Origin of the sequence: Vibrio anguillarum (genome assembly GCF_003390515.1) — a bacterium.
GTDB classification, from domain to species: Bacteria; Pseudomonadota; Gammaproteobacteria; order Enterobacterales; family Vibrionaceae; genus Vibrio; species Vibrio anguillarum.
In genome coordinates, this window is record NZ_CP031479.1 from 2,559,851 (window position 1) to 2,663,352 (window position 103,502).

General features: G+C 45.6%; 78 protein-coding genes and 2 tRNA genes (1 of these 80 cut by a window edge). 34 read left to right on the forward strand and 46 right to left on the reverse strand.

Annotation, left to right across the window (positions count from 1 at the left end):
* On the reverse strand, nt 1-934 hold the 5' portion of the coding sequence (prfC, locus tag DD616_RS14835) for a peptide chain release factor 3 (protein ID WP_208871864.1). Its footprint begins 656 nt before the window's first position; only the first 934 of its 1,590 coding nucleotides appear in the window; its start codon is at nt 932-934; the stop codon falls past the left edge of the window.
* Between the two features lie 222 nt (nt 935-1,156).
* Between prfC and DD616_RS14840 the strand changes: the two genes are divergently transcribed.
* Complete coding sequence (locus tag DD616_RS14840) at nt 1,157-3,208, forward strand: putative bifunctional diguanylate cyclase/phosphodiesterase (protein ID WP_013857605.1); 2,052 nt, start codon at nt 1,157-1,159, stop codon at nt 3,206-3,208.
* Nucleotides 3,209-3,270: 62 nt separating this feature from the next.
* On the opposite strand, the gene rimI is transcribed toward DD616_RS14840, so the two are convergent.
* From rimI to ubiT, 4 genes are all read right to left on the reverse strand, one after another.
* On the reverse strand, nt 3,271-3,717 hold the full coding sequence (gene rimI, locus DD616_RS14845) for a ribosomal protein S18-alanine N-acetyltransferase (protein WP_013857606.1): 447 nt from the start codon (nt 3,715-3,717) through the stop codon (nt 3,271-3,273).
* Nucleotides 3,718-3,721: 4 nt separating this feature from the next.
* Nucleotides 3,722-4,126: a DNA polymerase III subunit psi gene (locus DD616_RS14850; RefSeq protein WP_017046310.1), complete on the reverse strand. Its 405-nt coding sequence runs from the start codon at nt 4,124-4,126 to the stop codon at nt 3,722-3,724.
* A 261-nt stretch (nt 4,127-4,387) separates the two neighbouring features.
* On the reverse strand, nt 4,388-4,891 hold the full coding sequence (locus DD616_RS14855) for a GNAT family N-acetyltransferase (protein WP_208871865.1): 504 nt from the start codon (nt 4,889-4,891) through the stop codon (nt 4,388-4,390).
* Nucleotides 4,875-5,402: a ubiquinone anaerobic biosynthesis accessory factor UbiT gene (ubiT, locus tag DD616_RS14860; RefSeq protein ID WP_010318913.1), complete on the reverse strand. Its 528-nt coding sequence runs from the start codon at nt 5,400-5,402 to the stop codon at nt 4,875-4,877. Before ubiT ends, DD616_RS14855 begins: the two co-directional genes overlap by 17 nt.
* Before the next feature lie 196 nt (nt 5,403-5,598).
* On the opposite strand from ubiT, the gene DD616_RS14865 reads away from it, so the two are divergent.
* From DD616_RS14865 to DD616_RS14875, 3 genes are all read left to right on the forward strand, one after another.
* Nucleotides 5,599-7,647 (forward strand): bifunctional diguanylate cyclase/phosphodiesterase, encoded by a 2,049-nt coding sequence (locus DD616_RS14865; RefSeq protein ID WP_026027438.1) that lies wholly within the window; start codon nt 5,599-5,601, stop codon nt 7,645-7,647.
* A gap of 101 nt (nt 7,648-7,748) precedes the next feature.
* On the forward strand, nt 7,749-8,762 hold the full coding sequence (gene ubiU, locus DD616_RS14870) for a ubiquinone anaerobic biosynthesis protein UbiU (RefSeq protein ID WP_094143198.1): 1,014 nt from the start codon (nt 7,749-7,751) through the stop codon (nt 8,760-8,762).
* Nucleotides 8,763-8,778: 16 nt separating this feature from the next.
* Nucleotides 8,779-9,657 (forward strand): U32 family peptidase, encoded by an 879-nt coding sequence (locus tag DD616_RS14875; RefSeq protein ID WP_026028086.1) that lies wholly within the window; start codon nt 8,779-8,781, stop codon nt 9,655-9,657.
* Nucleotides 9,658-9,694: 37 nt separating this feature from the next.
* Here DD616_RS14875 and DD616_RS14880 read toward each other — a convergent pair whose 3' ends face one another.
* The 17 genes from DD616_RS14880 to rlmE all read right to left on the reverse strand — a co-directional run bounded on the left by DD616_RS14880 (nt 9,695) and on the right by rlmE (nt 27,674).
* Entirely contained in the window at nt 9,695-11,035 is a 1,341-nt protein-coding gene (locus DD616_RS14880; protein WP_026029105.1) for an MATE family efflux transporter, read from the reverse strand.
* Between the two features lie 40 nt (nt 11,036-11,075).
* Nucleotides 11,076-11,486: a MarR family winged helix-turn-helix transcriptional regulator gene (locus tag DD616_RS14885; RefSeq protein ID WP_013857613.1), complete on the reverse strand. Its 411-nt coding sequence runs from the start codon at nt 11,484-11,486 to the stop codon at nt 11,076-11,078.
* A 119-nt stretch (nt 11,487-11,605) separates the two neighbouring features.
* Complete coding sequence (gene nlpI / locus DD616_RS14890; protein WP_170901130.1) at nt 11,606-12,526, reverse strand: lipoprotein NlpI; 921 nt, start codon at nt 12,524-12,526, stop codon at nt 11,606-11,608.
* Nucleotides 12,527-12,677: 151 nt separating this feature from the next.
* Nucleotides 12,678-14,804 (reverse strand): polyribonucleotide nucleotidyltransferase, encoded by a 2,127-nt coding sequence (gene pnp / locus DD616_RS14895; RefSeq protein ID WP_208871866.1) that lies wholly within the window; start codon nt 14,802-14,804, stop codon nt 12,678-12,680.
* A 316-nt stretch (nt 14,805-15,120) separates the two neighbouring features.
* Complete coding sequence (gene rpsO / locus DD616_RS14900) at nt 15,121-15,390, reverse strand: 30S ribosomal protein S15 (RefSeq protein ID WP_010318921.1); 270 nt, start codon at nt 15,388-15,390, stop codon at nt 15,121-15,123.
* Nucleotides 15,391-15,499: 109 nt separating this feature from the next.
* Entirely contained in the window at nt 15,500-16,450 is a 951-nt protein-coding gene (gene truB, locus DD616_RS14905) for a tRNA pseudouridine(55) synthase TruB (RefSeq protein WP_208871867.1), read from the reverse strand.
* Complete coding sequence (gene rbfA, locus DD616_RS14910) at nt 16,451-16,870, reverse strand: 30S ribosome-binding factor RbfA (protein ID WP_208871868.1); 420 nt, start codon at nt 16,868-16,870, stop codon at nt 16,451-16,453.
* Between the two features lie 105 nt (nt 16,871-16,975).
* On the reverse strand, nt 16,976-19,690 hold the full coding sequence (infB, locus tag DD616_RS14915) for a translation initiation factor IF-2 (protein ID WP_017043248.1): 2,715 nt from the start codon (nt 19,688-19,690) through the stop codon (nt 16,976-16,978).
* Nucleotides 19,691-19,714: 24 nt separating this feature from the next.
* Nucleotides 19,715-21,202 (reverse strand): transcription termination factor NusA, encoded by a 1,488-nt coding sequence (gene nusA, locus DD616_RS14920; protein WP_013857618.1) that lies wholly within the window; start codon nt 21,200-21,202, stop codon nt 19,715-19,717.
* 36 nt (nt 21,203-21,238) lie between these two features.
* A complete protein-coding gene (gene rimP / locus DD616_RS14925; RefSeq protein ID WP_013857619.1) occupies nt 21,239-21,694 on the reverse strand; it encodes a ribosome maturation factor RimP in 456 nt (151 codons plus the stop codon).
* Nucleotides 21,695-21,904: 210 nt separating this feature from the next.
* A tRNA-Met gene (locus DD616_RS14930) sits at nt 21,905-21,981 on the reverse strand.
* A gap of 54 nt (nt 21,982-22,035) precedes the next feature.
* Nucleotides 22,036-22,119, reverse strand: a tRNA-Leu gene (locus DD616_RS14935).
* Between the two features lie 26 nt (nt 22,120-22,145).
* Nucleotides 22,146-22,481: a preprotein translocase subunit SecG gene (gene secG, locus DD616_RS14940; RefSeq protein ID WP_010318534.1), complete on the reverse strand. Its 336-nt coding sequence runs from the start codon at nt 22,479-22,481 to the stop codon at nt 22,146-22,148.
* 263 nt (nt 22,482-22,744) lie between these two features.
* Nucleotides 22,745-24,085, reverse strand: coding sequence for a phosphoglucosamine mutase (glmM, locus tag DD616_RS14945; RefSeq protein ID WP_088731793.1), 1,341 nt, complete (start codon nt 24,083-24,085; stop codon nt 22,745-22,747).
* A gap of 22 nt (nt 24,086-24,107) precedes the next feature.
* A complete protein-coding gene (folP, locus tag DD616_RS14950; RefSeq protein ID WP_088731790.1) occupies nt 24,108-24,938 on the reverse strand; it encodes a dihydropteroate synthase in 831 nt (276 codons plus the stop codon).
* Nucleotides 24,939-24,996: 58 nt separating this feature from the next.
* On the reverse strand, nt 24,997-26,946 hold the full coding sequence (gene ftsH, locus DD616_RS14955) for an ATP-dependent zinc metalloprotease FtsH (RefSeq protein ID WP_017049783.1): 1,950 nt from the start codon (nt 26,944-26,946) through the stop codon (nt 24,997-24,999).
* Between the two features lie 98 nt (nt 26,947-27,044).
* A complete protein-coding gene (gene rlmE / locus DD616_RS14960) occupies nt 27,045-27,674 on the reverse strand; it encodes a 23S rRNA (uridine(2552)-2'-O)-methyltransferase RlmE (RefSeq protein ID WP_010318530.1) in 630 nt (209 codons plus the stop codon).
* 119 nt (nt 27,675-27,793) lie between these two features.
* On the opposite strand from rlmE, the gene yhbY reads away from it, so the two are divergent.
* On the forward strand, nt 27,794-28,090 hold the full coding sequence (gene yhbY / locus DD616_RS14965) for a ribosome assembly RNA-binding protein YhbY (RefSeq protein ID WP_010318529.1): 297 nt from the start codon (nt 27,794-27,796) through the stop codon (nt 28,088-28,090).
* Nucleotides 28,091-28,178: 88 nt separating this feature from the next.
* On the opposite strand, the gene greA is transcribed toward yhbY, so the two are convergent.
* Nucleotides 28,179-28,652, reverse strand: a complete 474-nt coding sequence (greA, locus tag DD616_RS14970; protein ID WP_013857625.1) for a transcription elongation factor GreA — start codon at nt 28,650-28,652, stop codon at nt 28,179-28,181.
* A gap of 553 nt (nt 28,653-29,205) precedes the next feature.
* Between greA and ompU the strand changes: the two genes are divergently transcribed.
* Together ompU and dacB are read left to right on the forward strand one after the other, a co-directional pair.
* The gene (ompU, locus tag DD616_RS14975; protein ID WP_208871869.1) at nt 29,206-30,198 is read left to right on the forward strand and encodes a porin; all 993 of its coding nucleotides are present in this window, start codon (nt 29,206-29,208) and stop codon (nt 30,196-30,198) included.
* A gap of 99 nt (nt 30,199-30,297) precedes the next feature.
* Nucleotides 30,298-31,740, forward strand: coding sequence for a serine-type D-Ala-D-Ala carboxypeptidase (gene dacB / locus DD616_RS14980; RefSeq protein ID WP_208871870.1), 1,443 nt, complete (start codon nt 30,298-30,300; stop codon nt 31,738-31,740).
* Here the strand turns inward: dacB and DD616_RS14985 are convergent.
* Nucleotides 31,719-32,564, reverse strand: coding sequence for a magnesium transporter (locus tag DD616_RS14985; RefSeq protein ID WP_208871871.1), 846 nt, complete (start codon nt 32,562-32,564; stop codon nt 31,719-31,721). The two genes, dacB and DD616_RS14985, sit on opposite strands and share 22 nt — an antisense overlap.
* Nucleotides 32,565-33,053: 489 nt before the next feature.
* Nucleotides 33,054-34,241: a tyrosine--tRNA ligase gene (tyrS, locus tag DD616_RS14990; protein ID WP_013857629.1), complete on the reverse strand. Its 1,188-nt coding sequence runs from the start codon at nt 34,239-34,241 to the stop codon at nt 33,054-33,056.
* A 129-nt stretch (nt 34,242-34,370) separates the two neighbouring features.
* Here tyrS and shyC point away from each other — a divergent pair, with 129 nt between their 5' ends.
* Entirely contained in the window at nt 34,371-35,663 is a 1,293-nt protein-coding gene (gene shyC, locus DD616_RS14995; RefSeq protein ID WP_017048386.1) for a peptidoglycan DD-endopeptidase ShyC, read from the forward strand.
* Between the two features lie 50 nt (nt 35,664-35,713).
* Here shyC and DD616_RS15000 read toward each other — a convergent pair whose 3' ends face one another.
* The 3 genes from DD616_RS15000 to erpA form a co-directional block, all read right to left on the reverse strand.
* Complete coding sequence (locus tag DD616_RS15000; RefSeq protein ID WP_088728621.1) at nt 35,714-38,812, reverse strand: efflux RND transporter permease subunit; 3,099 nt, start codon at nt 38,810-38,812, stop codon at nt 35,714-35,716.
* Nucleotides 38,813-38,820: 8 nt separating this feature from the next.
* Nucleotides 38,821-39,927, reverse strand: a complete 1,107-nt coding sequence (locus DD616_RS15005; RefSeq protein ID WP_208871872.1) for an efflux RND transporter periplasmic adaptor subunit — start codon at nt 39,925-39,927, stop codon at nt 38,821-38,823.
* A gap of 126 nt (nt 39,928-40,053) precedes the next feature.
* Entirely contained in the window at nt 40,054-40,395 is a 342-nt protein-coding gene (erpA, locus tag DD616_RS15010) for an iron-sulfur cluster insertion protein ErpA (protein WP_026027518.1), read from the reverse strand.
* 322 nt (nt 40,396-40,717) lie between these two features.
* Here erpA and hemL point away from each other — a divergent pair, with 322 nt between their 5' ends.
* The 14 genes from hemL (at nt 40,718) to DD616_RS15080 (ending at nt 63,351) form a co-directional block, all read left to right on the forward strand.
* Entirely contained in the window at nt 40,718-42,013 is a 1,296-nt protein-coding gene (hemL, locus tag DD616_RS15015) for a glutamate-1-semialdehyde 2,1-aminomutase (RefSeq protein ID WP_208871873.1), read from the forward strand.
* Nucleotides 42,014-42,290: 277 nt separating this feature from the next.
* On the forward strand, nt 42,291-43,376 hold the full coding sequence (locus DD616_RS15020; RefSeq protein ID WP_208871874.1) for an AI-2E family transporter: 1,086 nt from the start codon (nt 42,291-42,293) through the stop codon (nt 43,374-43,376).
* Nucleotides 43,377-43,459: 83 nt separating this feature from the next.
* The gene (gene rsmC / locus DD616_RS15025) at nt 43,460-44,503 is read left to right on the forward strand and encodes a 16S rRNA (guanine(1207)-N(2))-methyltransferase RsmC (protein ID WP_208871875.1); all 1,044 of its coding nucleotides are present in this window, start codon (nt 43,460-43,462) and stop codon (nt 44,501-44,503) included.
* A 199-nt stretch (nt 44,504-44,702) separates the two neighbouring features.
* Entirely contained in the window at nt 44,703-48,095 is a 3,393-nt protein-coding gene (locus DD616_RS15030; RefSeq protein WP_029189901.1) for a response regulator, read from the forward strand.
* A 744-nt stretch (nt 48,096-48,839) separates the two neighbouring features.
* Nucleotides 48,840-50,510 carry an ABC transporter substrate-binding protein gene (locus DD616_RS15035; RefSeq protein WP_013857639.1) on the forward strand — a complete coding sequence of 557 codons (1,671 nt, stop codon included), beginning with the start codon at nt 48,840-48,842 and terminating at the stop codon, nt 50,508-50,510.
* Nucleotides 50,511-50,676: 166 nt separating this feature from the next.
* On the forward strand, nt 50,677-51,663 hold the full coding sequence (locus DD616_RS15040) for an ABC transporter permease (RefSeq protein ID WP_013857640.1): 987 nt from the start codon (nt 50,677-50,679) through the stop codon (nt 51,661-51,663).
* Nucleotides 51,664-51,665: 2 nt separating this feature from the next.
* Nucleotides 51,666-52,691, forward strand: a complete 1,026-nt coding sequence (locus tag DD616_RS15045) for an ABC transporter permease (protein ID WP_013857641.1) — start codon at nt 51,666-51,668, stop codon at nt 52,689-52,691.
* A gap of 2 nt (nt 52,692-52,693) precedes the next feature.
* Nucleotides 52,694-53,677, forward strand: coding sequence for an ABC transporter ATP-binding protein (locus DD616_RS15050; protein ID WP_013857642.1), 984 nt, complete (start codon nt 52,694-52,696; stop codon nt 53,675-53,677).
* Nucleotides 53,678-53,714: 37 nt separating this feature from the next.
* Nucleotides 53,715-54,707, forward strand: coding sequence for an ABC transporter ATP-binding protein (locus DD616_RS15055; protein ID WP_088720904.1), 993 nt, complete (start codon nt 53,715-53,717; stop codon nt 54,705-54,707).
* A 147-nt stretch (nt 54,708-54,854) separates the two neighbouring features.
* The gene (locus tag DD616_RS15060) at nt 54,855-56,582 is read left to right on the forward strand and encodes a glycoside hydrolase family 9 protein (RefSeq protein ID WP_115339530.1); all 1,728 of its coding nucleotides are present in this window, start codon (nt 54,855-54,857) and stop codon (nt 56,580-56,582) included.
* Complete coding sequence (locus DD616_RS15065) at nt 56,579-57,454, forward strand: glucosamine kinase nucleotide-binding domain-containing protein (RefSeq protein WP_208871876.1); 876 nt, start codon at nt 56,579-56,581, stop codon at nt 57,452-57,454. Before DD616_RS15060 ends, DD616_RS15065 begins: the two co-directional genes overlap by 4 nt.
* Before the next feature lie 9 nt (nt 57,455-57,463).
* Entirely contained in the window at nt 57,464-59,377 is a 1,914-nt protein-coding gene (locus DD616_RS15070) for a beta-N-acetylhexosaminidase (RefSeq protein ID WP_208871877.1), read from the forward strand.
* A 93-nt stretch (nt 59,378-59,470) separates the two neighbouring features.
* The gene (locus DD616_RS15075; protein ID WP_094147072.1) at nt 59,471-61,876 is read left to right on the forward strand and encodes a glycoside hydrolase family 94 protein; all 2,406 of its coding nucleotides are present in this window, start codon (nt 59,471-59,473) and stop codon (nt 61,874-61,876) included.
* A 62-nt stretch (nt 61,877-61,938) separates the two neighbouring features.
* Entirely contained in the window at nt 61,939-63,351 is a 1,413-nt protein-coding gene (locus DD616_RS15080; protein ID WP_013857648.1) for a phosphoglucomutase/phosphomannomutase family protein, read from the forward strand.
* 106 nt (nt 63,352-63,457) lie between these two features.
* Here DD616_RS15080 and DD616_RS15085 read toward each other — a convergent pair whose 3' ends face one another.
* The 6 genes from DD616_RS15085 to DD616_RS15110 all read right to left on the reverse strand — a co-directional run bounded on the left by DD616_RS15085 (nt 63,458) and on the right by DD616_RS15110 (nt 69,539).
* A complete protein-coding gene (locus tag DD616_RS15085; RefSeq protein ID WP_017048375.1) occupies nt 63,458-64,486 on the reverse strand; it encodes an ABC transporter ATP-binding protein in 1,029 nt (342 codons plus the stop codon).
* Entirely contained in the window at nt 64,486-66,111 is a 1,626-nt protein-coding gene (locus DD616_RS15090) for an ABC transporter permease (protein WP_096036011.1), read from the reverse strand. The genes DD616_RS15085 and DD616_RS15090 overlap by 1 nt, the downstream gene beginning before the upstream one ends.
* Before the next feature lie 100 nt (nt 66,112-66,211).
* Complete coding sequence (locus DD616_RS15095) at nt 66,212-67,225, reverse strand: Fe(3+) ABC transporter substrate-binding protein (RefSeq protein ID WP_013857651.1); 1,014 nt, start codon at nt 67,223-67,225, stop codon at nt 66,212-66,214.
* 140 nt (nt 67,226-67,365) lie between these two features.
* Nucleotides 67,366-68,595 carry an ammonium transporter AmtB gene (locus DD616_RS15100; protein ID WP_026029024.1) on the reverse strand — a complete coding sequence of 410 codons (1,230 nt, stop codon included), beginning with the start codon at nt 68,593-68,595 and terminating at the stop codon, nt 67,366-67,368.
* 27 nt (nt 68,596-68,622) lie between these two features.
* Nucleotides 68,623-68,961, reverse strand: a complete 339-nt coding sequence (locus DD616_RS15105) for a P-II family nitrogen regulator (protein ID WP_010317537.1) — start codon at nt 68,959-68,961, stop codon at nt 68,623-68,625.
* A gap of 191 nt (nt 68,962-69,152) precedes the next feature.
* Nucleotides 69,153-69,539 (reverse strand): YacL family protein, encoded by a 387-nt coding sequence (locus DD616_RS15110; protein ID WP_010317535.1) that lies wholly within the window; start codon nt 69,537-69,539, stop codon nt 69,153-69,155.
* 81 nt (nt 69,540-69,620) lie between these two features.
* Here DD616_RS15110 and DD616_RS15115 point away from each other — a divergent pair, with 81 nt between their 5' ends.
* From DD616_RS15115 to DD616_RS15125, 3 genes are all read left to right on the forward strand, one after another.
* Nucleotides 69,621-70,766, forward strand: a complete 1,146-nt coding sequence (locus tag DD616_RS15115) for a sugar diacid recognition domain-containing protein (RefSeq protein WP_017048371.1) — start codon at nt 69,621-69,623, stop codon at nt 70,764-70,766.
* A gap of 133 nt (nt 70,767-70,899) precedes the next feature.
* The gene (locus tag DD616_RS15120; RefSeq protein ID WP_013857655.1) at nt 70,900-72,165 is read left to right on the forward strand and encodes a GntP family permease; all 1,266 of its coding nucleotides are present in this window, start codon (nt 70,900-70,902) and stop codon (nt 72,163-72,165) included.
* A gap of 19 nt (nt 72,166-72,184) precedes the next feature.
* Nucleotides 72,185-73,324: a glycerate kinase gene (locus tag DD616_RS15125; RefSeq protein WP_094133032.1), complete on the forward strand. Its 1,140-nt coding sequence runs from the start codon at nt 72,185-72,187 to the stop codon at nt 73,322-73,324.
* A 208-nt stretch (nt 73,325-73,532) separates the two neighbouring features.
* Here the strand turns inward: DD616_RS15125 and acnB are convergent, their stop codons facing one another.
* The 4 genes from acnB to hrpB form a co-directional block, all read right to left on the reverse strand.
* Complete coding sequence (gene acnB / locus DD616_RS15130) at nt 73,533-76,130, reverse strand: bifunctional aconitate hydratase 2/2-methylisocitrate dehydratase (protein ID WP_013857657.1); 2,598 nt, start codon at nt 76,128-76,130, stop codon at nt 73,533-73,535.
* A gap of 246 nt (nt 76,131-76,376) precedes the next feature.
* The gene (locus DD616_RS15135) at nt 76,377-78,635 is read right to left on the reverse strand and encodes a patatin-like phospholipase family protein (RefSeq protein ID WP_208872331.1); all 2,259 of its coding nucleotides are present in this window, start codon (nt 78,633-78,635) and stop codon (nt 76,377-76,379) included.
* 88 nt (nt 78,636-78,723) lie between these two features.
* Nucleotides 78,724-81,072: a penicillin-binding protein 1B gene (gene mrcB / locus DD616_RS15140; RefSeq protein WP_208871878.1), complete on the reverse strand. Its 2,349-nt coding sequence runs from the start codon at nt 81,070-81,072 to the stop codon at nt 78,724-78,726.
* Nucleotides 81,069-83,537 carry an ATP-dependent helicase HrpB gene (hrpB, locus tag DD616_RS15145; RefSeq protein ID WP_208871879.1) on the reverse strand — a complete coding sequence of 823 codons (2,469 nt, stop codon included), beginning with the start codon at nt 83,535-83,537 and terminating at the stop codon, nt 81,069-81,071. The genes mrcB and hrpB overlap by 4 nt, the downstream gene beginning before the upstream one ends.
* Before the next feature lie 55 nt (nt 83,538-83,592).
* Here hrpB and sfsA point away from each other — a divergent pair, with 55 nt between their 5' ends.
* From sfsA to panC, 7 genes are all read left to right on the forward strand, one after another.
* On the forward strand, nt 83,593-84,333 hold the full coding sequence (gene sfsA / locus DD616_RS15150) for a DNA/RNA nuclease SfsA (protein ID WP_017049757.1): 741 nt from the start codon (nt 83,593-83,595) through the stop codon (nt 84,331-84,333).
* Nucleotides 84,334-84,472: 139 nt separating this feature from the next.
* Entirely contained in the window at nt 84,473-84,919 is a 447-nt protein-coding gene (gene dksA, locus DD616_RS15155) for an RNA polymerase-binding protein DksA (protein ID WP_013857662.1), read from the forward strand.
* 92 nt (nt 84,920-85,011) lie between these two features.
* The gene (gene gluQRS / locus DD616_RS15160) at nt 85,012-85,881 is read left to right on the forward strand and encodes a tRNA glutamyl-Q(34) synthetase GluQRS (protein ID WP_208871880.1); all 870 of its coding nucleotides are present in this window, start codon (nt 85,012-85,014) and stop codon (nt 85,879-85,881) included.
* 107 nt (nt 85,882-85,988) lie between these two features.
* Nucleotides 85,989-87,350 (forward strand): polynucleotide adenylyltransferase PcnB, encoded by a 1,362-nt coding sequence (gene pcnB, locus DD616_RS15165; protein WP_176429456.1) that lies wholly within the window; start codon nt 85,989-85,991, stop codon nt 87,348-87,350.
* Complete coding sequence (gene folK / locus DD616_RS15170) at nt 87,347-87,853, forward strand: 2-amino-4-hydroxy-6-hydroxymethyldihydropteridine diphosphokinase (protein WP_017045879.1); 507 nt, start codon at nt 87,347-87,349, stop codon at nt 87,851-87,853. The genes pcnB and folK overlap by 4 nt, the downstream gene beginning before the upstream one ends.
* Nucleotides 87,853-88,647, forward strand: coding sequence for a 3-methyl-2-oxobutanoate hydroxymethyltransferase (gene panB, locus DD616_RS15175; protein ID WP_010319550.1), 795 nt, complete (start codon nt 87,853-87,855; stop codon nt 88,645-88,647). Before folK ends, panB begins: the two co-directional genes overlap by 1 nt.
* An 11-nt stretch (nt 88,648-88,658) precedes the next feature.
* Complete coding sequence (gene panC / locus DD616_RS15180; RefSeq protein ID WP_208871881.1) at nt 88,659-89,540, forward strand: pantoate--beta-alanine ligase; 882 nt, start codon at nt 88,659-88,661, stop codon at nt 89,538-89,540.
* A 311-nt stretch (nt 89,541-89,851) separates the two neighbouring features.
* On the opposite strand, the gene DD616_RS15185 is transcribed toward panC, so the two are convergent.
* The 3 genes from DD616_RS15185 to DD616_RS15195 all read right to left on the reverse strand — a co-directional run bounded on the left by DD616_RS15185 (nt 89,852) and on the right by DD616_RS15195 (nt 93,356).
* Complete coding sequence (locus DD616_RS15185; protein ID WP_010319547.1) at nt 89,852-90,622, reverse strand: ABC transporter permease; 771 nt, start codon at nt 90,620-90,622, stop codon at nt 89,852-89,854.
* A 5-nt stretch (nt 90,623-90,627) separates the two neighbouring features.
* A complete protein-coding gene (locus DD616_RS15190) occupies nt 90,628-91,548 on the reverse strand; it encodes an ABC transporter ATP-binding protein (RefSeq protein ID WP_026027559.1) in 921 nt (306 codons plus the stop codon).
* Between the two features lie 140 nt (nt 91,549-91,688).
* Complete coding sequence (locus DD616_RS15195; RefSeq protein WP_208872332.1) at nt 91,689-93,356, reverse strand: SulP family inorganic anion transporter; 1,668 nt, start codon at nt 93,354-93,356, stop codon at nt 91,689-91,691.
* A 249-nt stretch (nt 93,357-93,605) separates the two neighbouring features.
* Here DD616_RS15195 and can point away from each other — a divergent pair, with 249 nt between their 5' ends.
* Entirely contained in the window at nt 93,606-94,274 is a 669-nt protein-coding gene (gene can, locus DD616_RS15200; RefSeq protein ID WP_013857670.1) for a carbonate dehydratase, read from the forward strand.
* Nucleotides 94,275-94,362: 88 nt separating this feature from the next.
* Here can and hpt read toward each other — a convergent pair whose 3' ends face one another.
* Entirely contained in the window at nt 94,363-94,893 is a 531-nt protein-coding gene (gene hpt, locus DD616_RS15205) for a hypoxanthine phosphoribosyltransferase (protein ID WP_010319544.1), read from the reverse strand.
* Between the two features lie 371 nt (nt 94,894-95,264).
* Here hpt and DD616_RS15210 point away from each other — a divergent pair, with 371 nt between their 5' ends.
* The gene (locus tag DD616_RS15210) at nt 95,265-95,882 is read left to right on the forward strand and encodes a LuxR/HapR/OpaR family quorum-sensing transcriptional regulator (protein WP_013857672.1); all 618 of its coding nucleotides are present in this window, start codon (nt 95,265-95,267) and stop codon (nt 95,880-95,882) included.
* A 117-nt stretch (nt 95,883-95,999) separates the two neighbouring features.
* Here the strand turns inward: DD616_RS15210 and lpdA are convergent, their stop codons facing one another.
* From lpdA to pdhR, 4 genes are all read right to left on the reverse strand, one after another.
* Nucleotides 96,000-97,427 carry a dihydrolipoyl dehydrogenase gene (lpdA, locus tag DD616_RS15215; RefSeq protein ID WP_013857673.1) on the reverse strand — a complete coding sequence of 476 codons (1,428 nt, stop codon included), beginning with the start codon at nt 97,425-97,427 and terminating at the stop codon, nt 96,000-96,002.
* A 300-nt stretch (nt 97,428-97,727) separates the two neighbouring features.
* Nucleotides 97,728-99,611: a pyruvate dehydrogenase complex dihydrolipoyllysine-residue acetyltransferase gene (gene aceF / locus DD616_RS15220; protein ID WP_208871882.1), complete on the reverse strand. Its 1,884-nt coding sequence runs from the start codon at nt 99,609-99,611 to the stop codon at nt 97,728-97,730.
* A gap of 18 nt (nt 99,612-99,629) precedes the next feature.
* The gene (aceE, locus tag DD616_RS15225) at nt 99,630-102,305 is read right to left on the reverse strand and encodes a pyruvate dehydrogenase (acetyl-transferring), homodimeric type (RefSeq protein ID WP_013857675.1); all 2,676 of its coding nucleotides are present in this window, start codon (nt 102,303-102,305) and stop codon (nt 99,630-99,632) included.
* 53 nt (nt 102,306-102,358) lie between these two features.
* Nucleotides 102,359-103,126 carry a pyruvate dehydrogenase complex transcriptional repressor PdhR gene (gene pdhR / locus DD616_RS15230; protein WP_013857676.1) on the reverse strand — a complete coding sequence of 256 codons (768 nt, stop codon included), beginning with the start codon at nt 103,124-103,126 and terminating at the stop codon, nt 102,359-102,361.
* Between the last annotated feature and the right edge of the window lie 376 nt (nt 103,127-103,502).

Sequence of the window (103,502 nt, forward strand, 5' to 3'; positions counted from 1 at the left end):
GGTGTTTAGGATCCATGTTCGCTTGGATTTTAAACACAAAGCCTGAGAATTTCTCTTCCGTGGCTTCAACAATACGCTCATTAGCTTGACGTGGCATCGGCGCCGGAGCCCACTCAGTTAAACCATGCAGCATATGGTCCACACCAAAGTTACCTAATGCCGTTCCGAAGAAAACAGGGGTCAACTCACCTTTTAAAAACAGCTCTTGATCAAATTCATGAGAAGCACCCAATACCAATTCAAGCTCATCACGCAGCTGAGCGGCAAGGTCATCACCCACGGCCCTATCCAGATCAGGGTTGTTGAGGCCCTTAACAATGCGCTCTTCTTGAATAGTGTGGCCTTGGCCGGTCGCGTACAGAATCGTCTCATCACGGTGAATGTGGTACACGCCTTTAAACTCTTTACCACAACCCACCGGCCATGAAATCGGGGCGCAGGCAATCTTCAGCTCATTCTCCACTTCATCAAGCAATTCCATTGGGTCGCGGATCTCACGGTCCAATTTGTTCATGAAGGTTACAATCGGTGTATCACGTAAGCGAGTCACTTCCATCAGCTTACGAGTACGATCTTCAACACCTTTTGCTGCATCAATCACCATTAAGCACGAGTCAACCGCCGTCAATGTGCGGTAAGTATCTTCCGAGAAGTCTTCGTGCCCTGGAGTATCGAGCAAGTTAACCAAACAATGATTGTAAGGAAATTGCATCACAGAGGTCGTGACCGAAATACCACGCTCTTTTTCCATTTCCATCCAATCTGATTTAGCATGCTGGTTAGAGCCGCGCCCTTTTACCGTTCCCGCTTTTTGAATGGCATTCCCGAATAGCAGAACTTTTTCAGTAATGGTGGTTTTACCCGCATCCGGGTGCGAAATAATAGCGAAGGTTCTACGTTTAGAAACTTCACTCAAAAAAGGAGTATTTGACATGAAACAGGTCTTCTCAATATGCTGATATAAGGGAGAGCCGAAGCGCTTACGCTGATCAGCAGTTCGATTCAAATTTGCGCGGTATTCTCCCCTATATTTGATCTGGGAGCAACTTTCGTCGCTATACAAATCAACAAGGGAATGACGACCTTTCTATTTGTAATTAAATTATCAATAAATATGAGCTATAACTAAAAAGGGCGAAGAGAATAAGCGAGTATTATGCTGATAACCAAACAAAGAAATTCTCTGGCATTTAAACAAGCCAAAACAGTGTTCCTAGTCTCGGTGATCCTTGGGATAGGCTTTAGTTTGTATCATACTTTGCTCGACCTGCACCATGAGCAAGCTCGCATTGAAGATCACTACCGTTTTAAACTGCTGCAAAATTATTCAAATGCCAGCCAGGCTGCTTATCACCTCAACAACTTATTAGCCAATCAAGTCGTCTCTAGCTTAATGGTTGATAATGCCATTTATCATGTTGAAATTATTGATGATTTTGGCGATACACTGGCAAAAAAAAGCAGAGAGATTCCAGCGCAGACTGCTTTTATTCGGCTCTTATCGAATTATCTGACACCTGAAATACCCATCTTTAAAACTGACTTGCATCAACCCAATTCGAGTGTGGTGGTAGGTAGCTTAAGTTTTTCCGTCAACGGCTCTTCCATTGCCAAAGAATTTATTGCAAAAACCACACGAGTATTGCTGTTTGATCTCTTTCGAAATGTGTTGCTGACTTCGATCCTTTTAGTCTTTTTTTACTACAAGCTGTCAAAACCCATCACCACGTTAATTTCGTGGGTTCGCTCATTGCAAAACAATCAACGTCCAACACAGCCGCCATTACAACAGCAAAAAAATGAGCTCAGTGAGTTAGCCGGTACTTTCTATACTTTATGGAAAGAGCGAGAGCTCGCGGATGCTAAACTTAACCAATTAGCCTACTACGACACGTTAACTGGCCTTGCTAATCGCAGCTTGCTGCTGCAACTGCTCACTGATGCCATTGATAACAGTATTCGCACCCACACTTCTGGTGTGTTGTTTTACCTTGATCTCGACCGTTTCAAAACGATCAATGATTCACTTGGACACACAACGGGGGATCATTTAATCAAAGCTATCGCCATGCGTATGGATGGCTGGCTTAAACACGATTACACCGCCGCACGCATCGGTGGCGATGAGTTTGCGGTGTTGATTCCTCATCTCTCTCGCCAACAAGCAGAGAAGGTAGCTCAGCAGCTTCTGGCTCTGATTTCCAACCCTTACTCGATTGATGACCACCAGCTTTATTGCACTGTGAGTATTGGTATCTCGATTTTTCCGTCAGTGGGCAAAACCAATATCGATGTCCTTAGACAAGCCGATACAGCGCTTTACCGCGCAAAAGCGAATGGACGCAATAAATACATGTTTTATGAGCCAGAAATGCAGGCTCAAGTCGAATCGTTTCTGGAAATTGAAAAAGGCCTCCATGAAGCCCTCAATACCCAACAGTTAGAACTCTATTACCAACCTCAAGTCGATGAGCGGCACAATATTGTCGGTGTGGAAGCCTTGATCCGCTGGAACCACCCAACCAAAGGTGTATTGCCACCGGGTGTGTTTATGACCATCGCAGAAGAAACGGGGCAAATTATTCCGATTGGAAACTGGATATTAGAGCAAGCGTGCTATCAATACGCCGCTTGGAAGCGCCAAGGAGTATTACCGCCCCATTTTCGCCGTTTAGCCATCAACATCAGTCCGTTGCAGTTTTCTCAAGATTCTTTTGTTGAACACATTAACCATGCAATGCAGCAAGCAGGTATTACTGGTGAACATCTTGAATTGGAGATTACTGAAGGGCTATTACTGGAAAATGTAGAAAGTGCGATTCAAAAAATGGTGCAACTTAAAAAAAGTAAGCTGAGCATCTCGATTGATGATTTTGGCACTGGTTATTCATCACTGCGTTACCTCAAACTTTTATCGGTGGATGTGCTCAAAATCGATCGTTCTTTTGTCACTCAATTGCATCTAGATGAGAGTGACCAAGCAATTGTGGATACGATTATTATGATTGCGAAACGTTTAAATTTGGAGGTAATAGCCGAAGGTGTGGAAGAGTGCCAAGAACTCGAAACTCTCAAACAATTGGGTTGTGATCAGTTCCAAGGTTACTTATTTGATAAGCCGTTAACCGCTAAGGAAGTCGTCAAGCGTTTTGCAAGCCCATGCTATCAACTCAATGAACATCAAAAAGATAAGGCGCACCAGAAATAGTTCCGAGACGCCTGACCATGAAAAAACCTGAGTTTGCAAACGATCTGCTGATGGAAAATAAGCTACAAAAAATAGTAGCTCATGATGATCGCATCTTCTGATCCTTTCGGAGTGGGATAGTAGTTCACTCGACGATCGAGCTCATTAAAACCCAGCGATTCGTACAAGCTATAAGCGCGGATGTTACTTTCGCGAACTTCAAGCCACGCACTTTCAGCTTGCGCTTTTTCACAGTAAGTTAAGAAAAACTCCATCAACAATTTTCCGTAACCCTTACCTTGCTGCTGCGGATCCACAGCGATATTCAACAAGGTCACCTCTCCAACAATATTCTGTGCATAGAAATAACCGACAACTTTGCCATCAACCAACATAGCATGGTGGCATGCACCACGACTCGCCAAGTCGCGTACGAGTGATTCAGCCCAAGGGTAACTGTGGGCTTGCTGCTCAATGGACCAAATAGCATCAAGATAAGGAAGTGATAAAGGCACAACATCAATATTCATAGTTTTATGACTCATAAGAACAAATTTGCTGCCACAACGCCCGGCGCAGCTCGGTATTGCCATCTATCTCAACTAGCGGCGGTGACGTTAACACTTTCTGAGCCAACGGGCTTTCTCTCTTTTCACAGCCTGAAAACCACAACCATTCAATGCTGGAGCCTGTTAGTTGGCTAAGAGAGTGAGGCTCAAGATGACACGCCTGACTGATTTCGAGCCCCATACTTTTCAATACTCTTGAAAACAGCAATAGAGCACCTTGTTGCGGGTATTGGGGGGAAACGAGTAATAAACGGCACGTGCTCGGCAGCGTCACCGGATCAGGTTGATAGCCAGCCAGCCGCTGTGGATGGATAAGCTCCCAACGCTGGATGCCCATTTCTTGTAAATATTGATTTTCGTGATGTGACATCTGTTTATGACCTCATTGAACATCGCAATCCTAACAAATCAGCGCCAAGACAGAAACCGTTAATCATCCAATGACTCAAGAGCTATGCCCAAACAACTTGAAGTTGCAGATAGGCGGCAAGTGAATTCATCCCCATGAGCCTAGATAAACGATGTGATTGGGGTGAGCGAACGTAGCCAACACCACGGCAGCTTCAAATGAGAAGGGCATAAAAGTAAACAGGGAGCTCTGGGCTCCCTGTTTTGAATAGAAATACGGTGATTAAAGATCGTTGAACTCTGGGCAATACTCAATTAAACCTGCTCGTCCGCTCAATTCGCCGTCGACTAATGCAACGATCTGAAACGCGCCAACTGGAACATCCCAACGACAACGAAAATCAGATTTTGCCGCCTCTTTAAAGCCAAAGCGTTGATAATAATCCGGGTCACCCAAAACCACACAAGCTGGATAATCGAACTCAGCCAAACAGATTAACCCCTCTTTTACCAACGAGGCGGCGACACCTTGATTTCGCCACTCTTTTTTCACGGCCAACGGTGCAAGCCCTTGCCAATTTAAGTCTTCACCATTGAGTAAGATCGGGCTAAACATCACATGACCAACAACTTCACCGTCATCATCACAGGCCACTAAAGAGAGCGTCAAATGGCTGTTTTCCCTTAATGTCATAACCAAATTAGCTTCAGCATCTGTCTCAAAGGCTGATTTTAATAAGCGGTCAATCGCTAAGATATCCGCTGGCGCTTCAGTTCGAATAAGCATTCATTACCTCATTTTGTGTCACTGGCGATTGTACGCCCTTATGCACAAAATCTGCTAGCTGATTTATTAACATCTGGAACGGTTTTGGTAAAAGCTCTAGGTCAACACTGTCCATCAGATTCTTCACCTCTAACCCCAGTTCGGTATCCCCTTCAATGGAGAGTCGACGTTGAAAGAACAGCGTATCAGGATCTTCTTTTCGACCAGCAATCAACACCATATCATTTAGGTTACCGCTAAAGCTGACATCTTCCACTTCCGTCTTATCAGACACAACAAGTTGTTCCGCTTGATAGCTGATATACCAATTCAAATTCAAATCGCGAATTGAAACCTTTAACCATTTCCCATCAAGAAATTCAAAGTCACCTTCTTGCAAAGCCTCATGAAATATAGTTTTCAACCCTTCTAGCAAGGCTTTTTTTTGTACAACTTGCGGTAAGAAGTGGACTGGGGATCGCAAAATTGAAGCGGCGTTTTGAACTAGTTGAGTACGAATCTTGTGAATCACGAGCGTTATCCGTTACTTTGTAATGCAATAGTACCTAATCATAATGGATGTGGGGGTGCAAATTCCTGTGATGCATCAAAAAACGTACATTGTTTGAGAACCTTTTCTAGCTTAGTAATCAAAGTTATAGTTAATGTGTTACTTACGTTGTAACATCCTCATGAATATAAGTGCTCTGGAGAGTGGTAGTAGCTTGATGCCTTCGCAACATTTACAACATTGGTTTGCAAAAATCACGTCGAACAGTCCGTTCTTTTTTGCCATCTTGAACGACCAACATAACTATGTGATGGTCAATGAACGTTATTGTGATATTGCAGGGCTGAGCACAACCGAATTGGTTGGAATGAATGACTCACAAATTCTGGGTGAGCATTTCTACCGCCATCTCAAACCCTATTATGAACGGGCATTTCAAGGAGAAACGCTTGAGACCGAACTGACTCTTCACGAGATCGATTTAGAAACGAGTTTGCATTTCTCTTTATCACCTATCATGGGTGATAAAAAAGTCGAAAATATTGTGTTTCACGCCATCGACACCTCCGAAAAACAGATCCTCATTCGCTCATTAGAAGAGTCGGAAAATAAGTTTTCAACCTTGACTAGCTTGCTTCCCGATGGATTGTTGCTGGTCGATGACGACTGCATTATCTCTGCTAACCCCGCATCGGCTCGTTTACTCGGTTTTGAAAATACCTCAGAGCTTCTTGGTGAAGAGTTATCGCGCTTGTTTGTCGATGAAAAAAGTAAAACCGTATTCAGCTCTCCACTTAGTTTATTACTCGCAGGGGCACCATTGGTCTGCCTCACTGGGCCAAAGTGTGGCTTTGAACGTAAAGTTCAACTGCACGCTGGAGCCACCGTCGTGCTGGGCAATAGCTCACAACTGATTTTGATTCAAGATGCAGAAGATGCACCTAAGCAGTTGTCTTCGACTATGCATGCCGATATCCACATTGACTCGCTGACTAACTTGTATAACCGTTTTGGTTTCACTAAACGTTTAGAACAGTTCATTCAAAATGAAACACCCCTTGTGATGCTCTATTTAGACATTGATAACTTCAAAAACATCAATGACTCTTTAGGCCATCATATTGGCGATAAAGTCATTAAAGAGGTCTCAGCACGGCTGAAACGTTTACTACCGCAACAAGCGATTGTGGGCCACCTTGGCGGCGATGAATTTGGACTAATACTGCCTGATCCTGAAAATAGTCGCGCCGCTGAAATGTTGGCTGAACGCATCATTTCTTTGATTAACCAACCGTTTGATCTGCACCATTTCAGTAAACGCTTAGCCTGCTCCATAGGTAGTGTCGCCTACCCTGGTGACGGTAGCGATGCACGCGTATTGTTGCAAAATGCCGATACGGCGATGTATGAAGCCAAAGATCGTGGTAGAAACCGTCTGATTAAGTTCAACGATCAAATGAACAAAGAAGCGCGCATGCGCTTATGGCTTGAAATTGAACTGCAAAAAGCGCTGCAACAAAATGGCCTTGAAGTGTGGTATCAACCGAAAGTAAATGCTCGCGACTTCAGCATCAATGGTGCGGAAGCTTTGGTGCGCTGGAAACACCCTGTGGAAGGGTATATCAACCCGGGCGCTTTTATCCCTGTCGCGGAAAAAGCTGGGCTGATTGAACATTTAGGCCGAGTGGTGATGCGTGATGTCTTCTCGACCGTAAAACGCTGGAAGCTGCAAGGTATTTTACCAGGTCGCGTGGCGATCAATTTATCGCCCGAACAGTTTTGTAACCCGAAGTTGATTGATTATATGGAAAAACTGCTTCGCACCACGGAGCTTGATCCAAACTGCATCACATTTGAACTGACTGAAAGTGCCGTCATGAGCGACAGCGAACACACCTTGCAAATGTTGAACGCGATCAAAAAACTGGGCTTTTCTCTGTCCATTGACGACTTTGGTACGGGGTATTCCTCGCTCTCTTACCTCGCTCGCTTCCCGATTGATGAACTTAAAATTGACCGCGCTTTTATAACGGATATCGATACACTTCCTAAACAAATCACCGTCATTGAAAACATCATCAATTTAGGTAAATCACTCAACTTAACGGTCGTTGCCGAAGGTGTGGAAACCCAACAACAAGCCACGCTACTCTCTAATCTCAACTGTAACTCAATTCAAGGCTTCCATTTTTATCGGCCACAACCGAGGCAGGAAGTAGAAGAGTTATTCGTTCAAAATCGTCGTCATCGTTCTACTCCCAAATAAGTAAATCTCGTTTATTCGCCCCAAACCTGCCTTACATCAAATTTGCTATTCATAATGCTTCATAAAATACCACTACTTTCCCTTAGATATCGTACGGATCAATGGAACTTTTATGTCCTGCAGGTAACCTGCCTGCTCTAAAAACAGCGATCGATTGTGGTGCAGATGCGGTTTATATCGGCTTCAAAGATGATACTAATGCTCGCCACTTTGCTGGCCTTAATTTCGCAGGTAAGAAGTTAGATAAAGCGGTGCAATATGTTCATGATCACCATAAAAAAATTCATGTCGCGTTAAATACCTTCGCCCACCCTAATGGCTTCGAGCGTTGGACTCACGCCGTCGATAATGCCGCCAGTTTAGGCGTGGATGCGTTGATCATCGCCGATATCGCGGTATTGGATTATGCCACTAACAGATATCCAGATCTGGAACTGCATCTTTCTGTGCAAGCCTCTGCCACCAACGTCGCCGCTATCGAGTTTTATAAACAAAATTTCAATATAAAACGAGTGGTGTTACCACGAGTGCTATCAATCCATCAAGTCAAACAGCTCTCACGTAATATGATGAGTGACGTCGAGCTTGAAGTATTTGCCTTTGGCAGCTTATGTATTATGTCTGAAGGGCGCTGTTATCTCTCTTCCTATATGACGGGAGAATCACCCAATACTGTCGGAGCCTGTTCGCCCGCGAAGTACGTCCGCTGGCAAGAAACGGACTCAGGTTTGGAATCTCGCTTAAACGAAATTTTGATTGATAAATACGCAGCCGGAGAAAATGCAGGCTACCCAACCTTGTGCAAAGGTCGTTTTGAAGCGCAGATCGATGGGCAACCTAAACGCTACCACGCACTGGAAGAACCAACCAGTTTAAATACGTTATCACTATTACCAGAACTGTTTGCAGCCAACGTTGCTTCCGTCAAAATTGAAGGTCGCCAACGTAGCCCTGCATATGTGGAGCAAGTGACTAAAACCTGGCGAGCGGCGATTGATCGCTACCAAGCAAATCCACAAGCCTACCAAGTAGAAACGGCTTGGAATACCGCCTTAGCCAACGTTTCTGAAGGCACGCAAACGACACTCGGCGCGTACCATCGCCAATGGCAATAAGAGAATGGAGAAGAGAATGAAATATGCGCTGGGTCCTTTACTCTATTTCTGGCCCAAACAAGAGGTAGAAAGTTTTTATCAACAGGCAATCAATAGCCCTGCTGATGTGATCTATTTGGGTGAATCGGTCTGCTCCAAGCGACGTGAGATAAAACCACAACACTGGTTTGAGATCGCCAAAGCGCTTTCACAAGCGGGTAAACAGGTTGTGATCTCAACCATGGCGCTACTGGAAGCGCCGAGCGAAATCAATGTGATGAAAAAGTATATTGAGAATGGCGATTTTGCGATTGAAGCAAATGACGTTTCGGCGATTCAACTCGCCAGTGAAAAACGCCTTCCTTTTGTGGTTGGGCCCGCCGTGAATGCTTACAACGCGCGCACACTGCAACTGTTCCTAAAGCAAGGGATGATCCGTTGGTGCATGCCTGTTGAACTCTCCCGTGATTGGCTAATCAATGTATTGCAACAATGTGATGAGCTTGGTATCAAAAACCAGTTTGAAGTAGAAGTTTTTAGCCACGGATACCTGCCACTGGCTTACTCCGCACGCTGCTTTACCGCACGGGCTGAAAATCGCGCGAAGGATGAATGTGAGACTTGCTGTATCAAGTATCCAACCGGAATTCAGGTTCACAGCCAAGAAGGCCAAGCAGTATTTAACCTCAACGGTATCCAAACCCAATCGGGCTATTGCTATAACCTTGCTAATGATTTGCCAAGCATGGCGGGATTGGTCGATGTCGTTCGTTTAAGCCCACTTGGTCTTGAGACATTCGAGCATCTGTCGCAGTTCAAGGCCAATGAAAAAGGAGAGCATCCCTCCCCTTTAACCAATCACCAGTGTAACGGCTATTGGCACCAATTACCGGGCCTAGCGATTCAACAAAGCTGAGCGTAGCCTCCCCCTAGAGACAAGGGGGAGGCTCTTGTTAAGCGAACACGGTTTGCTTCGCGTTATCACAAGGTAGTGCACGCAAATCTCGCCACAACATCAAACCCACCACCAAACTTAACGCAATATTGGAAATGGGGAAGGCAATCCACACACCAGTCACACCATATAACTTAGGTAACAAATACAAGAACGGTAGTTGGATCGCCATATTACCAATGGTGACAAACATCGCCTTACTGCCGCGATTAGTCGCTTGATAAAAGGCGGCGGCGACAACTAAAAATCCATCCAAAAACAGCGCGAACATATGCAGTTTTAAGCCCAGTACAGCGCTTGCCATCAATTGCGGGTCAGTTGAATTGAAGACCGCAACAACCTGAGTGGAAAACAAGTTCAGCAGCACCACAAAACCCAACCCGCCAAGCACGGCAATGCTCATTGCAATTTTGAGCAGTTTTCTAATATGAAGATAGTTTTTAGCACCATAATTGAAGCTAACTAACGGCTGCATACCATTCGCGATGCCCTCTGCCGTTAAGTAATAAACCGTGACGATATAGCCTAATATCGCGTATGCCCCAACAAGTACTGCGCTGCCATAGTGAGCAAATAGACTGTTGTGCACCGCTACCATCATCGAACCGTAGGCATACATAAAAAAGCTTGAAGTACCAATCGCAACAATCTTAGGTAACAACGACCATTGCACCCTCATCACCGAGAGTGACAGCTGCAACTTGGCTCGCGTCGAAAAGAAATAGCCTATACCTAATACAGTCACACTTAATTGTGCGAGTGCCGTTGCTATGGCGGCACCAGTAAGTTCCCAATGTAAAACGGCAATAAACAGATAATCAAAGAGAATATTGATTATCGCACCACTCACCATCAGTAATGTGGCTAAATTAGGGCTGTCGTCGTTTCGTAACAAGAAAGGCATCGCAATAGAGCCAAGCGTAAAGACACAAGCGATCACTAATACCTGCAAATATTGCAAGCCAAGTTCGTAGACTCGTCCTTCAACGCCTTGCCACGCAATGAAATCGTCCGCAAGAAACCATAGAATTGTCGCCACCACGGGAGCTAGCATCACAAGCAACAATAGACCAGTAGCAAGCACTTGCTTAGCTGCCGCCATGTTCCCTTCACCTTGCTTGATCGAAGCCAGAGCACCAGTTCCAACGCCCACCAACATGCCAAGCCCTAAAATAAAGCCAATAATAGGCCACGCAACGTTAATGCCCGCCAATCCCTCAGCACCAACATAATGACCAATAAAAATACCATCCACCACTTGATACAAGCCATTGACTAACATAGCTGCCACGGTCGGAATGGTATAGCGCCAAAATTGGCGGTAAATTGAATTTTTCATAACAGACACCATAGTTAGCAAGGCTAACTATATAAGTAAATTAAAGTAATACTTTGGATAACAACATATTAAAACACAGTGCTTCTTCTTCCGAGAGATGCTTAATCACTTGCTCTGCGACAACAGCGTACACTTTCGCTTCATCCGCTAAATGCTCACGCGCAGTATCGGTGAGAGAAACTCGGTAAGAACGCGCATCATCTTGGCATTGCGCCGTCTGAACTAACCCTTTATTTTTAAGCCTTTTAACCATATTTGATACCGATGGTTTACTCACTTCCATCTCATTAGCTAAATCAGTTAAGCGCAGTGGCAAAGAAGAGCTTTGAATCACTTTAAGGTAATCATATTCATTAAAGCTCAATTGTGAAATGGGATCAGCTTTGCTATACCGACGCCAGATTTTGGCACTAAAACGCTCTAATTTTTCTAAGTTAGCTTCTAGTTTCACTGTTTTTCAAATCAAAATGGTTATCAAGGCTAACTATTTTATGGATCTTTAGATCGTTAAGCAACAAAAAAGCCGCTGAAAAAGTCAGCGGCTTTAAGGAAAAGGATATAATAAGGTACTTATTGCTGAGACTCTGGCTGCTCAGCTTTCGCCTTAGCTAAATAGTCGGCTCTTACTTGCTGGAAAATTTTCCCCAATTCAAGATAAGCGTATCGATGCTCAACATATTCGTAGACGTTAAATGACAACGCAAGCTTGTACAAGGCGATCGCGTGCGCGTAATTTCCCTCTTGCTGGTAACGCTTAGCGAGATAAAAATAGACCTCAGTTAAACGCTGTGCTTGTATCGCATTACCGCTGCCTTCTTCTAAGATCATCTTAAAAGCTTGCTCTTCCGATATCTCCTTAAGCGTTAACGCAACCAAGAGCCATCCCCATTGATCATCTCGAACTTGATAGCGATTGAAGAGATCCACACGTGCCTGCAAAGGCTCGCTTTCACTTTGAATAATATATAGCCACAATGCACGGAAAGGATCGCTAGGATCATGTTGATAATGTGCGCGAATCTCTTCTAACGCAAGTTCTGTACGGTCGCCGTAATAAAGTGCGATGGCTCTGTTACGCTCAGCGTAAAAATTGTCAGGTTCAAGTTCTAATGTCGAATCAAATGCCTCATAAGCGGCATCAAACTCTGCAACTTGCGTGTAATACACGCCTAATAAATTAAAGATATCAGGCTGCGCCGGGTTAAGCGCGAGTGACTGCTCAAAATCTAAACGTGCTAAAGTGCGTAGCCCAACACTGTCATAGTTGTTACCACGCTCATAAAACATTTTGGCCCGCACATCATCAGGCAGATCAGTACGTTGTAACAGTTGCGTCAAACGCGCTATCTGAACTTGTTGCTGTAATGAAGACTGCAATGGCACTGCCATCGGAGGGTATACCCATTGACTTTGATTGTCATTTTGAGTTGACGCGCAGCCCGACATTATCAGTATCAAAGCACTCAATGCGGCCGTTGGAAACCATTTCACAAATAAAACTCCTGTGTACCCCAAAGCCCAAGATAAGTGGGTGTATCGCATTAATCTAGGCATGAAAAAGGGAGCGAATAACGCTCCCTTTATATCATGCTTTATGTTGAAAAGGCGACTAAAGCGCCGTGCTTCTCAAGCTTAAAGTGGCTTATTCAGCCGTTGGTGCTGCAACAACTTCTTCAGCTGGTTTCTCTACCGCTTCTTTCATGCTTAGACGAACACGGCCTTGGCGGTCGATTTCAAGTACTTTAACTTGAACTTCTTGGCCTTCTTTCAAGTAATCAGACACTTTCTCGATGCGTTGATCCGCGATTTGAGAAATGTGTACCAGACCATCTTTACCAGGAAGAATGTTAACGAACGCGCCAAAATCAGCCAGACGAGCGACCTTACCAGTATAGATAGCGCCGACTTCAACTTCAGCCGTGATCTCTTCAATGCGACGAATCGCTTCTTTAGCTTGAGCGCTATCGGTTGCCGCAATCTTGATTGTGCCGTCATCTTCGATTTCGATGGTTGTGCCCGTCTCTTCAGTTAGAGCACGGATCACAGCACCACCTTTACCGATCACGTCTTTGATTTTCTCAGAGCTGATCTTCATGGTGTAAATGCGTGGTGCAAATTCAGAAATCTCAGCACGAGCACCAGAGATCGCTTGATCCATCACAGAAAGGATATGCTTACGTGCACCTTGTGCTTGGTTTAGCGCAATTTGCATGATCTCTTTGGTGATACCTTCGATCTTAATGTCCATTTGCAGTGCAGTGATACCTTGGTTAGTACCCGCTACTTTAAAGTCCATGTCACCTAGGTGATCTTCATCACCAAGAATGTCAGAAAGAACAACGAAATCATCGCCTTCTTTAACAAGACCCATTGCAATACCTGCAACTGAAGACTTGATTGGTACACCTGCATCCATCAGAGCAAGAGAAGTACCACATACCGAAGCCATTGAAGATGAACCGTTAGATTCTGTGATTTCTGATACTACACGAACTGTGTATGGGAACTCTTCCACTGAAGGCATAACGGCAGCGATACCACGCTTAGCCAGTTTACCGTGGCCGATTTCACGACGCTTAGGAGAGCCTACAAAACCAGTTTCGCCCACACAGTATGGAGGGAAGTTGTAGTGTAGTAGGAAGTTATCTTTACGCTCACCTGTTAGCTCATCGATGATTTGAGCATCACGCTGAGTACCAAGAGTAGCGGTTACGATTGCCTGAGTTTCACCACGAGTAAATAGTGCAGAACCGTGAGTACGAGGAAGAATACCAGTGCGTACGTCTAGCGCACGAACCATGTCTTTTTCACGACCGTCAATACGTGGGTTGCCAGCAATAATGCTACGACGTACAACCGTCTTCTCTAGATCGTGGAAGATAGTGTGGATTTCTTTCGCATTTGCTTCAGGATCTTCAGCAAGAATTACTTTGTTTACTTCAGCAGCAATTTCATGAATACGGTCGTAACGAGCCATTTTTTCAGTGATTTTGTAAGCTTCAACAAGCTTAGCTTCTGCTAGTTCAGCGATCTTGCTGTTAAGTACTGTGTTCTCTTGAGGAGCAACCCAATCCCAAGCTGGAGTGGCAACTTCAACAGCAAATTCATTGATCGCTTTAATCACAGCTTGTTGTTGGTCGTGGCCGTAAACAACCGCTGCTAGCATTTCTTCTTCAGTTAGGTTATCCGCTTCTGACTCAACCATCAGCACTGCGTTGTCTGTACCTGCAACCACAAGATCAAGACGAGATACTGCAAGCTCGGTCATGCTAGGGTTAAGCACTAATTGACCATCAATGTGACCCACGCGCGCCGCGCCAATAGGACCATTGAATGGAATACCAGAGATAGCAAGTGCTGCTGAAGTACCAATCATAGTTACGATGTCAGGTTGAACGTCTGGGTTTACAGACATCACTGTCGCGATGACTTGAACTTCATTTTTAAATGCATTAGGGAAAAGAGGACGAATTGGGCGGTCAATCAGACGCGCAGTCAAAGTTTCGCCTTCTGATGGACGACCTTCACGCTTGAAGAAGCCACCTGGAATTTTACCCGCTGCGTAAGTACGCTCTTGGTAGTTAACAGTAAGAGGGAAGAAGTCTTGACCTTCTACTGCTTCTTTTTTACCAACAACAGAAACGAATACCGCGGTATCGTTCATAGTGACCATAACAGCCGATGTAGCTTGGCGTGCGATAACGCCGGTTTCTAGAGTGACGGTATGATTACCGTATTGGAATGATTTCACTACTGGTTTATCAAACATTGTTTATCCTTGCTCTAGAGTTGCCTCTAGATTGAATGAAATAACACTCAAGACATTACGAATCGCGACTAGTAAAAATAGGCTCTATATCACGGGAAACAAAGCGTTGGGCTTGCCGCTCCCACTGGTATCTGAACGCTACTTTTAATAGCCGCGACCTGCTGGCCGACTTCGGTGACTGTAATGCTATGAGTATGAAGCGTTAAAGTACATACAACACACTTTAACGGCGGGTAGTATAGCGACTTAGGAGAGATTGTGCCAAATTTAGATAACAAAAAAGGGGCTAAAAGCCCCTTTTCTGAACAAACTGATCTTAGCGACGTAGCTCAAGACGTTTGATTAGGTCTTGGTAACGACCTAAATCTTTACCTTTTAGGTAGTCTAGAAGCTTACGACGGCTTGAAACCATACGTAGTAGACCACGACGGCTGTGGTGATCGCCTTTGTGAGTTTTGAAGTGACCTTGTAGGTGGTTGATAGAAGCAGTTAGTAGTGCTACTTGTACTTCTGGTGAACCAGTGTCGCCTTCGCCACGTGCGTATTCAGCAACGATTGCCGCTTTAGTTTCTGCATTCAGAGACATAATGCTCTCCTAATAAGAGTAAGTTTAAAGGTGTAGCAGCCAATCTCTGATTCAGCCGCTACGCGAAGCCGGGATTATAGGGAAATCCCCAACGTTAAGCAATAGCTATTTAAAGCGACTCTTCGTCTCTAAAAACGACCAATCGCTTAGGCGCAACACGACCATCTTGGTCAATTTCACCCACACCGATAAAGAGTTTCTCTTCACCCATGGTCATGCGCACTGTGCCATCAAGTGGCACACCCAACACTTGCACTGGTTGGCCATGTTGTACCATGTCTGCCAACTCAGGAATAAGGTTAACTTCCGGCAAATCTTGCACCGCACTGTCCATTGGCATCAATAACGAGTCCAACACATTTTTCGGTGCGACATCATCACGCAGCGCCTGTTGCAGCAATGCATCAAGTTGCTCTAAAGTCACCATCTTCTCATATGGGTACTTCGCGACCGCAGTACGACGCAGCATGGTCACATGTGCGCCACAACCAAGCATTTCACCTAAGTCATCCACGATAGTACGGATATAAGTGCCTTTCGAACAGTGCACATCCATTTCAACTTCATCACCTTCGAAACGGATCAATTCAATATCATAGACAGTGATTTTTCGAGATTCGCGCGGAATATCAATGCCTTCACGAGCGTATTCATATAGAGGACGGCCTTGATATTTCAGTGCAGAAAACATTGACGGAATTTGGTCGGTTTCACCACGAAAACGCTCGATGCACTCTCGTAGGGTATTTAATTGCACATTGATTGGACGTGTTTCCACTACCTCTCCGTCTGAATCAGAGGTATTGGTTCTCTCACCCAGTTTTGCAATGACTCGATAACGCTTATCTGAATCAAGTAAAAACTGAGAGAATTTTGTCGCTTCACCAAGGCAAATAGGCAACATTCCTGTTGCCAAAGGATCGAGCGCGCCAGTGTGTCCGGCTTTTTCTGCAAAATAAATACGTTTTACTTTTTGTAAGGCATCATTCGAGGAGATACCCGTTGGCTTATCCAGTAAAATTACCCCGTTGATTGGGCGACCTTTACGACGACGAGCCATCTATTCATTCCCTTCTTCTTCTGCAGACGCTTCATCTTCACGCCCTGCATCTTTCTGTCTGCGCTTATCATTGCTGACCACTTCAGTCACCAAGTTGGACATGCGCATACCTTCAACCAAAGTATTGTCATAAGTGAAGCGAATTTCTGGTGTCAAACGTAAGCGAATACGTTTACCAAGCATCATGCGGATATGAACTTCATGCTCTTTTAACGCAGCTAAGCAGCTTTCTGGGGTCTGCTCACCAACGCATAGAAACGTCACAAACACTTTTGCATAAGCAAGGTCACGTGACACTTCGACTTCTGAAATAGTCACCATACCTAAGCGTGAGTCACGGACTTCACGTTGTATGATCATGGCGAGTTCTTTTTGCAGCTGTTGGGATACGCGCTGCGTGCGGCTAAATTCTTTTGACATATCTTTTCTCACATATAGAAAGAATGGGGGGATGGTTCAACCCAGCCCCCCATGGTGTATTCAACAACCGATTACTGTCTATTTCAATACAGCAACGTCAGTCAATTAATCCAGTGTACGTTTAATTTCCACTGTTTCGAAGACTTCGATTTGGTCACCAACGCGAACATCATTGTAGTTCTTAACGCCGATACCACATTCGTAGCCATTCTTCACTTCTTGCACGTCATCTTTAAAGCGACGTAGCGACTCAAGCTCACCTTCGTAGATAACCACGTTATCACGTAGAACACGGATAGGGCTATTACGTTTGATAACGCCTTCAGTCACCATACAACCAGCAACTGCACCTAGTTTAGGTGATTTAAATACTTCACGAACCTGAGCAAGACCAATGATCTCTTGCTTAAACTCTGGTGCTAGCATGCCGCTCATGGCCGCTTTTACTTCATCAATCAATTGATAAATGATTGAGTAGTAACGTAGGTCTAAGTTTTCAGATTCGATAGTACGACGAGCTGATGCATCAGCACGAACGTTAAAGCCAAGTACGATAGCGTTAGAAGCTGCTGCAAGTACTGCGTCAGTTTCTGTGATACCACCCACACCAGAACCCACGATGTTCACTTTCACTTCATCAGTTGAAAGGTTACGCAGTGAATCAGCAATGGCTTCAACCGAACCTTGAACGTCTGCTTTTAGTACCACGTTCAGTTCAGCCACTTCGCCCGCTGTCATGTTAGAGAACATGTTTTCGAGCTTAGATTTCTGCTGACGTGCAAGCTTCACATCACGGAATTTACCTTGACGATAATTTGCCACTTCACGTGCTTTACGCTCATCACGTACCACTGTTGCTTCATCACCGGCAGCTGGAACACCAGACAAACCTAGAATTTCAACAGGAATTGATGGGCCCGCTTCCGTAACTTCGTTACCAGTTTCGTCGCGCATCGCACGAACACGGCCATATTCTTGACCACACAGTACGATGTCGCCTTTGCGTAGTGTTCCTGATTGAACAAGAACGGTTGCTACAGGGCCACGGCCTTTATCAAGACGAGATTCAACCACCACACCAGACGCCATACCATCTTTAACAGCATGAAGCTCAAGAACTTCAGCTTGAAGTAGGATAGCTTCTAGTAGGCCATCAATATTAGTTCCCTGTTTCGCAGAGATGTGAACAAACATGTTCTCACCGCCCCACTCTTCAGGAATGATGTTGTGTTGAGCAAGCTCATTTTTCACGCCATCTGGGTTCGCACCATCTTTATCGATTTTGTTCACTGCAACGATAAGTGGCACATTCGCCGCTTTCGCATGTTGAATCGCTTCAACCGTTTGTGGCATCACGCCATCATCTGCTGCAACAACCAATACAACGATATCTGTCGCTTGAGCACCACGAGCACGCATTGAAGTAAACGCAGCGTGTCCAGGAGTATCAAGGAAGGTGATCATACCGTTTGGTGTTTCAACGTGGTAAGCACCAATGTGCTGAGTAATACCACCGGCCTCGCCTGATGCAACGTGTGTGCGACGGATGTAATCAAGTGTTGATGTCTTACCGTGATCAACGTGGCCCATGATAGTCACAACTGGCGCACGAGGCACTGCTTCAAACTTGTTATCACGGTCAGAAAGGATCGCTTCTTCCAGTTCATTCTCTTTGCGGATGAGAACTTTATGACCCATTTCTTCAGCGACTAATTGCGCGGTTTCTTGGTCGATCACTTGGTTGATGGTTGCCATAGCGCCCATCTTCATCATCACTTTGATAACTTCAGTTGCTTTCACTGACATTTTGTTTGCCAGTTCAGAAAGAACAATCGTTTCACCGATCACAACATCTTGCTTAGCGACAACCGCTGTTTTATCAAAACCATGTTGCATCGATGCAGGTTTAGCCATACGACCTTTACGAGCTTTGCCTCGGCGCGTACCGCGCTCTTGCTTATCATCCTGAGATGAGATTTTGCTCTTATTAGCTTTCGTAGATTTACGGCTAGCACCTTCTTCACGGCGATCTGCTTCATCTTCGGCTTCACGTGCATACGTTGAAGTCGTAACATGGTAATCTGTATTTTCTTCCATACTACCCTTTTTCTCTTCTTCAGCAGACCAACGCTCTTTATTCTTCTCAGCCAATTCACGTGCTATTTCTAGCTGGCGCTGACTTTCCTCTTCAGCTTTACGTAATGCTTCGGCTTCTTGACGACGTTTAAGCTCTTCGGCTTCTTTTCGCGCTGCTTCTTGCTTCATTTTATTTTCAGCAGAAAGTTCTGGTTTCACTGCAGAACGTTTTGCTTTCTCATCCGCGTTAGCTGTTGCATTCGTTTGTGCTTCAACCTTCGCTTTCTCTTGTGCCTCACGCTTCGCTTTTTCTTCGGCTTCACGCTTTGCTTTTTCTTCGGCTTCGCGCTCTGCTTTTGCTTGTGCTTCACGCGCTGCTAATTCTTGTGCTTCACGTTGCGCGGCTTCTTCCGCTTCACGTGTTGCTTCATCGTCTACTGCACTGCGCTTAACGTAGGTACGTTTTTTACGCACTTCAACTTGAACATTCTTACTTTTGCCGCCGCCGGCATTGACGCTCAATGTGCTGCGTGTTTTTCGCTGCAACGTCAAACGAGTCGGCTCTGAGTCACCAGTGGTATCACCGTGCTCTTTTCTAAGATGTGACAGTAGCTTATGCTTTTCATCATCAGAAACGTTATCAGAACTCGTTTTGTTCATGCCTGCATCAGCAAGTTGTTCTAACAAGCGGTCAACTGGCGTACCAATTTCTTCACTCAGTGCTTTAACTGTAAGTTGTGTCATGCCGCTCTCTCCCCTTGCTGAGAATTATTCTTCTTCGCTAAACCAACAAATATTGCGCGCTGCCATGATCAATTGACCTGCACGCTCTTCTGTTAGACCTTCAATATTTTCGAGGTCATCAATACCTTGGTCAGCAAGATCTTCTAATGTGACTATGCCTTTCGCTGCGAGTTTAAAGGCCATTTCACGCTCTAAACCTTCTAGTGCGAGCAGATCTTCTGCTGGCTCTAGCCCTTCAAAAGACTCTTCTTGTGCTAGCGCAATCGTGGTCAACGCATTCTTCGCGCGAGTACGCAATGCTTCGATGATATCTTCATCTAGGCCGTCAACTTCAAGTAGCTCAGCAACTGGCACATAAGCCACTTCTTCAAGCGTTGAGAAGCCTTCTTCAACCAATAACTCAGCGAAGTCTTGCTCGATATCGAGGTACTTCATGAAGTTTTCAATAGAAGCCATCGATTCTTCTTGATGTTTTTTCTGTAGATCAGCAACCGTCATAACATTCAATTCCCAACCAGTCAGTTGAGAAGCGAGACGTACGTTTTGACCATTACGACCAATTGCTTGCGCTAGGTTATCCGCTTCAACAGCAATATCAATTGAGTGCGTATCTTCATCCATGATGATCGATGCAACATCTGCTGGTGCCATTGCATTGATAACAAATTGAGCTGGGTTATCATCCCAAAGAACGATATCAATGCGCTCACCGCCGAGCTCACTCGATACGGCTTGAACACGTGCTCCACGCATACCGACACACGCGCCCACAGGGTCAATGCGTTTGTCATTGGTTTTGACTGCAATTTTCGCACGCGAACCCGGATCACGAGCCGCGGCTTTCAATTCAATCAGCTCTTCACCGATTTCTGGCACTTCTACACGGAATAGCTCAGCGAGCATTTCTGGTTTTGAACGAGTAATGAAGAGTTGGAATCCGCGCGCTTCAGGGCGTACAGCATATAGCAGACCACGAACTCGGTCACCTGGACGAAAGTTTTCACGCGGTAGCTGGTCATCACGTAAAATAACCGCTTCAGCGTTATTACCTAAATCCAGAATAACCGAATCACGGTTTACTTTCTTAACAACGCCAGTAACCAACTCACCTTCGTTATCAATAAACTGTTCGACGATTTGCGCACGTTCAGCTTCACGCACTTTTTGTACGATAACTTGTTTTGCTGTTTGTGTTGTAATACGGTCAAAGGTCACTGATTCAATTTGATCTTCAATATATTGACCAAGTTCAGCTGTTTCGTCGTCGTATTTAGCTGCATCGTATGAAATTTCTTTTGTTGGATGTTCAACATTTTCAACGATTAACCAACGGCGAAAAGTTTCAAACTCACCCGTTTTACGGTCGATAGCAACACGTACATCGACTTCAATTTCATGTTTCTTCTTTGTTGATGTGGCAAGCGCAGTTTCAAGCGCCTCAAAAATACGCTCACGAGGTACGGCTTTCTCGTTCGAAACCGCCTCAACTACCGCTAAAATTTCTTTACTCATTTAATCTAGCCTCTTAAGCTCTTTTCTCTAGGAGAACTAAAATTTAGGGATCAGGTTAGCTTTAGAAATATTGCTTAGCGCAAATAGTTCTTCTTTCCCATCAACGCTAATTGCAACGGTTTCGCCATCAATAGAATGGATAATTCCTTTCCATTTGCGACGGTTGCCGACACCCATTTTCAAAACGATGCTGACTTCGTGACCAATAAACTGTTCATAATGCGCTGCTTTAAAAAGTGGTCTCTCTAAACCTGGTGAAGAAACTTCTAGGTTGTAAGCCACAGAAATTGGATCTTCAACATCGAGCACAGCACTCACTTGATGGCTCACTTCTGCGCAATCATCAACGTTAATACCGTTTTCATGATCAATATAGATGCGTAATGTTGAGTGCTCTCCGGCACGAATAAATTCTAATCCAACTAACTCATAACCTGATGCCGCTACTGGAGCGTCAAGCATTTCAGTAAGTTGTCTTTCTAAACCAGTCATTTAAACCACTCCAGAAACAAAAAAAGGGCACAGAGCCCAATTTAAATTCCAAGCAACTATCTGAAAATCTCATACTTGAGAAACTCAGATAACAAAAAACCCCGATTAGTCGGGGTTTTTTGTTGCTGGACCCTGATGATTGAGAATCTAAATTCTCAATTGCAGTGAGGTTGACACTGCACAAACTTGCATCCAAAACCCAAAAAGAATTGGTTGCGGGGGCCGGATTTGAACCGACGACCTTCGGGTTATGAGCCCGACGAGCTACCAAGCTGCTCCACCCCGCGTCCGACTTGCGAGCATTATACGCTCTATCAAGTGATTTACAAGTTTGTAAATAATGGTGCCGAGAGAGGGACTCGAACCCTCACACCTAAGGCGCTAGCACCTCATGCTAGTGTGTCTACCAATTTCACCATCTCGGCAATTATTTGTACTTATCTAAGATAAGTTATTGCGGGATTTCGTCACCAGATTTTACTGGAACGTCACTCGCTGTGTCCGTAGTTTGCTCAATCACTTGACCTTTAGTTGGGTCAATCCATTGTGATTCAGTTTTATGCGTAGACAAATTGCCCAATGCCAAACTAAGAATGAAGAATACGGTTGCAAAAATTGCAGTCATTCGGGTTAGGAAATTTCCTGAGCCACTAGCACCAAACACAGTGTTTGACGCGCCAGCACCGAAAGAGGCTCCCATATCTGCGCCTTTACCTTGTTGAATTAACACTAGGCCAATGATACCAAGCGCTGCCAACAGGTAAATCACAAGTAGAACTGTAAACATTACTTCCACCTATGTTCCAAATAGTTGAGCCAGCGCCGTTCTTATCAACTGACTTGAACAAGGCTAGCGACCTCCTCAACGAAGGCGGACGCAATACTAACGAATGCATCCCATGCTGACAAGGAGTATTTTATAAAAAAATGGAGTTTATGCTTCAAGCGGTTAAAAAAAGGGCAACAACACCCTATATGTATAGCTAACCATAAGATTTCAAGCCGAATTACGGTCATGAAATCCTAGGTTAACTCATATTATTTGCCTGGTTAGCAATTATCTTTAACCGCTTGAGCTATCTTTAATGCTGAATTTTTTACTAGCTCAGCATCTTCCCCTTCCACCATCACGCGCAATAAAGGTTCAGTACCTGATTTACGCAAGAGCACTCGACCTTGGTTGCCAAGTTCCGCTTCTACGGCAGCTACAGCTGCTTTTACCGCTTCGGCTTCTAATGGGTTGGAATCACCACTAAAACGTACGTTTTCTAAAACCTGCGGGTAAAGCGTCATGCCTTTAGCCAGTTCATTGAGCGACATTTCACTGCCCACAACGGAAGCAAGAACTTGCAACGCCGCAACAATCGCATCACCCGTAGTCACTTTGTCTAGCAGTATGATGTGCCCTGAATTTTCTGCGCCAATTTTCCAACCTTTTGCCAGCAATTTTTCCATCACATAACGGTCACCAACCGCCGCGCGCGCAAAAGGGATACCTAACTGCTTTAAGCCGTTTTCCATACCAAGGTTTGTCATTAGTGTTCCAACAACACCACCGTTTAATTCTCCACGTCTCAGGGCATCACGGGCGATGATATAGGCAATTTGATCTCCATCCACTTTATTGCCAAGCTCATCAACCATAATTAAGCGATCGCCATCACCATCAAATGCCAGTCCTAAATCTGCTTTTTCTGCCACAACGCGCTGTTGCAACGCACGTACATCCGTTGCTCCAACTTCGTCATTAATATTCAGACCATCTGGCTCAACCCCCATTGCTATCACTTCAGCGCCAAGTTCCTTAAAGACATTAGGCGCGATGTGATAGGTGGCACCATGAGCACAGTCAACGACGATTTTCAGCTTTGATAAATTCCATTGCGATGGAAAGGTACTTTTACAAAACTCGATATACCGCCCTGCAGCGTCGACCATACGTGAAGCCTTACCAAGTTCGGCAGACTCGACACACTCAATCGGTTTATCCAATTCAGCTTCGATCTCCAATTCAATTTCATCAGGTAATTTAGTCCCTTCGGATGAGAAGAATTTGATGCCGTTATCGTAATAAGGGTTATGCGACGCTGAGATCACGATCCCCGCTTCCGCACGAAAGGTTTGAGTCAGGTAAGCAACAGCTGGCGTCGGCATAGGTCCGGTAAAAATCGCCTTTAATCCTGCAGCGGCTAAGCCCGCTTCTAGAGCCGACTCAAGCATATAACCTGAAATACGCGTATCTTTACCAATAATGACTTTTTTCGTGCCTTGTTTTGCCAATACACGTCCAGCCGCCCAGCCAAGTTTTAATACGAAATCGGGAGTGATAGGATACTGTCCAACTTTACCGCGGACACCATCTGTACCAAAGTAACGTCTTTTGTCAGACATGATTTTTCCTTAATTATTATTGTTAACTATTTTGAATAATGGTTTGTACTATTTTCATTGCTTCAATGGTTTCGTTCACATCATGGACACGAATAATGTGTGCACCTTTCATTGCCGCTACAGCCGCACAGGTAACGCTCGCCACCATACATTCAGCTGGTTTTTTATTGAGTAGTTTAAAAATCATTGACTTACGGGACATCCCAGCCAATATTGGCAAACCTAGTTGATGAAATGCGTCTAGATGTGCAAGCAGATAATAATTATGCTCAATGGTTTTGCCAAATCCAAAACCGGGGTCGAGGATAATATTTGCACGCGCGATCCCCGCGCGCTCGCACGCTGCGACTCGATCTTCTAGAAAGAGCTTAACATCCGCTAACACATCTTGATAATGTGGGCTGGTTTGCATCGTTCGTGGCTGGCCTTGCATATGCATGATACAGACAGGCACTTGTGCTTTAGCCGCAACCTCTAATGCCCCCGGCTCTTGCAGTGCACGAACATCATTAATCAAGTCAGCACCAGCCTCAACCGCCTGACGCATCACTTCAGCTTTACTGGTGTCAATTGAAATCCAGACGTCATACTTTGCACGAATAGCTTTAATAATAGGAATAACACGAGATAATTCGTCATCGAGAGTCACTTCTGGAGCCCCCGGCCGAGTTGACTCCCCTCCAATATCAATAATGCTGACACCTGCGGCAATCATTTTATCGGCATGCTCTAGTGCCAAATCTAGCGCGTTAAATTTTCCACCATCGGAAAATGAATCCGGTGTCATGTTCAAGATACCCATGACATGAGGACGATCGAGGATAAGTGTCTTTGTTGGGGTTTGAATCTTCATTTTGCTCTAAAACACAAAAACCCCGAGAAAGCTCGGGGTTTAATTTGAATATTAACGATTACTCAGCATCTTTCTTTTCTGAGGACTCAGTGGCTACTTCGTCTTCTGCTGCTGGCTCTACTTTTGGCTCTTGAGCTTTTTCCGCTTCCGCTTTTTCTGCTTGAGCTTTGGCTTGATCAGCCCAACCTGCAGGTTCGCGAATCTCGGTTTTACGCTCCATTAAGTCATCAATTTGGCCTGCATCAATCGTTTCGTATTTCATCAACGCATCTTTCATTGCATGCATAATATCCATATTTTCTTCAAGGATTTTACGCGCACGATCATAGTTGCGGTCAATAATTTTACGAACTTCGTCATCAATCAACTTAGCAGTATCTTCAGACACATGCTTAGTTTGAGTCACGCTGCGCCCTAAGAAGACTTCACCTTCATCTTCTGCATACAACAATGGGCCAAGTTTTTCCGAAAAGCCCCATTGAGTAACCATTTTACGAGCAATGGCTGTCGCACGTTCGATATCGTTTGATGCACCAGTTGAAACGTTTTCTGGACCGTAAATTAACTCTTCCGCTAAACGACCGCCATACAAGCTTGAAATCATAGACTCAAGATGCAGCTTCGACATGCTAACTCGGTCTTGTTCAGGCAAGTACATCGTTACACCTAGAGCTCGACCACGTGGAATAATCGATACTTTATAAACAGGGTCATGTTCAGGTACCAAACGACCAACAATGGCGTGTCCTGCTTCATGATAAGCTGTCGATGCTTTAGTTTCTTCAGACATCACCATCGAACGACGTTCAGCACCCATCATGATTTTGTCTTTTGCTAACTCAAACTCAACCATTGAAACATTGCGTTTGTTACCGCGAGCAGAGAATAACGCCGCCTCGTTCACTAAGTTCGCCAAATCGGCACCAGAGAAACCCGGTGTTCCGCGAGCAATCAATGAAGGTTCAACATCACCAGCTAAAGGTACTTTGCGCATATGAACTTTCAAGATCTGTTCACGACCGCGAACATCAGGTAAACCGACCACCACTTGACGGTCAAAACGCCCCGGACGCAGCAATGCTGGGTCTAAAACGTCTGGACGGTTGGTTGCCGCAATGACGATAACGCCTTCATTGCCTTCAAAACCATCCATTTCAACCAACATTTGGTTTAAAGTCTGCTCACGCTCATCGTGACCGCCGCCGACACCAGCACCACGTTGACGACCTACCGCATCAATCTCATCAATAAAGATGATACAAGGTGAAGCCTTTTTCGCTTGCTCGAACATGTCACGTACACGAGATGCACCGACACCAACAAACATTTCAACGAAATCAGAACCAGATATAGTGAAGAACGGTACTTTCGCCTCACCAGCAATTGCTTTTGCCAGTAATGTTTTACCTGTACCAGGAGGACCAACCATCAAAACACCCGTTGGAATTTTCCCACCCAGTTTTTGGAAGCGACTCGGATCACGCAAGTAATCCACAAGCTCTTTCACATCTTCTTTCGCTTCGTCACAACCAGCCACATCACCGAACGTGGTTTTGATTTGCTCTTCACTCATCATTCGAGCTTTGCTCTTACCAAATGACATGGCACCTTTGCCACCGCCACCTTGCATTTGACGCATGAAGAATATCCAAACACCGATCAGTAGGATCATGGGGAACCAAGAGATAAAAATGGTCCCGAGCAAACTTTGCTCTTCTGGTGGTGTACCTTGTACTTTAACGTTTTGATTAATCAAATCATCAAGCAGCTTTTGATCGTACACGGGCATGTAAGTTACATAGCGAGTACCACCGCCTCTACGAGTAAAGGAAATTTCACTATTGTTAAATTGAGCTTCTTGAATCTGGCCTTGGCCAACTTCCTGTACGAACGTGGTGTAATCCACTGCTTTGCCGTTACTATCACCAGGGCCAAAGCTCTGGAATACCGACATTAAAACGACAGCTATAACTAGCCACAGAATTAAATTTTTTGCCATATCACTCAAGGTGTAAGCCTCGCGATAACTAATTGTAATTAAAGGTAGGGTACTACAGTTTGTAACCTGTAGCCATATGTTAACTTATGCCTTGTACAGCAAAAACGTTAACCTTTGTAACCAGTGGCTACAACAAAGACCTCTCTTGAGCGAGCTCGCGAAGAGTCTGGTTTTCTTATTTTCACGACTTTAAACAGGTTTCGAACTTCTTTGACATAATCATCAAAGCCTTCTCCCTGAAAAACCTTGACCACAAAACTACCATTTGGAGTAAGAACTTGTCGACACATATCTAGAGCTAGTTCAACCAAATACATTGCCCTTGGCTGATCAACCGAATTATTTCCGGCGATGTTAGGTGCCATGTCTGACATCACTACATCAACCATATCAGGCTGTATACGATCTAATAGTGCTTCTAGTACGGCCTCTTCACGAAAATCGCCTTGTAAGAAAGCAACGCCAACAATAGGATCCATCGGCAAAATATCACACGCGATCACTCGGCCTTTATCACCGACGATACCCGCTGAATATTGAGACCACCCGCCGGGAGCCGCCCCTAAATCCACAACAGTCATTCCTGGCCTAAGCAGTTTATCTTTATTTTGAATCTCTTCTATTTTGAAAATAGCACGCGAACGATAACCTCTCTTTTTGGCTTCATTCACGTATTTATCATCAAAATGTTCTTTCAACCAGCGACTAGAGCTGGCCGAATGCTTCTGTTTACTCATTCGATTCCTAACTGAAATGTTTCCATCCAAGAAAGTATGGTAGAAAATATAGTCTTCAGGGATAGATGGCGTTAAAATAGCTTTTTTCAACCCTTATATTAAATAAAATTGGCCGCATAATGAACCTAAGCACCAAACAAAAGCAGCACCTTAAAGGCCTAGCACACAGTTTGAAACCTGTTGTACTGATGGGCGCGAATGGACTCACTGAGGCTGTTCTAGCGGAAATCGAGATTGCCCTCAACCACCACGAACTGATCAAAGTGAAAGTAGCATCCGAAGATCGCGAAACTAAGCAGTTGATTATCGATGCTATCGTGCGTGAGACTGGCGCAGAAAAAGTACAAACCATTGGTAAGATTCTCGTACTATTTCGTCAAACCGAGCAACGTAAAATCGAGATCCCTCGTAAGTAATCAGTCGCGTTATCGACGCTCTGACTCTGATGGATACAGACAAAAAAAGGTCGCATACTGCGACCTTTTTGATTGTTGTTGAAATGAATTAGAGGTATTCAACTTTATCGATTTCGAAATCTTTATCACCACCGGGAGTAGCGATAATCACCTCATCACCTTCCATTTTACCGATCAAACCGCGGGCAATCGGTGAGCTGACAGAAATGCGCCCAGATTTAATCTCAGCTTCATCTTCACCCACAATCTGGTAGCGTTTCACTTCATCAGTATCACTGTCAATCAATGTCACTGTTGAACCAAAAATCACTTTGCCTGTATTTTCCATTTTAGTGATATCGATCACCTGAGCAACAGATAGCTTATATTCAATATCACGAATTTGAGCCTCACAAATACCTTGCTCTTCTCGAGCAGCGTGATATTCCGCATTTTCTTTTAGGTCGCCAAGTTCACGTGCGGTTGCAATAGCTTGGGTAATTTGTGGACGTAATTTTAGCAGCCTATCTAACTCTTCGCGCAGCAATTGTTCACCACGAACTGTCATTGGAACTTTTTCCATTTTATACCTCTAATGCCAAAATTCGTATTTGGGCAAAACAAAACTACCCAACACAACAAAGGTTAGGTAGTACATGGATTAACATAGTTGCTAATCAGTGTAATCAAACTTCGTGACTAAATCATCTTAAATCACACGTGACCCCTGTCAGGTTTCTGTGAATGAGTTTGGGGGAAAGTGATAAAAAACAGACACAAAGCTCATTTTCACGAATGTTTTTGCACAAAAAACCGACCCACTTCACTAAAAAAAAATAAAAAACAAACTATTCAGACCAGTTGATAAAAACCAATAAACCAAATAAAAAACAAAGACTTGACATTTATTTACACGAAATAAAACGGTGTTCATAAACCTGTTTTATATCATTTTACTAACTAATTTCGGAACTTAAGAGTAAAAAGTAGAACACGAAATGCTAGTAACGTTTGGTTGTACGTTAGTGAAGGTTTACAAAACCCAACCTATGCAACTCAATGTTCAAAAGCACTCGAAGGACGATATAGACGTCGCAAATAAAAATATTTATGGACAGTAAATTAGGACTAATAAGATGAACAAAACTCTGATTGCTTTAGCAGTATCAGCTGCTGCAGTAGTAACTGGTGTAAATGCTGGTGAGCTATACAACCAAGACGGTACATCTCTAGAAATGGGCGGCCGCGCAGAAGCACGTCTTTCTCTTAAAGATGGTAAAGCGGACGATGCATCACGCGTACGTCTAAACTTCCTAGGTAAAGTAGCGATCAACGACAGCCTATACGGCGTTGGTTTCTACGAAGGCGAATTTACTACTGCTGATGAAGGCACGGCTGACAACAAAGGTGATTTGGACAACCGTTACACTTATGCTGGTATCGGCGGTAACTTCGGTGAAGTGACTTACGGTAAAAATGACGGCGCGCTAGGTGTTATCACTGACTTTACCGATATCATGTCATACCACGGCAACAAAGCAGCGTATAAAATTGTTGTAGCAGACCGCGTAGACAACATGGTGGCTTATAAAGGTCAATTTGCTGATCTAGGCGTTAAAGCAAGCTACCGTTTTGCTGACCGTCAAGAAAGCACGTCTGCAATCACAGACAACAATGCAGATGGCTACTCTCTATCAGCTATCTACGCAATCGGCGACACTGGCGTTAAGCTAGGTGCGGGTTACGCAGATCAAGATACAGCAGCGAATGCGTCTTCTGATCAATATATGCTAGCAGCGTCTTACGCTATCTCTGATTTCTACTTCGCTGGTACTTTTGTTGATGGTCAAGACAAAGCAGCAAGCAAAACAGATAAAACTGGTTATGAGCTAGCAGCAAAATACACTATGGGTCAAGCTGTATTCACTTCTACATACAACTACCTAGAGTCTAAAAATTCTGGCGCTAAAAAAGATGAAGCGGATAGCTTTGCAGTTGATGCAACTTACTTCTTCAAACCTAACTTCCGTTCGTACATCTCTTACAACTTCAACCTACTTGATTCAGACAAAGTAGGTAAAGCTGCATCTGAAGACGAACTAGCACTAGGTCTACGTTACGACTTCTAATTCTTGGCTTAATGTCATAGATTTAAAACGCCTGCTTGCTAGCAGGCGTTTTTTTATCTCGCTATACTGTATGCACACTCCGCCCTGAAATGCCGTGTTATGCTCTTATTAAACCGCAGTGCTTTTTTATTCATCCTCTCATTCTTCCTTCCTTTATCGACTTTGGCGTATGCGCCTTTGCAAACACTGCCACAAGGTACTCGGGTGGGTTTGTTCGTTCACTCTTTAGCCACTGAACAGGTTTTTCAAGATACTGATAACATACAAGCGCTTTTCCCTCCTGCCAGCACTTTAAAAATGCTCACCGCGCTTGCCGCCACGCTAGAGCTTGGCGAACAATTTCGCTTCACGACTCAGCTAACTCAACATGGCGATGACATTGTTATTCACTTCTCTGGCGACCCTACGTTAACCAGCCAAGATATGAAGCAGCTACTCAGCGAGCTAAAAAAACAGGGCATCTCACAAATAAAAGGCAACCTTTGGTTAGATAATTCAGCCTTTTCAGGTTACGACCGCGCGGTTGGATCACCTTGGGATATTCTGGGGGTATGCTATAGCGCCCCATCAAGTGCAATCACTCTGGATGGTAATTGCGTGCAAGCCTCGATTTATACGCAGCCGAACGGGAAAACTCGGGTTTATGTGCCTGAGCACTATCCCATTCACGTGACCAGCTACGCAATAAGTGTTACTAAGACTGAACAAGAGAGCGCTCGCTGTGATTTAGAACTGCGTACTTCAGAGCAGAACCATTACCAGCTCGACGGCTGTTTGGCCGAGCGAACACAACCTCTGCCACTAAAATTTGCCGTGCAAGACCCAAACTTATACGCCACGCGTATGATTTATAAGCAACTCAAACAAGTGGGCATTGAATTGCTAGGCGAGGTTAAGCTGGGTGTAAAGCAAGATGAACTGAGCATAGAAAAAGGTTCATTGATAGCAACACATCAATCTATGCCACTGTACCCGTTGTTAGAAATGATGCTTAAAGAGTCTGACAATTTGATTGCTGACAGTTTAACCAAAACACTTGGCCAGCATTTTTTTATTCAACCCGGCAGTTTTAGTAATGGCACCGAGGCGATCAAGCAGATCCTTTTTTCTCGAACAGGCATCAACTTGGCACAAGCTCAGTTGGCTGATGGTTCGGGTTTATCACGTAACAACCGCCTGTCAGTACAAAATATGGTGGATGTGCTAAATTACATTTGGATTAATAATCAAACCCTTAAGCTTATTGACATCATGCCTAAAGCAGGTGAATCCGGTACCTTACAGTACCGACGTAGTATGCGTGGCCAAGCTATACAAGGGCAGCTGATTGCCAAAAGTGGTTCGCTTTATGGAACGCATAACATGGCGGGCTTCGGTTTAGATAAACAAGGAAAACCGAGTACATTATTTGTTCAATTCATCACTGATTATTATCCGCAAGATCAAGGCGATAACACTAGTGTTACCGCCCCAATTGCTCAATTTGAGACGCTCTTCTTTGAAGATGTCGTTAAGTTCAGTCAGCTCAGTCCTAATGAATAGTTCACCACGTTAAAGTAGATCCACATACCCGAAATATCGACGATAGAAGCCAGTACAGGGCTAACTAATACCGCAGGATCTAATTTAAAAACGCGCGCAGCAATGGGTAATAAGCCGCCAATCGTCGTGGAAATGGTGACTTGGATAAAGAGCGCAACCGCAATTGCAAACGCAATGTTTTCTAGTGGAAAGCCCCCGGTTGAGTTGGCATCACTAAACAACATAATGCGAGCCACCATCACCGTAGAGATAGCCAACGCAAGACAAACCGCAACACGGCACTCCTTCCATAATACACGCAACCATTGACGTTTGCGTAACTCACCAACCGCTAACGCGCGCACGACTAACGTCGCAGCTTGCGAGCCAGTATTCCCACCTGCAGCGGCAATAACAGGCATATACACAGCTAAGAGCACAAGCTGACTCAATGTATCTTCGTACTGGGTAATAATCAGCCCGGATACGATACCAAGTAGTGCCAATACAATAATCCAGCCAATACGCTGCTTCACATGTTCAATCACGCTAGTGGTTAAATAGCTTTGCGCCGTTTCAACTTCTGAGTAAATAAACCCCAATTGGTTAGCGTAATGGCGAGCGCGAATGTCATAGCCCCCTTTATCTAATTCACTGAGTAGTTGCTGAACATAACCAATAGTACAGTGACGTAAAATCGCCACTGCCTCTTCGATAGGCATCACTGCCAATAAATGTACCTGTTTTTGCTGTTCGTACTGCAAAAATGCATTACGAGCCGCACCAATCTCTTCCAAAGAAAAGTTAGGTGAATTTTCAATATAAATGTTGCTCATTACCGTCATGGCGAATCTCCCGATTGGCAAAGGTAACGACCATCGAAATGATACCCAAATGCAATATATTGGTGAGCAATGACGTCATTGTTCATCAATGTAATTCACAGATAAGTTTTCATCTCAAACTAGAGAGCAGGAGAAAAATCGAGAGGTGTAAATCAGAAAAGATAAGCCCTACCACTGAAGGTAGGAGCGAAGATCGCCAATACCGAAAGCGGTTATTTTTCTCCCTTCATACTAGGGGGATGGTCGGTATTGTTCATAAAAATCTCCGAAAGTACTGCTCAATTAGCAGTGCGCAAATTGTACCAAAGCCTTTGGCGAAATACACTCTGATCTTTGCATCCAATGCGTTTCAATTTCAACCATACTCAATCACAAAAAACCACCATTCAGATTGGAGATTTAATGGCTAATTAATATGCCAAGATCAGGCCCAGCAAAAAAGCGCCCTTAGGCGCTTTGATGAATAGACGGTTCACTTTACTGTGATTTTTACTTTACAGTAACTCGTGCGAACTTACGCTTGCCGACTTGGTAAACATAAGTCCCCGCGGCTGGTACATTTTTGCTGTCGTCGATTTTTTCGCCATCTTGTTTGGCACCGCCTTGCTTGATCATTCGCATCGCATCAGACGTTGAAGCCACTAAACCCGCCTCTTTGAGCAGGTTAGTGATAGCAATACCCGCTGCAAATTCAAATTCTGGCATCTCTTCTGGCATCGCACCTTTTTGGAAGCGGTTGATGAACTCTTGTTCAGCCGCATCCGCCTCTTCTTTAGAGTGAAAACGTGCAATGATCTCTTTCGCCAACAAGATTTTAAGATCGCGTGGGTTCGTGCCATTTTCAACATCAGCTTTGAACTGTGCGACTTCTTCCAATGGACGGAAAGAAAGCAGCTCGTAGTAGCTCCACATTAATGTGTCAGAGATCGACATGATTTTGCCAAACATTTCACTTGGCGATTCACTGACACCAATGTAGTTGTGCGCTGATTTGGACATTTTTTTCTCGCCATCCAAACCAACAAGCAGTGGCATCATCAAGACAACTTGTGGTTTTTGACCATGTGCTTTTTGCAGTTCACGGCCCATCAATAGGTTGAATTTTTGGTCAGTACCGCCAAGCTCAACATCTGTCTCCATTGCGACTGAATCATAACCCTGTAGGAGTGGATACATGAATTCATGAATGGCAATAGGCTGACCATTAGCGTAGCGCTTTTTGAAATCATCGCGCTCTAGCATGCGTGCCACTGTTTGGTTCGATGCAAGACGGATCATGCCTTCCGCACCCAATAGAGACAACCATTCAGAGTTAAACTGAATTTTCGTTTTAGCCGGATCGAGGATCTTAAACACTTGTGTCTTATAGGTTTCAGCATTACGCAAAACATCGTCACGAGTGAGCGGTGGACGCGTGGTATTTTTACCGCTTGGGTCACCAACCATACCCGTGAAATCACCAATCAAAAAGGTGACTTCATGGCCCAAATCTTGAAATGCACGTAATTTATTGAGGATCACCGTATGTCCAAGATGGATATCTGGAGCCGTTGGATCAGCACCTAATTTAATGCGCAGTGGACGGTTTTCTTTCAGTTTCGCGATCAATTCATCTTCTGGGATTAGCTCTTCAACGCCGCGTTTAATTTCAGCTAAAGCCGCTTCAATACTCGCCATTCTTGTTCACTCCTACAGATTTGGCAAAATTTAATAGTTGAACATCTTACTTGAATAGCGATGCTTTTTGAAACCAGTTAGACTAACGAACCGGCTAATTTCTTTATAATTTACTAAACGAACCTAAATATGCTTTCAATTTTCGCTCGTCTCCCTTGGGTGCATCGAATCCTCATCGCCTTTTTAAGCGCACTCATGGTTTTCGCGCTGCTATTTCTACCAAACCCTGAAGATCTCGCTCAGGATCCGAATCGTCTAGAAATTGGTCGCCATTATCCATTAACCATTAACGCCGAAGCACTCTCTCCGGGAATATCTATCTCGCCTTCCACCATGCTGCGTTGGGAAACTTATCAAGTTAAATCGGGGGAAAGTGCCGCCGTATTATTTCAGCGAATTGGGCTTTCGGCTCGCTTACTCTATCAACTCACGGCAACAAATCGTGATATTGACAGCCAGCTTTCACGGCTTAAGCCAGGAGATGAGCTGCAATTTGGCTTTGATGAAAATAATGAACTTGTTCAACTCAATCGCATTATTAGCGCCTTTGAAACCTTTCGTATCACTAAATCGGGCGATGGCTTTACTTCTGAGTTTGATAAAAAAGAGCTGATGTTCCAGTACAACTATGCCGAAGCGATCATTACTTCAAATTTTTGGAATGCGGGGATAAGCGCGGGTTTAACGGCAAACCAAATCATGGAGTTAGCGGGTATATTTGGTTGGGATGTGGATTTTGCGTTAGATATTCGTGAAGGTGACCAATTTAAGCTGCTATTCCAAGAAAAGGTGGTGGAAGGTGAGGTAATTGGCCGCGGAAATATCATTGCCGCCGCCTTTACCAACCAAGGTACGACGTTCACAGCAATATTGGACGATGCAACAGGCAATTACTATGACGAAAATGGCCGGGCCATGAAAAAGGCCTTTTTACGCTCGCCGATCGATTTTCGTCGCGTGACATCGAATTTCAATCCTGTCCGTCGCCACCCCGTAACAGGAAAAGTCACCGCACACAGAGGAACCGATTACGCCGCGCCAGTTGGTACCCCAATTTGGGCAGCCGGCGATGGTGTGGTTGAAAAATCAAGTTACAACCAATTTAATGGTAATTATGTGTTTATTCGTCACAGCAACACCTACATTACCAAATACCTACACTTACAACGACGTATGGTCAAAACGGGTCAACGAGTCAAACAAGGACAAACGATTGGTACTTTAGGAGGGACAGGAAGAGTTACCGGCCCTCATCTCCACTATGAATTTTTGGTAAACGGTGTACACAAAAACCCAAGAACGGTCTCTTTACCGCAATCTAAATCCTTAACGGGCCAAGCAAAAACCACCTTTATCGCCAATGCTCAAATTAGGCTTGGGAAGCTAGAACGCTATAGCCAATTACTCTATGCCAATAAATAATAAAAAAGGCCCACCAATAATGTGGGCCTCATTGTGTAAGATTGAGCAGATTACTCTTCGAGAGTAGGTGGTGGTTCCTTACGCCCCAACATCAACAAGCAAGGCGTCAGTACTAACGTTAAGACAGTGGCAAAAGCAAGGCCTCCCGCAACGGCCGTGGCGAGTTGTGACCACCATTGCGTGCTGGGAGCGCCAAACTCAATTTTCTGATTAATCAAATCGATGTTCATCTCCAGTACCATTGGCAATAACCCTAAAATAGTCGTCACTGTGGTCAATAAAACGGGCCTTAAACGCTGAACACCAGTGCGTAAGATGGCCTCTTGTTTTGACAAGCCTCTGCGTATCAGTTGGTTATAAGTATCTATCAATACGATATTGTTATTCACCACGATGCCGGCCAAGGCGATGACCCCAATACCTGACATAATAATGCCGAAAGGTTTTTGGAAAATCAGCAGACCCGCAAATACTCCGACCGTTGAAAACAGTACTGCACTTAAAATGAGGAATGCTTGGTAAAAACTATTAAATTGCGTAACCAGAATTAACCCCATAACCACCAGCGCAATCAAAAATGCATTTTTTAGAAATTCTGAGGAATGTTCCTGCTCTTCATTTTGCCCTCGTAATTTAAACTCCACCCCATTAGGTAAATTCAGTTCCGACAATGCTTGAGTAACTTTCGGCAATTCAAGGGCCAGATTATACCCTTCCTTTAGATCCGCCATAATATCGATAACCCGTCGACCATCAATCCGTTTGATCGTATCTTGTTTGTGATCCGGTTTTATCTGCGCAAAATTGGTTATCGGCACCAGACCTGCGGGTGTGTTGACCCGTAACTGATCAAATCGACCAATATCCCGCTTATCCTCTGGATAACGCACCAAAATATCGACCTCTTCGTTTGCATCATCAGGCAAGTAGTCACCAATTTTTAATCCATTAGTCACAAATTGCACTGTGTTACCTACCAATGTCGCATCGGCTGAAAATCGAGAGGCATCATCTCGTCGAATATCAATTCGCCAGTCAATCCCTTCTTTATTTGAGGTGTCACTGATGTTAGTCAACGCGGGATTGTTATCAGCCCACTTTCTGACCATTTTAGCGGCCTCATTAAGATTTTCAGGAGTACGCGCCGACATTTCAATCACCAGATCATGCTCAACCGGTGGCCCTGCATCTGGAAATTTATACTCGATTTCCACCCCTGAAAACTGATCCGTGGTGCTTTTGAGCTCTTCAATAATCGCTTTGACGGTGCGGCGATATTGCCAATCAACAGGGGTAATTTGAATCTGGCCAATTTCATCCTCTCCCCCCGTTCGAGTATAGACGCTCTCAAATTCCTCATGGCCAAGCATCACCTGCTCAATTTCTCGCATTAAGGTGTCTTTTTCTTGGATGGAAAGATCGCCATAAGAACGAACTTTAACGGTGAAATAAGGCGGATCCACCTCTGGGAAGAATTCGGCACCGAGCCCTGCTTTGGCATAAGCAAAACCAATCACAATCGCGAGCACTATCGCACTGAACAGTATTTTAAGTGGGTGACGAATCGCAATGGCCAACGTGTGATAATAGAGCTTGGTGATGCCCGTCGCTTGGGCAAAATCACCTTCATGTAAAGCAATCATCCGTGCTTGACTGGCAGCCGAAGCATGTTGCGGTCGGCCAATTAAGCCTCCCAGCACAGGAACAAAAAGCAGTGCCATAATCAATGAAGCAGCCAGTGTAGCGATAAGCGTGAGAGGCAAGTATTTCATGAACTCACCCGTGATATCTGGCCAAAAAAGCAGAGGAGCAAAAGCGGCTAAAGTAGTAGCGGTTGATGCGGTAATCGGCCATGCCATCCGTTTTGCGGCATCTCGATACGCTTCTTTACGCGGCACACCTTCTTGCATACGCCGATCAGCAAACTCAGTTACCACTATGGCTCCATCAACCAGCATGCCAACCGCCATAATTAATGCAAATAACACGACAATATTGACGGTTAGCCCAAACACCGACAAGACTAGTAATCCGGTCAAAAATGAGCCTGGTATTGAGATACCAACCAGCAGCGCCGTCCTCATTCCCAAAATAGCGATAATCACGATCACGACTAAAATAATGGCCGACAGAATATTGTTTTGTAGATCGTTGAGCATGATTTCAACGTCTTTCGACTCATCCCACGTGTATTTCACCAACAAATTACTTGGCCAATCTTCCCGTTTTTGCGCCTCTCCCATTACCGTTTTTACCAGCTCAACGGTTTCGATGATATTTTCACCAGCACGCTTTTTAACGTCCAACACCACCGCCGATTTGCCGTCTAAACGAGCAAAGCTTTCGGGGTCCCGAAATGCTCGTCTGACGGTCGCGATATCGCCAAAGGTGATTACTTGCTTACCATCAACCTTCACCGGAAGCTCTAACACATCTTTCAAGGATTCAAAAACTGAAGGAACCTTTACGGAAAAACGTCCGTAGCCCGTATCGACGAAACCCGCCGCAACGACTTTATTATTCAGTGCGATTAAGTTATAGATATCGCCTTGATCGAGTCCGTAACTTTCCATCAATAGGGGATCGACAATGATCTCAACAATATCTTCGCGATCGCCAGCGATATCAACTTCTAATACTTGTCGGTAGCTTTCTAATTTGTCTCTCAACTGCCTTGCAATTTGTACGATAGCTCGCTCTGGTAAAGTGCCATAAAGCACCACTGATAATACCGGTTGCTCTGATGCCAATGTTACTTCGTTCACGGTCGGCTCATCGCTGTCTGCGGGTAGCTTCGGCTCGGCCAAATTGACCGCATCTCTCACATCCGCCATCGCTTTATCAAGGTTAACGCCAACGTTAAACTCCAAAACTACAGAAGCATGCCCTTCGGAAGCATTCGACGTCATCTCTTTTACGCCTTCAATAGAGCGCATTTCTTGCTCTAGTGGCCGCACGATAAGGCGCTCAGCATCACTCGGTGATATGCCTTGATGACTTACGGAGACATAAATAATAGGAATAGTAATGTCAGGGCTCGATTCTTTAGGGATCGAAAAATAGGTCGCTACGCCAGCGATCAAGATAAAAATCAGCAGCGATAACATAGTGCGCGAGCGAGATAGCGCCGCATCAATAATAGAAAACATGGCGCCCCCTACTGCGCTGAGTGGTTAGGTTTCTTGACCGCAATCACTTGATCACCATCTCGAACAAAACCTTGCCCAACGGTGATAATATCCACCGTATCCCCTAGCCCAGTTAGCCACACACCATCTTGCTCCGCTTTTACCAATTGAATGGGGATGAAGCGAACACGATCTTGCTGCAGTGTTTTAACACCTAAATTTCCTTGATCATCAAGCGCAAGCATGGCAGGCGTGATTTTCACCGCCAGTTGTGTTTCTAAACTCATCTCCACTTCAGCGCTCACACCCGCGGGGATCGTTTGATTGGGATTGTCTAATTCCACTTCGATAGCAAACGTGTTGGTGGTAGGCGATGAGACGCGAGAAATATAACGAACCTTGCCATCGACAGTAGAACCATCGATAAAACGTACACGAGCAATTTGGTCTTGTTTGATTTTTTGGATGTGTCGTTCGCTGACATCCGCTTCTATCACTAATTTACTGAGATCAATAAAGGTGACCATCGGGTCACCCACTCCGACAAAATCGCCTTTTTCTATCAATATGTCTTGAACAATGCCATCGAAGGGAGCCACAACTGACGTATTACGTAAAGCCAATTGGGCACGACTTTGCACAGCGCTGGCTTCCGCTAAAGCGGCTTGCGCCGAAGCAAAGGCCACTTCGCCTTGTAAGCCTCGATTTTTTAACGACTCAGCGGCACTGAATTCTTTTTGTTTGAGTTTGAACAAGGCTTGCGCACTCTCTAATTGAGCCGCTAGATCAGCTTGATCAATTAAGACGATCTGTTGTCCTTTATTGACAGGCTGCCCTTTTGCTATCGAGATTTGAGTAATTTTCCCTGCGATTTCAGCACCAATTTTAGCTTGACGATTAGGTGCGGTCCGACCGTAAAGATCGATATGCTTATCGGTCGATTCAGCCTCAAAAGATTGGTAAATAACTTTCGCAAGAGGAATGGTGTCATTGGCAGTTTGCCGGGGCTCTTCCGCTTTCAATGCCCCAAAACCTAACCAAAAACAGAGAAGTAGGATAAAAATCGTCGAGAGTAGCCAAGGTCGTTGCGAAAAAAAGCGGCCAATAGATGAACGGCTGATTTTGGTATCAGGCATAAATAATCCTTTATTATGTTCTTGCCTTCTTAAGGTTAAGGCAAAGCCCTACATAACATCCAAATACGTAGGGCTATTAAGCTTAATTAGCTACAGTAGATTAATTGTGCATCGAACCTTTTTTAGTTAAACACTAAATGATGCACCACAACCGCATGTTGTTGTTGCATTAGGATTATTGACAAAAAAACGAGAGCCTTCTAGGCCTTCTGTGTAATCGACAATGCCACCTATCAAATATTGTAAGCTCATCGGGTCAACCACTAATGTCACGCCACTATTAACTATTGTGGTATCGCCATCGTTTACATTTTCATCAAAGGTAAACCCATATTGAAAACCGCTACAACCACCACCAGTAATATAAACGCGCAGTTTTAGCGCTGGATTCTCTTCTTCAGCAATCAACATTTTTACGCGTTGTGCTGCAGTATCAGAAAATGACAATGGTACATTTACTTCACTCACGATGGCCTCTCTCACTCGTGTTAATACCTGTCAGACTTATTATGCTTAACTTATGCCTGTAAAGGTGATTCTTTTTTAATAATGCAATGATTATCTAATACCTGACCTATTCGTTCAAGTATTCACCGTCACTTAAGCTAAAACTCCAACTATCGAGGCATTATGCACTGAAAAAACACTCACTGTCGCGTGAGTTGTACACTATACGGCGCTTATTTGGCTGTGAATGAGCTCAGAAAATGAGTGAAAAAAAGTGTCTTTGGTGAGTTTGGGTATACAATGCGACACCAACTGGTCCGAACAAGCAGAAGAGGATAAATCCATGACCAAATCAGCAGAGCTTTATCAAAAGGCACAACGTGCAATCCCCGGTGGAGTTAACTCTCCTGTACGTGCTTTTAACGGAGTTGGTGGCTCGCCGATTTTTATCGACCGCGCAGACGGCCCGTTGATTTTTGATGCTGATGGCAAAGCTTATATTGATTATGTCGGCTCTTGGGGGCCAATGATACTAGGCCACAACCATGCGGTCATTCGTGAAGCCGTGATAGGCGCAGCGCAGCGCGGTCTCAGTTTTGGTGCGCCGACCGAGATGGAAATCGATATGGCAGAATTAGTTTCTGAGCTGGTTCCATCAATGGAACAGTTGCGTATGGTCAGTTCCGGTACCGAAGCGACGATGAGCGCCATTCGTTTAGCTCGTGGATTCACTGGGCGCGATAAAATTTTAAAATTTGAAGGCTGCTATCACGGTCATGCGGACAGTTTGCTAGTAAAAGCAGGCTCTGGCGCCTTAACATTAGGCCAACCAAGCTCTCCTGGTGTGCCTGCTGATTTTGCTAAACATACACTGACCGCCACTTTTAATGATTTAGAATCTGTACGTGAATTGTTCGCGGCCAATAAAGACCAAATAGCCTGCATTATCGTCGAACCAGTCGCGGGCAATATGAACTGCATTCCACCAGTAGAAGGGTTCCATGAAGGCTTACGTGAGATTTGTGACCAAGAAGGCGCTCTGCTGATCTTTGATGAAGTAATGACAGGTTTTCGTGTTGCACTAGGTGGTGCACAGGCTTACTACAACATCAAACCAGACTTAACAACGCTAGGGAAAGTGATTGGCGGTGGTATGCCTGTTGGCGCTTTTGGTGGACGCCGTGATGTGATGCAATACATCGCTCCAACGGGCCCGGTGTACCAAGCTGGTACGCTATCAGGTAACCCTGTGGCTATGGCTGCGGGTTATGCCTGCTTGACGCTTCTAAAAGAAGAAGGCAATGAAAAACGTCTCGCGGCCAAAACAAAGCAATTGGCTGATGGATTCAAAGAACTCGCAGACAAACACGGTATTCCTTTGCTGGTCAGCCAAGTTGGTGGCATGTTCGGCTTCTTTTTTACCGATCAAGAACGCGTCACCTGTTATGAAGAAGTCGCAAAATGTGATATTGAACGTTTCAAGCGCTTCTTCCATTTGATGCTCGATCATGGTGTCTATTTAGCGCCTTCAGCTTTTGAAGCAAGTTTTACCTCTTTGGCGCATGGTTCCAAAGAAATTGAAGCGACATTAGAAGCGGCCGATCGCTGCTTTGCGATGATGGCAGCTCAAGCGGAATAAGCACCATTAGGCAGACTCATCATAATTATAAAGGGCTGTAGATCAGCCCTTTATTCATTTCAGACTCAATAAGCAAGCTATTATTGCCAGTAATAAATCACTAAAACGACCAACGCCATCATGCTGATGGCAAACCACGGTAGCTTCAACTTTTTTTTATGCTGGTTTTGACACCCTTTTTCATTATCACAACATCCCATCTCATCAGTTCCTCATTGATAACACGCTGATTTGCAGTCATTATAACCCTATTACTTTACAAGGTTGGATTAACAACGTGTCAGAAAAAGTGAAAATCACCTCTAGCCACTGGGTGCTCATTGCGGCACTTGTCGCTGCGGCTATTGCTTGTTATCTGTTGATTGCACCTTATATCAACTCGATTGTCATGGCTTTCATCATCTCGTTATTGATGTTTCCCATTCATGAGTGGCTCGAACGAAAAATCCCCAAATACAAAAATACCGCCTCGTTTCTCTCATGTATTATTTTGACGTTTATTATTGTGATTCCACTGCTGTTTGTCTTTGCTGCTATTGTGCAGCAAGGGTCGGTATTTTCTCAGAACATGTACCAATGGGTCACTCATGGTGGCATTCAAACCGCCTTTGCTCATCCTTGGATTGTCAAAGGACTCGCCATTGCGAATCAATATTTGCCCTTTGATGAAATTCAGCCACAACAAATCGCACAAAAAGTGGGGCAATTTGCCAGTTCATTTGGCACCAACTTGGTCAGTATTAGCGCAAAAGTGCTGGGTGATGCGACCAGTTTTTTGATGGATTTCTTCTTAATGCTGTTCGTGTTGTTTTTCCTACTCCGTGATCACGATAAGCTCATCAGCGCTCTTAGGCACATCTTGCCGTTGTCGCGTAGTCAAGAAGACAGGTTGCTCTGCGAAATTGAGCAAGTCTCCAAATCGGCTGTCATGGGGTCATTTTTAACCGCAATAGCGCAAGGCTTTGCGGGTGGGTTTGGTATGTGGCTCGCCGGTTTCCCTGGGTTATTTTGGGGAACCATGATGGGGTTTGCTTCGTTTATTCCGGTTGTCGGTACTGCTCTGATATGGATTCCAGCCACTATTTATCTCTTTCTAACCGGAGATAGCACATGGGGCATATTCTTGGCGCTATGGAGTATCATTATTGTAGGCTCAATTGATAATTTATTGCGGCCCTTTTTAATGCAAGGGAGCGCGGGCATGAACACATTAATGATCTTCTTCTCTCTGCTCGGTGGTATTCAGCTGTTTGGCCTGATTGGGTTAATTTACGGCCCACTCATTTTTGCCATCACTATGGTGCTGTTTAATATTTATGAGGAAGAGTTTAAAGGTTTTCTCAATCAACAAGATAATAGCTAACTTTTGACTTACTGACGATCAAGCTAGAAGCAAGGGGCAGACTGTGCGAGAATCTGCCCCTCTTTTTTAGCGCAGAGCCCACTATGTCCAGTTACACCGCACCAAGTCAAATTGCCCAGCGTCAGCTTGCTTATTTCGAAGGAAAACATCTTTTAGTGGCTGGAGAAGCGGAGGATTTATTTCCTGTAGAGTTAGCTAATCATTGTCGCTCTGTTTCGGTGTTCACCACTCATTATGGTTACTACCGCCAACTCGAATCCTATTCACAAATTACATGTCATTTTGGCGCTCAATTTGAGCAAAAAACCGATGCTGACATGATTCTGCTTTACTGGCCCAAAGCGAAGCAGGAAGCTGAATATCTACTTGCGATGCTGTTGGCCAAACTGGGCAAAGAGACTGAGATTGTGGTCGTGGGTGAAAACCGCTCGGGCATAAAAAGCATTGAAAAAATGTTTGCAGCTTATGGGGTGGTTAAAAAGTATGATTCAGCTCGACGCTGTTCGTTCTATTGGGGGCAATGCACCCAGCAGCCACCAAGCTTCCAAATTGCAGGCTGGTTCAAAACTTATCAGGTGCAGTATCAGCAACACTCACTGATTGTAAAAAGTTTACCTGGCGTATTTAGTCATGGCGAGTTTGACCTCGGTAGCCAACTGTTACTCGATACACTGCCTAAACTGAGAGGAAAAGTTCTCGACTTTGGTTGTGGTGCTGGTGTACTGGGTACAGTAATGGCCACATTAAACCCAGATATCGAGATTGAACTGTGCGATATCAGCGCGCTTGCGATTGAATCAACCAAAGCAACCTTGATAGCAAATAACATATCAGGGAATGTATTTGCCTCTGATGTCTACTCAGATACCGCTAAAGATTATCAATTTATCGTCTCAAACCCCCCTTTCCACTCCGGATTAGAGACCAGCTATAGTGCGACAGAAGCCTTACTGGCTAACGCACCAAGCCATCAAACCGCGAAAGGCGAACTTTTTATTGTGGCCAACAGTTTTCTTAAATATACCCCGCTGATTGAACAGGCTTATGGTCATTGCGAGGTGTTAAATAAGACTAACAAATTCATCATTTACCACGCAAAAAAAACATTACAAAAGTCGCAACAATAAGTGTAATCTACTCTCAATTGGTCACTAAACTGGATGATTTTTACGAATTTTGCGTTAGTGACCACGCTTTCCACAGGACTTACTTGTCAAAGTAAAAAAACTCGTTAATTTCGTCACTTTAGGTTTTCTTTGTTTTTTTCATTCACTTTAACGACTACCTCATGCCGTTAAAGCCTCACGGAAAGTAATGCCTTTTTCTATGTTTAGGTTCTCTCGTAAGCAAAAATTTAAGCGCCTGCAAAATACTCTTATGCTGGCTTTTCTCGTTTTGAGCATCACGCCTTTAACTGTGACTGCCATTTTTTTTCTGCAATCACACACTAAAGATCTTCAAGAACAAAGCACGTCTCACTTATTGTCAGTCAGAGACACTAAGCAACAGCAAGTTCTCGATTACCTCACGGCCAAAGAATCAGAAGTGATGGGGTTTGTCCGTTCAGAGTTAGCTTATGCTAGTGGGGGGCGCTTTTACGGCTTAGTCAATGCGTTCCAAAGACTTGGTCTGGATATTGATCAAGCTCGTGAGCATGCCCAGCAGCGTTATATTCCTGGTTCTGGTGATCAGATAAAAACGTCAATATTGCCACAATCGAGCAGCTATGTAGGCAGTGAACGGTATCGCCTACTGCACAAACGCTATCATTGGGCGTATTTAGAACTGCTTAAACGTTCTGATTTTGACGATATTTTACTGGTGGATCTCGATGGTGATGTCGTTTATTCCGTTTATAAGCACGACAACTATGGGACGAATTTACTGACCGGAAAATACAAAGATAGCAATCTGGGTAAAACATTCCGTCAGTTAGAGCAGCAAGTTGGCGAACAACGAAAAATCAATGAAGAATATACACCAGTCATTATTTCTGATTTTTCACAACAAGAAGGGCAATCAGTTGCTTGGCTTGGCGCGCCCATTATTCAACAGGGCTACCTGCACAGCTACGCCATGTTCCGCCTACCAAACAATGGCATCACAAAGCTCGTTGCTGACACCAATGCGACATCGCAAATAAGGACTTTACTCGTCGGGCAAGATCATCATTCTCGAATACTCTCTTACACGCAGCAAGAAATCGAGACTAGTCAAAAAGTGATCAATCTTGCGCTTTCTGGGTTGAGTGCCGTTGGTACTTACACCAATACATTGAATGAGAAAACCATTGCCGCCTATGCACCTGTTGCAAACAAAAACATCAATTGGGCCTTGGTCGTAGAGATACCAGAAAAAGAGGCTTATGCGCGAGTTCATCAGCTTGAGAAGTTATTTATTTTCGCCATGCTAACCGCGATTATTTTAGTCGTCATCGCTTCACATTATCTCTCTAATTTTATTACCTCTCCCCTACTGAAGCTCACTTGGGCGGCAGAAAAAGTCTCAGCTGGGGATTTAGATGAAAATGTTATCAATACCGATCGTAAAGATGAGATTGGTCGACTCGCAGTGAGTTTTGAACGTATGCAGCGTTCAATCCGAGAAAAAATGCAGCTGATTAAAGCGCAAAATAAAGAGCTCGAAAGCAACATTCAATTAATCCGCAAACAGAACGATGAGTTGCATCTCGCTAACAAACTAAAAGATGAATTCCTAGCCACAACGTCACATGAATTAAGAACACCGCTGCACGGTATGGTCGGTATTGCAGAAGCACTGATCTCTGGGTCAAGTGGAACTATCACCGCCGATCATCGTTATCAATTGGGCATAATCATCAGCAGTGGACAACGGCTGACAAACTTGGTCGATGACTTACTCGATTACCATAAAATGCGCTATGGCAGCTTGGATATCAAACAGTGTGCTGTTGATCTATCCGGCGCAACACGCTTAGTGTTAGAGCTGTCTAACCATCTACTCAACAAAAAGCCCATTCGCGTAATAAACCAAATCCCTGATGAATGCATTTGGGTCTCTGCCGATCCACAACGATTAGAGCAAGTGCTTTATAACCTTGTAGGAAACGCCATTAAATATACGACTGAAGGGAAAATTGTCATTTCAGCCAATGTGGTTGATGACAAGATTCGTGTCCAAGTTGTCGATACGGGACAAGGCATTCCTGCTGAACAACTTGAACACATCTTCGAACCACTGATTCAAGCAGGGCAAGATGCCAGTCGTTATCGACAAGGCGCAGGCTTGGGCCTTTCGATCAGCCGTCAATTGATCGAATTAATGCAAGGAACGCTTTATGTCAGTAGCCAACCTATGGTCGGTACGACATTCAGCTTTACCTTACCATTAGCATCAAAAGCGGAAATTGAGTCGACAAGCTATATGGAAGCTGGCCATTTCCAATCTCCGACCATTTCAGACATTGAACTGCCTGAAATGCATTCACTACCTGAAAATAAAGAAGGCCCAGTGCTACTGATAGCAGATGATGAACCCGTCAATCTGCGTGTCCTAGACAGCTTCCTACGTTTAGAAGGCTATCAAGTCCGCACCGCTAAAGATGGCAATGAAGTCATTAGCGCGGTCGAAAAAGAAAAACCGGAACTTCTACTGCTCGACATTATGATGCCAGGATTAAGCGGCTACCAAGTCTGTGAAAAGTTAAGAGAAACATACGATCATGCCGAGCTACCAATCATTATGTTGACGGCATTAAATCAAACTGACGATAGAGTTCGTGGTTTTGCAGCGGGAGCGAACGATTACTTATCGAAACCTTTTAATAAGCAAGAGCTCGCTGCACGTATTACGGCGCATTTAACGGCCAGCAAAGCTGAACAAAGACGTATTGAGAACAACCAACTGCAACAAGAGCTGAAGCATAGAGCAATGGTAGAGGCCAGTTTATTGGAAACCCAAGGCCGTCTACTAGAGCAGCTTGAATCCGCTCCTGAGGCCATTATTTGCATTCGAGACGATCATAAAATCCGCTTTGCGAACGAAGCGGCTGCTCGGTTATTTAGGCGCAGCCAAGAACAACTAAAGCGCTCAAATGCGGAAGAACTCATCGCCCCCAAATACTTAGTCGTCGAGCAAGAGCATTACTGCGGTAATATCGATATCTATGTCGAAGATACACGTCAACATATGTCTGCTGATGTGTTACGCCTACCGGATGGCTCTGGGTTGCAGGCTATGTACATCTTTAACGTGGGTGGAAACATCAATGCAGCGCGCATCAATAACCTTGAAACCGCTATTGAAGCGCTATCCAGTTACGCATTTGAAGGCGATAAAGAAAAACTGCAGCAGCTCAAAGAACTCGGTGGCGAGTTCACACGTATCGCCGACAAAGTATCGGGAGAGAGTCAATCTAAGCAAGATTTAATGCGCGAAGTACTGGTTGAAGCAATGACCAGTGCTTTAGATTACTGGGAACGGGTCAGTAACCAAAGCAAGTTTACCTTTGCAGAGCAGAGTGGGCTATGGCGAGTGTATCTCGATAGAAGCACATTACAGACTCGGACACTAGACAAGTACTTACGTATCGAGACACTGCCTAAAACACCTCGCTGGCGTACCGTTCTTAATTCGTTAGATTACATTCTTGATCATTGTCAGGAGCACGGCCCTGAACGCTCTCACATCGAAGCGCAGCGCGATAAATTGCAAAAGCTACTGACCTCATCACTCTAAGTACATCAACACCATTAAGCCTGCACTCTGCAGGCTTTTTTATCACTATATTTCCATGACCATCAACGGAACAACCACCCCATTGACGCATCCAGAGTTATGACTAGTTAAATTTAATCAATGTTAACCTCAAGCATCCATTACTCTGCTGCGCCTTATTTATTGGGTATTATAAACCTTACTTCTCAATAGAAAAAAAGAGGGGAAATGATGATAAAAATTGGAAGTAAAAACTGATTTCTAGGCAATTTCACCAGCAGATTTTCAATTGAAGATGAATAAAGATCCAGATTGCGAACCGAATCACAACAATTCGGCAGAATTAATTTAAGTAAAAAAATTAACGATAAAACTATAAGTGAGCAAGATCTCATGATACAAAAAAAACAAAAAAACATTAAAAATAAAGGGATAAAAAGATAGCGAGCGCTTACAACTATAAGTTAATCGAATTGAGTATGAGAGGCAGATCACTGACCTAAATGAGAGTAAAAATCAAACCAAAGATGGTAAATTGACGTTTATAACGGTCACTTTCTACAAATTGACGTTTTTAACGGGAATTCAAATTGATAATTTTCTCTCCAAGGTGTCTTCTTACTCCTGCCAAAGGTCTACAGGCCACTCATGTTGACCAACTCCTCCGGTTTGTTAACACGCAATGAGGTAGGCCTTGGAGAGTGTTTATCAATTGATGACATTCATATCCATTAGTGAAATGAAAGCAAATAGTAAGGAACAGCTATGCTTGCCAATATTAAAAAAACAGCGCTAGCCGCTGCAGTAATCGCCGCCGCAGCGAGCCTTTCAGCTCCAGCAGCCGCACGCAGTGAGCTAACGATCGTACCTGATTTCTACCCTACAATGGTACGTAACTTTAACCCGTATCTAGCAACAAACCTACGTACGACCACTGATTTCATCTATGAACCACTGGTCATCTTCAACGAAATGCATGGTAATACACCCGTTATGCGTTTGGCTGAAGGCTTTAAAATGTCTGATGACCTAATGAGTGTTACTTTTGATATCCGTAAAGGTGTTAAATGGTCAGATGGTCAAGCATTTACAGCGGATGATGTCGTGTTCTCTTATGGCTTATTGAAAAATAAACCTGAACTCGACCAACGCGGTATCAACAAGTGGGTAACGAGCGTAGAAAAACTGAACGACTACCAAATCCGTTTCCGTTTAAGTGAAGCTAACTCAAACGTACCTTATGAAATCTCGTTAGTTCCTATCGTTGCTGAGCATGTATGGAAAGATGTGAAAGATCCAGCGACTTTCACCAACGAAAACCCTGTAGGTACTGGTCCGTTTACTGAAATCGACACCTTCACTCCACAGCTATACATCCAATGTCGTAACCCGAATTACTGGGATGCTGCAAACCTTGAGGTTGACTGTTTGCGTGTACCTCAAATTGCAAACAATGACCAATTGCTAGGTAAAATTGTTAACTCTGAACTCGATTGGACCTCTTCATTCGTTCCAGATATTGACCGTACTTATGCCGCTGCAAGCCCTAGCCACCACTACTGGTATCCGCCATCAGGCACACAAGCATTTATGGTTAACTTCAAAAACCCAGATGCAGTAAAAAATGAAGCGCTAAGCAACGTTGATTTCCGTCGCGCATTCTCTATGGCTCTTGACCGTCAAACTATTATCGATATCGCTTTCTATGGCGGCGGTACCGTTAATGACTTCGCTTCAGGCTTAGGTTATGCATTCCAAGCTTGGTCTGATGAAAACATCCACAATAAGTACAAAGGCTACAACACGTACAACGTTGAAGGCGCGAAAAAACTGCTTGCTAAAGCGGGCTTCAAAGACGTGAACAAAGACGGTTTTGTTGATACTCCATCAGGTAAATCTTTTGAGCTACTTGTTCAATCACCAAATGGCTGGACTGACTTCAACAACACGGTACAACTTGCCGTTGAACAGCTTGCCGAAGTAGGCATCAAAGCACGTGCTCGTACTCCAGAGTTTGCGGTTTATAACCAAGCAATGCTTGAAGGTACTTATGACGTCGCTTACACCAACTACTTCCACGGTGCGGATCCACATCTATACTGGAACAGTGCATACAACTCTGCACTACAGAAAGGTGAAGGTATGCCTCGTTTTGCTATGCACTTCTACAAAAACGATAAGCTAGATACTTTGCTAGACAGCTTCTACAAAACAGCGGATAAAAATGAGCAGCTAGAAATCGCTCACGGAATTCAGAAAATCATTGCTGAAAACCAAGTGACCATCCCTGTAATGTCAGGTGCTTACATGTACCAATACAACACAGCACGCTTTAGCGGCTGGTGGAACGAAGAAAATCCTAAGGGTCGTCCAAACATTTGGGCTGGTATCCCGGAGCGTCTATTACACGTACTGGACCTAAAACCAGTTAAGTAAGTAGAAGTTCATTCCTTGCGGCGTACTTCGTGCGCCGCTAAATAAAATCCCCTAAATACCTAGCAAATGTATAACGCTCGTCGTTAGGGGATTTTTCGCTCTAAATTTCGCTAGGAGCGACCTGAAACCAGGTACAGGATAAAACTGGGTGAGTAAGGTGTGAGTTATGGGTTATTTTTTAAGACGTTTGTCATTTTATTTTATCGCGTTGCTGGTTGCAGCAACATTGAACTTCATCATTCCGCGAGCCATGCCTGGAGACCCAGTGACCATGATGTTCGCAAACGCAACAACGCAAGTAACGCCAGAACGAATCGAAGCAATGAAACAGCTTCTCGGTTTCGTTGATGGTCCGTTACCCGTACAATATTTGACCTATTTAAAAAGCATTCTAAGTTGGGAATTAGGCACGTCGATTAAGTTCTATCCGTTAAGTGTCAATGAATTACTGGGTAGTGCATTTGGTTGGTCGTTATTTCTAGCGGGTACTGCGGTTGTGATCTCGTTCTCAATCGGTTCTCTACTGGGCATTTTTGCCGCATGGAAACGAGGCAGTCGTTACGATACGTTTATTACTCCAGGGATGTTGGTTATACAAGCCGTTCCGCAAGTGGTTATTGCGATGATCGCTATGTTTACTTTTGCTATCGGCTTGCAATGGTTCCCTACGGGTTATGCCTACACTGCTGGTACGATGCCAGATTGGACAAGTTGGACATTCATTAAAGATGTGGCCTACCACGCTTTCTTGCCTCTTGTCTGTGCGTCTCTAGTACAAATCGGTGGGTTTCTCGTCAACATGCGTAACAACATGATTAACCTGCTCGCTGAAGACTACATAACGATGGCGAAAGGGAAAGGGCTCAGCGAAAACCGTGTGGTTTTCCAGTACGCCGCTCGTAATGCTTTATTGCCAAGTGTCACCGCTCTATCGATGTCTTTGGGTATGGCTATCGGTGGTCAGCTCATCATTGAAATTATCTTTAACTATCCTGGCCTTGGTACCGTTTTATTTAATGCGATCAACGCTCGTGATTACCAAGTTCTGCAAGGGCAGCTACTGATTATGACGCTCTTTATGCTGTTCTTTAACCTGTTGGCGGACATGCTTTATGTCGTACTAGACCCTCGCCTACGCAAGGGAGGTAAATAATCATGAAAGATCTCATTAAACTCATTCGCGGCAATACCGTTGCCATGGTCGGTGTCATTATTTTGGGCCTATTTTTATTCATCGCCCTTGCTGCGCCACTGATCACCAAACATGCGCCAGATAAACGTACCGGAAATCCACACGAGTACCCATCGTTCGTCGTCAAAGCCGCTAAAGCAGATCCGAATGGCTGGATTGCTGAAAACTTGGCGACTGACCGCCGCACCTTACTACTCTCAAAAGGTGAAGACCATGTGTTAGGCACCTCTCGTATGGGACGCGATGTTTGGTCACAAGTGGTGTATGGCGCACGAGTCTCACTCGCCGTGGGTTTTGGCGCAGGAATGACCGTCTGTTTTCTTGCGACTGTGATTGGTGTTTCTGCCGGTTACTTTGGCGGTAAGGTCGATGACATTCTAACCGCCGCTATGAATATCATGCTGGTGATACCGCAATATCCTCTTTTATTCGTGGTCGCGGCATTTATTGGAGAGGCCGGCCCATTAACCATTGCACTCATCATTGGCTGCACCTCCTGGGCTTGGGGCGCTAGGGTCGTACGCTCACAAACGCTCGCACTGCGTGAGAAAGAATTTGTCAGAGCGGCGGAAGTCTTGGGTGAATCATCATGGCGCATCATTTTCGTTGAGATTCTACCTAACCTCATCTCCATCGTTGGCGCTAGCTTCATCGGTTCAGTGATGTACGCCATCATGATGGAAGCCACTATCTCCTTCCTTGGTCTTGGCGATCCAAACACCATCAGTTGGGGCATCATGTTGTACAACGTTCAAACGTCCTCTTCTATGCTGATTGGCGCTTGGTGGGAACTGCTTGCTCCTTGTATTGCTTTGACTCTACTCGTTACTGGTTTGGCTTTACTGAACTTTGCGGTCGATGAAATTGCCAACCCACAACTGCGTTCACACAAAGGAATGAAGCGTTGGAAAAAACTCGCAGAGCAAGACAAGAAAGAGCGTCAGCCTGACCTGCCACCACAAAATGCACTTTGGAGCGGAGATAAATAATCATGACAAACCCACTTATTTCAATCCGTAACCTATGCGTTGACTACATCACCGACGCAGGTGATGTTCGAGCATGCAGCAACGTCAGTTTTGACATTGCACCTGGCGAAGTATTTGGCCTTGCTGGTGAATCTGGCTGTGGTAAATCAACTATCGCATTTTCACTGATGCGTCTGCATAAGCCGCCCGCGTTTATCACTGGTGGAGAAGTGATTTTTAATGGTGAAAATATCATTAAATACAGCGATGAACGCATGCAATCCTTTCGCTGGAGCCAAATGTCGATGGTGTTTCAAAGTGCGATGAACGCTTTGAACCCAGTATTGACGATGGAAGAGCAATTTTGTGACGTGATCATGCGCCATACCAACATGACTCGTGAACAAGCTAAACGCCGTGCTGAAGGTTTGTTAGAAATTGTCGATATTCACCCAAGTCGATTAAACGATTACCCACACCAATTCTCTGGGGGTATGCGTCAGCGCTTGGTGATTGCAATTGCTCTCGCGCTCAATCCTAAAATGATCATTATGGATGAGCCCACTACGGCACTTGATGTGGTTGTCCAACGTGAAATATTGCAAAAAATCTATGCGCTGAAAGAAGAGTTTGGCTTCTCTATCTTGTTCATCACCCATGACTTGTCGTTGATGGTCGAGTTCTCCGATCGAATTGGCATCATGTATTCCGGTGAATTAATTGAAGTGGCTCCTTCTAAACAGATTCTGGAAAGCCCTTTCCACCCTTACACCAAAGGGCTGGGTAGTTCTTTCCCTCCACTGACAGGCCCTAAAACGAAGTTAACTGGAATACCAGGTAACCCGTTGAACTTATTGGATATACCTCAAGGTTGTCGTTTCCAAGCTCGTTGCGATCGCGTACATGAAGCTTGCACCAAAATTCCAACGAGTTTGCGCCAAATAGAGCTTGGACGCTTCTCCAGTTGCCACCTTTACGGTGACCCAATTGCTCAAGTGAAACTGTAGAGCACAAGCTGTATTACAAAAATTTCTGGAGACAATTATGAGCAAAAATTTCGGTGAATTACTGGTTGAGGGGAAAAATCTAGTTAAAGATTTTCCAATCAACAGTAACACCCTAAAACAACCTATGATGCGAGCGATCAACGACGTATCGTTTAAAATGTTCAAAAGCCGCGGCTTGGCTGTCGTGGGTGAATCAGGCTCTGGCAAATCAACAACCGCTAAAATGATTGCCAAAATGTACGCCCCAACATCCGGTGTAATTGAATACAAAGGACGCGATATTTTAGACATCACTTCACGCAGTGACCTGATGCGCTATCGCGAAGGCGTACAGATGGTATGGCAAGATCCGTTTGGCTCACTCAACCCAACTCATACCATTTTTCATCATATTGCTCGTCCACTGCTTATCCATAAAAAAGTGACGTCAGGTAATAAGAGAGAGTTAGAAGAACGCGTTCACGATTTACTGGAACAAGTCGGCCTTATTCCCCCAAAAGAAACTGCCGCGAAATATCCGCACCAGTTGTCTGGTGGACAGCGCCAACGTGTCAACTTAGCGCGTAATATCGCGGTTGGTGCCGAAGTGGTACTGGCTGATGAACCAACCTCCATGTTGGATGTGTCGATTCGTGCGGGTGTTCTCAACCTGATGGAAGAGATGAAGTTTGAAAAGCAGATGTCGCTGCTTTATATCACGCACGACATCGCCACCGCACGCTACATCGCCGAAGACTTAGCCGTCATGTACGTCGGACATATGGTGGAATGGGGCGATACCGAAGAGATCATTCACGATCCTCAGCACCCATATACTCAACTATTGGTTTCCGCAGTACCAGATCCTAGTAAATCGATACACGAGAAGCTCAAAGGGAACAAAGGCGAAATTCCACTTTGGACTCCAGTATCAACAGGCTGCCCTTTTGCTGGTCGATGCATGCAGGCAAGTGACAAATGTCGTGAACAACTTCCAGCGGTGACTCAGTTGTCTGATAACCACTTTGTTCGTTGTTACTTATTTGAATAATCACTAACGCACACCTTAAGCGATTGAAGCCGCTGACATAACCTCATCGGCTTCAATACCTTAGGTAAACCTATAAAACAAAGTCAGCACATGCCTCAACTGGTTAAGTGCTGGCGAGAAATCAAAGATCTGGCTTGGAGATGTTTAATGCTGCTACTGATTAACCATATTGGTTATGAGCCACAAGGGCCAAAACAGGCGATACTAATGAGTAACACGCTCCGTGTTTCTTCCGATATAGCCCTGCTTGTTTGTGCAAACAGCCATCAAACGGTGTCGACTTTCGTTGTTGAACCACAAGCTAAAGTCGCACATTGGCATTTAGGTAGCTTTTATACGATCGACTTTTCTCAATACACCACTTCAGGGCAGTATTACCTGCGTTTTGAAAATACCCACTCCCCTATTTTTGAAATTGGTGAAGGGATACTGATGAAAAAAACGTTTTCTGATGTATTGCACTACTTCAAATCACAACGTTGTGGTGGCATTTTCGACCAGCAAGATAAGCTCGTACCACTGCTTGGTACATCAACCACTGCCGATGTACACGGTGGCTGGTACGACGCTTCCGGTGACGTCAGTAAGTATCTGAGTCACCTTTCTTACGCCAACTATTTAAACCCTCAACAAACCCCAATGGTGGTTTGGAATATGCTAAAGGGATTGGCACAACTAGAACACCACTCGAGTTTTGCTGCATTTTCTCGCACTCGCCTTAAGGAAGAGGCGTTATTTGGTGCTGATTTTCTGATCCGCATGCAAAACTCCGAGGGGTTCTTTTATACAACGGTCTTTGACAAATGGAGCAAGGACATTAAGCAGCGAGAGATCTGCGCCTATGCCACTCAATCTGGCCACAAGTCTGACGATTATCAAGCCGGATTTCGTCAAGGGGGAGGCATTGCGATTGCCGCTCTTGCGGTGGCAGCACGTTTAGATGTTCACGGTGATTTCACCTCAGAACACTATTTAACAGCGGCGGAGCATGGTTACTGGCATTTAAAAGAAAATAACACGCGCTATCTCGACGATGGTCAAGAGAACATCATTGATGCCTATTGCGCTCTGCTTGCATCGGTTGAACTCTACCGCTCAACTCATCAAGCAAATTATCTGGTTGAGTGTCGTCTTTGGGCACAAAGGTTATGCGCTTATCAACACAGCGACGCTAACATCGCTCATTATTGGGCAGCCAATAGTGATGCCACTCGTCCTTATTATCACGCCGCCGAAGCTGGACTACCAGTGATTGCACTGTGCGAATATCTCGAGATTGAAACGGAAGAACACCTCAAACAATCGGTCGTTCAAGTGATTGAGAATGCTTGCCGCTTTGAGCTCACCATCACTCATCAAGTCAGTAACCCATTTGGCTACCCACGCCAATATGTAAAACCTGTGAATGGCGACAAACGCTGCGCATTTTTTGTCGCTCACGACAATGAATCCGGCTACTGGTGGCAAGGCGAAAATGCGCGTTTAGGATCGCTCGCGTGTATGGCTTATCGCGCCCAAGCCTTCGTCAACGCAGATCTGCATGCCCCTTTAACCACCTTTGCACAAAATGCATTGAACTGGATTATCGGATTAAATCCATACGATATGTGCATGCTCGATGGGCACGGTCGCAACAATCCAGACTACCTACCCCATTTAGGCTTTTTTAACGCCAAAGGGGGAGTGTGTAATGGCATTACAGGCGGTTTTGAAGATGAAGAAGATATCGCTTTTAACCCAGCGAAACAGAAGGATGACATGCTACAAAACTGGCGTTGGGCTGAGCAATGGATTCCTCATGGTGCTTGGTATCTGCTGGCCATCACAACCCAGTTTTGCCACTTCTCAACACCAGACTTAGAGAGGCAATCATGACTTTTTATTATGTCGGTATTGATGGAGGCGGCACATCATGTCGCGCACGCATCCGCAACGAGCAAGGCGCGCTGTTAGGTGAAGCGAAAAGCGGTAGCGCCAATATTTTATTGGGTGTGGAACTTGCCATGCAGGCGATCATTGATGCAATTACTCAAGCGGCGCACCAAAGCGGGCTGACGAAAGAGACTTTTGCTCAGATGCACGTGGGTCTTGCTCTGGCTGGTGCAGAACAAAAATCCGCATGGCATGCGTTTATGTCTCAGACACATCCTTTTGCTTCACTAACGCTCAACACAGATGCTTACGGTGCCTGTATTGGTGCTCATAATGGCGACGATGGCGCAATTATGATCGCGGGAACGGGCTCTTGTGGCCTATTTTTACACGCCGGGCAGCAGCATGTGGTGGGTGGACGAGAGTTTCCCATATCCGATCAAGGCAGTGGTGCCATCATGGGTTTACACCTAATCCAGCGCGTGCTGCTCATTGAGGATGGCATCGGCGAGCCTTCATTATTAAGCGCTCATGTAATGCAACATTTTAACCACGATGTTGATCAGATTGTCGAATGGTCAAAAACCGCACTCCCACGCGACTATGGCCAGTTCTCTCCCGTTATTTTTTCTCTAGCGCAACAAGGTGATGCGCTGGCGATCGAGCTTCTCAAACAAACCGCGGCAGACATCGAAATGTTTCTTGTCGCTCTTCATAACAAAGGAGCCAAGCGGATCTGCCTCATGGGTAGCATTGCAGAGCGTATCTTGTATTGGCTTTCTCCACCGGTACAGCAGTGGATTGTTCAACCTCAATTCGACGCTATCGAAGGCGCGATTATGTTTGCCGGCAAAGCCGAGCATAATTTGTATTAAGGAATCACTATGAGCTATCGAATTGACTTTGCGGTACTCTCAGAACAGAAGCAATTTTGCCGTTTTGGTTTAACGTTCCATAACTTAAGCGATCAAGACCTAAAAGACTGGTCGTTACATTTTGTGATTGATCGCTTCATTCAGCCAGACAGCATCACCCATGGCAACGTAGTGCAAATAGGCAGTTTCTGCTCATTAACGCCAGATATGACCGTGCTTGCTGCAAACTCACATTTTTACTGTGAATTTAGCATCAAAACCGCCCCTTTCCATTTTTACACTGATGGCGTAAAGCACGCTTTTGTTCAATGCAATGGTGAGCAACCGCTCGAACGTCATGATGTGATCGTAACTCCGATTGCTCTCGCCTCGCCTTATCGTGAGCGCAGTGAAATACCCGCAACAGAAGCCGCGAGCCTCAGTCTCATTCCATTACCAAACAAGATTGAATCCGGCACAGGGCATTACACCTTAACAACTTCGAGCCAAATTACCTTGCAATCCACGTGCGCTGAGCAAGCTGCGACTTGGTTACAACAGGAACTCAACCGTATATTTGATTTTCAGCCCAAACCCATTGGTAGCGCTGATATTATCTACCGCACTAACCCGACCTTTGACGAGGGCGCGTATCAACTCAACGTCGATCGTACCGGCATTCGCTTAGAGGCGAGTGGCCATCAAGGCTTTATGTATGCTAGCGCGACCCTGTTGCAGTTGATTCAAGTTCAAGATCAATCGTGGTTAGTCCCCTGCGTCAAAATCAGTGATGCGCCACGCTTTAAGTACCGAGGCATGATGCTCGATTGTGCGCGCCATTTTCATGGAATCGAGACAGTTAAGCGGCTTATTAACCAATTAGCGCATTACAAATTCAATACGTTCCATTGGCATTTGACCGATGACGAAGGATGGCGTATCGAAATTAAAGCACTGCCACAACTCACCGACATCGGTGCATGGCGAGGGGTTGATGAAGTGCTCGAACCTCAATACAGCTTGTTAACGCAGCGCCACGGTGGTTTCTATACACAACAAGAGATCAAAGAGGTTATCGCATACGCTCAAGAGCGTGGTATCACAGTGATCCCTGAAATTGATGTTCCCGGACATTGCCGCGCCGCGATCAAATCTCTGCCTCATCTGCTGACCGATAAAGAGGATCAATCACACTATCGCAGCATTCAATATTATAACGATAACGTCCTCTCCCCCGCCCTTGAAGGTACGTATGAGTTCTTAGATATCGTCTTGCAAGAATTCTCTGAGCTATTTCCATCCCCCTTTATCCATATTGGTGCCGACGAAGTGCCCGATGGGGTCTGGATTAACAGCCCTAAATGTCAACAACTGATGGCTGATAATGGCTATACCGAGGCCAAAGAATTACAAGGACACTTACTACGTTATGCCGAACAAAAACTGCGTACGCTTGGCAAACGCATGGTCGGCTGGGAAGAAGCGCATCATGGCAATAAGGTCAGTAAAGATACTGTTATCTACTCTTGGCTTTCTGAAGCGGCGGCATTGAACTGCGCGAAACAGGGGTTTGATGTGATTTTACAACCCGGTCAGTACACGTATCTGGATATTGCTCAAGATTATGCACCAGAAGAACCGGGCGTTGACTGGGCAGGTGTTACCCCATTAGAAAAAGCCTATCGCTATGAACCTTTAGCCGAAGTGCCCGAAAACGATCCACTCCGTAAGCGAATTCTCGGTATTCAGTGCGCTTTATGGTGTGAATTAATCAATAACCCACAGCGTATGGAATACATGATTTACCCACGCTTAACTGCACTCGCCGAAGCAGGATGGACCCATAAAGTGCATCGTGATTGGCAAGATTATCTGTCACGGCTCAAAGGACATCTGCCTATGTTGGACAAGCAAGGCATCCGTTACCGAGCACCATGGAAATAAACACAACACTTGGAGTCGGCATTACCTCTCCTTGGTTTTCACTAGCATAATTTTTGGCTGCAAAAGACGCAGTTTGTTTAAAAGGAAATGACAATGAAATACGGCTATTTCGATAACGACAATCGTGAATATGTCATCACACGCCCTGACGTTCCAGCGCCTTGGACCAACTACTTAGGGACAGAAAAATTCTGCACCGTGATCTCTCATAACGCGGGCGGTTACTCTTTTTACAATTCACCAGAATATAACCGTGTTACCAAATTTCGCCCGAACGCTTCTTTTGATCGCCCGGGGCACTATGTTTACTTACGTGACGATGCAACTGGCGACTATTGGTCTATTTCTTGGCAACCCGTAGCAAAAAGCTTAGAAGAAGCGAAGTATGAAGTCCGCCACGGCCTCTCTTACTCCAAATTCAAATGTGAATACAGCGGCATTACTGCCACTAAAACTCTCTTTGTACCGAAAGGCGAAGATGCTGAAATTTGGGATGTCGTCATTAAAAACGATTCCACTGAGACTCGCACTATCAGCGCTTTTTCGTTTGTTGAATTCTCTTTTAGCCACATTCAATCCGATAACCAAAACCATCAGATGTCGCTTTACTCTGCAGGTACCGCTTATCACGCGGGTGTGATTGAGTACGATCTTTACTACAACACCAATGATTTCGAAGGCTTTTACTACTTAGCCTCGACGTTTGATCCAGATTCTTATGATGGACAACGCGATACCTTCCTCGGCTTGTATCGTGACGAAGCCAATCCCATTGCAGTAGAACGTGGTCACTGCTCGAACAGCGCGCAAACCTGCTACAACCATTGCGGTTCGCTGCACAAACAATTTGTGATCCAACCGGGTGAAGAAGTTCGCTTTGCTTATATTTTGGGAATTGGTAAAGGCAATGGCGCGCGTTTGCGTGCTAAGTACCAAGACTTGGCTAATGTCGATGCCGCTTTTGCTGGGATCAAAGCGCATTGGGATGAACGTTGTGCGAAATTCCAAGTAAAATCACCGAATGAAGGCCTTGATACCATGATCAACACTTGGACGCTTTATCAAGCGGAAACGTGTGTGGTGTGGTCTCGCTTTGCCTCTTTCATTGAAGTGGGCGGTCGTACTGGCCTTGGTTACCGTGACACGGCGCAAGATGCCATTTCAGTACCGCACGCAAACCCGAAGATGACCCGTAAACGCTTGGTTGATCTGCTTCGTGGTCAAGTCAAAGCGGGCTATGGCCTACACCTATTTGATCCTGACTGGTTTGATCCAGAAAAAGTGGATGTCAAACCATCAAAATCGCCAACCGTTGTACCAACACCAAGTGATGAAGATAAGATCCACGGCATTGAAGATACGTGTTCTGACGATCATCTCTGGCTCGTTCCAACCATCTGTAAATACGTGATGGAAACGGGTGAAACATCCTTCTTTGATGAAGTGATCCCTTACGCCGATGGTGGCAATGCAACGGTTTACGAACACATGAAGGCGGCGCTTAACTTCTCGGCAGAATACGTGGGGCAAACAGGTATCTGCAAAGGCTTACGCGCTGACTGGAACGACTGCTTGAACTTAGGTGGTGGCGAATCATCTATGGTTTCTTTCCTTCACTTTTGGGCGCTGCAAGAGTTTATCGACCTTGCAAAATACCGTGACAATGCAGAGGATGTTGCGAAATATACCGAAATGGCGGCGAACGTACGTGAAGCTTGTGAAACTCACCTTTGGGATGAAGAAGGTGGCTGGTATATCCGTGGCCTGACGAAAAATGGCGACAAGATAGGAACCGCTCAGCAAACTGAAGGTCGAGTTCACCTTGAATCAAACACACTCGCCGTCTTATCGGGCGCAGTGTCGCAAGAGCGTGGTGAAAAAGCGATGGATGCCGTTGATGAGAATCTATTCTCCGAATACGGTCTACATCTGAACGCACCTTCCTTCTCAACCCCTAATGATGACATCGGTTTCGTTACTCGTGTTTATCAAGGTGTTAAAGAAAATGGCGCTATTTTCTCACATCCAAACCCTTGGGCATGGGTTGCAGAAACGAAGCTTGGCCGTGGTGATCGAGCCATGAAGTTCTACGACGCATTAAACCCTTATAACCAAAACGACATCATTGAAAAGCGCGTTGCCGAACCTTACTCATACGTGCAGTTCATTATGGGACGAGATCACCAAGATCACGGCCGTGCAAACCATCCATGGTTAACAGGTACGTCTGGTTGGGCCTACTTTGCCGTCACCAATTTCATTTTGGGTGTTCGTGTCGGTTTTGATGGCCTCGTCGTAGACCCATGCATTCCTACTAATTGGCCTGGTTTTGAAGTCACTCGCCAATGGCGCGGCGCGACTTACAACATCACAGTGCAAAACCCGAACTCCGTCAGTAAAGGGGTGAAAACAATCACAGTGAATGGCGAAGCAGTAGAAGGCGTGATTCCTGTCATGGCACAAGGCAGTGTCAACGATGTAGTGGTTATTCTCGGTTAACGCGATTTGAGCCTCAGCGCGAAGGAGCTGAGGCTCAACATTCGTCCCACAAGGATTTTATTATGATCAAATTTGGTACAGGTGGCTGGCGCGCCTTTATTGGTGAAGAGTTTACCAAAGACAACGTCTGTCTAGTGGCTCAATCACTTGCCAACATCATTAACCACGAAAATGTGGCTAACAACGGGTTCGTTATCGGCTACGACCGCCGCTTTCTTTCTGACAAAGCCGCACGTTGGTTTGCGCAAGTCTTAGCAGCGAATGGCGTGGTGGTAAGTTTTATCGATAAGTTTGTTCCTACCCCTATTGTGATGTTCAAGGCCAAAGAGATGAATTGCGCCTATTCGGCGTGTATTACGGCATCCCACAACCCTGCGGACTACAACGGCATCAAAGTGTTCATTGAAGGTGGACGAGACGCTGATGAGGTGATCACGCAAAAAATTGAACAACAAATCGCGTCACTGACGCTTGCCGATGTAAAACACGTCGAATTTGAACAAGCGCTGCAAGATAAATCGATTGTCATCATCAATCCAATGAATGAGTTTGTCGATTCAATCATCAACTTTATCGATATTGAAGCGATCAAAAAAGCCAACCTGCGTGTGTTGATTGACCCTATGTTTGGCGTCGCGAAAAATGCATTGCAGACGGTTCTGATCAATGGCCGCTGCGATGTGGATGTGATCAATGATGGCAAAAACCCCGATTTTGGCGGTTTAATGCCTTCCCCTAATGCAGCGACTCTTTATCGTCTCAAACATTTAGTGGCCGCAGAAGGTTACGATATTGGGATAGGTACCGACGGCGATGCAGACCGACTTGGTATTATTGATGAGAAAGGCAACTTCATCCATCCTAATGAAGTACTGATCCTGCTTTACTACTACCTGCTTGAATATAAGGGTTGGAAAGGATCCGTGGTGCGTAACATCGCCACCACCCACCTGCTGGATAAAATTGCCGCTGACCACGATGAGAAAAGTTTTGAAGTCCCCGTTGGCTTTAAACACATCAGCTCACAAATGGAAGCGGATGATTCACTGATTGGTGGTGAAAGCTCCGGCGGTTTAACCATTCGTGGACACATCAAAGGTAAAGATGGGGTTTTTGCATCGAGTTTGTTGGTTGAAATGATCAGCGTGACAGGTAAAAAACTCTCCGAATTACTGGGGGAAATTTACGCGAAATACGGTTACGCCTACACCGCAGAAGGTGACTGCAAATTTAAAGCCGCACAAAAAGAGTCGTTGTATAACAAAATTTACGTTGAGAAACAGTTGCCTCAATTTGAGTATGAGATTGAGAAAGTCAGTTACGAAGACGGAGCCAAAGTCTACTTTAAAAACGGCGGCTGGGTTATTGCTCGTTTCTCTGGCACTGAACCATTGCTACGCATTTTTGCTGAAATGGCGGATAAAGACACTGCAGAACGTGTTCTTCAACAGGTGAAAGATTTTCTATCGTTATAGCTTTTACCCACTTCGACTCAAATTTGAGTCGCTATACCCGCACAGTATGAAGAGGTTGTAGGTATATCGATGAAGAACACTTGCCCGGCGTCATGCCGGGCTTTTTTTAAAAAGCCAACACACCTTGCGTATCAATGCTGACTGCAACATTTTGCCCGACGCTCAACGGCTGTGAAGAACTCGCCAGCAACTTACTGCCATACGCATCAATCACATAACGGCAGTGATCGCCCATAAATTGCTGCTCTAACACGCGGACTTTGCTCTCTTGCTGCGCACTAATTTGAATGTGTTGTGGCCGCAGTAGTAATTCGCATTTGGCTTCAAGCTCAATGGGTTGCTGAGCTTTGGCGTCAACCACACCTAAATCGGTCTCAAATTGCCATTCTGAAATTCGTTTGGCGCTTAAATAACTTCCACCACCCAAGAAATCGGCCACAAATTTACTCGACGGTTGGTAGTACAGCTCTGATGCGGTGCCATATTGCTCAATCACACCGTGGTTCATTACTGCCATTTTATCAGCAAAAGCAAAAGCTTCTTCGCGGCTATGGGTCACAAAAATAGCCGTCACACCCTGCTTTTTAAAAATGTTGCGAATTTCACCGATCAACTCATGGCGAACTTGGGTATCGATGTTGGAAAACGGCTCATCAAGCAGTAGCAGATCCGGTTTATACGCCAAGGAGCGAGCAATCGCCACTCGCTGCTGCTGCCCACCCGATAGTTGATGAGGATAACGATCTCCCAGCTCAGCTAAGTGCACTAACGCCAACATCTCTTCGACTTTCGCTTTGCGCTCGGTTTGAGAGAGTTGACGCAATCCAAACGCGATATTTTCCGCAACAGTTAAGTGAGGAAACAGCGCATAATCTTGGAAAATCATCCCTATGTTTCGCGCTTCCGGTGGCAACCAATGTTGACCATCATCAATCGTTACACAATTAAGGCTCATCACCCCAGAGCTAAGCGGCAGCAAACCCGCAATAGCTTTCAATAAGGTCGTTTTCCCACAACCACTTGCTCCTAATAAACAGACGATTTCTCCCTGTTTGACTTCCAGCGACAGTGATTGTAAAACCGTTTGGTTTTCATATTTGCAAGTCAAATCATGAATAGACAGCGCACAACTCATCAGTGATTTTGCTCCAGTGAACGGTTAACGACGATAAGCGGAATTAAACCAACCGCGACCAAGAGTATCGCAGGCAAAGCAGCCACTTCTAATTGTTCATCCGATGCGTAGTTATAAACATAGGTCGCCAAGGTTTCGAAATTGAACGGACGCAATAACAAAGCGGCATTCAGCTCTTTCATTGACTCAATAAACACCAACAACCCAGCGATAAGCGTACCACGGCGGATCAATGGCAGATGAACTCGCCACAGCATAGCGTTCGATCGATAACCCATAGTTCGAGCCGCCATATCCAAAGAAGGTGAGACTTTATTGAGGCTACTTTCTATGCTACCAATCGCCACGGCCGAAAAACGCACCACTAAAGCAAAAATAATAGCAAACATCGAACCAGAAAAGATAAGACCCGGTCGCCCCCATTGCATCGCTTTAGCAACATCATTGACCCAATGATCCATAAACAGCACCGGAACCATCACACCAATCGCTAGCACGGTTCCGGGAACCGCATAACCCATAGAAGACAAGCGCATAAAGGCTAAAGTCACCCCATTGGCGTTCAACCGATGGCAAAAATTCACGACCAAAGCAATCAACACCGCCACCAGCGCTGTCGTCAACGAAACCGTTAAGCTATTGATCGCAAAGTCTTGGAACTCCGAAGTCCAACTTTTCGCAAAATAGTGATAAGCGAATGAGACCAACTGCAATAAAGGCAGAAGAAACGCGAGCGCAACTAGCCCCCAACACCAACACAAAGCGGCCCATTTTTTCCACCCTTGCAACTGATAGCGAAAATCTTCATGGCTGTTAAATTGGCTTTGAAATAATTTCTGTTTACGACGGCTATAGCGCTCTGCGCTCAGCAGTAATAATACAATCACCAACATGATGGCGGATATTTTCGCTGCCGCATTCAAATTAGAATAACCGAGCCAAGTGTCATACACCGCAGTCGTTAGGGTATTAACGGCAAAGTAACTCACCGTACCAAAATCACCCACCGTTTCCATCGCCACTAAGGAGAGGCCAACCGCCATCGCGGGCCGTGCAAGCGGTAGTGAAATCAGACGAAAACTCTGCCACGGAGAGCATTTTAATAGACGAGCGGATTGCAATAAGGAGACGTTTTGTTCCATGAATGCTGCACGGCACAGTAGGTAAACATATGGGTACAGCACCAGCGCAAGCACAATGCTTGCCCCGCCCAAACTGCGAATGTCGGGAAACCAGTAATCACCTGCGCCCCAGCCAGTAAGATCTCTAAGTAACACTTGCACTGGGCCTGCGTAGTCAAACCAACCGGTAAAGATGTAACCAATAATGTAGCCGGGCATCGCAAGTGGTAACACCAAAGCCCATTGTAAAATGCGTTCGGTAGGCAGCTTACACATCGCCATTAACCAAGCAGTGGGAATGCCAAATAGCAAAGAAAGCCCCATCACACTGAACGTTAATACGACGGTATTAAAGGTATAGGTGGGCATCACGGTTGACATGAGATGAGAAAAAACCTCATCACTTTGTCCCGCAGCGGTAATAAAGATGGCTAAGATCGGCAAAACCAGTAGCACAGTGACACTAGCACTACTGGTTTTCCATAATGTATTTTTTTCTTTCATTGCCTAATTACAATAAGGCTTACTGACACATAAATGCGTTTGCAAATACATCTCATGCACCTTCAATAGAATAGGGGCACTGTTATACCCCTAGAACCGATTAAAGGTCAAATTTCACTTCATCAAGCAGCTTAATTGCCGCGGCATGATTGTCGGCAATTTTTTCGAGCGGCAGTGGATCCGCTTTAAAATCACCCCATGAAGCGACTAGTGCAGAACGCTCAACACCTGCTTTTACCGGGTATTCAAAGTTGACGTCAGCGTACATGTGCTGTGCTTTATCGCTGGTCAAAAACTCCATCAGCTTAACTGCGTTTTCTTTGTTAGGCGCGTACTTCGCCATCGCCATACCACTCACGTTAACATGCGTGCCTTGCGCATTCTGACCTGGGAAGTTGATGTAGACAGCTTCAGCCCATGATTTTTGCTTCTCATCAGCTAACATTTTCCCTAAATAATAGCTATTACCCAATGAGACATCACACAAACCTTCTTTAATCGCTTTAACTTGGTCACGATCGTTACCTTGAGGCTTACGTGCTAAATTGGCTTTGACACCTTCAAGCCAAACTTTAGTGCTCGCTTCGCCTTGCTCTGCAATCATGGATGCAACCAGCGCCACGTTGTAAGGGTGCTTACCACTACGAGTACAGATTTTGCCTTTAAATTCAGGCTTCGCGAGGTCAGCGTAGTTGAAGTCATCACCCAGCTTGCCTACGCGATCGCGTGATGAGTAGACGCTACGGGTACGTATTGTTAGTGCAAACCACTCATCTGCGCTATCACGATATTGGGCGGGAATGTTAGTTTCAATGGTTTTGTTATCCACCGCTTGGACTAAACCTTTTTCAGATAACTCAAAAAGACGGCTAAATTCTGAGGTTAAAATCACGTCAGCAGGGCTGTACTCACCCTCTTGTACCAATTTCTCAGCAATCCCTTCTTTCGCAAACTTCACATTCACTTTAATGCCCGTTTGTTGAGTGAACTCTTTAAACATCGGCTCAATCAAAAATGGTTGGCGGTATGAGTAAACGTTGACCTCCTCTGCCGCCATCGCGCTCGGAGCCATCACACTACATGCCATCGCAGACAGAGTAAGCAGTTTCTTCATTTCTAGTTCCCTTTAAAATTGGTAATGATAATGTTTATCAGTTTCGTTATTATATTGATGATAGATTGAAAAACAATTCAATCAATAAAAAAACCTGCCTTAATCGGCAGGTTTTTAGGTAGGTTATCTGTAAGAAAATATTACTTTATTGTCACGAATTCTGGGTAGGCCCCTACCCCACAGTCGTGCATATCCATCCCTTCTAATTCTTCTTCTTCCGAAACTCGAATGCCTATCGTTGCCTTCAGGATGCCCCAAACCACAAGGCTTGCACCAAATACCCAAGCGAAAATCACTGCGGCTCCAAGTAGTTGAGCGCCAAAGCTCGCATCAGTATTGCTGATTGGCACAACCATTAAACCGAACAAACCACATACGCCATGTACTGAAATTGCGCCCACAGGATCGTCAATTTTCACTTTATCAAGGGCTATAATGCTAAACACAACCAACACACCCGCTACAGCACCAATCGCTACCGCATACAGTGGTGATGGAGAGAGAGGATCAGCGGTAATAGCCACTAACCCGGCCAACGCACCGTTGAGTACCATGGTTAAATCCGCTTTACCCCAAGTGGTTTTACACACTAATAGAGCCGCGATAGAACCCGCTGCTGCAGCGGCATTGGTGTTGAGGAAAATCTGACCCACCGCTGTCGCGTTTTCAAAATCAGACAGCATTAGTTGTGAACCGCCGTTAAAACCAAACCAGCCAAACCACAGGATAAATGTACCCAAAGTCGCAAGTGGCATGTTGGAGCCCGGAATAGGGTAAATTTCACCATTTTTACCGTATTTACCTTTACGTGCTCCCAACAAGATGACCCCAGCTAGCGCCGCCGATGCACCCGCTAAGTGAACAATACCAGAGCCGGCAAAATCACTGAAACCGGCAGCTGAAAGAAAGCCCCCCCCCCAAGTCCAATAGCCTTCCATTGGGTAAATGAATGCGGTCAAAATGACGGAAAAAATAAGGAACGACCACAATTTCATTCGCTCAGCGACAGCGCCAGAAACCACCGACATCGCGGTTGCCACAAACACCACTTGGAAGAAAAAGTCTGATTCAAGGGAGTGATCCGCGCCTTCTGCTTGGCTACCTATCAAGGAGCCGAATGAAGGCAGCCAGCCTGCTTCTGCGTTATCAACATACATAATGTTGTAACCAACCACTAAATACGTGGTACAGGCAATCGCGTACAAACAAAAGTTTTTGGTTAAAATTTCAGTGGTGTTTTTAGAACGAACTAAACCCGCCTCTAGCATGGCAAAGCCAGCTGCCATCCACATCACCAACGCACCCGAAATCAAGAAAAAAAACGTATCGAGTGCGTAACGTAGCTCTGTTACCGTTGCTGCTAATTCCATAATGGTTATCTCCAATCCTTTGAATCTTTACAGTGCTTCACTGTCCATTTCGCCAGTACGAATACGCACAGCTTGGCTGAGGTCATACACAAAAATTTTTCCGTCACCAATTTTTCCGGTGTGCGCCGCTTTGATAATCGCCTCTATCACGCGATCGACATTTTCAGCTTGTGTCGCTATTTCTAATTTCACTTTAGGCAGAAAATCGACTTGATATTCCGCTCCTCGGTAGAGCTCGGTGTGCCCTTTTTGGCGACCAAAGCCTTTCACTTCGGAAACCGTCATCCCTTCGATGCCGACATCGGCCAAAGCTTCACGCACATCGTCTAACTTAAATGGTTTAATTATCGCGTTGATCAGTTTCATTGCATCCTCTCACAAGCAGTAGTCCGTTTACGATCAATACAATCCAAGCTGCGTGCCAACTTTTTAACTTAATGATTTTAAAAGATTTGCAACCATTTCTTATGCCAAAAAGAAAAGGGTTGCACAAATGAGGTGCAACCCTTTCCCACAAATAAAGCGAAGTGTTTAATCTTCACCAGTTTTGTGCAGCGCTAAGTGAAGTCCGCAGGTGAGTAACGTACAAATTCGCACCACTGCTTGATCATCAAAGCAAAATCATCGATGCCGCAGCTTGCGGTGCTTTCACAATCGTAAAAATCAAACTCACTGTCACTATCAAGCGCTTCACCATGCGTCAAAACATTGGCCTGAACCGTGACCTCATCGGCAAGAATCATTACGCTGATCTCCTGCCCCTCAAGCGTCTGCTCTTGATTAAATGCACGTTTCGATGCTGCCATTAGCGCAATAACTTGATCTATTTTGGGAAGATCGTTGCTGATCTCCTCTTGTAGCCAACGGCCAATAATTTCGTGCCCCATCGAAAAAGAGCAGTAATAGCTCCCATCTAGGGTGTTTTTTTTAAATTCGTAGTCCATCGGGTTCTCGATATTGGTGCTTGGGGATACGGATAACTTTGTTATTATCGGTGATTATGGCTAACGAAACCACTTGAGATTATGCAGATCACAGAAACCACCGCACGCCAGATTGTAGAAAGAGCGATGAAGATCATCACTTATTCAGTCAACGTAATGGATGAAAAGGGACGCATTATTGGCTCAGGTGATCCCACTCGTTTACACCAGAAACACGAAGGGGCGATTTTAGCCATCAATGAAAATCGAGTGGTTGAAATTGATCATGCCACCGCCAGTTACCTAAAAGGCGTTAAACCCGGCATCAATTTCCCCATCATTTATCAACAACGGGTGATCGGCGTGGTTGGAATTTCCGGTAACCCAACGGAGGTTCATCGTTATGGCGAACTGGTCAAAATGACGGCGGAGCTTATCGTTGAACAAGCTGCACTGATGGCACAAGTACAGTGGAATAAGCGCCACCGTGAAGAGCTGCTATTACAACTAATTCAAGGTGCAACTCTCAATGAAACACAGCTCAATTCAATCGCCGAACGATTAGGGCTCGACCTTTCCCAGCCGCGTATCGCTGCCGTGGTCAAATTGATCCCAGATAACGATACCGCCTTATCGCTAGAACACTTACAGCAGTTAGTGCATCTGCTGGAATACCCTGAACGGGACAATTTGGTGGGGATCATTTCAGTTTCTCACAACGAAGTAGTGGTTTTAAAACCCATCTCACTCACCGAAAAAGGTTGGTCACAAGAGGCCGAAACTAAACGAGTCAATCAACTGTTGAAGCGAGTGAAAAAAGAGGGAAAATTCACCATCAAAATTGCACTAGGTGATTATTTTCCAACGCTCTCTGGGCTGGCTCAATCTTATCAAACCGCCAAGTTGACGATGCAAGCCTCCCACCATAAACAGGGAGACGTCTTCTTTTATCAAGATGATAAGTTACCTGTACTGCTCAATAGCGTACAGCATGAGCCATGGAGCCGCGAGCAGTTACGCCAACCCTACACCCTGCTGGAACGGTATGATACTAAGGGAATATTAATTAAAACCCTCCGCCATTATTTTGAGCAAAACTGCGATGTTCATCAAACTTGCCAAGCACTGCATATTCACCGTAATACCTTGCGCTATAGGCTTGAAAAAATTGAGCAAGTAACCGCTTTAAAATTCAATCAGTTAAATGACATTACTCACCTTTATTTGGCTTTATCTTGCTTCAAATAAAAACATAAAGTTGTGCATTTGCACAATTAATCAGTCGTATCAAAGCCAGTAATCTGTGCAATAGACTGAAGACTCTTTTATTTTTGCTCCCTATATTGCAGCCAATCACTGATAAAAAATATGGATATAGAAGATGATTGAAGTTTCAACTCTCGGAGCTCTGGCCGCATTAGTCGTGGCTATCACGCTCATTCTAAAAAAAGTACCACCCGCCTATGGCATGATCATCGGCGCGTTGGTCGGTGGCGTGATCGGCGGTGTATCGCTGACCGACACCGTTGCTCTGATGATTGGTGGCGCACAAGGCATTGTGACCGCGGTGCTACGCATTCTTGCAGCAGGTATTTTAGCTGGTGTATTGATTGAATCAGGCGCTGCCACTTCCATTGCAGAAACCATAGTGAAAAAGGTTGGAGAAACTCGCGCTTTATTTGCCTTGGCCTTAGCAACCTTAATTTTGACTGCGGTCGGCGTGTTTGTCGACGTGGCAGTAATCACCGTATCTCCTATCGCTCTGGCGATCGCTCGCCGTGCCGATCTCTCCAAGGCGGCCATTCTGCTAGCGATGATTGGCGGCGGTAAAGCGGGTAACGTAATGTCACCTAACCCTAATGCGATTGCCGCAGCCGACGCGTTTAACGTGCCACTTACTTCTGTAATGGCGGCGGGTATTATTCCTGGGATCTGTGGACTTATTGTGGCTTACTTGATTGCCAAACGTTTAGTCAATAAAGGAAGTAAAGTCTCCGCCAGTGAAGTCGTTGCGGTGGATCATTCTAGGCTACCCCGCTTTAGCTCAGCGATCATCGCACCATTAGTGGCGATTGTGTTACTCGCACTACGCCCTATCGCTGGCATCAATGTGGATCCTTTAATTGCACTCCCATTAGGCGGATTAGTCGGTGCGGTAGTGATGGGACGATTTGCAGACACTAACCACTTCGCGGTTTCAGGTTTAACACGCATGGCTCCGGTTGCGGTTATGCTGCTTGGTACTGGTACTTTAGCCGGCATCATCGCCAATTCAGGTCTTAAAGGCGGTTTAATCGAAGTACTGACCGCTTCTGGGTTACCTTCTTACCTGCTTGCACCGATCTCAGGTGCAATGATGTCACTGGCGACCGCTTCCACCACCGCAGGTACAGCCGTTGCCTCCAGCGTCTTTAGCTCCACTATACTCGAGCTAGGCGTACCTGCGCTGGCAGGAGCTGCCATGATCCATTCAGGTGCGACCGTACTTGATCATATGCCACACGGTAGTTTCTTCCATGCCACGGGCGGAGCGGTACATATGGACATTCGTGAGCGTCTCACCTTAATTCCTTATGAATCGGCAGTAGGTTTAGTGATTGCCTTCATTTCTGTGATGATTTTTGGCGTATTTGGTCTGTTTGTTTAACGCAGTTAAGGTGTTAAAAATGAAAATTGTTATTGCTCCAGATTCTTATAAAGAGAGCCTAACGGCAATGGAAGTCGCCACCGCGATAGAGAATGGATTCAAACAAGTGTTGCCCGATGCGCACTACATTAAGTTACCGATGGCTGATGGCGGCGAAGGGACGGTCCAATCACTGGTTGATGCCACTAATGGATCGATTGTTACCACAACGGTGACGGCGCCGCTAGGTGAGCAAGTCGAGGCTTTTTATGGCTTAATGGGTGATGGTAAAACAGCGATCATTGAGATGGCGGCCGCATCTGGCTTACACCTTGTGCCGCCAGAGCAACGCAACCCAATGAACACCACCAGCTACGGTACTGGTGAGCTGATTAAAACCGTGCTCGATCAAGGTGTTGAACACATCATCATCGGCATTGGTGGTAGTGCAACCAACGATGGTGGCCTCGGCATGGCGCAAGCCCTCGGCATTCAACTGCTTGATTCAGATGGCAATCCATTAGGCTTTGGGGGCGGTGAATTGTCGAAACTGGCCTCGATTGATCTCACACTACTGGACCCACGTTTAGCCCGCATCAAACTGGAGGTCGCCTGCGATGTCGATAATCCACTGTGCGGCGTACAAGGCGCTTCGCACGTCTTTGGCCCACAAAAAGGAGCAACACCCGAGATGGTCGCGCAACTTGATGCCAACCTTGCTCATTATGCAAACATCATCAAAACGCAATTAGGTCGTGATGTTAAAGAGATGCCGGGTGCTGGCGCGGCAGGCGGTTTAGGTGCGGCGCTGGTTGGTCTACTAGGAGCGAGCCTTCGTCCGGGCATTGAAATTGTGATGGATGCCGTGAACCTTAGCGATGTGGTAAAGGATGCCGATTTAGTCATCACTGGGGAAGGACGCATTGATAGCCAAACCATTCACGGTAAAACGCCAATCGGTGTTGCGCGCACTGCCAAACTTTTTTCCGTGCCAGTGATCGGCATTGCAGGCTGCTTATCAGCAGACTGCGCCGTTGTTCACCCACATGGCATTGATGCGGTATTCAGTGTCGTTCCACGCTCGGTCGACTTGCCTACAGCCCTTGCCGAAGCGGCGCAAAATGTAGAAATGACCGCGCGTAATGTCGCGTGTGTTTTTAGCTTGTCTTACAGGCAATAACTATTTCGCTGAATACCATATGACGTTCACACTCATTTTAACTCCATTGACAGAACAACGTTATAAATTATGGGGCAAGTCATTGTTGGCGGATGCAGCCACCGATCGAACTTAATCTAATGTTATTTCAGCATTGAGTGAGAAGCTAGAATGGTAAAAAGCCACCGAATCGGTGGCTTTTTTATTAGGAGGTTAGCTTGGATAGCTCTTACACCGCTTGCTGGACAATCACACTGTCTGCTTTTTTAGTGTATTGCGCCATACGATGGAAGTTGAGGTAGCGATAGGTATCAGCTGCAGTTGCGTTGATCTGCTTCGCGTACTCTAGGTACTCTTCCAGTGTCGGAATGCGGCCTAAGATGGCACCCACGGCCGACAGCTCTGCCGAAGCAAGGTAAACATTCGCGCCGGTCCCTAAACGGTTCGGGAAGTTACGGGTCGAAGTCGACATGACGGTCGCTTTATCGGCAACACGCGCTTGGTTACCCATGCATAACGAACATCCTGGAGTTTCAATGCGTACCCCAGCGCGACCAAAGATGCCGTAATAGCCCTCTTCGATAAGCTGATCTTTGTCCATCTTAGTCGGTGGCGCAACCCACAAACGCGTATCTAACTGACCATTGAACTTCTCAAGCAATTTACCTGCCGCACGGAAGTGACCAATGTTGGTCATACAAGAACCGATGAAGACTTCATCAATAGGCGTACCTTGTACATCAGAAAGTAAGCGCGCATCGTCTGGGTCATTTGGCGCACATAAAATCGGCTCTTTAATCTCAGCAAGATCAATCTCAATCACATGTGCGTATTCTGCATCACTATCCGCTTGCATCAACTCAGGATTGGCTAGCCACGCTTCCATCGCCGTAATGCGACGCTCAATAGTACGGCGGTCACCATAACCTTCGGCGATCATCCACTTCAACATAGTGATGTTAGAGTTGAGGTACTCTTCAATTGAGGCTTGTGACAATTTAACCGTACAACCCGCCGCACTGCGTTCTGCCGAGGCATCAGAAAGTTCAAACGCTTGCTCAACCGTTAAGTGCTCAACCCCTTCGATTTCTAGCACACGGCCAGAGAATTCGTTAATTTTCCCCGCTTTCGCCACTGTAAGCAGGCCTTGCTTAATCCCGTAATAAGGAATCGCGTGCACTAGATCGCGCAGCGTGATGCCCGGCTGCATTTCACCTTTGAAACGCACCAAGACAGATTCTGGCATATCCAGTGGCATCACACCCGTTGCGGCCGCAAAAGCAACCAAGCCAGAACCGGCTGGGAATGAAATGCCAAGCGGGAAGCGTGTATGCGAGTCACCACCAGTACCGACGGTATCAGGTAACAACATACGGTTTAGCCATGAGTGAATAACGCCATCACCCGGACGCAGTGAAACACCGCCACGGTTCATGATGAAATCAGGCAAGGTATGGTGGGTATTCACATCGACAGGCTTTGGATAAGCCGAGGTATGACAGAAAGATTGCATGACTAAGTCAGCAGAGAAACCGAGACACGCCAAATCTTTCAATTCATCACGTGTCATCGGGCCAGTGGTATCTTGCGATCCAACCGTGGTCATTTTAGGTTCGCAGTAAGTCCCCGGACGAACACCCGTCACGCCGCATGCTTTACCGACCATTTTCTGAGCCAGTGTATAACCTTTGCCTGTATCAGCCACTGCAACTGGGCGACGAAATACTGTTGACGCTTCTAAGCCTAGTGCTTCGCGTGCTTTATCCGTTAAACCACGACCAACGATCAGTGGAATACGGCCGCCAGCGCGCACTTCATCAATCAATACATCGGTTTTAAGCTTGAACGTGGCAAGCACTTCGCCAGTGTCGTGGTTACACACTTTACCTTCAAATGGGTAGACATCAATCACATCACCCATGTTGAGCTTGGTAACGTCAACTTCAATCGGTAACGCACCGGCATCTTCCATGGTGTTGAAGAAGATAGGTGCAATTTTACCGCCGAGCACGTAGCCACCCGCGCGTTTATTAGGCACAAATGGGATGTCGTCACCCATAAACCACAAAACAGAGTTAGTCGCGGATTTACGAGACGAGCCTGTACCGACCACATCACCCACGTAGACTAGCTGATGGCCTTTCTCTTTTAGAGCTTCGATTTGAGTGATAGGGCCAATGCTGCCTGCTTTATCGGGTTGAATGCCTTCACGTTCATTTTTCAACATAGCTAGTGCATGCACTGGAATATCTGGGCGTGACCATGCATCTGGCGCTGGTGACAAATCATCAGTATTGGTTTCGCCAGTAACTTTAAATACGGTTAGCGTGATCTTCTCTTGAAGCGCCGGTTTTGAAAGGAACCATTCTGCGTCTGCCCATGATTGCAGCACTTTTTGTGCATGTGCATTACCCGCTTTTGCTTTCTCTTCAACGTCATAGAACGCATCAAACATCAGTAGAGTACGCGATAGTGCATCAGCCGCAATCGGTGCCAGCTCAGCATCATCAAGCAATGAAACTAGCGGCTCGATGTTATAACCGCCTTGCATAGTTCCGAGTAGTTGCGCAGCTTTTGCGCGGCTCACTAACGGTGAAGAGACCTCACCTTTAGTTATGGCGGTTAAAAAGCCCGCTTTAACATAAGCGGCCTCATCCACACCGGGAGGAATTCGATTTTCAAGGAGATCAAGCATGAACGCTTCTTCACCTTGAGGGGGATTTTTCAACAGTTCAACAAGTCCTGCGACTTGTTCAGCATTTAGGGGTCTAGGAACAACTCCTTCGGCAGCACGCTCTGCGACGTGTTTACGGTAGGCTTCAAGCACGACTTTTTCCTCTCATTGCGGTTTACCCCATTATTATTGACATGATGGGCAAACATCCTTGGAAACTTGGCTCTCCATTGCCAGATATTTTTATGTAATCAGCGGCAGAGAGGCCAAACTGTGGGACGAAGAATAGCAAATTTAACTTTAAATTAAAATCTTATCATTTTGACCAACATAGCAACTTAAGACTAAAGTTCTATGATTTTTGAGTCACTTACCGCCCACTTTTCAGCTCAATTCTCGCTAAAAGGTAGTGCCAATACTCAAGTATATCGAATCAAAATTATCTTCGGTTCGACCATAAGCAAACATAATCGGTCCAATCGGCGAATCAACACCGGCAAACACCGATCCCGCACCGTATAATGGGGCGGTATCAAAGCTTAGATCAGGATCAGACCATACACCGCCGTATTCTATTGATGCACCGACATAAAATGGGGAACTGAACAGGCCAAAGTCATTATCAAACCAGCGATAACGATACACCAAACTGGTGAACGCTTTATTCTGTCCAATCAAGCTGTTACGAGGAATACCAGATAAATTTAAGAAACCACCAATGGATTTAGGGTTTATCGGCTCACTAGAATTTTTACTTTGTACCACACCGTAATCAAGATTACCGACCAAAGTATGCCTGCCAAGGCTATAAGCAGCGATCAATTCACCGGAAAATTCATACACGGTATCGTTTGATTCAAGATCGGAAGAGACGCCAGAAACTTTATCGTGCGATGCAAGATACTCAAGATCAAGATAAACACCATGGGTAGGCAAGCTGAAGTCATCTAAGGTATCAATGCGGTAGTTAGCAAACACACCAGCACGGGTGTAATCCATATTTCCCATGGATGGCCAATTTGAGACTTCAGCCTCCCCGTCGGTATAGCGGATCCCTACCTTAAACTCTCGCCATAATTTATCTTGATAACCAAGCGACAATTCTCCAATCCATTCTAAATACGCGATCGGTAAATAATCTTTACTGGCTTCTAGACTGGTGTCATCAAACCCTTGCATTGGCTTATTACGTTTATCATTGCTAAACGTGACCAAGGCAGAGGTAAACGCTTTTTGCCCTGAGAACAGAGGAGAAAAAAGCTCCGCTTCGATGATCTTATCGGTGCCCATTTCTAGATTGAAACGTAATTCAGAACCAAACGAATTTAAGTTAGTGAAATTAGAAGAGATACCCAGCGCATACTGACTATCCGTATGAAAATCATCTTCTAAGAAAAAGCGAAAATTGAGGTAATTTGGCCCCCAAGATTTCTCTTTTACATCGATGACCAGTTGGTTCTTTCCTTCAAATTCTCGGTATTCATAGGTCACTAACTCAAAGCGATCCAATGCATAGAGATTTTCGACCGTCGCTTCAATCTGCTCGGTTGATAGCGGTTGTCCTGTCTTTAAATGTAAACGGTTTTTTAACAATTGATCGCTGTAATGACTGCGGTTGTTGAGTACGATTTCATCAACCTTTACATCATCGCCATAAATTAAAGCCCTGCGGCGAGCTTGTTTTGCTTCCACATAACGTTGATAACTAGCACTCGATAATGACAACGAAGCCAATACCGATTGGTTCGCCATTGCGATATCGTACCCTTTCCTATAAGCCGTAGGCATTTTATCAAATTCAGTGGTTTCCATACTGCCGACATCAGGGCGTAAAAATACATCTCGCTCATTCAATAAACGTGCTTGTTTTTGAGTGCTTCTTTGTACGAGATAGTTGGAAAGCTGATCGGCTACCGTCAAAAAGGTGGTGAAAGCTTCTTGGTTTTTGTAATCGGTACTGATATCGATCGCGATAACAATATCAGCCCCTAAGGCACGTGCAACATCAACAGGCATGTTATTGGTCACACCGCCATCGACTAACCAACGACCATCAACTTCGTAAGGTGGCAGTGCTCCGGGTACTGACATACTCGCCATCATCGCATCCACTAAATAGCCACGATCCAGCACCACTTCCTCAAGAGCAATGATATCAGTTGCTACCGCGCGATAAGGAATAGGCAGTTGATCAAAGGACTGAAATTCAGAGAGATTGCCCGACGTTTCTCGCAAAATACGCAACATATTCTGCCCTTGCACCACACCGCGTGGTGCGCGGATCTCCCCCCAACGCAGTCCAAGGTCGGTGGTCAGTTGATAGCGGTCTTCGTACTCTTTATCCCGAACACGACGTTGGCTACGGTTGACCCGGTCACGATAACCTTCATTCCAATCCACGCTGTAAATTAAACTTTCAATTTCATCGGCGCTCATACCACTGGCATAGAGGCCGCCCACATAAGCGCCCATGCTGGTACCAGTAATGAAATCAACGGGGATGCGCATCTCTTCCAGCGCTTTGAGAACGCCAATGTGCGCTGCACCTTTTGCCCCTCCTCCCGCAAGAACGACGGCAACTTTAGGGCGCGCAGCACTGTCCAGCATAGGTTTTTCAGCTTGTGGCTCATCAGCCACCGCGAAAGTCGCAGGAAACATGAATACCAAGAACAATAAGTTACTTAAAAACTGTTTCACGACTCTTCCTTAAATCCCTTTGAAATCAATTCAATATAAACTCCCCCAGCTACCACTGAAAGAGATTTTTTAACCATTGTCCTGGTTGTTTATCACAGCTCTGTTTCAATGCGCCGTTTTTATCCCACATGGGCAGTTTAAATTCGTTGTGACAATCTTGGACTAATTCACCCTCGGAACTGGTTTTAAAGCCAATCGTAGTAATGCCTTGCGGCCAAGGAAGAAGTAATTTTTCCGGGATCCGATGTTGTAAATATTCCGCGTACACCCGTAATGCACCACTCGAACCCGTAAGTTTGATCGGCTGATTATCATCGCGGCCAAGCCAAACCGTGGTGACTTCACGACCATCCACCCCGACAAACCAACTGTCGCGGCTATCGTTAGTGGTACCAGTTTTCCCCGCCAATGCCGCCCAAGCGAACTGATTATTGAGATAGCGCCCGGTCCCTTCAAGTACTCCTCGCTTCATCGCATAAGTTGTAAGCCACGCCGCTTGCTGCTCAACGGCTTGGGATACTTTGGGAATTGATTGATAGAGCACATTGCCCTCTAAATCCAATACCGAGCGCAGCGCCGATAAGGGCGCTTTTTTACCCGAGTTGGTTAAGGTTTGGTACATCTGCGCCACTTGATAAGGCGTCAGAGAGAACGCGCCAAGAAACATCGACGGTACAGGACGGATCTCCTCTTTGTTGACACCGAGCCGCACCAAAGTGTCAGAAACTTGTTCAATCCCAAGCTGCATGCCCAATTGTACCGTAGGCACATTAAGTGATTTAGCTAACGCGAGATACAGCGGCACTTCACCACGGAACTGACGATCAAAGTTGCGCGGTGACCACACTTCACCTTTGTTCCCTTTGAGTGTGATGGGTTTATCGATAAGCGTGCTGGCTAAGTTGTATTTATCTGGCTGTGCGAGTGCGGTGAGATAGACCGCTGGTTTGACTAACGAGCCGATAGGACGGCTTGCATTTAAAGCGCGGTTAAAACCGTCATAACCGGTCTGTTTACCGCCAACCATGGCACGGATCTCACCACTGGTTCGATCAACAGCGATCGCTGCGGCTTCTAAGTTTTTCCCCGCCGTTTTGGAAAGCACTGGAATTTGTCGATCAATCGCCAGCTCCAATTTGGCTTGCGAAACAGGATCGAGCGAGGTAAAAACGCGCAAGCCAGTATCCGCTTTGAAGGTCTCACCCACTTTCTCTTTCAGTTCAATTTTTAACTGCTGAAAATACGCTGGTTGCCGGCTGGCAATGTGAGGATGCTTTTGCACATCTAACGGTCGACTGGCCGCTTGTTCAAACTGTTTAGCCGTCAAAATATCTTGCTGCATCATCAGCTTTAAAACCAAGTCGCGACGCTCTTTAGCACGTTCAGGGTAACGCGCAGGGTTATAATAAGAAGGCCCTTTAACCATGCCCACCAACAACGCTAATTGATCAATGCGCAATTCTTGTAATGGTTGACCGAAATAAAGCCGTGAGGCGAGGCCGAAACCGTGAATCGCCTCACCGCCACTTTGCCCTAAATAGACCTCATTTAGGTAGGCTTCTAAAATGCGATCTTTACTGTAGCGATAGTCGATAATGAGCGCCATATAAGCTTCACGCACTTTACGCCATAAGGTTCGATCGCTAGATAAGAAAATATTTTTTGCCAGCTGTTGAGTTAACGTGCTGCCGCCTTGCACGGTGCGCCCAGCCTTAATGTTGGCCACTAAAGCACGGGCAATCGCAAATGGAGAGATGCCATCATGTTGATAAAAATAGCGATCTTCGGTCGCAAGCAACGCATCCACCATCACTTCAGGAAACTGATCACGACGTAGAAATAGCCGCTGCTCATCGTTGCCTTTTTCAAGCATGCCGAGCATTTTGGGCTCAATACGCACGTAACCTAAATCCCCTTTTTGCTCAAGAGATTGGATACGAACTAAACCGCTGTCATTAAAATGGAGCATCACATGGCGGTCAGGCTCAGGGCCATCGGCAAACTCAAAAGGGCGGCGGATGATCTCAATTTTGCTTGATGATGAAGAGTACTCGCCAGCATAGCGTGGCTGGTTCACTTTGCGATAGTTGAGTACATCAAGCTCATTGCGCAGCTCTTGCAGCGGGATGTCATCACCGGGTGCTAAATTCAAAATGCGTGCATACACGACGGTCGGTAAATCAAAAAGCTGGCCTTCGAAGCGTTGTTTAACCACGCTATTTAAGTAAATACCAACAAACAACAGCACCGCAGCCAGTGCAAGGCTCAGTTTCCAGCCAATACCCCACACAATTTTCCACCATGCTTTGCGTGGCGCTGAAGGCTTCTTAGCCGGGCGACGTGAAGGTTTTTTTACGCTATTTTTTTGAGTGCCCGTAGGCTTTTTCTGGGTTGTCATTGTGCTAATTGCCGCTTAGTTTTCGTCGTCGCTATGTGGTTGGCAGGATCATCAGGCCAAACGTGTTTTGGGTAACGCCCTTTCATCTCTTTTTGTACTTCTTTATAAGCGCCCTGCCAGAAACCGGCGAGATCTTGAGTTACTTGCAAAGGTCGCTGCGCAGGTGAGAGCAGTTCCATCACCACTTTTTTGCGCCCTTGAGCGATGGTAGGGGAATCTTGCTCGCCAAACATCTCCTGCATACGAACCGACAGCATCGGCTCCACGCCCAGTTGATAACGAATGGCGGCTCGATTACCTGTGGGTAGCGAGTGGTGAGTTGGAAGCCAGCGATCAATCTCTTGGTTTAATGGCCAACCTAAATAGGCATTGAGTGCATCAAGAAGCGGTACTTTCGCTAACGCTTTGACCGATTTTACTCCGACTAAATAGGGGGCTAACCAAATTTCAAGATCATCAAGCAGCGCTTGTTCCTCGACAGCAGGCCACGCCGCTTCCGGTAGCCATTGCGCAGCGCAGCGTATGCGCGTTAATAAAGCGCTCGCCGCTTCGCTCCACTGTAATACCGATAGCCCCTTGCGACGGACATAATTGAGCAAGGCTTGCGTCATTTTTTCATGAGCAGGCTCTTGCAGTGCTTCACGCTCAATGACCAATTTACCGCACAGAGTTAGCCTTTCCGCGCACAGTTTCCCTGCTTTCTCATCCCAATCGACTCGTTCTTGTGTACTAAATAGCTCTGGAAAATAGGCTTGCAGTGCATCAATGTCCAACTCTGTCGCAACAAAGATTTGACTCGCTTGTGAGCCGCTGCGCATTAAATCCACCACCACTAAATAGTGCGCGCCCGCGAGGCGTTCATCGTCACGCATTTGCGCGCCGTGACCATTCGCCAGTAAAAACTGCCCCCGTTGCGACTCGCTGCGACGCTGGGCAATGCGATCGGGAAAAGCCAAACTCAGCACCAACGCCAGCAATGATTCATCCACTTTTTTTAGCTGAAATTGGCCACCGAGTGCGCGCGCAAGCATCGTGGCACGCTGATGTAGGTTTTGTGTTTTAGGGTGAGTCGCTTGCTGCCAACGCATTAAGCTATGTTGTAAATCCAGCACATTGCGCTCAGGCTCTTCTAATAAAGCGGTCACAGCGAGCGCCGTATTGAGCATTGAATCACTCGTTTCATGGGCTTTGAGCAGCATGCTCACCAGCCTTGGTTCCACACCAAGTGACTGCGCTTTTTTACCCAATGCGCTGAGCTGCTGTTTGCTGTCCATCAAACCAAGCGTATGCAATAGACTCCAAGCTTGCTGCATCGCTGCTGGTGGTGGAGTATCCAGCCAAGGCAAATCGTTGACCGACACCACACCCCACTGCGCAAGCTCCATCGCCAAAGGCGCTAAGTCACTGTGCAATATTTCCGCGCTCGGCACTTGGGGTTGCTGCTTATATTGTGCTTCGCTGTAAAGGCGCAAACAGATACCAGGTTCTAGGCGTCCGGCGCGCCCCGTGCGTTGCTGCGCCGATGACTGGGCAATTTTCACTTGCTCTAAACGAGTGATGCCCGTTTTAAGATCAAACTTCGCTATCCGCTCTAGCCCTGCATCCACCACTAAGCGTATCCCCTCAATGGTCAGCGATGTTTCGGCAATATTAGTCGCTAGCACAATTTTCCGTTTGCCTGCTACTGCAGGCGCAATCGCTTTTTGCTGCGCTTGTAGACTCAACTGCCCGTATAAAGGACAAATATCAAACTCATCGGCTAAGTGTGCGAGCTGCTGTTCAAGCTGTTTAATGGCTGAAACGCCAGGTAAAAATGCCAGCAGAGAGCCACTTTCAGCTCGCATCAAGCCTTCAATCTGTTTGCTCATCGTCGGCACAAGATAATCATTGGCTCGCAGCGGTGCATAGCGCACTTCAACTGGATAAGCGCGACCTTCAGATTGCACATAAAGCGCTTGGGGTAATAATGACTGCAATGCCAGTTGATCTAAGGTTGCCGACATTACGACGATTTTAAGATCTTCTCGCAGCGCTGATTGCACTTCCAAACTCAATGCGAGAGCCGTATCCGCGTGAATACTCCGCTCGTGATACTCATCGAAGATCAAGAGATCGATGCCGCTTAGCTCAGGATCGGTTTGGATCATACGTGTCATGATCCCTTCTGTCACAATTTCAAGCTGCGTCGCTGCGCTGACTTTACTCTCACCACGCATACGATAGCCGACGGTTTGCCCAACACTCTCACCTAATTGCTGTGCTAAATAGCAAGCAATACTGCGCGCCGCCAAACGACGCGGTTCAAGCATGATGATCTTACCCGTGAATAATTGCGCTTTTAATAGCTGTAACGGGAAGTGGGTCGACTTACCCGCGCCAGGAGCGGCTTTGACAATCATCTGTGGGTGAGCTTGTACTCCCGCCAGCAGCTCGGGCATCACAGCTTGAATGGGCAATTGTGACAATGTGCAATCCTTATGGTTAAATGGCGGCAACATTGTACATAAAAACAGTAGATAAATGCAGTTCAATCCTCCACTTCGATCCGCGACCTTACTCAAACGCTACAAGCGTTTTTTGGCCGACATTGAGTTTGCCGATGGTCAACAAGAGACTATTCACTGCGCCAATACTGGCGCGATGACGGGCTGCGCCGAGGCGGGTAATCGTGTCTGGTTCTCCACCTCAGACAACCCTAAACGTAAATACCCACACAGTTGGGAGCTGACTGAAACCCAGCAAGGCCACTGCATTTGCGTCAACACGGCTCGGGCGAATACGCTGGCAGTAGAAGCGATTCAAAACGGCATCATCAAAGAGCTGCAAGGATATGAGCAATTACAAACTGAAGTGCGCTACGGCCAAGAAAATAGCCGAATTGATATCTTGCTCAAATCACCCTCTAAACCGACGTGCTATATAGAAGTGAAAAGCGTCACCTTATTGGATGAGCGTTACTCTCCACACGACGATGTCGCCTGCAATTCAGGACAAGGTTATTTCCCCGATGCCGTTACAACGCGTGGACAAAAGCATTTGCGTGAATTAACGGAAATGGCAAAAAGTGGAAGCAGAGCAGTACTTTTGTTTGCTGTTTTGCATTCAGGGATTGAAAAAGTCTCGCCTGCACTCCATATAGACGCAAACTATTCACTATTATTGAAACAAGCGCAAAAAGAAGGGGTGGAAGTACTGTGCTACAAGGCTGTACTTTCAAGGAATGAAATCAAGCTCGTTAACACTGTAGAATTCGCCCATTAGTGACAAAAAATTGATGGCGCCTTCACATTGACAATAAGTTTACGATTGAGTGTTTGCCTCCTATAGATCTTTTTGCTATAGATACCCGCCTAAAATTAGCTGCTCGCGCAGTTGACTAGGTGTTAGTAGGAGATGCTGCATGCCGGAATTAAAGAAAAAAGCGATAGGCATCCTAGCCATTGCAGGTGTTGAGCCGTATCAGGAAAAGCCAGGTGAAGAGTATATGTCACCTGAGCAAATAGCTCACTTTACAAAAATTTTAAGTGCTTGGCGCAACCAACTTCGTGAAGAAGTTGAGCGTACCGTTCACCATATGCAAGATGAAGCCGCAAACTTTCCCGATCCCGTTGATCGCGCTTCTCAAGAAGAAGAATTCAGCTTGGAATTGCGTAACCGTGACCGTGAACGTCGCTTGATCAAGAAAATTGAAAAAACATTAAGCAAAATTGAAGAAGATGATTTTGGTTTTTGTGAATCTTGTGGCGTGGAAATCGGCGTTCGTCGCTTAGAAGCTCGGCCAACGGCGGACCTTTGCATTGACTGCAAAACGCTAGCCGAACTTAAAGAAAAACAGATGCAAGGTTAATCTTACCTTTTGTTTGTGTTAAAAAAGGGAGCTAAAGCTCCCTTTTTGTTTTCACTCGATACCCAAATAACTTGTAACTTGGATGAATCGCAATGCACTATATTGGCCGATTTGCCCCATCACCTTCAGGCCCACTTCATTTTGGTTCTTTGATCGCTGCACTTGGCAGCTACTTTCAAGCAAAATCACAGCAAGGTAAGTGGTTGGTTCGCATCGAAGATTTAGATCCGCCAAGGGAAATGCCTGGAGCCTCCACCCTGATACTTCAAGCCATCGAAGCCTATGGTTTGCATTGGGATGGCGAGGTAGTTTATCAAAGCCAGCGCCACACTTTATACCAAGATCAAATTGAGGCTTGGCTTGAATCAGGGCAAGCCTATTATTGTGATTGCACGCGTAAACAAATTAAACAGATGGGTGGCTTTTATCCCGGTACATGCCGCTATAAAAAACCAACATTAACCGAAGATTGCGCGGTTAGGTTGCGTGTTGATACACCGGTAGAGTCATTTTTCGACCAAAAACATGGCGAAATTCACATTCCTAAAGCATTAGCACAGGAAGACTTCATCATTAAGCGACGTGACGGTTTATTTGCTTATAATCTTGCCGTAGTGCTCGATGATATCGCTCAAGGAGTGACGGAAGTGGTGCGGGGAGCCGATTTAATTGAACCAACAGGACGACAAATCAGCTTGTATCATTGCTTACATAAAACTCCGGTAAGCTACCTGCACCTGCCGCTCGCGATGGATGGTAATGGCAATAAATTATCCAAACAGAATCATGCCACAGCCATTGATATTCAAAATCCTAAACCTACCTTGCTTAAGGCAATGCGCTTTTTAGGGTTTGAGATAAAACAAGAGATTAGCGACGCTTCCATCGATGAAATTATCTTTTGGGGCAGTCAGAATTGGCACGTTGAACAACTCCCTCGGGAGACCGAGATCACACCGTGATTCTCAAAAGGCTATCCTTACGCTATGATTAGCCGCAAAATCGTCCCGAACGGGCACTTTAAATAACAAAAGCAAGGTTGGCAAAAACCAATTATTGCCAGATGCACATGAATAAAAACGACTATACACCACGCGAAAATCGCGTTTACCAAGACTTAGCTCTAAATATTATCACTCGTGATGAACACAATATTTCGCGCAAGCAAATCAGCGATAATGCGCTCAAGGTGCTATACCGACTTCATGGCGCAGGTTTTGACGCCTATTTAGTCGGTGGTGGAGTACGTGACCTACTATTAGGTGAGACACCAAAAGATTTTGATATCGCCACTAATGCAACACCAGAGCAAATACGCCAACAGTTTCGCAATTGCCGCTTGATCGGCCGTCGCTTTCGCTTAGCGCACATCATGTTTGGTCGCGACGTAGTGGAAGTGGCGACTTTCCGTGGACACCATCAAGAGCCGAGCCAAAACGTCTCAGCACAATCTGAAGCGGGTATGCTGCTACGTGATAACGTCTACGGCACCATTGATGAAGATGCAGAACGCCGGGACTTTACGATTAACGCCATGTATTACAACATCGGTGATTACAGCATTCATGATTATGCTGGCGGCATGGAAGACTTAGAAGATAAGCTCATCCGCTTAATTGGCGATCCTGAAACGCGCTACCGTGAAGACCCAGTGCGCATGTTGCGTGCGATTCGTTTTGCGGCCAAGCTCGATTTCGATATCGAAGAAGAGACAGCCGACCCAATCGAACATCTTGCTCCTTTACTGCAAGATATTCCTGCGGCACGTTTGTACGAAGAATCGCTAAAGATGCTGCAAACTGGCCACGGTTTAGAAACCTACCACTTAATGCGTGAGTACAACCTGTTCCAGCAGTTGTTCCCTGTGATAGCTCAAGAGTTCACTCCAGACTACGACTCGCACACAGAACAGATGTTGGATCTGGTCTTAGATTCAACCGACCTGCGTATTGAAGAAGGTAAACGCATCAACCCAGCCTTCATGTTTGCTGCCATGTTCTGGTACCCGACAGTGAAACTGGCTGATGCGTTAATGCAGCAGCGTAATTTCGCCTATTACGACGCCGTCATGGAAGCGAGTAACCTCATCCTTGACCAAGTGGTGAAAACCCTCGCGATACCTCGTCGTCATACCGCGACAATTCGCGAAATTTGGCAATTGCAGTTGCGCTTACCACGTCGTAATGGGAAACGCGCCTTCCGCCTGATGGAGCTCAACAAATTCCGAGCGGGTTTTGATTTTCTACAAATGCGTGGCGAGATCGAAGGCGGAGAGACGAAGAAGCTGGCTGACTGGTGGACAACCTTTGAAAGCGCCGGGCGAGATATGCGCCAAGCGATGGCAAATGATTTGGAAAGTGGCGCAAGTAACAAGCCGAATGTACGCCGCCGCAGAAGCCCACGTAATAAAAAGAGCCGCCCAGAATCATGATTCTCGTTTATATTGCTGTTGGCAGTAATTTAGGCGACCCAATCGCGCAAGCTAAGCAGGCCATTGAAGCCTTGAAATGTTTGCCACACTCTCGATTTTTAAGCGCCTCATCCTTGTACAGTAGTACACCGATGGGGCCACAAAATCAGCCCGATTACATCAATGCGGTGGTTGCGATAGAAACCGATTTAACGCCACTTGAACTGCTCGATTGTACCCAAAGCATCGAGTTAGAACAGGGGCGTGTTCGCAAAGAAGAACGTTGGGGGCCAAGAACACTCGATCTGGATATTCTTCTTTACGGCAATGAGGTGATCGATTCCGAGCGATTGACCATTCCTCACTACGGAATGAAAGTACGTGAATTCGTGCTCTATCCGCTCGCCGAAATTGCACCAAGTTTACAACTCCCTGATGGGACTGAGCTTAATCAACTGTTACCGCTCGTCGAACGTAACGGGCTCGGTATTTGGCACTCGCCAGCGCCTCGTAAGGACATTTAATGAAAAAAATCACCATAAACGATCTGATCCAATGGAAACAACAAGGTCGTAAATTTGCAACCGTCACCGCGTATGACGCAAGCTTTGCTCAGCTTTTTGAAAGCCAAGAGATGCCTGTATTATTAGTGGGCGATTCTCTAGGCATGGTGCTACAAGGTCACACAGATACCCTACCCGTCACCGTTGAAGAGATTGCCTACCACACACGCAGCGTGCGTGCTGGTAGCCCTAACTGTTTATTGATGGCTGATATGCCTTTTATGAGCTATGCCACACCACAACAAGCCTGTGAAAGCGCCGCTAAATTGATGCAAGCGGGTGCAAATATGGTCAAAATCGAAGGTGGTGATTGGCTGGTCGAGACGGTGAAAATGCTGACTGAACGCGCGGTTCCGGTTTGCGCACACCTTGGTTTAACACCACAATCGGTCAATATTTTTGGTGGCTATAAAGTACAAGGCCGCGACCAAGAAAAAGCAGACCGAATGGTCAAAGACGCGTTGGCGCTCCAAGAAGCTGGCGCACAAATTGTGTTATTAGAGTGTGTACCGGCCAGCCTAGCAGCGCGAATTACCGAAGTGCTTGATGTGCCAGTGATTGGCATTGGCGCAGGTAACGTGACCGATGGACAAATTCTAGTAATGCACGATATGTTCGGAATTTCGGCGAATTACATGCCAAAATTCTCGAAAAACTTTCTTGCTGAAACAGGGGATATGCGTAAAGCCGTCGCAAAATACATCGCAGATGTAGAAAGTGCCGCTTTCCCTGATGACGCTCATACCATCGCCTAAAGGAGATATTCATGCAAACTTTTGCTGACATTTCAGCTCTTCGCGAGCAGATCAAACAGTATAAGCGTGAAGGCCGCCGAGTCGCTTTTGTACCGACCATGGGCAATTTACATGAAGGCCACTTAACCCTAGTGCGTAAAGCACGTGAAGAGGGCAATGTGGTCGTGGTCAGTATTTTTGTTAACCCGATGCAATTTGACCGCGCGGATGACTTAAATAACTACCCGAGAACACTGGATGAAGACTTAAGTAAACTCAACGCGGAAGCGGTTGATTTGGTCTTTACCCCAACCCCAGAAATAATGTACCCGCAAGGATTAGAAAAACAGACCTTTGTTGAAGTACCGGGGCTTTCTCATATGCTAGAAGGCGCATCAAGACCAGGGCATTTCCGTGGCGTTGCAACCATAGTCGCTAAGCTGTTCAACATAGTGCAGCCGAATGTTGCCTGTTTTGGTGAAAAAGATTTTCAACAGTTAGCGGTGATCCGCCAAATGGTCAGCGATCTTTGTATGGATATCGAGATTGTCGGCGTCCCTACCGTCCGTGAAATGGATGGCTTGGCGATGAGTTCACGTAACGGGCTGCTGACGTTGGATGAACGCCAACGTGCGCCTGTCCTTGCTCGCACCATGCGTTGGATAAGCAGTGCACTGCGTGGTGGCCGCGACGATTACTCGTCGATCATTGAAGATGCCAGTGATCAACTGCGCGCCGCTGGGCTACAACCTGATGAGTTGTTTATTCGCGATGCCAAAACGCTGCAACTGATCTCGAATGAGACCACACAAGCGGTGATCTTAGTGTCTGCATTTCTGGGTAAAGTACGCTTAATCGACAACCAAGTGTTGGAATTTAGCGCCGAAACGAAAGCGGACCCTGAAGAAGAGTAATTGCTATTTCAAGTGATGAAGTGATGACTCATTTTCACTTCAAAACCATATATTTAAAAGGTCGCCCATAAGGAGCGACCTTTTTTGTATCGTTATTTAACTGAGGTTAACGCGATTGTCGGAGAACAATATAGTTTGATCATTTTTGAGGTTTGTTACTACTAAGGTTGATGAAATGACAATAAATAGTGATAAATTTTTAGCTCATTTTTGGACAGAAACTGTTTTAACAAACCACGTCGATCATCATTAATGGCTTACTCCCAACGATCACAAAACTAATTCCCTCCCCCTAAAAGGGGGAGGAACTATTAAGTCCTTAACCCGATACCACGCGAAACCAGATAATGCGCAACCCCATACAGGGCCACGACAAAAATACCAAGCACACTGAACGAGGTAACAATTCCCACATCCGACACGCCAAGAAAACCGTAGCGGAAGGCATTAACCATGTAGACGATTGGGTTGATTTTCGATACCGCTTGCCAAAAGTCAGGCAATAGGCTGATCGAATAAAATACCCCACCTAAGTAGGTTAATGGCGTCAATACAAAGGTAGGAATAATCGAAATGTCATCAAAGGTTTTAGCAAAAATGGCGTTAATCATGCCGCCTAAAGCGAACACAACAGAGGTGAGAAAAACCGTCGCCGCAATGATTCCCCAATGATCGACCTTGAGATCAACAAAAAACAGCGACACAAGGGTTACTATCGTGCCCACCAGCAAGCCACGCACTACCCCGCCCATCACAAATCCGGCGATAATGACGTAGTTAGGGACAGGCGCAACTAACAACTCTTCGATGTTTTTCTGAAACTTCGCACTAAAGAAAGAAGAGGCGACGTTCGAGTATGAGTTAGTGATCACCGACATCATGATTAAGCCCGGGACAATATATTCCATATAGCTAAAGCCGTTCATCTGGCCAATACGCGAACCAATTAGGTTGCCAAAAATAATAAAATAGAGCGTCATGGTGATGGCTGGCGGAACTAAGGTTTGCACCCAAATACGCGTAAAACGGTTGATTTCTTTAGTCAGCAAACTGCAAAAAGCCGTCCAATATAAACGATACATCATGATTATCCTCGGCTTTGCTGTTGAACAATGCTGACAAACAGCTCTTCAAGGCGGTTCGCTTTGTTGCGCATCGAAAGCACCGTAATTCCCTGTTCTGTTAACTGTGAAAAGACTGAATTTAGCCCTTTCGTTTTCTCCAACTCAATTTGTAACGAACCGTTGAGCATGGTTTGCGAGATCACACCACTGAGTTGTGGCGCTGGCGGAGAATTCTCTGCGATATCTAGAATAAAGGTTTCGAGCTGTAATTTGGCCAGCAAATCCTTCATCGAGGTATTTTCAATAAGCTCACCTCGGTTAATAATGCCGATATTGCGGCACAGCATCTCCGCTTCTTCTAAATAGTGCGTGGTTAAGATAATGGTGATCCCTTGCGCGTTAATTTCGGTTAAGAACTCCCACATCGAACGGCGCAGTTCAATATCGACCCCTGCGGTGGGTTCATCTAAAATCAGTAACTTAGGCTCATGCATTAAGGCTCGAGCAATCATCAAACGGCGTTTCATACCACCAGAAAGATTACGCGCACGCTCTTTACGTTTTTCCCACAAATCGAGTTTTGAGAGGTACTTCTCTGCCCTCTCTTTCGCTAACGCTTTCGTCACGCCGTAATACCCAGCTTGCTGCAACACAATTTGCTCAACCGTTTCAAACTGGTTGAAGTTAAACTCCTGCGGCACTAAACCAATGTGTTGTTTGGCAAGCTCAAGATCTTTATCAATATCAAAACCAAACACTTTAACGGTGCCAGAGGTTTTATTGACCAGCGAAGAGATAATGCCAATGGTGGTTGATTTCCCAGCCCCATTGGGCCCAAGCAGTGCGTAAAAATCGCCTTTTTCAACCTGTAAACTCACCCCTTTTAGGGCCTCAAACCCACCAGCGTAAGTTTTTCGTAATTGTTCTATTTCTAATGCGTACATTCGACGGATCACTCTTTGTGATATTAACCTATCCAATGTGCTGCTAAGGCTCGCGTTTTTCAACCCAACATTAGAAATTGATAAAATAAAAAACGCAGATCCAGCGATCTGCGTAATTCATTCTTGCACAACCTTAACGCTTAACGATTTTGGGCTACCTGCTTAACCGCAGCATTGAGCGCTTCATAACGAAACGAAAAAGTCTGCTCGGTTGGCACCAGATCCAAAATATGAAACTTTTCCAGTTGCTGTTTAGTGTGCACATTTGGGCAAAGTAAGTAGACCGCGCAGTGAGCATCTAAGGCATCATTAATCGCGTTTTCTAAAGCAAGTCCAACCGTCACATCAATCATAGGTACATCAGTAAGATCTAAAATCATCGCTTCATAGTCACTGATGTGATTGTGCTGGCGAGCGATCGCTTTAGATACACTAAAAATCATCGGCCCTGAGAGATAAAAAAACAGCACCTTACCATTGGCTTTATCCAATAAAGCTCGTTCGCTGTCAGTCAATGGCACATCGTTTTCATCAGCATCACTAATGGCTTTCACTTGGCGAGCTTGCTCGCGGCTCAAGCGTTCTATGATCAAAATATTTGAGATAAAAACGCCCAAGCCAACCGCAACAATCAAATCGACAAAGACAGTTAACAGCATCACGCCATACATGATGGCCATCCCCTGCACACTCACTTTATGCGCGCGTTGGATAAAGCTCCAATCAAGAATGTTAAAACCAACATACACCGCAATCCCTGCCAATACCGCCATTGGAATCGGTTCGGTTAAGCCTCCTGCCACCAACACCACTAAGGCTAATATTAAGGCACGAACTACACCAGACAGAGGAGAACGCGCGCCGACCTGAATATTGGTCACCGTCCCCATGGTTGCACCTGCACCCGGCAACGCACCCAATAAACCCGCGATCATATTAGCCAGCCCTTGCCCTCGCAGTTCTTTATCGGAATCATGCTCTTTACGCGTTAGAGAATCGCCAATTACCGCGGTGAGCAACGTATCAATGCAGCCGAGCGTACCGAGTACTAAAGCGTCAATCACCATGGTGGTGAACATCTCGGCATTGAAGGTTGGAATAACAAAAGAGGGTAAGCCAGCAGGGATCACACCAATACGGCGGATCTCTTCGCTATCAAATAACAGTACCGAAACAAGCGTCACGCCGACTAAAGCGACCAATTGAACGGGCACTTGTTTGCGATATTGAGCCGGGAGAAAAAATAAAATGCCTAAGGTTAACAAACCAAGAAAGAGCTCACTGAACTTCATCTGGCTAATGATCTCGGGCAACGCGGTTAACGTTCCCATCACTCCCCCAGCGGGAGCCGCCTGACCAAGCAGCGGTGATAACTGCAGGATAATCAAAATCACCCCGATTCCTGACATAAAGCCGGAGATCACGCTATAGGGCATTAAGGTAATGTATTTCCCGAGTTTTAAAGTGCCAAGTACAATCTGAAAAGCGCCTGCCATCATGACAACCGTGAAGCTAACTGCAAGCCCCGTTTCAGGATAACGCGACACCATGCTGGTTAAAATGGCCGTCATAATGACCGTCATTGGCCCTGTGGGTTCAGAAATTAATGTAGATGAACCACCAAACAAGGCAGCAAACAGTCCCACCAATATTGCTCCCCAAAGCCCTGCTTCTGCACCCGCACCAGACGCCACACCAAAAGCCAAGGCAAGTGGCAGTGAAATAATCGCGGTCGTGACGCCACCAAAGACGTCACCTTTTAGGTCGATATCGGCAAAACGGCCTCTAAACACAATGCTTTTCCTCATACTCAAAATAGGTTGTCTCACTCTAACAAATCATCATTCTAATAATTAACCATTATTTTACATGTGATTGATTCTCTGTTGGCATCCAAATAGCGATGGAAGCAGTTTAATTTTTTTACTAGGAAAACTCGTCAGATGAGTGAGTGTTTTGTCATTTTATAAGAGAACAGAATTGTAACATTGTGTATAGTCAGGCCTATTCTTGCGCATTACTATTGATGCGATTGAACTATTTTTAAGGGAAGTGAGATGCCAGAACTGAAACAGCTTTTTGAAAATAACTCACGTTGGTCTGAATCGATTAAGGCTGAACGTCCTGAGTACTTTGCAAAACTCGCTCGCGGGCAAGACCCAGATTTTCTATGGATTGGTTGTTCTGATAGCCGAGTTCCGGCCGAGCGTTTGACTGGGCTTTATTCTGGTGAGCTGTTTGTACACCGCAACGTTGCAAACCAAGTGATTCACACCGACCTTAACTGCCTTTCTGTAGTGCAGTACGCGGTTGACGTACTGAAGGTCAAGCACATCATCATCTGTGGGCACTATGACTGCGGTGGCGTCAACGCAGCGATTGATAACCCACCGCTGGGCTTGATCAACAACTGGTTACTGCATGTGCGTGACTTATACCTTAAGCACCGTACCTACTTAGATGCAATGCCAGAACAAGATAAAGCTGACAAATTGTGCGAAATCAACGTTGCCGAGCAAGTGTATAATTTAGGTAACTCAACCGTACTGCAAAACGCATGGGAGCGCGGCCAAGATGTCGAGCTGCATGGCGTGGTCTACGGTATTGAAGACGGACGTTTGGAATACTTAGGCGTTCGCTGCGATTCACGTGAGCGAGTCAACGACACCTATCAAAAAGCGATGGAAAAAATTCTTAATGCGCAACATAACTTGCTGTGTCGATAACAGCGTGTTAATTGCCGTTAAAACTGATAGTTAAAAATATAGAATGCCCACTATTTAGTTAGTGGGCATTCTATTATCGCTGGCAAAATTACGCTTGCGGCACAACTTTACCAATGTAAGGTAGGTGACGATATTTTTGCGCGTAGTCGATACCTACGCCCACGACAAATTCATCTGGGATTTCAAAACCGATCCACTTGACCTCTACAGGTACTTCACGGCGTGAAGGCTTATCCAGTAAAGTACAAATGTGAATGGATTTAGGTTCACGTAAAGACAAAATTTCTTTTACTTTATTTAGTGTATTACCCGTATCAATAATGTCTTCTACCAGCAACACATCTTTACCTTTAATGTCATCATCCAGATCTTTCAGAATGCGCACATCACGTGAGCTTTGCATCGTGTTGCCATAGCTTGACGCGGTCATAAAATCGACTTGATGAACTAAGTCGATCGCGCGAGCTAAGTCTGCCATGAAGACAAATGAGCCGCGCAACAAGCCCACCAGTACCAGATCTTCACTACCTTGGTAATGCTCTGTGATTTGTTTGCCTAATTCACGAATTCGTTCCTGAACCACTTGCTCAGAAATCATCACTTCAACTGTATGTTTCATACTGTTCTCTTTTCGGGTGATGCGACACGCTACGATCATCGCAGTTTAATGATGGCGTCGCGTAACTAGCTTGGCGCGTATAGTACCACTGCCACACAGGATAGTTAAATAATTAGCAAAACTCTGGATATGATGAAAAAAAGCTCCTACGCTGCCGCGAACACCTTCACAGCACATACGTCACATCAATAAAACACACAATAAAACACGTTGAATCCGATAAGATTTAACACAATCGCACAAAAAACAAACTCGAAACGTTGACCTCAACCATATGCAGCAGTACACTCATAAAGCTTTAAAGCAACTAACAAAATAATCATTAGAGCGAAAAGCTCAATTCAACAGTCATTGGCAAGGATTAACAACTCATGGAAACATCGATAGAAAAACGCCCCAGAACTCGCTTATCACCACAAAAACGCAAACTTCAACTGATGGAAATCGCCCTTGAAGTGTTTGCTACACGAGGAATAGGCCGAGGTGGCCACGCAGATATTGCTGAAATCGCCCAAGTTTCAGTCGCTACTGTCTTTAACTACTTTCCAACCCGAGAAGATTTAGTCGACGACGTACTCACTCATGTTGTACGTCAGTTTTCAAACTTCCTCGCAGATAATATTGATCTTGATTTGCATGCGAAAGATAACTTAACCAACATCACCACTAAGATGATTTCTCTTGTGATTGAAGATTGTCACTGGTTAAAAGTATGGTTTGAATGGAGCGCTTCAACGCGCGAAGAAGTGTGGCCACTTTTTGTCTCCACCAATCGTACTAATCAACTTTTGGTACAAAATATGTTTATCAAAGCCATTGAACGTGGCGAAGTGTGCGATCGGCATGAACCAGAACATCTTGCTACGCTCTTTCTTGGTATCTTCTACTCACTGTTTGTACAAGCAAATCGCATACAAGACGAAGCCAGCATGGGTGTACTCGTGAAAAGCTACCTCAGCATGCTCTGCATCTATAAAAAAGATCACTAGGCTTAACTTCCTAGTCTCTGAATTATGAGCATAAAAAAACCGCTGAATTCAGCGGTTTTTACTATTTAACTAACCAGCAATTTAATGAACCGGCAATTTAACGCATCAGCGTTGAAGTTACTTTTTCTTCTTCGCTTTTGCGTTTGGCAGATCAGTAATCGTGCCTTCAAATACTTCCGCAGCAAGGCCTACCGATTCATGTAACGTTGGGTGAGCATGAATCGTCAAAGCGATATCTTCTGCATCACAACCCATCTCGATAGCCAAACCGATTTCACCAAGCAGTTCGCCGCCGTTAGTACCAACGATAGCGCCACCAATCACGCGGTGAGTCTCTTTATCAAAGATAAGCTTAGTCATACCGTCAGCACAATCAGAAGCGATAGCACGGCCAGAAGCTGCCCATGGGAATGTCGCGACTTCGTAGTTAATGCCTTCTGCTTTGGCTTCTTTTTCAGTTTTACCAACCCAAGCCACTTCTGGCTCAGTGTACGCAATTGAAGGGATAACTTTAGGATCGAAGTAGTGCTTCTTACCAGAAATGACTTCGGCCGCTACGTGGCCTTCATGCACACCTTTGTGCGCCAACATTGGTTGACCAACGATATCACCGATCGCGAAGATATGAGGAACGTTAGTACGCATTTGCTTATCAACATTGATAAAGCCGCGCTCATCCACTTCAATACCTGCTTTTTCAGCATCCATCAGCTTACCGTTTGGTACGCGGCCGATAGCAACAAGAACGGCATCATAACGCTCAGCTTGCGCTGGTGCTTTTTTGCCTTCCATTGAAACGTAGATACCATCTTCTTTTGCTTCAACAGCGGTTACTTTGGTTTCAAGCATCAGGTTAAATTTGTCTTTGATACGTTTGGTGTAGACTTTAACCATGTCTTTATCCGCCGCTGGGATAAGTTGGTCAAACATCTCAACCACATCAATCTTAGAACCTAGCGAGTGGTAAACCGTCGCCATTTCTAGACCGATGATACCACCACCCATGATCAACAGTTTTCCAGGAACTTCTTTCAGTTCAAGTGCATCCGTTGAATCCCAAATGCGTGGGTCTTCATGAGGAATGAATGGCAGTTTAATTGGACGAGAACCAGCTGCAACGATGGCGTTATCAAAGTTAACCACGGTTTTGCCGTCTTCACCTTCAACTTCAATGGCGTTAGGGCCAGTAAATTTGCCGAAACCGTTCACGACAGTCACTTTGCGCATCTTCGCCATGCCGCCAAGACCGCCCGTTAACTGGTTGATAACCTTTTCTTTCCAAAGGCGGATTTTATCGATGTCCGTTTGTGGTTCACCAAATACGATACCGTGCTGAGCCAATGCCTTCGCTTCTTCGATAACTTTTGCAACGTGCAGCAACGCTTTTGATGGGATACAACCCACGTTCAAACACACACCGCCAAGGGTGCTGTAGCGTTCAACAAGTACTGTTTCAAGACCTAAGTCTGCACAGCGGAATGCAGCGGAGTAACCAGCAGGACCGGCACCAAGTACGACGACTTGGGCTTTGATTTCTTTGCTCATTTTGACCTCTTGTAGTCATTATCCCTAACAGGCTGAGTGGATGTTCTCGTTGTTTTTAGTGTTTAATCCAATGAATTAAACCCATGACTGAGCCAATTACTTAAAACAAATGAATTAAAACGAATTATTTTCAGACCGCAACAGTTTACAGAGATGTTAATGGTGTGAAAAGTAAATCCATTTAGCCTGTGAGCTAGACGACAATTCGATTAAGAAAAAACCCTTCATAATCCAATTGTTCAATTATTCGTGTTAACAAGGGCGGCTTTAACAGCCGCCCTCTCTTTCACTAAACTTGGCTTACAGAACCAGACGACGAATGTCTGATAGCGCACCATTTAGGAATGTGATGAAACGCGCACCTTCCGCACCATCAATCACACGGTGATCGTATGACAGTGATAGTGGCAGTTGTAGGCGTGGTTCGAACTCTTTACCGTTCCACACTGGCTTAAACTCAGACTTAGATACCCCAAGGATACCGACTTCTGGCGCGTTAACGATAGGCGTAAACGCTGTACCGCCGATACCACCTAAGCTAGAGATAGTGAAACAGCCACCTTGCATGTCTGCAGCGGTCAGTTTACCTGCACGGGCTTTCTTCGATACTTCAGCCAGCTCTCTTGATAGCTCATAAATGCCTTTTTTGTTCACATCTTTGAAGACAGGAACAACAAGACCATTTGGCGTATCAACAGCAATGCCCACGTTCACGTACTTCTTCAGAATCAAGCTTTCGCCATCTTCAGAAAGTGAAGAGTTAAACGATGGGAATGCTTCTAGTGCTTTCGCTACCGCTTTCATGATGAACACCAGTGGGGTGATCTTCATGCCAGTGTCGTTCTTCGCTTCAATCGCATTTTGCTCTTTACGGAAGTTCTCAAGCTCGGTGATATCCGCATTATCCCATTGGGTAACGTGTGGGATCATCACCCAGTTACGATGCAAGTTAGCACCAGAGATCTTCTTAATACGTGAAAGCGGTTTTACTTCTGTGTCACCAAACTTGCTGAAGTCCACTTTTGGCCAAGGTAGCAAGCCAAGCGCGGCGCCATCACCTTTACCAGAAGCCACTGCGGCAGAACCCGATTCAAGACGCTTAAGCGCTTCTTTCACGTAGTTTTGCACGTCTTCTTTTAGGATGCGGCTCTTACGGCCAGAACCTTTAACTTTCGCTAGGTTAACACCAAATTCACGCGCAATACGGCGTACAACCGGTGATGCGTGAGAGTACTCATTGTTCTCTTCAAACTCGGCAGGTGCTGCCACAGCTGATTTTACCGCTTCCGCTTTTGGCGCTGATGCGGCTGGAGCCGCTGCTTGCGCAGGGGCCGCTACGGCAACGGGCGCTGCTCCGGCAACTTCAAACACCATGATAAGAGAGCCTGTTGACACTTTATCGCCAGCTGCAACTTTGATCTCTTTCACAACACCAGCAAACGGCGCAGGAACTTCCATTGATGCTTTATCGCCTTCAACGGTGATAAGAGACTGCTCTTCACTCACGGTATCGCCAACCGCCACCATGATTTCCGTCACTTCGACTTCATCACCACCGATATCCGGTACGTGGATCTCTTTTGCTGCCGAAGCGGCTGGTGCTGCGGCTACAGGTGCTGCCACTTGAGCAGAGGCTGCCGCCGGAGCAGAACCCGCCACTTCAAAGATCATCACCAGTGAGCCTGTCGATACTTTATCGCCCGTAGCCACTTTGATCTCTTTCAGTACACCAGCAAATGGAGCAGGTACTTCCATTGAGGCTTTGTCACCTTCAACCGTCAGTAGAGATTGCTCTTCTGCGATTGAATCGCCGACTGCGACCATGATTTCAGTGACTTCCACTTCATCACCGCCGATATCTGGCACGTGAACTTCTTTAAGCTCAGCGACAGCCGCGGCAGCAGGAGCCGCAACTGGTGCAGCTTCCACTGCTGGCGCTGCGACCGCAGCGCCTTCTGCTTCAAAAATCATGATAAGTGAACCGGTCGATACTTTATCGCCAGCGACTACTTTGATTTCTTTTACAATACCCGCTTGAGAAGCTGGTACTTCCATAGAAGCCTTATCACCTTCTACAGTAATAAGAGATTGCTCTTCTTCAACCTTGTCGCCAACGCTGACAAGAATCTCAGTAACTTCAACCTCATCCGCACCAATATCCGGTACATTAATTTCGATTGCCATTATTCTTTCCTACCTTAATTAAGCGTATAGCGGGTTTGTTTTTTCAGTATCGATGTTGAATTTCTTAATCGCTTCAACCACAACTGATTTCTCAACATCACCACGTTTCGCTAGTTCGCTTAGCGCGGCAACCACCACGTAACCTGCGTTCACTTCGAAGTGACGACGTAGGTTTTCACGGCTATCAGAACGACCAAAACCATCAGTACCTAGTACTTTGTATGATTCAGCCGGGATAAACGCACGCGCTTGCTCAGCGTAGTTCTTCATGTAGTCAGTTGCTGCGATGGCAGGCTCGCTACCCATTACCGTTTGAATGTAAGGTACTTGCGGCTGCGCTTCAGGGTGAAGCATGTTGTAACGCTCACATGCTTGGCCATCACGAGTCACTTCATTGAATGATGTTACTGAGTAAACATCTGAAGCCACGCCGTACTCATCACTTAAGATTTGAGCCGCTTTGCGTACTTCGTTCATGATCGTACCTGAGCTCATTAACTGAACTTTACCTTTAGAGCCAGTCGTTCCTTGTGGAGCGTAGCTTTCTAATTTGTAGATACCTTTACGAATACCTTCTTCAGCGCCTTGTGGCATTTCAGGCATTGCGTAGTTCTCGTTCATCAGCGTTAGGTAGTAGAACACGTTCTCTTGATCGCCATACATGCGGCGAATACCGTCTTGCATAATGACTGCAACTTCGTAAGCAAATGTTGGATCGTAAGAAAGACAGTTAGGAACCGTCGCCGCCAATATGTGCGAGTGACCATCTTCGTGCTGTAGACCTTCACCGTTCAGCGTCGTACGACCAGCAGTAGCACCCAATAGGAAACCACGTGCTTGTTGGTCACCTGCCATCCATGCCATGTCGCCAACGCGTTGGAAACCAAACATAGAGTAATAGATGTAGAACGGAATCATTGGCAGATCGTTTGTCGAGTATGAAGTTGCAGCAGCAACCCATGAAGACATAGCACCCAGCTCGTTGATCCCTTCTTGCAGTACCTGACCTGAAGTCGCTTCTTTATAGTAAGAAACGATGTCGCGGTCTTGAGGAGTGTAGTTCTGACCGTGTGGGTTATAGATACCGATTTGACGGAACAGACCTTCCATACCGAAAGTACGTGCTTCATCTGCAATGATTGGCACAATATTTTTACCAATGCTCTTATCTTTGAGCAAAATGTTCAACGCACGGACAAACGCCATTGTGGTTGAGATTTCACGTTTTTGCTCTTCAAGCAGAGGCTTGAACTCTTCAACCGCTGGAATCACAAGTTCTTGAGTGAACTTAGGCAAGCGTTGAGGTGTGTAACCTTTTAGCGCTTTACGGCGAGCGTGTAAGTATTCGTGCTCTTTCGAGCCTTCTGCCAATGTTAGGTATGGCAACTCTTTCACAGCTTCATCTGTTAGAAGATCTTGTAGACCAAGACGATCACGCAGTTGCAGCACGTGAGTCATGTCCATTTTCTTCACTTGGTGAGCGATGTTCTTACCTTCTGCCGCTTCACCCATGCCGTAACCTTTAACGGTCTTCGCCAGAATCACGGTTGGCTTGCCTTTCGTGTCTTGAGCATTAGTAAAGGCTGCGTACAGTTTAGAAGACTCGTGACCACCACGCTTCAGCGCGAAAATTTGATCGTCAGTCATATCAGCAACAAGCGCCGCTGTTTCTGGGTATTTACCAAAGAAGTGTTTACGCACGTAAGCACCATCTTTCGCTTTAAATGTTTGGTAGTCACCATCGATGGTTTCGTTCATCAACTGAAGCAGCTTGCCTGTGGTGTCTTTCGCCAGTAGAGAATCCCAGTTGTTACCCCAAATCACTTTAACAACGTTCCAACCTGCACCTTTAAATAGGCCTTCAAGTTCTTGGATGATCTTACCGTTACCCATTACTGGGCCGTCTAGACGTTGCAAGTTACAGTTGATAAGGAAACATAGGTTATCAAGCTTCTCACGAGCGGCGAATGAAATCGCACCGCGTGATTCTGGCTCATCCATCTCGCCATCACCTAGGAACGCGTATACACGCTGTTCAGAAGTGTCTTTCATACCACGGCCATCAAGATATTTGAGGAAACGCGCTTGATAGATTGCAGAAATTGGCCCCAGACCCATAGATACGGTCGGGAATTGCCAGAATTCAGGCATCAATTTCGGGTGTGGGTAGGAAGGAATACCTTTGCCATCCACTTCTTGGCGGAAGTTGTCAAGTTGCTCAGCCGTTAGGCGGCCTTCAACGAACGCACGTGCGTAGATCCCTGGAGAGATGTGACCTTGATAATAAACCAAGTCACCGCCATCTTTTTCATTAGGCGCACGGAAGAAGTGGTTAAAACATGTTTCGTAGAACGAAGCAGAAGACTGGAATGACGCCATGTGGCCGCCAAGATCGAGGTCTTTTTTCGATGCACGTAGAACGATCATAATCGCGTTCCAACGGATGATTGAGCGAATGCGACGCTCAAGCGTTGTGTCACCTGGGTATGCTGGTTCTTGCGCAGCTGGAATGGTGTTGATGTAGTTCGTGGTAATACCGGTTGGCATATCAACACCGTCTAGACGTGCTTTATCTAGAATTTGCTCAAGTAAGAACTGAGCGCGTTCTACACCTTCTTCACGTACAACTGACTCAAGGGCGGCTAGCCATTCCTGAGTTTCCAGTGCATCTACGTCATGCTTCATGTCAGACATGGCGATCTATCCTTCTATTGGTTGGATCTATAAAACAAGCAATTCGCCGTAGGTTACGACTCATTACCCTGCTGAATTCGGCGCAACGAACGCTCACGACGAGACTCTTCTTTGGTCAAATCCAGCAATGTTTCTTCGATATAAGCTAAGTGAGAATGGGACATTTCGCGCGCCTTTTCCGGCTGACCAGAAACGATCGCATCCACGATATTAGCTCGGTGTCTACTTACTTTCTCCACCACTTCATGGCGGCGGTGTAATAGTTTTAAATTCTGTAGAACATTTTGCTCAAGCAAAGGAGCGAGGCTGCGAACAATATGCAAAAGCACCACGTTGTGGGCCGCTTCAGTAAGAGCGACTAAAAACGCGACCACCGCAGACGCTTCTGCTTCGACCTCTTTTTTCGCTTGTTGTTCACCAATTCTCGCCAAACAGGCTTGAATGCGAGCAAAATCTTCCTCAGTACCACGCAATGCTGCGAAATAAGCTGAAATACCTTCCATCGCGTGGCGCGATTCCAATAGATCGAGCTGGGTTTCAGAGTGGCTAGACAATAAATTTAGCAGAGGATCAGAAAAACTCTGCCAAATGTTCTCACTGACAAACGTACCTCCACCTTGACGGCGGGTTAATAAACGCTTGGCTTCGAGGCGTTGAATGGCTTCACGAATGGATGGACGAGACACCTCGAACTGTTTTGCCAGTTCTCGTTCTGGAGGCAATTGTTGCCCCGGAGAGAGTGTTCCTTCCACTATCAGCCTTTCTAACTCCTGTTCAATTACATCAGAGAGTTTTGGCTGACGAATCCTTTGATAAGCCATAATTTATTATTCTTCTACTCTTTGCAGTCAATTGGTAATACCAATTTCAAGTTGGTGCAGAAATTAACATAATTAAAACGTAGCTGTCCAGCCAAAAGTTGACCTAAATCATAGAACAGCCCACGCTTAAACACTTTGATAACAATAGTCGATTAAAACAGCAATATTATTGGTCAGACCAATTACAAAATGAATACAGATGGGGAAATGATGGGCTAGAAATGGGGAAACATTCGTTGTCATCTACCCTTTCTAGAGGACACATTCTTTGGCTCCTCCCCCTTCTAGGGGGAGGCTGGGAGGGGGTGTAATTCGAAAAACACAAAATCAATCAAAAGATATACCCCACCCTAACCCTGTCTCTTATACACAAATC

Bases quoted from the DNA above. Each gene is read 5' to 3' on its own strand.
- DD616_RS14840 (WP_013857605.1), top strand. From the start codon at position 1,157: ATGCTGATAACCAAACAAAGAAATTCTCTGGCATTTAAACAAGCCAAA.
- rimI (WP_013857606.1), bottom strand. From the start codon at position 3,717: ATGAATATTGATGTTGTGCCTTTATCACTTCCTTATCTTGATGCTATT.
- DD616_RS14850 (WP_017046310.1), bottom strand. From the start codon at position 4,126: ATGTCACATCACGAAAATCAATATTTACAAGAAATGGGCATCCAGCGT.
- DD616_RS14855 (WP_208871865.1), bottom strand. From the start codon at position 4,891: ATGCTTATTCGAACTGAAGCGCCAGCGGATATCTTAGCGATTGACCGC.
- DD616_RS14865 (WP_026027438.1), top strand. From the start codon at position 5,599: ATGCCTTCGCAACATTTACAACATTGGTTTGCAAAAATCACGTCGAAC.
- ubiU (WP_094143198.1), top strand. From the start codon at position 7,749: ATGGAACTTTTATGTCCTGCAGGTAACCTGCCTGCTCTAAAAACAGCG.
- DD616_RS14875 (WP_026028086.1), top strand. From the start codon at position 8,779: ATGAAATATGCGCTGGGTCCTTTACTCTATTTCTGGCCCAAACAAGAG.
- DD616_RS14880 (WP_026029105.1), bottom strand. From the start codon at position 11,035: ATGAAAAATTCAATTTACCGCCAATTTTGGCGCTATACCATTCCGACC.
- pnp (WP_208871866.1), bottom strand. From the start codon at position 14,804: ATGTTTGATAAACCAGTAGTGAAATCATTCCAATACGGTAATCATACC.
- rpsO (WP_010318921.1), bottom strand. From the start codon at position 15,390: ATGTCTCTGAATGCAGAAACTAAAGCGGCAATCGTTGCTGAATACGCA.
- truB (WP_208871867.1), bottom strand. From the start codon at position 16,450: ATGGCTCGTCGTCGTAAAGGTCGCCCAATCAACGGGGTAATTTTACTG.
- rbfA (WP_208871868.1), bottom strand. From the start codon at position 16,870: ATGTCAAAAGAATTTAGCCGCACGCAGCGCGTATCCCAACAGCTGCAA.
- infB (WP_017043248.1), bottom strand. From the start codon at position 19,690: ATGACACAACTTACAGTTAAAGCACTGAGTGAAGAAATTGGTACGCCA.
- nusA (WP_013857618.1), bottom strand. From the start codon at position 21,202: ATGAGTAAAGAAATTTTAGCGGTAGTTGAGGCGGTTTCGAACGAGAAA.
- rimP (WP_013857619.1), bottom strand. From the start codon at position 21,694: ATGACTGGTTTAGAAAGACAACTTACTGAAATGCTTGACGCTCCAGTA.
- secG (WP_010318534.1), bottom strand. From the start codon at position 22,481: ATGTTTACAGTTCTACTTGTGATTTACCTGTTGGCAGCGCTTGGTATC.
- glmM (WP_088731793.1), bottom strand. From the start codon at position 24,085: ATGTCTGACAAAAGACGTTACTTTGGTACAGATGGTGTCCGCGGTAAA.
- folP (WP_088731790.1), bottom strand. From the start codon at position 24,938: ATGAAGATTCAAACCCCAACAAAGACACTTATCCTCGATCGTCCTCAT.
- rlmE (WP_010318530.1), bottom strand. From the start codon at position 27,674: ATGAGTAAACAGAAGCATTCGGCCAGCTCTAGTCGCTGGTTGAAAGAA.
- yhbY (WP_010318529.1), top strand. From the start codon at position 27,794: ATGAACCTAAGCACCAAACAAAAGCAGCACCTTAAAGGCCTAGCACAC.
- greA (WP_013857625.1), bottom strand. From the start codon at position 28,652: ATGGAAAAAGTTCCAATGACAGTTCGTGGTGAACAATTGCTGCGCGAA.
- ompU (WP_208871869.1), top strand. From the start codon at position 29,206: ATGAACAAAACTCTGATTGCTTTAGCAGTATCAGCTGCTGCAGTAGTA.
- dacB (WP_208871870.1), top strand. From the start codon at position 30,298: ATGCTCTTATTAAACCGCAGTGCTTTTTTATTCATCCTCTCATTCTTC.
- DD616_RS14985 (WP_208871871.1), bottom strand. From the start codon at position 32,564: ATGACGGTAATGAGCAACATTTATATTGAAAATTCACCTAACTTTTCT.
- tyrS (WP_013857629.1), bottom strand. From the start codon at position 34,241: ATGGCGAGTATTGAAGCGGCTTTAGCTGAAATTAAACGCGGCGTTGAA.
- shyC (WP_017048386.1), top strand. From the start codon at position 34,371: ATGCTTTCAATTTTCGCTCGTCTCCCTTGGGTGCATCGAATCCTCATC.
- DD616_RS15000 (WP_088728621.1), bottom strand. From the start codon at position 38,812: ATGTTTTCTATTATTGATGCGGCGCTATCTCGCTCGCGCACTATGTTA.
- DD616_RS15005 (WP_208871872.1), bottom strand. From the start codon at position 39,927: ATGCCTGATACCAAAATCAGCCGTTCATCTATTGGCCGCTTTTTTTCG.
- hemL (WP_208871873.1), top strand. From the start codon at position 40,718: ATGACCAAATCAGCAGAGCTTTATCAAAAGGCACAACGTGCAATCCCC.
- rsmC (WP_208871875.1), top strand. From the start codon at position 43,460: ATGTCCAGTTACACCGCACCAAGTCAAATTGCCCAGCGTCAGCTTGCT.
- DD616_RS15030 (WP_029189901.1), top strand. From the start codon at position 44,703: ATGTTTAGGTTCTCTCGTAAGCAAAAATTTAAGCGCCTGCAAAATACT.
- DD616_RS15035 (WP_013857639.1), top strand. From the start codon at position 48,840: ATGCTTGCCAATATTAAAAAAACAGCGCTAGCCGCTGCAGTAATCGCC.
- DD616_RS15040 (WP_013857640.1), top strand. From the start codon at position 50,677: ATGGGTTATTTTTTAAGACGTTTGTCATTTTATTTTATCGCGTTGCTG.
- DD616_RS15045 (WP_013857641.1), top strand. From the start codon at position 51,666: ATGAAAGATCTCATTAAACTCATTCGCGGCAATACCGTTGCCATGGTC.
- DD616_RS15050 (WP_013857642.1), top strand. From the start codon at position 52,694: ATGACAAACCCACTTATTTCAATCCGTAACCTATGCGTTGACTACATC.
- DD616_RS15055 (WP_088720904.1), top strand. From the start codon at position 53,715: ATGAGCAAAAATTTCGGTGAATTACTGGTTGAGGGGAAAAATCTAGTT.
- DD616_RS15060 (WP_115339530.1), top strand. From the start codon at position 54,855: ATGCTGCTACTGATTAACCATATTGGTTATGAGCCACAAGGGCCAAAA.
- DD616_RS15065 (WP_208871876.1), top strand. From the start codon at position 56,579: ATGACTTTTTATTATGTCGGTATTGATGGAGGCGGCACATCATGTCGC.
- DD616_RS15070 (WP_208871877.1), top strand. From the start codon at position 57,464: ATGAGCTATCGAATTGACTTTGCGGTACTCTCAGAACAGAAGCAATTT.
- DD616_RS15075 (WP_094147072.1), top strand. From the start codon at position 59,471: ATGAAATACGGCTATTTCGATAACGACAATCGTGAATATGTCATCACA.
- DD616_RS15080 (WP_013857648.1), top strand. From the start codon at position 61,939: ATGATCAAATTTGGTACAGGTGGCTGGCGCGCCTTTATTGGTGAAGAG.
- DD616_RS15085 (WP_017048375.1), bottom strand. From the start codon at position 64,486: ATGAGTTGTGCGCTGTCTATTCATGATTTGACTTGCAAATATGAAAAC.
- DD616_RS15090 (WP_096036011.1), bottom strand. From the start codon at position 66,111: ATGAAAGAAAAAAATACATTATGGAAAACCAGTAGTGCTAGTGTCACT.
- DD616_RS15095 (WP_013857651.1), bottom strand. From the start codon at position 67,225: ATGAAGAAACTGCTTACTCTGTCTGCGATGGCATGTAGTGTGATGGCT.
- DD616_RS15100 (WP_026029024.1), bottom strand. From the start codon at position 68,595: ATGGAATTAGCAGCAACGGTAACAGAGCTACGTTACGCACTCGATACG.
- DD616_RS15105 (WP_010317537.1), bottom strand. From the start codon at position 68,961: ATGAAACTGATCAACGCGATAATTAAACCATTTAAGTTAGACGATGTG.
- DD616_RS15110 (WP_010317535.1), bottom strand. From the start codon at position 69,539: ATGGACTACGAATTTAAAAAAAACACCCTAGATGGGAGCTATTACTGC.
- DD616_RS15115 (WP_017048371.1), top strand. From the start codon at position 69,621: ATGCAGATCACAGAAACCACCGCACGCCAGATTGTAGAAAGAGCGATG.
- DD616_RS15120 (WP_013857655.1), top strand. From the start codon at position 70,900: ATGATTGAAGTTTCAACTCTCGGAGCTCTGGCCGCATTAGTCGTGGCT.
- DD616_RS15125 (WP_094133032.1), top strand. From the start codon at position 72,185: ATGAAAATTGTTATTGCTCCAGATTCTTATAAAGAGAGCCTAACGGCA.
- DD616_RS15135 (WP_208872331.1), bottom strand. From the start codon at position 78,635: ATGTTTCCTGCGACTTTCGCGGTGGCTGATGAGCCACAAGCTGAAAAA.
- mrcB (WP_208871878.1), bottom strand. From the start codon at position 81,072: ATGACAACCCAGAAAAAGCCTACGGGCACTCAAAAAAATAGCGTAAAA.
- sfsA (WP_017049757.1), top strand. From the start codon at position 83,593: ATGCAGTTCAATCCTCCACTTCGATCCGCGACCTTACTCAAACGCTAC.
- dksA (WP_013857662.1), top strand. From the start codon at position 84,473: ATGCCGGAATTAAAGAAAAAAGCGATAGGCATCCTAGCCATTGCAGGT.
- gluQRS (WP_208871880.1), top strand. From the start codon at position 85,012: ATGCACTATATTGGCCGATTTGCCCCATCACCTTCAGGCCCACTTCAT.
- pcnB (WP_176429456.1), top strand. From the start codon at position 85,989: ATGAATAAAAACGACTATACACCACGCGAAAATCGCGTTTACCAAGAC.
- folK (WP_017045879.1), top strand. From the start codon at position 87,347: ATGATTCTCGTTTATATTGCTGTTGGCAGTAATTTAGGCGACCCAATC.
- panB (WP_010319550.1), top strand. From the start codon at position 87,853: ATGAAAAAAATCACCATAAACGATCTGATCCAATGGAAACAACAAGGT.
- panC (WP_208871881.1), top strand. From the start codon at position 88,659: ATGCAAACTTTTGCTGACATTTCAGCTCTTCGCGAGCAGATCAAACAG.
- DD616_RS15185 (WP_010319547.1), bottom strand. From the start codon at position 90,622: ATGTATCGTTTATATTGGACGGCTTTTTGCAGTTTGCTGACTAAAGAA.
- DD616_RS15190 (WP_026027559.1), bottom strand. From the start codon at position 91,548: ATGTACGCATTAGAAATAGAACAATTACGAAAAACTTACGCTGGTGGG.
- DD616_RS15195 (WP_208872332.1), bottom strand. From the start codon at position 93,356: ATGAGGAAAAGCATTGTGTTTAGAGGCCGTTTTGCCGATATCGACCTA.
- can (WP_013857670.1), top strand. From the start codon at position 93,606: ATGCCAGAACTGAAACAGCTTTTTGAAAATAACTCACGTTGGTCTGAA.
- hpt (WP_010319544.1), bottom strand. From the start codon at position 94,893: ATGAAACATACAGTTGAAGTGATGATTTCTGAGCAAGTGGTTCAGGAA.
- DD616_RS15210 (WP_013857672.1), top strand. From the start codon at position 95,265: ATGGAAACATCGATAGAAAAACGCCCCAGAACTCGCTTATCACCACAA.
- lpdA (WP_013857673.1), bottom strand. From the start codon at position 97,427: ATGAGCAAAGAAATCAAAGCCCAAGTCGTCGTACTTGGTGCCGGTCCT.
- aceF (WP_208871882.1), bottom strand. From the start codon at position 99,611: ATGGCAATCGAAATTAATGTACCGGATATTGGTGCGGATGAGGTTGAA.
- aceE (WP_013857675.1), bottom strand. From the start codon at position 102,305: ATGTCTGACATGAAGCATGACGTAGATGCACTGGAAACTCAGGAATGG.
- pdhR (WP_013857676.1), bottom strand. From the start codon at position 103,126: ATGGCTTATCAAAGGATTCGTCAGCCAAAACTCTCTGATGTAATTGAA.